Here is a 114,911-nt window from a genome sequence, read left to right on the forward strand (position 1 = left end):
TGGAGATCGCGCCCGAAATGAAGGGCTGGGCGGCGGCCATCATGTGGATGTGGCTTTCGACCGAAAGGAAGCGCGTGCCGGTGCGACCGCAGGGATTGGCGCAATCGAAGACCGGTAGGTGCTCGTCTTTCAGATGCGGCGCGCCTTCGAGCGTCATGGTGCCGCAGACGTGAAGGTTCGCGGCGTCGATCTCGGCCTTGGTGAAGCCGATGGCGGCGAGGAGGTCGAAGTCGAGATCGTCCATCGCGTCTGAATCGAGGCCGAGGACTTCGGTGCAGAAGTCTTCGCCGAGCGACCATTTATTGAAGGCGAAGCGGATGTCGAAGGCCGTGGCGACCGCCGTTTCGATGGCGGCGATCTTGTCTTCGGTGAAGCCCTTGGCGGCGAGCGTCGCATGGTTGACGCCGGGCGCACGCTCAAGCGTGCCGAGACCAACGGCGTAGTTCACGATCTCCTCGATCTGGGGTTCGGTATAGCCGAGCGTGCGAAGGGCCTGCGGCACGGCGCGGTTGATGATCTTGAAATAGCCGCCGCCCGCGAGCTTCTTGAACTTCACAAGCGCGAAGTCGGGCTCGATGCCGGTGGTGTCGCAATCCATGACGAGGCCGATCGTGCCCGTGGGCGCGATGACGGTTGCCTGCGCGTTGCGGTAGCCGAAGCGCTCGCCCATGGTGACGGCGAGGTCCCAGGCGGCGCGGGCATGGTCGATCAGGTCGCGCTGCGGGCAGTTCTCGTGGTCGAGCGGCACTGGCGCGATGCTGAGGCCCTCATAGCCGTCCACGGCGCCATGCGCGGCGCGGGCATGGTTGCGCATGACGCGCAGCATGTGCTCGCGGTTTTCCGGGTAGCCGAGGAAGGCGCCGAGTTCGCGGGCCATCTGGGCGGAGGTCGCATAGGCGACGCCGGTCATGATGGCGCTGATCGCGCCGGTAAGCGCGCGGGCCTCCTTCGAATCGTAGCCGAGGCCGAGCGACATCAGCAGGCCGCCGATATTGGCGAAGCCGAGGCCGAGCGTGCGGAACTTGAAGGAGCGTTCGGCGATCTCGCGGCTCGGGAACTGGGCCATCAGCACCGAGATTTCGAGCACGATGGTCCAGAGCTTGACCGCATGTTCGAAGGCTTCGACGTCGAAGCGGCCTTCCTGCTCGCGGAACGTCATGAGGTTCAGCGAGGCGAGGTTGCAGGCCGTGTCGTCGAGGAACATATATTCCGAGCACGGATTGCTGGCGCGGATCTCGCCATTGGCGGGGCAGGTGTGCCAGTCGTTGATCGTCGTGTGGAACTGGATGCCCGGATCGGCAGACGCCCAGGCGGCATGCGCGATCTGCTCCCAGAGCTCGCGCGCCTTCAGCGTCTTCGAGATGCGGCCATCGGTGCGGCGGACGAGGTTCCAGTCGCCGTCATTCTCGACGGCGCGGAGGAAACCATCCTCGACGCGGACGGTGTTGTTCGAGTTCTGGCCGGAAACAGTCAGATAGGCTTCGGAGTCCCAGTCCGTGTCATAGGTGCGGAAGTCGATATCCGTATAGCCCTGACGCGCGAACTGGATGACGCGCTGGATGTAATTTTCCGGCACCTGCATGCGGCGCGCGGCGACGATCTCGCGCTTCAGCGCAGGGTTCTTCTTCGGATCGTAGCAGTCGTCATTGTGGCCTTCGCAATTCACGCAGGCGCGCATGATCGCGTTGAGGTGCTTCTGGTTGATCTTGGAGCCGGTGACGAGGGCGGCGACCTTCTGCTCCTCGATGACCTTCCAGTTGATGAAGTTCTCGATGTCGGGATGGTCGACATCGACGATGACCATCTTGGCGGCGCGGCGCGTGGTGCCGCCGGATTTGATCGCGCCCGCCGCGCGGTCGCCAATCTTGAGGAAGCTCATCAGGCCGGACGACTTGCCGCCGCCCGAAAGCTTCTCGTCCTCGCCGCGCAGGCTCGAGAAGTTCGAGCCCGTGCCCGAACCGTATTTGAAGAGGCGCGCCTCGCGCACCCAGAGGTCCATGATGCCGTTCTCGTTGACGAGATCGTCATTCACGCTCTGGATGAAGCAGGCATGGGGCTGCGGCCGTTCATAGGCACTGGTCGCGCCGACCGTCTCGCCCGTGCGGTAATCGACGTAGTAGTGGCCCTGCGCGGGGCCGTCGATGCCATAGGCCCAGTGGAGGCCGGTGTTGAACCATTGCGGGGAGTTCGGCGCCGAAATCTGCGCGGCGAGCATGTAGGCAAGCTCGTCGCGGAAGGCGGCGGCGTCTTCTTCCGTGTCGAAATAGCCGCCCTTCCAGCCCCAATAGGTCCAAGTGCCGGCGAGGCGGTCGAAGACCTGCCGCGCGTCGCGCTCCGGGCCGAAGCGATCGTCCGGGCGCAGCACTTCCAGCGCCTCGGTGTCCGGCTCATGGCGCCAGAGGAATTCGGGCACGCCCTCCTCGGGAACCGGGCGAAGCACGGCTGCGACGCCTGCTTTACGGAAATATTTCTGCGCGAGGATATCGCAGGCGACCTGGCTCCAGTCGGCGGGGACGTCGATATCGTCGAGCTGGAAGACCAGCGAGCCGTCGGGATTTCGAATCTCGCTCGTGGCCGAGCGGAAGGAAAGTCCTGCATAGGGCGATTGGCCCTCGACGGTGAAGCAACGCTGGATACGCATCTGACCCCCGGATCTCATATGCGCGCCCCGTGGCCTGGGCGCGGCTTGGCTGTTTTCAGGTCGGGGGACCCAGCGGACCGGCATTCATCGGGCAAAGCTCCGCCGTCACGTTCAACAGCCTTTCGATCGGGCCCCCTAACTGCCTGATTTCAAAAGCTTTCGAACGTCCGGATTCTACGCTTGCTCGTGAACTTGCCTCGGCCTCGCTTGCCGCCCCTCAACCTTTTGAAATCCTAGCCCAGTCAAACCCGGCGTCAAGGCATAGTAGGGAAAGCCTTATATGACGCGACATATAGCCCATGGACCCCTGCGGCCGGAGCCGGGGCCATCACCGAATCGGCGCTATCGATTTTCCTAAATCTGTATCTTTCTGTGTGAGCCAGCGTTCTGGACATCCCGTGCCGCCGCGTGAACGATGGCTTTCAGGCTCGGGTTTGAGTGGAGGTCAATCGCGATAGCGGGAGGGGGAGCCATCGGCTATGCAGTTCATGAGAGCTTTTCTGCGGAAGATGCTGGCGTCACAGGATGAGCGGGGAAGCATTGCGGTCTACGTCGCACTGATACTGGTGGTCGTTCTCGGCGTGGTTTCCCTCGGTATGGAGGTGACTTCCGTCTACCTGAAGAAGGCGCGCATGCAGACTGCGGCAGACGCGGCTGCCGTCGCTGGCGCAACCGCGCTTGCGACCTCGGGCAGCTCCAGCGTGTTGCAGGAAGCGAATGCCGTCGCGATCGCGAACGGATTTACGAATGGCGAGGCCGGCGTCACGGTCACGGTCAACAATCCGCCGCTGACCGGCGCCTATGCGAATAACGACAGTGCCGTGGAGGTTGTCATCAGGCAGCCGGTGGTTCTGCCGCTGTCGTCGCTCATCTATGAGGGGACATGGAGGCCCGGGGCGCGCGCGGTCGCTCTTTCCGGCAGCAGCGCGAGCTATTGCGCGCTGCAGCTCGACACGAGTTCCACGACGGGCGTGCTGCTGAGCAATGGCGCCAACGTCAATATGAATGGATGCGGGCTGGGCGCGAACGCCACCGGCAGCTCCGCCGTGACGGTCAATGGCGGCGCGAAGCTCACGGCGACGACGCTGTCAGTGAGCGGCACCACAACGGTCAATAATGGCGGCCACGTCAGCATCAGCGGAACCACCAGCACGGGCCAGCCCGCAATGGCAGACCCATATGCCGATGTCGATGTGCCGACCTATTCCGGATGCAAATATCCGACGTTGTATCAGCCCGGCTGGACGCACAGCCTGACGCTCAATCCCGGCGTCTATTGCGGCGGAATGTACATCGCCAACGGCATTCCGAATGTGGTGATGACCCCGGGCGTGTACATCATCAAGGGGGGCACCTTCACACTTGGCGGCGGCATCAAGATCACGGGCAGCGGCGTCACGATCGTGCTGACCGGAAGCGGCAGCAACTACGCCACCGCGAATATCGGCAATGGCGTCACGGTGACGCTGAGCGCGCCGACCACGGGCGACATGGCGGGGCTCCTTTTCTATCAGGATCGCAACGCGCCCAATTCGGGCGTCAACCACCTTCAGGGCGGCGCCGCCATGACTTTGACCGGCGCGCTCTATTTTCCGTCACAAAAGCTCATTATGGACAACGGAGCGAAGACGTCCTCCACCTGCATGCAGCTCGTGGCGTGGCGTCTCGAATTCCAGGGCGGCGCGACGCTCAACAGCACCTGCGACGGGACGGGGGTCAAGCCGATCGGCGTGTCCTCGAGCAAGCTGGTGGAGTAGACGCGGCCCGTTATCCGGCTGGTAATGACCGGCGTTTAAAACATCGAGCTGAATCGGCGGGATCTGGCGGGCGTCATGACATCACATATCAGCACGGCCTTCGGCGTTCCGCTGCGAAGGCTCGATATCCTGATCGTCGACGATAGCGCCCAGATGCAGAGCCTGCTGCGGACGATTCTGCGCGGCTTCGGCGTTGCCGAGATGAGGCAGGCGCGGGACGGGACGGCGGCCCTGGCCGAGATCGCGCTGAGGGCGCCGACGCTCATCATTTCAGACTGGGAAATGGCGCCCATGAACGGCGGCGAGTTCCTGCGCCATCTGAGGCGGGTAGGGGGCGAACCCGCCTGCTTCGTTCCCGTGATCGTACTGACGGCCCATGCCTCGCGCGACATCATCGAGGAGGCTTTCAATCAGGGCGCGACGCAGCTTCTGGTGAAGCCGGTGACGCCCGCAAACCTTCTGCAGCGGATCAACTGGGTGCTGGAGGATGAGCGGCCCTTCGAGCCGGTGGGAGGCATCTGGCGGCAGGAAATGAGGCTGGGTGGGGTTGACCGGTCGAAACCCGCCCCGGCCCGGCTTGACCCGCCGGTCTGGACGCTTGACTGAGGCCCGCTGGCCATAACGCCTGCAAATTCCCCGCAAATCCGTGACAAGGCTGGACCATCGCGCGGGCGGGTGCCATATTCGGCCCGCTTTCCGCTTGGGCGGAATCGCCGGCCTCCGGCGGGCTGACAATTATGGTTGACCGCGGTCGCCGCGGTCCTGTGACGGTGATCTCATGGGTCTCTTCTCCGAAATCTTCATCTGGTGGCAAGGCCAGACGATGGGCACGCGCTTCTACACCTGGAAGAAGGGCCGCCTGGTCGGGACCGACAGTCAAGGCAACCGCTATTTCGAGGCCAAGGACGGCGCCCGTGTCGGCGGCTATCCGCGCCGCTGGGTGCTCTACAATGGGCTCGCCGAAGCCTCCCGCGTACCGGCGGAATGGCATGGCTGGCTGCACAACACGGTCGACGTGCCGCCCACCGCCGAAGAATATGCGCCCCGGCCCTGGCAGCAGCCGCACCGGCCGAACATGACGGGCACGCCTCTGGCCTATCGGCCGAAGGGCAGCATCGTAAGGGGCGGTCAACGTCCCAAGGCGACGGGCGATTACGAAGCCTGGCGCCCGGAGTGATCGGTTGCGTCGAGCTGGTTCCCCATTTTTCGTGAACTGACCCCCGGACGGGATTAGAGGACGGCATGCAAAGCAATCTCGTCGAGACGCTGATCGGCGCCATCGTGGTCGTCATCGCCGGCGTCTTTCTGTTCTACGGCTATACAAGCTCCGGCATGCGCAGCACGGCCGGCTACCACGTCAAGGCCGAGTTCGACCGCGTGGACGGTCTCGCCAATGGCAGCGACGTTCGCCTGTCGGGCATCAAGATCGGCACCGTCGTAGGCCAGAAGATCGACCCCTCGAACTATCAGGCCATCGTGACGCTGAGCCTTGTGCCGGACGTGAAGATTCCGGACGACTCGAGCGCGAAGATCACCAGCGAGGGCCTGCTCGGCTCGAACTACATTGCGGTCACGCCCGGCGGCAGCCCGGACTATCTCAAGGACGGCAGCGAGATTCAGTTCACGCAGGGCTCGGTCGATCTGATGGGCCTCATCAGCCAGGCGATCTTTTCGACATCGAGCGGCAAGAGCGGCGACAAGAAGTCGTCCGACTCCGCGCCATCGAAATAGGGATCGTCTTGCGCAGCTTCATTCGCCTCATCGTCGCGGCTTTGCTCGTCGCCGGTTCTGCCGGGGCCGCGCTTGCCGATCCTTATGCCGTCGCCGTGTTCAGCGGCCTCGATAAGACAACGGCGCGGGTGACGAAGTTCAGCGCGGCAGTCGGCAAGCCGACGCGCTTTGGCGCGCTCGAAATTACGGTTCGGGCTTGCGACAAGAAGCCCCCCGAGGAGAAGCCGAGCACGGCGGCTTATGTCGAGATCCGGCAGATCGACGAAGAGAAGAACGAGGTCGTTCCAGCGCCGATCTTCAAGGGCTGGATGTTCGCCGAAAGCCCGGGCCTCAATGCGCTTGAGCACCCTGTCTATGACGTGTGGCTCAACACCTGCAAGACGTCGTCCGCGCCCGCATCGAGCGGCAACCGGTAGAAGTCTGCCCCTTCCAGCGTCGCCAGATGAAGCCGGGCGCGGTAAGTATCTCGCGGAATTTCGATCGTCCCGAACTGCCTGAGATGTTCCGTCACGAACTGCGTGTCGAGAAGCATGTAGCCGCCTGCGATGAGGCGCGCGACGAGATAGACGAGGGCTATCTTGCTCGCATCCGTCCTTCTGCTGAACATGCTTTCGCCGAAAAAGGCCGCACCCAGCGAGACTCCATAGAGGCCGCCGACAAGCTGGCCGCTCTCCCAGCATTCGACGGAGTGCGCGTTCCCGCGCGCGAAGAGGTCGCAATAGAGATCGAGAATGCGATCGTTGATCCAGGTTCCCTCGCGGTCCGGCGTCTCCTCCGCGCAGGCCTGCATGACTTCGCGGAATGCCGTGTCGATGCGGACTTCGAAAGGTTCGGAGCGGACGGTGCGCTTCAGGCGCCGGGGCAGGTGAAAGCCATCGAGGGGGAGGATGCCGCGGCGGTCCGGGTCGATCCAGAACAGCTCCGGATCGTCGCGTGACTCGGCCATGGGGAATACCCCATAGGCATAGGCACGCAAAAGCACATCAGCATCGATATTGCTCATGCCGGCTTTCCGCTTGCGCGCGCCCGCATGGACGCGCGCAAGACGTCAGGACTTCGCTTTGAGGTAATTCTCAAGCCAGTGGATGTGATAGTCGCCGTTCATGAAGTCCGGCTCGTTCACGAGATCCTGGAAGAGCGGGATGGTCGTCTTGATCCCGTCGATCACGAATTCATGCAGCGAGCGGCGCAGACGCATCAGGCATTCATTGCGGTTGCGCCCATGCACGACGAGCTTGCCGATGAGGCTGTCGTAATAGGGCGGAATGCGATAGCCGGCATAGGCTGCCGAGTCGACGCGCACGCCGAGGCCGCCCGGCGTGTGGAAGCCGGTGATGCGTCCCGGAGAGGGCGTGAAGGTTTGCGGGTCTTCGGCATTGATGCGGCATTCGATGGCGTGGCCCGAGAAGGTCACGTCATCCTGCGTGAAGCTCATTTCGAGGCCGGCGGCGATGCGGATCTGCTCGCGCACGATGTCGATGCCGGTAATGGCTTCGGTGATCGGATGTTCGACCTGAAGGCGCGTGTTCATCTCGATGAAATAGAACTCGCCATTCTCGTAGAGGAACTCGATCGTGCCGACGCCGAGATAGCCAAGCTTCGAGATCGCATTGCGGACGATGTTGCCGATCTTCTCGCGCTGCTCCGCGTTGAGAGCGGGCGAAGGGCACTCCTCCAGCACCTTCTGGTGGCGGCGCTGAAGCGAGCAGTCGCGCTCGCCGAGATGGGCGACATTGCCATGCGCGTCGGCAATGATCTGCATCTCGATGTGGCGCGGCTGGCCGAGATATTTTTCCATGTAGAGGGCGTCGTCGCCGAACGCGGCTTTCGCTTCCGCGCGCGCGGTCGAGAGCGCCCCGGAAAGCTCGTCGCGCGAGCGGGCGACCTTCATGCCGCGACCGCCGCCGCCGGCCGCCGCCTTGACGAGCACGGGATAACCCGTCTCCTCCGCGACCTTGTAGGCCTCTTCATCGGTCGTGATGGCGCCGTCGGAACCGGGCACGCAGGGGATGCCGAGCGAACGCGCGGTGACCTTGGCCTGGATCTTGTCGCCCATCAGGCGGATATGGTCCGCGGTGGGGCCGATGAAGGTGATGCCGTGGGCGGAGAGAATGTCGGCGAAGCGCGCATTCTCGGAGAGGAAGCCATAGCCCGGATGCACCGCGTCGGCGCCCGTGATCTCGCAGGCCGAGATGATCGCCGGGATGTTCAGATAGCTCTCGCTCGCGGGCGCGGGGCCGATGCAGACGCTTTCATTGGCGAGGCGCACATGCATCGCGTCGGCATCCGCCGTCGAATGCACGGCGACCGTCTTGATACCCATTTCGCGACAGGCGCGGTGGATGCGGAGCGCGATCTCGCCACGGTTCGCGATGAGGACTTTTTCGAACATCGCCATTCCGGCCTATTCGATGATGACGAGAGCTTCGCCGAACTCGACCGGCTGGCCGTCGTCGACGAGGATCTTGGTCACCGTGCCGCCGCGTTGCGCCGGGATGTGGTTCATGGTCTTCATCGCCTCGATGATGAGAACCGTCTGACCGGCGGTGACTTTCGAGCCGACGGTCACGAAGGGCGCCGCACCGGGTTCCGGGGCGAGATAGGCCGTGCCGACCATGGGCGAGGTGAGAGCGCCCGGATGCGTGGCGTCGCTCGCCGGGGCGGCGGCAACGGGCGCCGCTGCCGGAGCGGGGGCCGCGTGATGCGCGACGGGGACCGTCACCTGGCCCACCTGCCGCGCGACGCGCAGCTTCAGCGAGCCGGTTTCGATTTCGATTTCGCTGAGGTCGGTCTCCTTCAGGAGGGCCGCCAGCTGCCGGATCAACTCCTGATCGACGCCTGCTTTGCTCATCTCGCTTGCATTACTCTCTGGTGCTTTGGCTGAAGACTGGGCTGCTTTGGGTGCCGGTTGGCGAGGTGCGGCCAATGTCGGAATCCTATTTTGAAATGTCGGCGAGGATCGCTTCCAGGGCAAGCTCATATCCCTTCACGCCAAGGCCGCAGATGAGGCCCGTGGCGACGGAGGAAATATGCGAATGGTGCCGGAAGCTCTCGCGCTTGTAGATGTTCGAGATGTGAACCTCGACCACGGGGATATCGAGCATCGCCAACGCATCGTGGATGGCGATCGAAGTGTGCGAATAGGCGCCCGCGTTGATGATGACGCCGCCCGCCATCGTCCGCGCTTCCTGTATCCAGGTGACGAGGTCGCCTTCATGATTGCTTTGCAGGCAAAGCACCGACGCGCCCAGCGCCTTGGCGCGGGCTGCAAGCGACTTTTCCACGTCGGCGAGCGTGGCGCGGCCATAAATCTCCGGTTCCCGCTGTCCGAGCAGGTTGAGATTGGGGCCGTTCAGCACGTAGACCGGTTTGGTCGCGATCGGCTTTGCGGCAGATTTTGTAGCCCGTTTGGCCATTTTCATCCCGGGTCCCGGCTGGGGAGATTATCTGGGGGAAAGGGGCGGGATTGTGTCCGTCTCAACCCCATGGCACCCCTATCCCCGATTCGAGGCGGTCCAGTTATACGCAAGTCCCGGAATGGGCGAAAGGCTTTAACCGGCTTTGCCGCGCGGCTTGAATTGCAAGGACCGCTCACCCATTATCCCGGCCAGCAAGAGGCCCGGATGCCCCTGCGGAACCCCTAAAACGTCTCCGGACAGGGACGTGGCGAGACCGGCATGCAGTTGACCGTCAATGGTGATATTCACGAGGCCAAGGCGCCGTTAACGGTGCTGGGGCTGATCGAGAGCTTCGGGCTCGATCCGCGCAAGGTCGCCATCGAGCGCAACCTCGAAATCGTGCCGCGTTCGGTCTATGGCGAGACGCAGCTCGCGGATGGCGACCGGCTGGAGATCGTTCATTTTGTCGGCGGCGGTTGATCCGCTCGCGAGGAGATATCAGGTGACCGGAACGGCGAAGATCGACACGGCGCAGGCGAATGCGGCCGGCGACGACAGCATCACCATCGCAGGCCGCAGCTACAGGTCGCGGCTTATCGTGGGTACGGGCAAATACAAGGACCTGGCGCAGAACGCTGCCGCCGTCGAAGCGGCGGGCGCGGAGATCGTCACCGTCGCTGTGCGGCGTGTGAACGTGTCGAATCCCAAGGAGCCGATGCTGGTGGATTATATCGATCCGAAGAAGGTGACCTACCTCCCGAATACGGCCGGTTGCTACACGGCGGAGGACGCCGTGCGTACGCTGCGCCTCGCGCGCGAGGCGGGCGGGTGGAATCTCGTGAAGCTCGAAGTGCTGGGCGACCAGAAGACGCTCTATCCCGACATGATCGAGACGCTGCGCGCGGCCGAAGCGCTCATCAAGGACGGCTTCGAGGTGATGGTCTATTGCACCGACGATCCGATCATGGCGAGGAAGCTGGAAGATCTTGGCTGCTGCGCGATCATGCCGCTCGCGGCCCCCATCGGTTCGGGCCTCGGCATCCAGAACCCTATCAATATCCGCCTCATCATCGAGCAGGCGAAAGTGCCGGTGCTCGTCGATGCCGGTGTCGGCACGGCCTCCGACGCAGCGATTGCGATGGAACTCGGCTGCGACGGCGTGTTGATGAATACGGCGATCGCGGAAGCGAAGGACCCCATCCGCATGGCGCGCGCGATGAAGCTCGCCGTGGAGGCGGGACGTCTCGCCTATCTCGCCGGGCGCATGCCCAAGAAGAAATACGCCGATCCGTCCTCGCCGCTTTCAGGCCTTATCTGAAGAAGGACGATCCGGGGTGCCGCCCCGGATCGTCGGGGAGCCTCAGCAGTTCGCGCCGCAGGTCTCGCGCGCATCCTTGATCGCGGCGACGAGTTCATCCTTGTCGAGCGCGCCGGGGATGAGCCTGCCGCCGATGATGAAGCCCGGCGTCCCCTTGATGGCGAGCGCATCGGCAAGGTCGTAATTCCGTTTGATCAGCGTCTTGATCTTCGGATCGTTCATGTCGCGCTTGAGGCGCGCCGTGTCGAGGCCGACATCGGTGGCGGCCTGCATGATGGCTTCATCCGTGAGCTGGCCCTTGTGGCGGAACAGGGCCTGATGGAATTCGAAATACTTGCCCTGTTTCTTTGAAGCGACGGCGGCGCGCGTGGCGGCGACGGATTCTTCGCCGAGGATCGGGAACTCCTTCAGAACCAGACGGATATTTCCGTCTTTCTGAACCGCGTCCATCAGCGGGCCGAAGCTGCGCTTGCAGTAGCCGCACTGGTAGTCGAAGAACTCGACGATGGTGATGTCGCCCTTCGGATTTCCCGCCACGTAGCTGTCGGCATCGTTGAAGATCGCCGCGCGATTTTCCGCAATGGCGCTGTTCTGTTTTTCGCGTTCGGACGCGGCCTGCTTCCTGTCGAGCTCCTGCATCGCCTCGACGAGCACCTCGGGGTGCTTGACGAGGTAATCATGCATGATCTTTTCAATCTCGCCCGTCTGTTCCGCGTTGAAGCCGCGGGCCTGCGTCGAGGGGTTTCCGGCCGTTGCGGTGCCAACAACGCCAAGGGCGGCAAGGCCGAGCGCGACTGTCGCGGCCAGGGTCGTGAAAACGGAGCGACGCATACTCAACCTTCTTCCTGCATGAGATCCTGCGCCCTGAGCCATTCGGGCGAACCTTGTTTCAGATGTTTCTGCGCGATTGCGGCATGGCCGCGCGCGTCGCGCATCTCGCCGATCGACTCGTAGTATTCGGCGGTGGAAAGTTCCGCCATGCCTATATTGTTCAGACGGCCATAGGCAATGGCGAGCTGGAAGAAGGTCGTCGGATTTTCAGGGTCGCGTTTGACGGAATCCTGCAGGTAGCCGAGTGCTTCCGCGTCATAGGCGCCTTTTTCTGCCGCGAGAAGCGCCTGACCAAGTTCGAGCTGGAGCTGGGGTTCGTCCGGCTTGAGCGACATCGCCTTGCGATAGGGCTCGATCGAGTCGGCCACCTTGCCGCCCTCGAACAGGACCTGACCCTTGAGTTCCCAGAGGTAGGGATTGCCCGGGTTCTTCTCGATCAGCGGCGCAAGTTCCGCCAGCGATTTCTCGTTGTCGCCGTTCTTGTGATAGGCGATCGAACGCGCGTAACGCGCATAGTCGCTCTGATCGGAATCGGGATAGCGGCGGAAGGTCACCGACGGATCGTCGACAAAGCCGTTGAGCTTGGCCTGAATCATCTTCAACTGGTGCACGCGTTCCGGCGAGTCCTTGCGGGAAAGGAAGGGGGAGGCTTTCACCCGCTCTTCAAGTGCGGAGAGACGGTCTTCCGAGATGGGGTGACTACGGACGAATGGATCCTGCTGCGTCGTGGACAGCGCTTCCTGATCGCGGAACTTCGCGAAGAGGTCGAGCATGCCCTCGCCGGAGATGCCAGCCCTCTGGAGATAGGTTGCGCCCGCCTGGTCGGCGCTGGCTTCCTGCTGGCGGCTGTAAGCGAGGACCGAGCGCTGCGATATCGTGGCGCCGCCTGCGATGACCGCCATGCCCGCGTCGCCTGCGCCGGCCGCCATCGCGCCCACGCCCAGGATCATGGAGGCAATCATGGGCATGCTGAGCTTGTCCATGGCCTCGGTACCGCGAACGAGATGCCCGCCGGCCATATGGCCTGTTTCGTGGGCGATGACGCCCGTCAATTCGAGAGGCGTGTCGACCTGAGTAATCAGGCCGGTATTGAGGAACAGTCGCTGCCCGGCCGCGACGAAGGCGTTGATGGTGTCGTCCTGCACCAGATAGACGCGAACCGAGGATGGCGTCAGGCCTGCGGCGCGCCAGATCGGCAGCGCATATTCGCGCACCATGCTTTCCGTCTCGGCGTCGCGCACGAGAGAAATTCCCTCGGCCAGGGCCGGCGAGATTCCCGAGAATGCGAGCAGAGTCGAAAGGCAGAAGGCACCTGCTGCTTTGGCCGCGTATCTTATCGACATTACTGGCTTTTCCATCGTCTGCGGCATGTTGTCGGCCGCTTCGAAAATTCGCCGAAACCGCGCTCGGAGCTTTGGCTCGGTTCTCCGGCAGGCTCCCCGATTTAAGGTTTCGGGCCGGAAATCGGCGTTGAAACCCTTACGCGGTACGACTAAACGGTAGGTGTGTGTGATAGACCCGTCAATCAAGCTCCAGACTATCTTCTTTAACGCTCCGAACATGCCGTTTCCTGCGCTTTGCGACAGCAAGAAAAGCCGGGATTGAGGCCAAATTGTGAACAGGCCGGAGACGGCCAAATGGGGAGGACAGCGTGCGCCATAACTGGTCAAACAAGGTTCGGTCGAGCCGGAGCCGAATGAAAGCCCGAGTGCTTCCGTTCCTTGGACATGCCGTCCTCGCAGTCTCGCTTGCGGGCTGTTCGTCGGGCCTGAGCGGCGATGCGCCGCTCGGGGCGACGGTGACCAATGGCAGCATCGAGACCAAGTATCAGCGCGACGACGTGGCCGGCAAGAAGCTCGCCATGGATACGTCCGATTCCACCTTTGCCGGCGCCGTGGTCGCCGATGAGCCGACGGCGGCGCTCATCGGGCGTAACGCGCTCGAAAAGGGCGGTAACGCCGCCGATGCGGCGACGGCGCTCTATTTCGCGCTTTCCGTGACCTATCCGGCGGCGGCCGGGCTGGGCGGCGGCGGCGTCTGCCTGGCGCGGGCGGCCGACAAGGAGACAGTCGAATCCATCTCCTTCCTGCCGCGTCAGCCTGCTGCGGGCGGACCGGTGGCCGTTCCGGGCAATGTGCGCGGCTTCGCGCTGCTGCAGGGCAAGTACGGCTCGAAGTCCTGGAGCGAACTCATTTCGCCCGCTGAACGCATCGCGGCGACGGGCTTCCCGGTATCGCGCGCCACGGGCAGGCAGCTGACCGATGGCGGACTGGCCTTTGCCAACTCCGCCGATCTGCGCAGCCTGTTCACGGCGGACGGGGAGCGGAGCTATCGCGAACTGGACAATTTCGCGCAGGTGAACCTGGCCACGACGCTGGCGCATGTTCGCAGCAAGGGCGCTCCCGGTTTCTATGCCGGCGAGACTGCACGCCAGCTCGTCGATCAGGCACGCTCCAAGGGGGGCATGATCACGCTGGCAGACCTGAGCGGCTATCGCGCCGATGTCGGGCCCGCGCAGCAGATCCAGTCGGGCGATGTGTTCGTCGCGCTGCCGTCGCAGTCGACCGGGGCCGGCGTCTTCTCGGGCGCCGCATGGAATGCCCTGATGGGACGTTCGAGCGCCGCCGAGCTCGAGGACGCCGCGAACAAGACGGCGCTTTCGCTCGGCTCGCCGGGCCTGTCGGTTGACCGCGATTTCGGTACGACCTCCTTCGCAGTCGTAGACTCCAAGGGCGGCGCGGTCGCTTGCTCCGTTACGCTGAACGGCGCGTTCGGTTCCGGCCGGGCGGCGCCCGCGGCGGGCGTCGTTCTTGCGTCCTCGCCCATGGTGCCGCGCGGCGTTGCCTCGAACCTGCTGACGCCGGTGATGATCGTCAATCCGCATAACAAGAACCTCTACTTCGCGGGTGCGGGCGGCGGCGCGCCGAAGGGCGCGGCGGCAATCCTTCATGTGGCGCAGGCCGCGCTGGCGGATGGAAACGCGGCATTGTCAGCCTTGCAGGCGAGCCCCGCGGATGCGCGTTCGCCCGCTTCGGCGATCATTTGTCCCACGGGCCTGCCGTCGGGCGTCTGCACGATGGGAGTGGGCCCCAAGAGCGATGGCGTCGGCTTCGGCGCCGTGCGCTCGGGGTCCTGACCTCAGCCGATGGCCGACGCGCCGGAAGTTTCCAGGCGGAGCGGCGTCGCGCCATTCATTGCGATGGACGTGATGCGCGATGCGACCGCGCTTGAAGGCGCGGGCGGACAGCGCATCATGCATCTCGAAGTGGGGCAGCCCTCGACGCAGGCGCCGCAGGCGGTACGCGACGCGGCGGCGCGAGCGCTCGAAGTGGACCGTCTGGGATATACGGACGCCCTGGGCCTTCTGTCGCTTCGTCAGCGTATCGCGCGGCACTATGGCGAGCGGCATGGGCTCGACATCGCGCCCGAACGTGTCGTCGTGACGGCGGGATCGTCCGGCGGGTTCATCCTCGCATTGCTTGCCTGTTTCGATGCCGGCGCGCGGGTGGCGATTTCGGAGCCCGGCTATCCGGCCTATCGAAATATCCTCCTGGCGTTGGGCCTTACGCCGGTTGGCATTCCGGTGGGGCCCGAAACCCGCTGGTCGCTGACGCCGGAACTGATCGACGAGGCGGAGAGACGCCACGGCCGCATAGATGGAGTATTGGTGGCGAGCCCCGCCAATCCGACGGGCACGATGATGACGCCTGCCGCGCTTGCGGAGCTTTCAAGCGCCTGTGCGGCCCAGCGGCGCTGGTTCATCTCGGACGAGATCTATCACGGCATCGTTTTCGGCGCGGAGACGGCGACGGCGCTTTCGTCTTCGGCGGACGCTATCGTCGTCAACAGCTTCTCGAAATATTACTGCATGACGGGATGGCGTCTCGGCTGGCTCGTCGTGCCGGAGCGTCTGATGCGACCGCTGGAGAGGCTCGCGCAGAATCTCTTTATCGCGCCGTCATCGGTCGCGCAGGCGGCTGGCGCGGCGGCTTTCGACGCGACGCAGGAACTCGACGCCAATGTCGCGCGCTATGCGGCAAACCGCGAACTTCTGCTGACCGAATTGCCCAAGGCCGGATTCGACAGTTTCGCACCTGCGGACGGCGCCTTTTATCTCTATGCGGATGTTCGCAAGCTCACCAATGACAGCGCCGAATTCTGCCATCGGATGCTGCATGAGGTGGGCGTGGCGGCGACGCCGGGTCTCGATTTCGATCCCGAGCGGGGCAGGCAGAGCATCCGTATGTCATTCGCGGGATCGACGGCCGATATGCAAGAGGCCGTAGAACGACTGAAGCGCTGGTTGGCCTGAGCCCACCAGCGCTTCGTCATTTTCAATCAATCGCAGCCGATCAATCGGCGGATGTCGTGCGGCGCTGCCACCAGCCGCGACGGGCAGGGGCCTGCGGCTTTTCAGGCTCGTGAGCCTTTGGCGTCTCAGCAGGTGCGGGCGCTTCGGCAACCGGCTGCGCTTCTTCGGCAGCGGGTGCCTCTTCGACGGCGGCGGCTTCCTCGGCAACCATCGGCGCTTCAACGACCGGAGCTTCCGCGTATTCGACCGGGATCGCAGCTTCCATGCTTTCGGTCACGGGCTGAGCTTCCTCGGCGCGGGCGATTTCCACCGGCACGGGCTCCGCTTCAGTTTCGGACTGAACGACTTCCTCGGTCGCCACATGCTCGGTTTCATCGCGAACGAGATCATCGCGCGAATAGGAGAGCAGGATCGGCGCTTCCTCGGCAGGCTCGCCGCCGGTGTCGCTCTCGCCCTCGCCATCGCCCTCGGCAGCGCCTTCGACGTCACCTTCCTCGCGGCCACGATTGCGGCGACCGCCACGGCGGCCACGACGCCGGCGCCTGCGCTGACGCTCCTGGCCTTCGGCAGTTTCATCGCCGGCTTCCGCGGAACGATCCTCGTCCTCGTCGCCTTCCTCGCCCTCGGGGGCTTCGCCTTCGGCTGAGGCCTCGCGCGGAGCCTGACCGGCCTGCGCTTCCGTGCCTTCGTCTTCACGGCGGCCGCCACCACGGCGCCTGCGACGGCGACGCTTGCGGCGCTGGCCTTCGTCCTCGGTTTCCTCGCCGCGGCGTTCGCGCGGCTGGGCGGAGGCTTCCTCTTCTTCCTCTTCGTCTTCCTCGACGACGGGTTCTTCGACGGGCTCCGGTTCTTCCGTGTAGGCCGTCTCGATATTGATCGCACCGATGGCAGGCCGCGTCCGCGTCAGGGCGCGGGCCTCGGCATGTTCGACACGATGCTCGGAACCCTTCAGCGACGTGTCCGCCTCGACATAGACGGAGGTGCCGTAACGCTCCTCGATGTCGAGCAGGTTGGCGCGCTTCTGGTTGAGGATGTAGACGGCGACTTCAACCGGCACCTTCAGCGTGAAGGCGGCGGCGCGGCCCTTGGCGGCCTCGGCTTCGACGCCGCGCAGCACGTGGAGCGCCATCGACTCGACCGAGCGGACGAGGCCGGTGCCATGGCAATGCTGGCACTGCACGGTCGAACCTTCGAGGACGCCCGAGCGCATGCGCTGGCGCGACATTTCGAGCAGGCCGAAATGGCTGATGCGGCCCACCTGGATGCGGGCGCGATCGGTCTTCAGGCAGTCCTTGAGCTTGCGTTCGACCGCACGGTTGTTGCGGTTCTCGTCCATGTCGATGAAGTCGATGACGATGAGGCCCGCAAGGTCGCGCAGACGCATCTGGCGCGCGATTTCTTCCGCCGCTTCGAGATTGGTCCTGAGCGCCGTCTGCTCGATGTTGCGCTCTTTCGTCGAGCGGCCCGAGTTGACGTCGATGGAGACGAGGGCTTCCGTCGGGTTGATGACGACATAGCCGCCGGACTTCAGCGTCACGACCGGGTTGAGCATCGAGTCGAGTTGCTGCTCGACCTGATACTTCTGAAGGAGCGGAATTTTCTCCTTGTACTGCTGAACATTCTTGGCATGGCTCGGCATGAGCATGCGCATGAAGTTCTTCGCTTCCTTGTAGCCTTCATCGCCTTCGACGAAGACGGCATCGATATCCTTGTCATAGAGATCGCGGATCGATCTCTTGATGAGGCTGCCTTCCTCGTAGACGAGGGCAGGGGCCGTGGAGCGGAGCGTCAGCTCGCGGACGCTTTCCCACATGCGCAGCAGATATTCATAGTCGCGCTTGATTTCCGCCTTGGTGCGCTTGGCGCCTGCCGTGCGGATGATGAGGCCCATGCCTTCCGGCACATCGAGCGACTCCGCGATTGTCTTGAGCTTCTTGCGGTCCGCAGCCTGAGTGATCTTGCGCGAAATGCCGCCGCCGCGAGCCGTGTTGGGCATCAGCACGCAATAGCGGCCGGCGAGCGACAGAAAGGTGGTCAGCGCCGCGCCCTTGTTGCCGCGCTCTTCCTTGACGACCTGCACCAGCATGATCTGGCGGCGCTTCACGACTTCCTGAATCTTGTAGTTGCGGAAGTTGTGGCGCTGCTTGCGGGGCTGCGCCTCCTCATGCGCCTCATCGAGAACGTCTCCCGCGCCGAGCGATTCGACGGTCTCGTCGGAATGAACGATTTCCATCTCGCCGCGCTCGACCGGCGCCTCGGAGGATTCCTCCTCGGCGTGGTGGGCATCGTCGTGAGGCTCGCCGACGGAGAGCGTTTCGACGTTGTGCGCCTCGGCGGCGATGGCCTCTCCGTGCTCGGCCGGAGCGGCCTCCTCATTTGAAGCGGCCTCTTCGGGGGCAGATGCGTACTCTGCCGAGCCGCTCGCCTCGCCGTCGCCGGCGCGGTCCTCTTCCTCGGCCTCGCGGCGGGCAGCGGCGGCCTGGCTCTTCAACAGAGCTTCGCGATCCGCGACGGGGATCTGGTAGTAGTCGGGATGGATTTCGCTGAAGGCGAGAAACCCGTGGCGATTGCCGCCATATTCGACGAAGGCCGCCTGAAGCGACGGCTCTACGCGCGTGATCTTCGCGAGATAGATATTGCCGCGAAGCTGCTTCCGGCTTTCAGACTCGAAATCGAATTCTTCAACACGTTGGCCGCCCACGACCACCACCCGAGTTTCCTCGGGGTGGGTCGCGTCGATAAGCATCTTGTTTGCCATTGAGCAAATCTCCGGGACGCCGGCCGCCACGCAGAGCAAGGCGCAACTTCATGCGGCCAAGCGGGCGCGGGCGGGCGTCGATTGTGTGAATCCGGCTGGCCACGACCGCATGAATCATGGGCGCGGCGAGAAGGCCGGTTTTGTACTGTGATGAGGTGGCGAGCACGGCCGTCGCAGTATGACGGGGCGCAGTAAATTCGCTTGAGAAGCGAACCTTTCCGGCCTGTATGTCTTCCATCTGCGTGATTGCGTCGTGCATCTCAACCTTCGGTACCCCCTTATGCGCCGGGGGCGGGCGGAAATCGTCTTGACCGTCTCGATTCCGATGGAATGCGAGAGGCGGGACGAGCGTTAAACTCGCTCGGGCGGTCTGGTACCATGGTCAGCGAAGAGGCTCGAAGCGTCACGAACCTGAAAATGCCGCACCGCCTTGTTGCGGGGGCAGAAGGTCCGCCGTATCTCGAGGCTCATCGGACCAGGTGGAGCCGGTATCGATAAAAACCGGACACCCAAGGGGAAAGCCAAACCGGCTAGCCTTTGTCTTGTACTTTGCGCGGTCCTGATTTGGCAAGCGTGGCTTCGGCGGAGCCAGACCGCACCGGCCCGCTACGCTTCATTAACCATGCCGATCGTTGAGAAATCGTGAAGTTTTCCAAGCTGGTAATGGTTTATAAAGTATTTTCGACAGAATAGATTAGGTCAGCGATTGATTCTGGATCGGCGCCGAGGGCGCGCCATGCTGATGGAATGGGCCGCTCATCGTGCGGTTGTATGTGTTATGTTAAATAAGGGGCATGTCGCCGCATTCTGGCGGCTCGGGTGGGAAAGGGCGCCAAAGGTGTCCGGTTCCGCGCTTGCCCTTTGCTCGCTGATCCTTGCCGCCGCCCTCGCCGCCGGCCCGGCGAATGCCGGAAAGGGCATAAGCGAAACGGCACTCCCCGCGCCGACCTCTTCTCTCCCCGATGACGACCGCGCGGCGCTTGATGCCGAAAGCGCGCCATCCTCCTCTGCTCCGGGCGATGCATCGCTCGCCAATATCCGCATCGGCGATCGGGGCGCGGAAACCCGCTTCGTGATCGAACTGGGCGGGCCGCAGCAGGTCGCCTACAGGGTCTTCACGCTTGCCGACCCCTATCGCGTCATCGTCGATTTTCCGAAGCTGCGCTCAACGCTTCCCGCCGACGCGGAAAAGAAGGGGCGCGGCCTCATCGCCGGTTATCGCCTGGGCAGGTTTCAGGGCGACCGGTTCCGGGTCGTCATCGACGCGGCCGGGCCGGTGACCGTCGCGCGCAATTTCGTTCTGGAGCCCCAGGGCGGCTTCGGGCGGCGGATCGTCATCGATCTCGGCGCCACCGACCGGGCCGGCTTTCTCAAGACCGCCGAGAAGCCCGACAGCGGCGGGGAGCCGGTTTCGGCCGCTGCCTCTGCCTCGGCAAGTCCGGCCTCGAGCCCCGTGTCTTCGGGAGCGTCTGGCAGCGCGGCGCTTGACGCATCGCGGGCCGGTTCCTCCGTTGTCGTGCCTGCCGCGCCGCCTGCGCGGCATGATCGCCGCCGCGTCATTGTGATCGACCCGGGCCATGGCGGCGTCGATCCGGGTACGCATGGCACGAAGAGCGGCATCGTCGAGAAGAATGTGGTGCTGGCCTTTGCCAAGGAGCTGGCGCGGCGCTTGCGCGCAACCGGGCGCTACGATGTCCATTTGACGCGCGACAGGGACATTTTCATTCCCTTGCGCGAGCGTGTGCAGATCGGACGTCGATACAAGGCCGACCTCTTCATATCGATTCATGCGGACTCGATCGCCAAGGCCGATGTGAAGGGCATGTCGGTCTATACGCTCTCTGAAACCGCTTCGGACAAGGAGGCGGCCGAACTTGCGCGGAAGGAAAACCTTTCCGATGCGATCGCGGGTATCGACTTCAAGGGCGAGTCACCCGAAGTGACCGGCATCCTGATCGATCTCGCCCAGCGCGAAACCAAGAACTATTCGGTGCGTTTCGCCAAATCGGTGGTGGATTATGCAGGGAAGGCGACCTACCTCCTGGAGCCTACCCACCGCTTTGCGGGCTTCGTCGTGCTGAAGGCGCCGGACGTGCCCTCGGTGCTGGTGGAGCTGGGTTTCCTGACCAATGCGACGGAAGAAAAACGCCTAACCTCGCCAAAATGGCGGACGACGGTGTCCAACGCTTTCGTCCGCGCCGTGGACCGTTATTTCGGTGAAAGGCTGGCCGAAGGGCCAAATTAGGCCGGTTCGCGTCGCGAGCCTGCCACAATTGCGCCCTAGACGTCGGGGCCGGTAAGCCGCCGGTTAACCATGCAGCATCCATTGGCAGGTAGTTTCCCGGAATGGGCCCGTGCTATGTGTGGCGCCGAATTTGCCCGGTTTTGATGCCCAGGCGGCACCAATAGAGAAAGATGGGGGCAGTTGAGCCCGATGCTGAGAGTTCTCAAAGTCCTATCCGCGCTCGTTCTGCTCGCCGTGACGGGCGTGGCTCTCGTCGCCGGTTACGTGCTCTGGCAGATGAACATCGAGCTGCCCGACTACTCCAAGCTCGCCAATTACGAGCCGCCGGTGATGACGCGCGTGCATGCGGGCGACGGTGAACTCATCGCGGAATATGCCCGCGAGCGGCGCATCTATGTGCCGATCAACGCGATCCCCAAGCGTGTGATCCAGGCCTTCCTCGCAGCCGAAGACAAGAATTTCTATACGCATAGCGGCGTCGATCCGATGGGCATCGCGCGCGCGATGGTCGATAACGTCTTCAATGTGCTGAACGACCGGCGTCTCGTCGGCGCATCGACCATCACTCAGCAGGTTGCGCGCAACTTCCTGCTGACGCGCGATCGCAACGCGCAGCGCAAGATCACGGAAATCCTGCTCTCGCTGCGGATGGAAAAGGCTTACTCGAAGGAGAAGATTCTCGAACTCTATCTCAACGAAATCTATCTCGGCACGGGCAGCTACGGCATCGCTGCGGCGGCGCTCAACTATTTCGGCAAGCCGCTCGATCAGCTCTCGATCTCGGAGGTCGCCTATCTCGCTTCGCTGCCCAAAGGCCCGGAAAACTACAATCCCTATACCCATCGCGACCGCGCGATCGCGCGCCGCAACTGGGTGGTTGGCCGGATGGAAGAGGATGGCTTCGTCACGCCGGAAGAAGCGAAGACCGCGCAGGCGGACCCTTTCAAGACGGTGCAGCGGCCGGTCGGCGTTCAACTCGTCGATGCCTCCTATTTCGTCGAGGAAGTGCGTCGCGAACTCTATTCGCAGTTCGGCGAGCAGAAGCTCTATGAGGGCGGCCTCTCCGTTCGTACCACCATCGACACGCATCTCCAGGCAATCGTCCGCCGCTCGCTGCGCAAGGGCCTCGTCGACTACGACCAGCGCCACGGTTTCCGCGGGCCTGTCGCCAGCTTGAAGGCGGGTGAGAACTGGCAGGAGGCGCTGCAGAAGCAGAAATTCGCCGACGACGTCGCGCCTTGGACGCTGGGCGTTGTGCTCGATCTCACGCCGGCGAGCGTGAAGATCGGTCTGCGTCCCTTGAAGCTGCCGAACGGCAAGTTCTCGACCGAGGTGAAGACCGGCACCATCGCCTTTGCCGATATGAGCTGGGCGCGGAAGTCGATCAAGGACATCTACCTCGGGCCCGTCCTGAAGCAACCTTCCGACGTGTTGTCTGTCGGAGACGTGATCTATGTCGAGCAACTAACCTCGAAGGGAGCGGCGAGCTATGCGCTGCGTCAGCTGCCGGCGGTCAACGGTTCCGTGATCGCGATGGACCCGCATACGGGCCGCGTACTGGCCATGCAGGGCGGCTTCAGCTTCGACCAGAGCGAATTCAATCGCGCGACCCAGGCTTTGCGTCAGCCGGGCTCGTCCTTCAAGCCTTTCGTCTATGCGGCGGCGCTGGACAGCGGCTTCACGCCGTCGAGCCTCGTTCTCGATGCTCCCTTCGTCATGGATCAGGGGCCGGGGCTCGGTCTCTGGAAGCCGGAGAACTACGAGAAGGACTTCTTCGGTCCGTCCACGTTGCGCTTCGGTCTCGAGCATTCGCGCAACGTCATGACGGTGCGCCTCGCGCAGGCGATCGGCATGGACAAGGTGGCCGAGTATGCGCGCCGCTTCGGTGTCATCGACAATATGCAGCCCATGCTCGCCATGTCGCTCGGCGCCGGCGAGACGACGCTGATCCGCCTCGCGGCGGCCTATTCCGCTTTCGACAATGGCGGCAAGAAGGTGAAGCCCACGCTGATCGACCGCGTGCAGGACCGCTGGGGCCGCACGATCTACAAGTCGGACAACCGGGCTTGCCAGGATTGCAACGCGGATTGGGCAAACCAGGCGCCGCCGGAGCTGCCCGACGATCGCGAGCAGATCGAGAGCGCGCAGACCGCCTATCAGATCACGTCGATGCTCGAAGGCGTCGTGCAGCGTGGCACGGGTTCGGCGGCCAAGGCCGTTGGCGTTCCGCTCGCGGGCAAGACGGGTACGTCGAGCGACGAACGCGATGCGTGGTTCGTCGGCTATTCGCCCAATCTCGTCGTTGGCGTCTTTGTCGGCTACGACAATCCGACGCCGCTCGGACGTGCGGAAACGGGCGGGCGCACCGCCGCGCCGGTCTTCCGCGACATCATGCAGGCCGAGATTGGCGGCGATCCCGCGATCCCGTTCCGTATCCCGCCGGGCATCAGCCTTGTGAAGGTCGATCACAAGACGGGCCAGCTCGCCACGTCGAGCGACCCCGACGTCATCCTCGAAGCCTTCAAGGAAGGGACCGAGCCGCAGGTGTCGTCCTCTTCGTCGGTCAACGTGGTCACTGGAACGCCGGTGACGGGCGCCGATGGCGGTACGCTTGGCGCGCCCGCAAGCTCGACCGGCGGGGCTGTCGATTCCGGCACGGGCGGTCTCTACTGAATTGTGGTGCGGTCGAATGGGCGGGTTTACACCCGGGCATGTTCGGCCTATTTTCCGCTCCCGATTTGACGGAGACCGATAGCGATGCGTACCGAGACCCAGGCGATAGCCGATGAAATCAAGCAGTCCCTGGGACTGCTGAGGAGGCATCTTTGACTGGGATTCAGCCCGCAAACGCCTCGATGAACTGAACGCCCGCTCCGAAGATCCCAATCTCTGGAACGACCCCACGAAGGCCCGCTCGCTCATGGCGGAGCGCACGCGGCTGGATGAGGCGATCACCGCCTATCTGCGCCTCGAGTCGGGCCTCAACGACAATATCGAACTGATTGAACTCGGCGAGGCCGAGGGCGACGACGGCATCGTCAAGGAAGCCGAAGCGTCGCTCAAGGCCGTGCGCGAAGATGCGCGCAAGGCGGAGATCGAAACGTTGCTGTCCGGCGAAGCCGACGGCAACGACGCCTTCCTCGAAGTCCATGCGGGCGCCGGCGGCACGGAGAGCCAGGACTGGGCCCAGATGCTGCTGCGCATGTATACGCGCTGGGCGGAGCGCAAGGGCTACAAGGTCGATCTCGTGGAGCGGCATGACGGCGAAGAAGCCGGCATCAAGTCGGCGACGATCCAGGTCAAGGGACACAATGCCTTCGGATGGCTGAAGACGGAGTCGGGTGTGCATCGTCTCGTCCGCATCTCGCCCTACGACTCCAATGCGCGACGCCATACGAGCTTCTCGAGTGTCTGGGTCTATCCGGTGGTGGATGACTCCATCAATATCGACGTCAATGAAAGCGACTGCCGCATCGACACCTATCGTTCGTCGGGCGCGGGCGGCCAGCACGTCAACACGACAGACAGCGCCGTGCGCATCACCCACGTTCCGACAGGTATCGTTGTCGCCTGCCAGAACGAACGCTCGCAGCACAAGAACCGCGCAACCGCATGGAACATGCTGCGCGCGCGCCTTTATGAGGCCGAGCTGGAAAAGCGCGAAGCAGCGGCGCAGGCCGAGGCCGCAGGCAAGACCGATATCGGCTGGGGCCACCAGATCCGTTCCTATGTCCTGCAGCCCTATCAGATGGTCAAGGACCTCCGAACCGGCGTGGAAAGCCCGACGCCCTCCGAGGTGCTGGACGGTGATCTCGACGAGTTCATGGCCGCCGCACTCGCCGCCCGCGTGAAGGGCGGCGCAGATGCGCCCGTCGAGGACATCGACTAGCCTCGGCTCCATGGTTGTTGAATAAAAAAGGCCGGCTGCGGACCCGCAGCCGGCCTTTTTGTTTTTCTGCCGCGCCGTCAGGGCAGGCTGACGGTCAGGCGCACGAACGGCCCATGATAGAGCAGGTCGTCACGACGGCTGCCGAAGCTGTTGTTCGATCCAGTGGCGATCGCTTCGTTCTTTGAGTCCCTGACGCCGGAGGCCCAGGAAAGCTGATACCCCGCAGCCACTTCGAGCGGTTGATCGGGCAGCTTGTAGGACAGGCCAGCCTGTGTATCGATCGTATAGGCGAAGTGGTTGTCGTTATAGGACGTGCGCGTGGAGTAGGGATCGCCCTCCTTCCACTCGGAATAGGTGTTCGTGCTCTGATTTCCGTAGAGAAGGCTTCCGACCAGAGAGCCGAACACGCCAAGCCCATTGTCGGACAGGGGAGCGCTATAATTCGCGCCGAACTGGGGGCCAAATCCGCGGTACCGCGATTCACGGTGCTGCGCGACTTCCAGTCGCGCCGGGATGCAATCGTTCTGCGGGATAAAGACAGAGGCCGAGCAGAAGAGGTTCATCGATGTCGTCTGCGTATACGCCGCATAGCGCAGGCCACCGATCAGCTTGAGCTTGCCGTCGCTGCCGCTGCCGAGGCCGACGTCGTATCCCACGTTGAGATCGACAATATCGGCGGTTAGATCGGTGGTGACCGTCGCGCTGTTGTAGCTCGTCGCCCCGGAGGGGGTCGAGTGGCTCTGCCAGCCGAGGATGTTCCAGACCGGCCAGTCCACGGGCGTGTTCGAGGCGTCGTAGGAGGCCGTGCCAGTGGATTCAGAGGATTTGAGGCGGCTATAGAAGAGGTTGACGTCCCAGCCGCCTTCGAACCGTCCGGTCAGTCCTACTTTGCCGGTCCATCCGTCGCCGGGTCCGGTATCGAAGGAGTAGTCCTTCGCCCCGTCGTAATACTGCGCGTACGGAAGGTCTCCAGAACCGAAGAGATATCCACCTTCAACGGTCAGGTCGAGCCCGAGAAATCCGTAGTTGTCGACGGTTGCCCAGTTGGTTTCCTTGCCACCCGAGGCGCTGGCAGAACCTGCCGCAGCCGAGAGCGCGGCCGCCGCAACGCCACACAGGAGCAATGCGCGAGAGCTTTTGGTCATTGTCAAAATACCACGATAAGCGTTGTGCAAATCAATCGATGGCGCTCAATATCAGTACAACACTAATTTCGACAATATATTTTGGCCACAATATTGTGCGCCTACAATGATGTAGACTGTCGGATGCGGCTGGCGTGCCGGCCGCGTTCTGGTAATGACGGGACGACGCAATAAAATGGGCGGCATAGTCTGGCTGGCGTCCTTTCCCAAGTCGGGGAACACATGGGTTCGCCATCTTCTGCACACGGTCATTGGCGGCGAGCGGCATGGCATCAACCGCATGGATACGCTGACGGTCGGCGACGCCGCGGCGAAGTGGTATGAGCCTTTGCTCGGAAAGCCGCTTGGCCGATGCAGCGACGAGGAGATCGCGCGTGTGAGGCCGGAGGCTCTTCGTTCGATCGCGCTGCAAACGCCGGGCCTGGTCTTCGTCAAGACGCATAACGCGCTCGTCGCCCATCTGGGCGCTCCGATGATCGAGGGATCGGTGACAGCAGGCGCGATCTACATTCTGCGCAATCCCCTCGACGTGGCCGTCTCTCTCGCAAGTTTTCAGGCGGTGTCCATCGATACCGCGATCGACGAGCTTACGCGAAGAGGAGCCCTTGGGCCGACCAGCGACCGCTTCGTCTATCAGTATTTCGGTTCGTGGGCGGAGCATGTCGAGAGCTGGACGCGGCGCCCCATGCGCCAGCTTCACGTCATGCGCTACGAGGATATGCTGGAACGGCCGATGGAGACCTTCGGCGCGCTGGCAAGGTTCCTGATGTTGTCGCCTTCGCGCGAGCGCCTGCAGGCCGCCATTGATGCCTCTTCATTCGACCGGCTCAGGCAGGAGGAGGAAGAGCACGGCTTCGTCGAACGCCCGGATACAGCGGAGCGCTTTTTCCGCGAGGGGCGGGCTGGGCAATGGAAGGATGTTCTGTCTCAGGCGCAGGTGCAGCGGGTCGTCGATGCGCTGGGGCCGCAAATGGAGCGCTTCGGCTATCTGCCAAAATAATCCGCCACGGCTGGGGTCAGCCGTGGCGTCGATGGGGAACTGAAATCTTTGGGACGGCCTGCGGCCGTGCCGCACTTACTGCGCGGCGGGGCGCTTCACGACGACGCCGGCGTCGCCCACGATTACCGGGCTTGCCGCCACCGGCTCGACGGGGCGTGCCGCCGGAGCCGGAGCCATCGCAGCGGCGGGGCGGGGCGCTGGACCGGCGCCCGGACGCGGCGCGGCGGGCGCGCGGGAGGCCGAAGCCTGGCCGATCGGATCGTCCGAATGGCGGCAGTTGCCTTCGAAGAAGGCACCCGTCTCGACGGCCAGCGCTTCATGCAGGATGTCGCCCTCGACATGGCAGGTCGAGGAGAGCTGGACGCGACGGCCGCGAATGGTGCCGATGACGCGGCCGCGGATCACGATGTCCTCGGCGACGATTTCGCCGGTGATCGAAGCTTTCTCGCCGATGGTCAGCGACTGGCTGCGGATGTCGCCTTCCACGGTGCCGTCGATCTGAATGTCACCCGTGGCGGTCAGGTTGCCATGGACCACGAGGTCGGTCGAAATGATGGACGGTGCCGTGCGGGCGGCGGTGCGCTTCACCAGCGGCGCGTTCGGGGCCGGCGCCACAACCGGGGCGGCTGGCTTCTCGATATCCTTAGCCTTGTTTCTCGAAAACATAGTGCCCTGCCTCGATGAATTTGGATGGATCACGGACTATTCCGTCGAACCAGACCTCATAGTGAAGATGCGGCCCGCTGCTGCGCCCTGAGGACCCCACGCGGCCAATACGATCCCTGAAAGCAATTTTCTGGCCAACCCTGACGTCGATGCGGCTGAGATGGCCGTAGCGGGTGCGGAAGCCGTTGCCGAGATCAAGCTCGACCAAGCGGCCATAGGCGCCTCGCCAGTCGGCGAAGGTGACCGTGCCTGCCGTCGTTGCGTAGACGGGTGCGCCATAATCCGTGGCCAGATCTTCGCCGGCGTGGAAGGCCATTCTGCCGTTGAAAGGATCGACACGCGGCCCGAAGCCGCTCGTCTCGTGGTAGCCGGCGACCGGCTCCGCGAGCGGAATTTTCGCAATGAAACTCTCGAGATCGGCCACCGTATTGAGGTTCTGGCTTACCCGGTGAAGCTGCTTTGCAAAGGCCTGGTCCTCGCCGGCGCCCGCCAGCGCCTCGCCTTCGGCCAGCCCCAGGAAGGGACCGCCCTCAGCCTCCGCCGCATGCATGGCGGAACCCTTGGAAAGGTCGCCTCCTGCCGCAACGTCAGTCATGGCGATGATCGACCGGAGTTCCTTGATCTTGCGGTCCGTAGTCTCCTCGATCGAATTGATGAAGCCCTGCTGACCGCGATCGAGCTGCGCGAGTCTTGCGTCAATTTGGGACGCTGTGCCGTTCTGGGGGGCGTTGCCAGCCAGTCCGGACATGTCGACCGAGCCGCTCGGGGCGCCATCCACGACATAGGTCTCGGCATCCGCGTTTTTCTGGGGCCGCGTTGTCGTCTGGCCAAGGGACGCGCCAGACGCCGCCAGTTCGGTGTCGTGGTCGACCGACATGAGAATGGTGTTCTCGCGGGCTTCCGAAGGTGACGGGCGGGTGGTCGCGGCGTAGCGGCGGCGCATGGCCTCTAGCTCGGAGCTGGCGGACTGGCTCTGGCTCATCAATGTGGTCAACTGGCGGTGCCGGTCTTCCAGTTCGCGCGTGGTGGCAAGAAAGCGCTCCTGCGAGATGACGAGTTGGCCATTGAGTTGGTCATAGGCAGCCTGAAGCTGCGCGACCCGCTCTTCATAAGCGCTTTGCATCCTCAGATAGCGCTGCTCCTTCGAAGCGATGATCTGCTGCTTGAAGATGACGTTGACGGAAGTGAACGCGATCCAGCTGAAGAATACGAAAGCGATCGCAAGGAAAACGGCTTGCGTGAAAGGCGACAGCGAGATGAATTGAACCTGCCCATGACTGCGCAGGTAGATCTGGCGCTCGACGTAGTGATGGCGCAGGAACCTGCGCAGCGCTTCGCCAAAACCAGAGTTTCTATGGTGCACGCCCCTCATGCGCCATACCCCCAACCAAATTCGAACCGCGCGCATATCAATGGATTTACGTGACGGTTACATCACAGTCGGCAGTCTTTACCGCCATGATTAACATTCCATTGATGTGGCAATCGTCGCCCCCGACGATGGCGAATACTGTCGCTGAATGGGACAGGAAAGAAAAGCCCTTAATCCGCCGGCGCTCAACGCGACGCGAGGGGCTCGTAGAACGACCGGTCAAGGCCGGCCGCATCGCGGGCGTCGGTGTTGAATGGCGGTTTCAGCAGGCCGCGGAAATGCTTGCGTACAAGCGCTTGAAACGTGGCTTGAGGGGCGAGTCCGCCTTTTTCGCACAGATAGTTGAACCAGCGTGCGCCTGCCACAACATGTTGCTGTTCTTCGCGGTAGATCATCCGCAGGACGTCGGCGCTGTCCCGGTCGCCCGCATCCATTAACCTTTCGATCATTGGGGGCGTGACGTCGAGGCCGCGCGCCTCGAGGACGAGAGGCACGACGGCGAGCCGCGCCAGGGCGTCGTGCCTTGTTTCCTCCGCCGCCTGCCAGAGGCCATCATGGGCGGGGAGGTCGCCATAGCCGCCGCCCATTGCCCGGAGCCGTGCCTGTATGGCCGCGAAGTGGCGGGCCTCGTCGTCGCCCACTTCAACCCAGTCGTCGAAGAAGGCGCGGGGAAGCATCGCCCCTCCGATGGCGTGACCGGCGAAGCGGCCCGCCATGTCGAAGGCGAGGTCGATTGCGTTGAGTTCGATATGGGCGAGCGCGTGAAGAAGCGCGAAGCGGCCGCGCGGCCCCTTGAAGGTCCGGCGCGGCATCTGATTGGGCGCGAGAAGCTCCGGCCGGGCCGGTCGGTGCGGCCTTGCCGGCATGTCTCCCGGCAGCAGCGTGAGAGCGCCGGCGCGCCAGAGCTTTGCCGCTTCATGCGCGCGGCGCGCCTTTTCATCCGCATCCGGACATTCGAGAACTGCACGGGCGGCGTCGGCGAGCGAAACACCTTCGGCGATGAAGGGCGCAGTCGGTGCTTCACTCATTTGGTGCAGATCCGTCTTTCAGAGGGATTTTGCCGCCGCAAGAACTTCGTCGGCATGGCCGTCGACCTTCACCTTCGGCCAGACCTTCGCAACGGTGCCCTTCTCGTCGATCAGGAAGGTCGTGCGGGCGATGCCCATATAGGTGCGGCCATACTGCTTTTTTTCGACCCAGACACCATAGGTCTCGAGCATTTCACCTGTTTCGTCCGAGAGAAGCCGGACAGTCAGGTTGTGCTTGTCCCTGAACTTGCAGTGCGCCTTGATCGAATCTTTCGATACGCCGAGGACGACGGTGTTGGCTGCATCGAACGCCGCCTTCTGTGCCGTGAAGGCGATGGCCTCAACCGTGCAGCCCGGCGTGTCGTCCTTGGGGTAGAAATAGAGGACAACCTTCTTCCCGGCGAGGCTTGCCAGCGAAATGGTGCTGCCGTCATCGGCGGGCAGCGAGAATGCGGGCGCCTTCTGGTCGACGGCAGGCAGTGCGGAAGCGGTCATGGCTTGTGCCTTTGGGGCGGCTTTGGGCTTCGTCGCCGCTCGGGCGGTGGCGGCCGGGGTTCGGGCGGCTGTTTTAGCGGTGGGAGCGGCTTTCTTCACAGTCGTTTTCTTTGCGACGGGCTTTTTCGCGGCCGGCTTTTTTGCCGCAGGCTTTGCAGCGGGCTTTTTCGCCGCAGCCTTCTTCGTGCCGGCGGCAGGCTTCTTGACCTTGGCTACGGCCTCTTTGGCCTTTGCGGCCGGCTTCTTCCTGGCCGCAGGGGCCTTTGCCTTCGCAGCCGCCTTCCTGGTGGTCGTCTTTACGCCGGACTTTTTAGCAGAAATCGCTTTCGCCATTAACTCGCCTCCAGTCGGATGTTTCTGTCGTTTGCACGGCGCTTGCCGTCCTTCGCCGCCGTCATTTGGGGCTAAAAAGGCAGCCTCGTAAACCGGTCGGCCGAACTTGTCGCAAAGCTGTCGCCAATTTGGGAGACTTCGCGCGAGGCTGCGGGTAAAAGAACGGGAGAGACCTCGTCGCGGCACTCGGCCCGTGCCCGGATCTCATCGGAAGCCTGCCAATCGGGAATGATTCGGGCGATGCAAGACGAGCGAACGGGACCAGTCCTTTCTTGATACGCCGGACGAGCAAGATCGCATTGGAGATCGTGGGCGTTGCCGTGGCGGCGACGGCGGTGCTGCTTGGCGTGCTCGCCTGGCGTCTGTCCTCAGGGCCGATCTCGCTCCCGATACTGACCCAGATCATTCAGGACAGCGCCCGAAGCGAGCTTGGCGGCGGGCAGCTGACCATCGGCGACACCGTTTTGCGCTGGATACCGGAGAGACGGCAACTCGGTCTCCGCCTTCTCAATGTCCGACTGACGGGCGCGGACAAGAACGAGGTCGCGGCTGCGCCGGAAATGTCGTTCCGGCTCAGCATGCCGGCCCTGCTGCTGGGGCAGATTTCACCCACCTATATCGACTTCTACGGCACCAGCCTGGCGATTGTGCGCCGGCCGGAGGGCATTTCGCTGGGCCTTGCCGCCGCGGGCGCCGCGCCCGAAGCACCGGCCGGGACGAAGGGCGCCGCAGGTTTTGTGGGGCCGCTCTTTGCGGCGCTGGCGACGGACGACAAGAGCATCCCCATGCTCGCGCATCTTCGGCATGTGGGCATTGAAAATGCCACCCTGCGTTTCGTGGACGAGGTGAACGGCGCGACCTTGGAGGCGCCGAACGCCAATCTGCTCCTCTACCGGGGCAGCGGGGGCCTTGCTGGCCGCCTCTCCGCGGATGTGCGGCTCGCAGATACGACAGGGCATCTCGAAATCAAGGGAGCGGTGCCTGTCGACGGCAAGTCGGTGCAGGTCGATATGCAGGCAACTAACATCGTGCCCTCGGCGCTCGCCCGGGCCATGCCCGATCTAGCCGATTACATGCTCTTCGACGCGCCGTTCAATGCGAACGGCACGCTCGACATGAAGCCGAACGGCGACGTCATTTCAGCAAAGCTCTCCATCGAAGCCGGGAAGGGCAACTTCGTTCTCCCTGGACTCCAGCAGGCGCCGGTCGCGCTGGAGCGTGCGAAGGCCGAGCTGTCGCTCGATGCTCTGGCGCGGCGGATCGAAGTGCATCAACTCGAACTTCAGGCGGGCCCTCATAGTGCCGCGCTTACCGGGCACGCAGAATATACGCTGGGCAGCGGTCTCCACTTGTCGTCCGCCAGGGTCGATCTGACGGCGGGCAAGACGACCACCGACGTTCCCGGTTTCTTCGAGGGCCATTTCGAACTCGACAATGCGCATGTCGCGGCGATGCTCGACTTCGACAAGCAATCGATTTCGGTCGAGGACATCACGCTCGGCATCGCGGGCGGCAAGATTGCCGCTGCGGGCACGATCGAAAACGGCCCGCGCTCGCCTGCCGTGCGGATGAAGGGTGAGATCGCCTCCATTCCCGTCGACACCGTGCGGACGATCTGGCCCTTGCCCCTCTCGCCGAATGCGCGCGAATGGGTGGAGAAGAACCTGCGCGGCGGGATGGTCGAGAAGGGCGACTTCTCCGTCGATGTGCCCGCCGACATGTTCGCTGATGCCGACGCGGGCATGGCGATCCCGAATGAACGCATCAAATTCAATTTCAATGTCAGCGGCACGGACGTGGCCTATCTCGACGCCATGCCGCACATGACCGGCGTGTCTGCGCGCGGCACCTTGCAGGGCGACCGCTTCGACGCCTGGGTCTCGGCAGCAACCGTCACGGTCGCGCCCAACCGCACCATTGCCGTCTCCAATGGCCATTTCGCGGATGGCAGGTTGAGCGACAAGCACAGTATCGGCGACATCGAATTCACGGTGGATGCCGCGACCGCCGACCTGCTGGCCTTGCTGGACCATGAGCCGTTGAAGCTCATTCGAGGCTTCGGGCTCGATCCTTCGACAATCGCCGGGACGGGCAAGATCAATGCAAAGCTCCGCTTGCCGCTGTCCAAGAACGTCAAGATGGATGACGTCCAGTTTTCCGGTATGGCGCATGCCGACAAGGTCGGTATTCCCAATATCCAGAAAGACCTCTCGATCACCGACGGTACGCTCGATATCGACGTGCAGCGTTCGGGGCTCAAGGCGAAGGGCAATGTCAGCCTCAACGGAACTTCGCCGCTGCAGATCGTGTGGTCGGAAAGCTTCGTTCGCAGCAAGGGGCCCGGCTCCATCTTCGACCTGTCGGGCAAACTCAATGACGAGGAGCGGCAGGCGATTGGGCTCGGCCTTACCGACTGGATTTCCGGCTCGCCAGACATTCATGCAAAACTCACGGGCTCCGGCGCGGATATTCAGAACGCGGTGGTTCATGCCGAACTGACCAACGCGGTCGCCAAGGTCGATCAGCTCGGCTGGCAGAAGCCGAAGGGCGAGCCCGCGACCGTGGACATGAAGATCGGCTTCTCGCCGGAGGCCTTCAACTTCACGGATTTTGTTCTTGCCGGTCAGGGCATGAATGTGCGCGGCGCCTTCGCCATCGACAAGAAGAACCGCATTCTCTCCGCGAACGTGCCGACGGTTAAGCTTGGCCCGACCAATGACCTTGCGCTCAAGGCGCGGCGCGACGAACGCGGCCAGCTCATCGTCGATATCGACGGGCCGAAGGGCGATGCGCGAGGCGTGCTTCACTCTTTCATCTCCGGCACCGGCGACAAGGCGGAGGCCGAAAGGGCGGCGACGCGGCTCCTCACGCCGGAGATGGAGCAGGACCCGACATTGCGCACCGCCATCCGCGCCCGCATCGGCGAGGTGATGGCGCAGAACGACGAGAAGATCACGGACCTCGATGCGCGGCTTGCGCTGATCGAGGGCGATGTCTACCTGATGGACCTGCTCGCTCTGGACAAGGGGCGCAATCAGATCTCGGTTTCGATCAAGCAGGCGCCAAGCCGTACACGGACCTTTTCGCTTCATTCAAGCGACGCCGGTCTCATCTTTCGCGCGCTCGATCTCTATACCAGCGTTCAGGGAGGCGAGCTGAGCGCCGACGCCTCCTTCGACGATACGAAGCCGGGCTCGCCGCTCGCGGGCGAGATTTCGGCGTCGAAATTCCGCATCGTCAATGCGCCTGTTCTCGCCAAGATACTGACGCTCGGTTCACTGACGGGCATTGGCGACACGCTGACAGGCGAGGGCATCTACTTCGATATGCTCAAGCTTCCTTTCCGCGTTACCGGGCATCGCATCCATGTCGAGGATGCGCGCATGTCGGGTCCGGCCATCGGCCTGACCATGAACGGCCAGGTGGACCGCTCCGCCAATGTCGCGCAGATGGAAGGTACGCTCGTGCCGGCCTACACGTTGAATTCGGTTCTCGGCAAAGTGCCTCTGCTTGGGCCGTTGATCGTGGGCCGCGAAGGCGAGGGAATTTTCGGTTTCACCTATGCGGTGAAGGGCGACATCGACGATCCCAGCGTGGTCGTGAATCCGCTCTCCGCAATTGCGCCGGGATTCCTGCGGAGAATTTTCGAGTTTTCGAGTTCGCTTCCGCCGGAACAGCCGTCTACTGACAAACCTGTCGATGGTGGCGGGGCAAAACCCGCGGACGGCGCGGCGAAGCCATAATATTCGACGCCGTCGTCGGATTTGGATTGCGGCGTTCTACTCCGCATATACACTTGTCCGGCAATTGCCCGCCCGAACGGCGGCGCCGAGAAGAATAATTAACAGCGGGAAAACCGCGGCCTACCTTGCGCGCCTTGAGCCCCCACGAGGCGCGAATAAGCCCTCTCCCCTGACCGGGGGAGGGCTTTTTCTTGTGCTGATTGTCAGGCGGTCGGCTTCAGCAGAACGTGCTTCTTCTGGCCGACGGAAACCTTCACGACTTTCTGCTCGGTGAGATCGGCGATGGTGACCATCGCCCGCTCGTCGCTCACAGGCTTGTCGTTGATCTTCACGCCGCCGCCCTTGATGAGACGACGCACTTCGCCGTTTGACGCCGCAAGCCCTGCTGCGACGACGGCGCTCAGAACACCGATGCCATCGCCGAATTCGACTTCGACGGTCGGCATGTCGGCGCTGATGCCGCCCTGCTCGAAAGCCGTGCGCGCGGCGTTCGCCGCCTTTTCCGCTTCCTCGCGGCCATGCAGCATGGCGGTCGCTTCGGTGGCGAGAATCTTCTTCGCCTCGTTGAGTTCCGCGCCCTCGAGCTTGCCGAGGCGGGCGATCTCATCGAGCGGCAATTCGGTGAAGAGCTTCAGGAAGCGCTCGACATCGGCGTCTTCGGTGTTGCGCCAGAACTGCCAGTAGTCGAAGGGCGAGCGCATGTCGGCATTGAGCCAGACGGCGCCGGCGGCGGTCTTGCCCATCTTCGCGCCCGAGGCTGTGGTGATGAGCGGGCAGGTGACGGCGAAGAGATCGAGGTTCGCCGCGCGGCGTCCCAGCTCCAGCCCGTTGACGATATTGCCCCACTGGTCCGAACCGCCCATCTGCAGCCTGCATCCGTAGCGCTTGCCCAGCTCCACGAAGTCATAGGCTTGCAGGATCATGTAGTTGAATTCGAGGAAGGAGAGCGGCTGCTCGCGGTCGAGGCGCAGCTTCACGCTGTCGAAGGAGAGCATGCGATTGACCGAGAAATGGCGGCCATAGTCGCGCAGGAAGGAGATGTATTCGAGCTTCTCCAGCCACTCGGCATTATTGACCATCACCGCATCCGTCGGCCCGTCGCCGAAGGTGAGGAAGCTCGTGAAGGCGGTCTTGATCGAGGCCATGTTGGCGGCGATCTGCGCGTCGGTGAGCAGCTGGCGCTGCTCGTCCTTGCCGGAGGGGTCGCCGACCTTGGTCGTGCCGCCGCCCATGAGGACGATGGGCTTGTGGCCCGCCTGCTGGAGGCGGCGCAGCATCATGATGCCCATGAGGTGGCCGACATGGAGGCTTGGCCCCGTGCAGTCGAAGCCGATATAGGCGGTCACGGTTTCCTTCGCGGCATAGGCGTCCAGGGCCTCCGGGTCGGAGATCTGGTGGATGAAGCCACGGGCTTCGATTTCGCGCAGGAAGTCGGACTTGAAATTGCTCATGATCGGCTCGATTGGGGGCTTGCCATAGGCATTGGGGAGCCGGTGGTGTATCACGCTTTGGGAGCAGGAAAAACGGACCAATTCGCATGATCCGAGCCATCGGCCTCATGAGCGGCACTTCGCTCGACGGTATAGACGCCGCCATTCTGGAAACGGATGGCGAGCATATCGTGCGTCCGGGGCCGAGCCTTGGGGTGCCCTATACGCTGGAGGAGCGGGCGGTGCTCCGCGCCGCGCTGGAGGCGGCGAAGGACTGGCCGGCGGGCGAGCCCATGCCCGAGGCGGTGGCCGAGGCCGAACGCCTGCTGACGCTGGCCCATGCCCAGGCCGTCCGGGTTCTGCTCGAAAAGTCGGGCTTCAAGCCCGCCGATATCGACCTCATCGGCTTTCACGGCCAGACCGTGCTGCACCAGCCGGAGGCGCGGCGCACGGTCCAGATCGGTATGGGCGACGTGCTGGCGTCGCTCACCGGGATCGACGTCATCAATGATTTCCGCTCGGCGGACGTTGCCGCGGGTGGCCATGGCGCGCCGCTGGTGCCGCTCTACCATCAGGCGCTGGCCCGCAGCGCCGGGATCAACGAGCCCGTTGCCATCGTCAATATCGGCGGCGTCGGCAATGTCACCTATGTGGGCCTCGACGGGCGGCTCATCGCCTTCGACACGGGGCCCGGAAACGCGCTGATCGACGACTGGGCGATGCGCCACACAGGCGAGCCGGTCGACAAGGATGGCGCGCTGGCTGAGGCGGGCGAGGTCGATGTCGATGTTCTGGCGCGGCTGATGGAACATCCGTTTTTCGAACTGCCGCCGCCGAAATCGCTGGATCGCTTTTCCTTTGCCCGCGCCGCCGAGGCGGTCGAGCATCTCTCGCCCGAAGACGGCGCGGCGACGCTTACCGCCTTCACCGTCGAGGCCATAGCGCGCGGCCTCGCCCATATTCCCGGCATGCCGACGCGCTTCGTCGTCTGCGGCGGCGGGAGGCGCAATCCTGTGCTGATGTCGATGCTGTCGAAGCGCCTGCAGGGCGGCGTCCTGCCCGCCGAGGATCTCGGCTGGCGTGGCGACGATGTGGAGGCTGAGGCCTTCGCCTATCTTGCCGCGCGTTCGTTGCGCGGCTTGCCGCTCAGTCTTCCAACGACGACCGGTGTGCCCGAGCCCATGAAGGGCGGCCGTTTGCACAGGGCTGCGCGGTAGTCAGAGCCTGACGCCGAATTTCGCCGCGATCCAGACGGTCGCGAGATAAAGGGCGAAGGTGAGCAGGCAGGAGAGGCCGAGCGAAAGCCAGAAGCCCGTGCCGCCGCGCAAAAGCGCAGGCATCACCAGAAACATCGGCAGCGTCGGCAGCACATACCAGAAGGTCGCTTCCGCATGGGCGGCGATGCGCTCGCTGTCGCCGGTGTCGTTCCACAGCCAGATGATCGCAAGGATGGAGACGAGGGGGAGCGAGACGACCAGCGCGCCGAGCGAAGGGTTGCGCTTCGCAATCTCCGACACTGCCATGATGATGATGCCGGAGAGGAGCGCCTTAACGATAGCGTAAAGCATTGGCGTCCTCCCCGGCGGTTCGTCAGTCGCGCCGCTTGAAGGCCGCGAGGCGCTTGTCGAGATAGGCACCGGAAACCGCGGCCAGCGGTTCGAGATGCTGATCGAAGAAGTGGTTCGCGCCGTCGATCGTCGAATGCTCGATGACGATGCCCTTCTGCGTCTTCAGGCGGTCGACGAGCTTCTGCACATCGGCGGCAGGGGCGACCTGGTCGGCGCTGCCGTTGACGATGAGGCCCGACGACGGGCAGGGCGCGAGGAAGGTGAAGTCATACATGTTGGCGGGCGGGGCGACCGAGATGAAGCCCTCGATCTCGGGACGGCGCATCAGGACCTGCATGGCGATCCAGGCGCCGAAGGAGAAACCCGCGATCCAGCACTGGGAGGCGTCGGCATTCTGGGCCTGAAGCCAGTCGAGCGCGGACGCCGCGTCGGAAAGTTCGCCGATTCCGGCGTCGAACGAGCCCTGGCTGCGGCCCACGCCGCGGAAATTGAAGCGGAGGACGGAGAAGCCGCGGTTCACGAAGCCCTGAAACAGGGTGTAGGTGACCGGGTTGTTCATGGTGCCGCCGAACTGCGGATGGGGGTGCAGCACCAGCGCAATTGGCGAATTCGCCTTGCGGCTGTGGTGGTAACGCCCCTCGATGCGGCCGGCGGGACCATTGAAAATGACTTCTGGCATTGCCCTCTCGTCTCTTTTTTACAAGGCGCCGGTGCTCCGGGCCATTAACCTACCGCCCATCTCGGAAAAGTTTTCCAGCAATAGGGGCGGTTTCCTCTGGAAATCAGACCCAGAGATGGCTAATTAGTTGACTGTGGCACTCGGAGAAGCCGAAGCCCAGTCGCGCGCCTTTTACCGTCTGGCGTCGCGGATGCCGCCAGCTACGGCGCATCGGCTTCCCGTTCAGGCTGAAAGGCGCTCGTTCTTTAACACAGGCAAGTGCCGGTTGCGCAAGGGTTTTAGGCCTCGGGCTCTGGTTCCCGGGCGGTTTCGAAAGGAGAAGGGCCGTGAAGCTCACCACAAAGGGTCGTTATGCCGTGATGGCGATGGCTGATCTGGCCCGGTTCGGCACCGGCAGGCCGGTGGCTCTGGCCGATATCGCGGAACGCCAGGAAATCTCCCTTTCCTATCTGGAGCAGCTTTTCGCCAAGCTCCGCCGTGGGGATCTCGTGAAGAGCGTACGCGGCCCCGGCGGCGGCTATCTGCTGTCGCGGGACGCCGACGATATCCGCATCTCCGACGTCATTCTGGCGGTCGACGAGCCGATCAACGCTACCCGTTGCGAGGTGGGTTCTCCCAAGGGCTGCATGGGCAATTCGTCCAGCCGCTGCATTACCCACGACCTCTGGGCGGAACTAAGCCACCAGATTCATCTGTTTCTGGGCTCCGTATCGCTCGGCGACGTGATAAATGGCCGGGTGGCAACGACGCATCCGGGCGCCCGCGCGAGCGAGCAGCAGGCGATTTCCAACGCCGCCGACTGAACCGATTTTTGCGCCGACGCCCGAGGGTTCGAGCGAATGACGAAGAAACGCGCCTATTTGGACCATAATGCGACTGCCCCGGTGCGAGCCGAGGCGGCCGATGCGGTCCTGCGCGCGCTTTCGATCACCGGCAATCCTTCCTCGGTTCATGCCGAAGGCCGAGCGGCGCGAAAGCTGCTCGAAGAGGCGCGGGCCTCGGTCGCAGCGCTCGTCCATGCGAAGCCTGCCGAGGTGGTCTTCACCAGCGGCGGCACCGAGGCGGCAAACCTCGCGCTTCATGTGGCCTCGACGGCGCTGGGCGTCGAGCGCGTGATCGTTTCGGCCATCGAGCATGATTGCGTGCGGGTGGCGGCGAACGGTCTCGGCATTCCGGTCGAGGTGCTTTCCGTCGATGCGAATGGCGTCGCCGATCTCGGCAAACTGGCGCGGCGTCTGGCGGAACCGGGCAAGGCCCTTGTGGCCTTGATGTATGCGAATAACGAGACGGGCGTCATTCAGCCTGTCGCGGAAGCCGTCGCGCTGGCGAAAGACGCAGGCGCTTTGGTGCTCACCGACACCATTCAGGCCTGGGGCCGGCTGCCGGTCGATTTTCATGCGCTGGGCGCGGACCTGATGACGGTCTCCGCACACAAGCTGGGCGGGCCGCAGGGCGCGGGCGCACTGGTCATTCGCGAAGGTTTGCCCTTCGATGCGCTGATCCGCGGCGGCGGGCAGGAGTTGCGCCGCCGTTCGGGCACGGAGAATGTGCCGGGCATCGCCGGGTTCGGTGCCGCAGCGCGGCTGGCCGCGCAGGAGATCGCCGAAATGCCGCGCGTGGCCGCGCTGCGCGACCGGCTTGAAGACCTTTTGCGCGCGGCCGTGCCGGAGCTTCGTGTTTTCGGCGAGGGCGCGGAGAGGCTTGCCAATACGAGCCTCTTTTCCGCGCTGGGTCTCGACGCGGAAACGCTTCTGATGGCGCTCGACCTCGATGGCTTTGCCGTCAGCGCGGGCTCCGCCTGCTCATCGGGCAAGGTTGCGCGCTCGCATGTGCTCGCCGCCATGGGTGTTGAAGATACGCTGGCAAAGGGTGCAATCCGCGTGAGCCTTGGGCTCGGCAATACGGCGGAAGAGATCGAGCGCTTTGCTCTGTGCTGGTCCCGCGCGGCGAAGCGCGCGCGCGACAAGACAAGAAGTTCGAATTCGAGCGCGGCTGTTTCCGCGCTCGAAGAAGTGGAGAGTTGATATGGCAGCGGTTCGCGAGACGGTTGAATCCGTCGATCAGGTCGCAGGCGAGAAATACAAGTACGGCTTCACGACGGACATCGAGTCCGAGCGCGCGCCTATCGGCCTGAGCGAAGATACGATCCGCTTCATCTCCGCGAAGAAAGAAGAGCCGGACTGGATGCTCCAGTGGCGCCTCGAAGCCTATCGCCGCTGGCTCACCATGGAAGAGCCGAAATGGGCGAAGGTCTCCTATCCGCCGATCGACTTCCAGGACGCCTATTACTACGCAGCGCCCAAGCAGAAGGCGAAGCTGGAAAGCCTCGATGAGGTCGATCCGAAGCTTCTTGAAACCTACAAGAAGCTCGGCATTCCGCTTGTCGAGCAGCAGATTCTTGCCGGTGTCGCGGTCGATGCCGTGTTCGACAGCGTGTCGGTCGCCACGACCTTCAAGACGAAGCTCGCCGAAGTGGGCGTGATCTTCTGCCCCTTCTCGGAGGCGGTGCGCGAGCATCCGGAACTGGTGAAGAAGTATCTGGGGTCGGTCGTTCCGTCGTCGGATAATTTCTACGCGACGCTCAATTCGGCGGTCTTTTCCGACGGTTCCTTCGTCTATATCCCGCCGGGCGTTCGTTGCCCGATGGAGCTTTCGACCTATTTCCGCATCAACGAAAAGCAGACGGGCCAGTTCGAGCGCACGCTTATCATCGCCGACAAGGGCGCCTATGTGTCCTATCTCGAGGGCTGCACCGCGCCGCAGCGCGACGAGAACCAGCTTCACGCGGCCGTGGTCGAGCTCATAGCGCTCGACGATGCCGAGATCAAATATTCGACGGTGCAGAACTGGTTCCCCGGCGACGAGAACGGCAAGGGCGGCATCTACAACTTCGTGACGAAGCGCGGCGATTGCCGTGGCGCGCGCTCGAAGATTTCCTGGACGCAGGTCGAGACGGGCTCCGCCGTCACCTGGAAATATCCGAGCTGCATCCTGCGCGGCGACGATTCACGCGGCGAGTTCTACTCGATCGCGATTTCGAACAATTACCAGCAGGTCGATAGCGGCACGAAGATGATCCATCTCGGCCGCAATACGTCGAGCCGCATCATCTCCAAGGGCATCGCGGCGGGCTTCTCGTCCAATGCCTATCGCGGTCTCGTCAGCGTGCACAAGAAGGCGGAAAACGTCCGCAACTTCACGCAATGCGACAGCTTGCTGATCGGCTCGAAATGCTCGGCGCATACGGTTCCCTATATCGAGTCGAAAAATCCGACCGCGATTCTGGAGCATGAAGCGACGACATCGAAGATCAGCGAGGAGCAGATGTTTTATTGCCGTCAGCGCGGCGTACCTGAAGAAGAGGCGGTGGCGCTCATCGTCAACGGGTTCTGCCGCGACGTGTTGCAGCAATTGCCCATGGAATTCGCCGTTGAGGCGCAGAAGCTCGTCGGCATCAGTCTGGAAGGAAGCGTCGGTTAGGCGTTTCCACCCCGAAATTGCGGCGTCGCCTGCGGTCCTGCCGCGGTGACGAATTGAAGAATCGAGAAGGCGTTTGAGAATGCTTGAGATCAAGAACCTGCATGCCAACGTGAATGGCAAGGAAATCCTCAAAGGCATCGACCTCACGGTCGAAGCGGGGACCGTTCATGCCATCATGGGGCCGAACGGCTCGGGCAAGTCGACGCTGTCCTATGTGCTGGCGGGTCGCGAAGGCTATGAGGTGACGCAAGGCTCCGTGACTTACAAGGGCCGCGATCTGCTTGCCATGAACGTCGATGAGCGCGCGGCGGCGGGCGTCTTCCTCGCCTTCCAGTATCCGATCGAGATTCCGGGCGTCACGACGATGACCTTCCTCAAGACGGCGCTCAACGCGCAGCGCAAGGCGCGCGGCGAGGATGAACTTGACGCGCCGCGCTTCCTGAAGCTCGTGCGCGAGAAGTCAAAGCCGCTCAACGTGTCCGACGACATGCTGAAGCGCGCGCTCAATGTCGGCTTTTCCGGCGGCGAGAAGAAGCGCGCCGAAATCCTTCAGATGGCGCTGCTCGAACCCTCGCTCGCGATCCTTGACGAGACGGACTCCGGCCTCGACATCGACGCGCTGAAGGTTGTGGCGGAGGGCGTCAACAGCCTGCGTTCGCCGGAGCGCGCCATGATCGTCATCACGCATTACCAGCGTCTTCTCGACCATATCGTGCCTGACGTCGTGCATGTCCTGTCGAAGGGCAGGATCGTGCGGACGGGCGGCAAGGAACTCGCCGGTGAGCTTGAGCGCACCGGCTATGCCGAATTCGCGGCGTAAGGAAGCGAGATGACAGACGCAGCTCGCAACTTCATTGAGACCTATGAGCGGGAGCGCGCGGCGCTTCCGGGCGCGGGTCTCGCATGGCTTGCCGCATGCCGGGCCGACGCGTTGAAGGCCTTCGCGGAAGCGGGCCTTCCCCATCGCCGCCTCGAAGACTGGCGCTATACGGACCTCGCGCGCGCGCTTGAAAAGGCGACCCTCTCTCCCGCGCCTCAGCCGCAAGGCGCCGTGGCGCTGCCCGATGCCGCGGCGCGTCCCAGCATCGCCGCCTTTCACGGCATCGACCGGCATGTCGCCGTCTTCGTCAATGGCAGGCTGCAAAGCGATCTCGCTTTGGAGCTGCCCCACGGCGTGACGCTCGTTCCACTTGCCGAGGCTTTAGGTGAGCCTTGGGTGCGGCAGCTGGTGGAGACGAAGGTCGCCACGCAGGCGGGCAATGTCATTGCGCTCAACACGGCGCTGATGCGCGACGGGCTCGGCCTTCATGTTGCGCGAGGCGTCAAGCTCGACAAGCCGCTGCATCTGATCTTTCTCGCCACGGATGACGGCGCGTCGCATGTGCGCGTGCTCGTGCGGCTGGAAGAGGGCGCTGAGGCGACGATCTTCGAGACGCATGTGGACGCGGGCGCAAGGAGCTATTTCGTCGACCAGGTGACCGATGTTTCGCTGGCCGAGGGCGCGACGCTTGCCCATGTGAAAATCCAGGACGAAGGCGCCGAGGCCATTCACCTTGCAAGCCTGACGGCGGTGCTCGGCGCGGCGGCGAAGCTTTCGAGCTTCTCGCTCACGCTCGGCGCGAAGCTCTCGCGTAGCCAGAGCTTTGTCACCTTCAAGGGCGAGGGCGGTGAGGCGCATGTGAACGGCGCGACGGCCCTTGCGGGATCGCAGCATGGCGACCATTTCTGCATGATGGATCATGCAGTGCCCCAATGCGCGAGTTCGACGCTCTTCAAGACGGTGCTCGACGGCGCGTCGACCGGTGTCTTCCAGGGCAATGTCATGGTGCGTCCCGACGCGCAGAAGGCCGATGGGCGGCAGATGTCCAACGCGCTGCTTCTGTCGCGCGATGCGTCGATGAATGCCAAGCCCGAACTCGAAATCTATGCCGACGATGTGCAATGCGCCCATGGCTCGACCATCGGCGAACTGAACCGCGATGCGATTTTCTTCCTTCGCGCGCGCGGCATCGACGAGCACACGGCGCGGCAATTGCTCATCTCGGCCTTCCTCGATGAATCATTCGAGACGGTGCCGCATGAGGCTGCGCGAGAAGATTTGCGCGCGCTGGCCGCTGGCTGGTTCGAGCGCCATCAGGAAAAGACGTCATGACTGAAATGAAGCTCAACATTGCCGAGGCGCCTTACGATGTCGCGCGGGTGCGAGCGGATTTCCCGATCCTGTCGCGCGAGGTCTATGGCAAGCCGCTTGTCTATCTCGACAATGGCGCTTCCGCGCAGAAGCCACGCGCCGTCATCGACGCCATGCGGCACGTGATGGAGCATGAATATGCGAATGTCCATCGCGGGCTTCACTACCTCTCCAACGCGGCGACGCAGGCCTTCGAGGATGCGCGCGAAAAGGCGCGCGCCTTTCTCAATGCCGCATCGACGGACGAGATCGTCTTCACCAGTGGTTCGACGGACGCGCTGAACCTCGCGGCTGCGAGCTATGCGGCGCCGCTGATCCAGCCGGGCGACGAGATCGTTCTGTCGGTGATGGAGCATCACTCGAATATCGTGCCCTGGCATTTCCTGCGCGAGCGGCAGGGCGCCGTGCTGAAATGGGTGCCGGTGACAGACGAGGGTGACCTCGACATGGACGCCTACAAGAAGTTGCTGGGGCCCAAGGTCAAGATCGTCGCGCTGACGCATATGTCGAACGTGCTCGGCACTGTGACGCCGATGAAGGAAATCATCCGTCTCGCGCATGAGAAGGGCATTCCGGTCGTCGTGGATGGATCGCAGAGCGCCGTTCATCTCGAAATCGACGTTCGCGATCTCGATGCCGATTTTTACGCGGTGACGGGCCACAAGATTTACGGGCCCACGGGAATTGGCCTTCTCTATGGCAAGAAGGAACTGCTGGCGAAGATGCGGCCCTATCGCGGCGGCGGAGAAATGATCCGCGAGGTCTCGATGGTTACCGTGACCTATGCCGCGCCGCCTCACCGTTTCGAGGCGGGAACGCCTGCAATCGTCGAAGCGATCGGCCTCGGCGCGGCGCTCGACTATGTGCATGGCGTTGGCCGCGCGCGCATAGCCGCGCATGAGGCAAGCGTGCTGGCTTACGCGACGGAGAAGTTGTCGGCGATCGACGGGCTCCGCATCATCGGCACGTCGAAGAGCAAGGGCGGTATCGTGTCCTTCACCATGGCGGACGCCCATGCTCACGACATCGCGACCATCATTGACCGCGCAGGCGTCGCGGTGCGCGCAGGCCATCATTGCGCACAGCCGCTGATGGAGCGGTTCGGCGTGACGGCGACGGCGCGCGCCTCTTTCGCCATGTATACGACGCATGAAGAGATTGACCGCCTAGCGGCTGCGCTCGTCGATGCGAAGAAGTTCTTCAGTTGAGGATCTCAGTATGTCGGACGATGCGAACATGACCGAGGCCGAGATGCCAGACGAGAGAGGCGGCGAGACGCCCGCGCCGTCGGCGCTCCCGCAGGAAGAGCTGGACCGTCTCACCGACGACATCATCTCCGCGTTGAAGAGCGTCTACGATCCGGAAATACCGGTCGATATTTACGAACTCGGCCTCATCTACAAGGTAGACGTGTCGGACGACCGCGATGTGCTGATCGACATGACGCTGACCGCACCGGGTTGTCCGGTCGCGGGCACCATGCCGGAAATGGTTGCGGATGCGGTGCGCTCGGTGGACGGCGTGGGCGACGTGAAGGTGAACATGACCTTCGATCCGCCCTGGGATCCGAGCCGCATGTCGGACGAAGCGCGCGTCGCGCTCAACATGTATTGAACTTGGAAGGACCGGGCTCCATCTAAAGTCCGAGGTAGGAACATGGCGAGAGAACGTCCCAAGGCAATCCGGCTGACCGACAGGGCGGCCGAGCATCTTCAGGCCATCATGGCCCGGTCGGAAGGCAAATATATCGGCCTTCGCGTCGGCGTGAAGAATGGCGGCTGCGCGGGCATGGAATACACCATGGAATACGCCGAAGCCGCGAACCCTCTCGACGAGGTGATCGAGGACAAGGGCGTAAAAATCCTGATCGATCCGAAGGCCATCCTCTTTCTCATCGGCACGGAAATGGACTACGAGACCGAGAAGTTCTCGGCGGGTTTCAAGTTCAACAATCCGAACGTGACCGACGCCTGCGGCTGCGGCGAGAGCGTCACCATCGAGCCTGCGCATCTCTGAGGCGGCATGGCTGTCAGCACCGAATACAAGGAGTTTCTCGCCGAGCAGCTTGAGCGGCTGGGGCCGGTGCGCTTTCGCGGCATGTTCGGCGGCGCCGGCGTCTATCTCGACGACCTCATGTTCGGTCTGATCTTCGACGAGACGCTTTACTTCAAGGTCGATGATCGCAATCGCGCCGATTACGAAGCCGAGGAGAAGGGCCCCTTCACCTATGAGATGACGGATGGCAGCACCGGCGCGCTTCATTATTACGAAGTGCCCGAGCGGCTTTACGACGATCCGGACGAGCTCGTGCAATGGGCGCGCAAGGCGATGGAGGTGATGCGGGCGGCAAGGGCTGAAAAGCTCGCGCGCGCAGCGCGTGCCGCAGAGCGCAAAAAGGCGGCGGCAAAAAAGCGGAAGGCGACGCCCGCAAAGGCGTCGCCCTCCAAAAAAGCCTCAAAGAAGCCCAAGGCCTGAAGCGGGCCCTTACTCGCCCTTGAACTGCGCGGGGCGCTTTTCGAGGAACGCGCGGACGCCTTCCTTGAAGTCGCCGGAATTGCCGGCGGTACGCTGGAGCTGACGCTCGAGATTGAGCTGCTCTTCGTAAGTGTTGTCCGTGCTTTCCCAATAGAGGCGACGGATGAGGCTCAGCGACACCGTCGGGCCATTGGCGAGGTCGAGCGCGAGCTTCTTCGTCTCGGCGGCAAGCTCCGCATCGTCGAACACGCGGTTGACGAGACCCCAGGCAAGCGCCGTTTCAGCGGGAAGCTTTTCGCCGAGCAGCGAGAGTTCCATGGCGCGGGCCTTGCCGACGAGGCGCGGCAGGAGCCAGGTCGAGCCGCCATCCGGCACCAGGCCGATGCGGCGGAAAGCCTGAAGGAAGTAGGAGGACTTCGCGCAGAGGATGAGATCGCCCATCATCGCGAAGCTCATGCCGACGCCTGCCGCCGGGCCATTCACCGAGGTGACGAAGGGCATGGGCAGGTTGCGCAGGCGGCGCAGGAAGGGGTGGTACATCGTCTCAAGCGCCGAGCCCGCATCGGGACGGCCGCCATTGTTGTCGCCACGACCCTGAAGGTTGGCGCCGGTGCAGAAGCCCCGACCTTCACCCGTCATGACGAGGCAGCGAACGCCGTTCTTCGGGTTCTCGACTTCGTCCATCGCCTTCATCAGTCCACCGAGCATTTCCGGCGAGACGGCGTTCATGACTTCCGGGTGGTTCAGCGTGAGCGTTGCCACCGGCCCGTCTATGTCGAGTCTGACGCGTTCGAATTCCATCTGTTCCTCCTGTTTTTGCGGCTGTTTTCTTATGGCTTGAATTTGGCTTCGCGCTTCTGCAGGAAGGCTGTGACGCCCTCTACGAAGTTCGGATGATCGCCCATCTGACCTTGCGTGATGCGCTCATAGTCGAGCTGCGCGGCGAATGTGTTGTGGCCGGAAACGTCGATGGCCTTGCGGATCTCGGCAAATGCGCCGGTCGGCCCTTTGGCGAGCTTTCCGGCGAGCGCCATCACCTCTTCCATGAGCTTTTCGTCTTCGACGCATTTCCAGATCATGCCCCATTCGGCGGCAGTCTCGGCGGAGAGCTTGTCGCCTGTGAGCGTCAGCGCCAGCGCGCGGGCGCGGCCGACGAGGCGCGGCAGCGTCCATGTCGTGCCGAGATCGGGAATGAGACCGAGCTTCGGCCCGAAGACCTGAATGAAGCTCGCGGACTTCGCGGCGATGACGATGTCGGCCACGAGAGCGAGGCCGACGCCGCCGCCGGCCGTGGTGCCGTTGACCGCGCAAATGATCGGCTTCTTCAGTTCATGAAGCTCGCGCATCATCGGGTTGAAGCCGATCTCCATGCCATGGGCGACGCCCTGACCGACGCTCATGCCTTCGGGCCGCGCGGCCTGAGCCGCGAGGTCGGCGCCGGCGCAGAAGCCGCGGCCGGCGCCCGTGATGACGAGGACGCGCGCTTCATCATTGGCGGCGATTTCCGCCACAGCCTCGCGCACATCGGCGATCAGCGCCGTGTTGATGCTGTTCAGCACCTCCGGACGGTTCAGCGTGAGGAGGGCGATGCCGTCCTTTGTTTCGAGTTTGATTGTTGTCCGTTCGGTCATGGGAAAAGCCTCGCCCCTTGCGTGATTTGCGGGCGAGCATAGACGCGACCATGGCGAGACGGAAGGGAGTGAAGACGGCGACTGCCTGTTCGACAGTGAACGGAAAGGCTGCGCGGGAGTTCCGCTACGTCAAGCCTGGGGCGGTGTGGGAGGCTCAGCTTGCCTTGGCATGCGGCGCGAGGTCCGGCATTTCGGAAACGACGCGGTTACGGCCGCCGCGCTTGGCTGCATAGAGGCAGGCATCTGCCCGCTCGATGAGGGAGGAGGAGCCTTCGCCGGGACGCAGGGTCGAGATGCCGAGCGACATGGTTACGCGGCCGAGCGTCTCGCCGGTCGAGCGCTTTACCAGTTCGCGCGATTGCACGGTTTCGCGGATACCGTTGGCGAGTATCTCGGCGTTCTCGGTCGTGATGCCGGGCAGGATCAGCGCGAATTCCTCGCCGCCATAGCGGGCGACGGTGTCGCTCTCGCGCGCGCCCGCCTTGAGGCAGCTTGCGACGAGGCGCAGGACCTGGTCGCCGGTGCGATGGCCCCAGGTGTCGTTGAACTTCTTGAAGTGGTCGATGTCGCCGATGACGAGGCAGAGCGGCGAGCGGTCGATCGATGCCTGAGAGATCGCCTGTGCCAAGGCCTCGTCGAATGCCTTGCGGTTCGCGACGCCGGTGAGGCCGTCGGTGCGGGCTTCGTTGCGCGCCTTTGTGAGGCTCGATTGCAGCGTGTTGAGTTCGCTCTTGGTCTCGTTCAGGCGAAGCTCAAGTTCCTTGCTGCGCGTCTCCATGTGACGCGTCGCGGCGACGATCACATCGACCACGCGGCGCACGTCATTGGCCGTCGACTTGTTCGAAAGTTCCGCACTGGCCTTCCGGACCGAGGTGGCGAGTGTGCTCGAGTCGCCCGCCGCTTCTGCGACAAGTTTCAGGATATTGTTGACTTCGAGGTTCAGCTTGTCGCCGGCGTCGATCGTCGCATCAGCCAGGGCCGCGTGTGTGACGAAACGCTGATGCAGGTCGGCGGAAAGCTTGTCGTCGATCTTCAAGCCCTGCCTCAGGGCGCTGTCGATCGCCTCGTTGAGATCGGAATTGTGGCCGGACGCGTAGCGGAACCAGAGATCGTAATTCTGCGGAAGAGGCGCAATGCCATGCCGGGCCATGAGCCCCAGGGCCTTCATGCTCAATTCGGTCGCTACGCCGATGTCGTCCGTATAAGTCACCGCAAAGCCCTCGTCCGGCCGCCTTCGTCGAAGCGCGGCCCAAATCCATAGCGTGGGGCAGGGTAGGCCATCTTCGTTACACGGGAGTAAACCAGCCCTTGAAGAGGATGGCTCGTCATCAACTTGACGTTGCGGCAGCCGGGGGCAAAGGGGGCTACGAGCTTTGCCGGATGTCATGTATATTTTACCCAAACCAGCCTGTCGCCGGCCCGTCAGGGGCGGTCGGAAGGCGCAGGAGGCACGCAACAGGAGGAATTCATGAGCTTGGCCGAATCTCAGGCCCAGGAGGCCGATGTCGGGGCCATTTCGGCCTCGATCCGCAACATTCTGGACCGTCAGAAAGCTGCGCATATCAAGGACGGTCCGCTCAGCGCGGAACGTCGCATCGAATGGCTCGACCGCTCGATTGCACTCGTCGTCGACAACCAGAAGGAAATCTGCGAGGCGCTGGCCTCCGATTTCGGGCATCGCAGCCATGAGCAGACGCTGCTCACGGACGTCATGGGCACGCTTGGGCCGCTGAAGCACGCCAAGAAGCATCTGCGCGACTGGATGAAGCCGGAGAAGCGCAAGGTGCAGTTCCCGCTCGGCCTTCTCGGCGCCAAGGCGCGGGTCGAGTATCAGCCGCTTGGCACGGTCGGTGTCATCAGCCCGTGGAACTTCCCGATCAATCTCACCTTCGCGCCGCTCGCGGGCATCTTCGCCGCGGGCAACCGCGCGATGATCAAGCCGTCGGAGTTCACGCCGGCGACGTCGGAACTGATGGCGCGCATGTTCCGCTCCGCCTTCGACGAGACGGAAGTGGCCGTCATCACCGGCGGCCCGGCTGTCGGCCAGGCGTTCAGCGGCCAGCCCTTCGATCACCTGATCTTCACGGGCGCGACCTCGATCGCCTATCACGTCATGCGTGCGGCGGCTGAACATCTCGTTCCGCTGACGCTGGAACTCGGCGGCAAGTCGCCGGTCATCGTGTCCAACAGCGCGAAGATCGACGAGGCGGCAGCCAAGATTCTGACCGGCAAGACGCTCAATGCGGGCCAGATCTGCCTTGCGCCGGACTATGTCTTCGTGCCGGAGGGCAAGGTGAATGAATTCGTCTCGGAAGCGACGAAGTCAGTCACCAAGATGTTCCCGACCATCAAGGACAATCCGGACTACACCTCGATCATCAACCAGCGTCATTACGACCGCATCAATGGCTACCTCGCCGACGCGAAGGCCAAGGGCGCGACGATCGTCGAGATCAATCCGGCCAATGAGGATTTCAGCCAGCAGCAGGCGCACAAGATTCCGCCGACGATCGTGCTGAACGCGACCGACGACATGAAGGTCATGCAGGACGAGATCTTCGGCCCCGTGCTGCCGGTGAAGTCCTATCGCGATGTGTCGGAAGTGATCGGCTATATCAACGGCCACGACCGGCCGCTCGGCCTCTACTACTTCGGCGAGGACGCGAATGAAGAGCGCCGTGTGCTCGACCACACGACCTCGGGCGGCGTGACTGTGAACGACGTCATCATGCATGTTTCGATGGAAGACCTGCCTTTCGGCGGCGTCGGCCCGAGCGGCATGGGCTCCTATCACGGTGTCGACGGCTTCCGTACCTTCAGCCACAGGAAGGCGATCTATACGCAGTCCAAGGCCAAGATGGTCGTGGAAATGTTCCGCGCGCCCTACGGCCCCAAGGTGCGCAAGATGCTCGCCTCCCAGATCAAGAAGTAAGATCGGGCGCGAACCGGAAACATGAATGTCAAAGGGCGGCCGCTGTGCCGCCCTTTTTCACCTCCGACCTTAGAGAGGCTAACCCCGTGAAACATGTCGTCATCCGGCTGGCTACCGTCATCGCTCTGATGGGTCTTGCATCGTGCGGCGGCGATGAATCGACCTTGCCCGCTTCTGCCGGCTACGGCCCGAAGCCGACCTTGCCGCAGCCGCAATCGGGCACAGTGCCGACCGTGAATATTGCGACCGCGATCGGCTGGCCCGATGGCGGCGCGCCTAAGCCCGCCGCGGGGCTCAGCGTGAACGCGTTTGCGAGCGGCCTCGATCATCCCCGCTGGCTTTTCGTGCTGCCCAATGGCGATGTGCTGGTTGCCGAGACGAATGCGCCGAAGAGGCCGGACGACAGCACGGGGGTCACCGGTTGGGTCGCCCGCGTCGTCATGAAGATGGCGGGCGCCGATACGCCGAGCGCCAACCGCATCACGCTGCTGCGCGACACCAACGGCGACGGCGTGGCCGATGTCCGCAGCGTTTTCCTGAAGGACCTCAATTCACCGTTCGGCATGGCGCTGGTGGGGCATGACCTCTATGTCGCCGACACCGACGCATTGCTGCGCTTTCCCTACAAGGACGGCGCGACCGAAATCGCAGAGGCAGGCACGAAGGTCATCGACCTTCCGGCGGGATCGATCAACCACCACTGGACGAAGAATGTCGTCGCGAGTCCGGACGGCAAGCGCCTCTATGTCACCGTGGGCTCGAACAGCAATGTTGGCGAAAACGGGCTCGACAAGGAAGATGGGCGCGCGGCCATTTACGAGGTCGATATCGCGACAGGAAAGTTGCGCATCTTCGCATCGGGTCTGCGCAATCCGAATGGCATGGATTGGGAACCCGTCTCCGGCGCGCTCTGGACGGCGGTCAACGAGCGCGACGAAATCGGCAATGATCTCGTTCCCGACTACATGACCTCGGTGAAGGACGGGGCCTTTTACGGCTGGCCCTATGTCTATTACGGCGAGCATATCGATGCCCGCGTGACGCCTCAGAACACGGAACTGGTGGCGAAGGCCATCGCGCCCGACTATGCGCTCGGGAGCCATACGGCTTCGCTAGGGCTCCACTTCTATCGCGGGAACATGCTTCCCCCGCATTACCGGGGCGGCGTGTTCATCGGCCAGCATGGCTCGTGGAACCGCAAGCCCCGCAGCGGCTACAAGGTGATCTTCGTGCCCTTCGCGGCCGGCAAGCCCTCCGGCATGCCGGAAGATGTGCTGACGGGCTTCCTGAACGAGGATGGCGATGCCATGGGCCGTCCGGTCGGCGTTGTCGAGGACAGGGCGGGCGCGCTGCTCGTTGCCGACGATGTCGGCAATGTCATCTGGCGCGTGACGCCTGCAGCGAAGTAGAAAAAGAAAAAGGCGGCCTCTCTTGCAGGCCGCCTTTTGATCTACGCTCCGGGGAAGACTCAGGCCTCCTGAGCCTCGGCTTCGATGATCTCGTCGATTTCCTCGACATTGTCGAGTTCCTCGGGCAACTCGTCCTCGATCTCCTTCGCGCCCTTTTTAGGCAGCTTCACGACATTGAGCATGAAGGCGGGAATATGGTCGCCGAAGCTCAGAACCTTCGGGCCGTCATCGTCGTCGCGACGGCCGCGTCCGCGGCCGCGTTCATTGCGCTGCTCGGCGCGGGGCTGCTCATGGCGGCGCGCGGGCTCAGGGCGTTCGGCATGCTCCGACGCCTGGGTCACAAGCTCCGCAACGGGATCCGCGGGCGGCAGGACTTCCGAATCGAGAATGGGCTCAGCTTTGCGGGGCTTGGCGCGCGAGCGGCGCGACTTGCGCTCCGGCGCAGTTGAAGGTTCGGCGGCGGTTTCGGCCTCGACGGCGACTTCGCCGGCGGGGGCAGGGTGGGCGGTCGTCAACTCATGCACCGGGATCGCATTGCCGAGCATCTTCTCGATCTGGGCGAGATATTTGCCGTCCTCGCGCGTCACCAGCGTATAGGCGATGCCGGACTTGCCCGCGCGGCCCGTGCGGCCGATGCGGTGAACATAGTCTTCGGAATGGGTCGGAATGTCGAAATTGAAGACGTGGCTCACATCCGGGATGTCGAGGCCACGGGCGGCAACGTCGCTCGCCACGAGAAGGCGGATGGTGCCGGCGCGGAAGCCGTCCAGCGTCTTCGTGCGCGTCGACTGGTCGAGGTCGCCATGCAGCGCGCCGACCGAGAAGCCATGGCGCTCCAGCGACTTCGCGACGATCGAGACGTCACGCTTGCGGTTGCAGAAGATGATGGCGTTCTTGCAGTTCTCGTCGCGGATCAGGCCGCGCAGCATCTCGCGCTTGCCTTCACGGGTCGTCTTGACGATGGCCTGCGTGATGGTCGCATTGGCCGAGGAGTGGCGGGCGACTTCGATGCGTTCGGGATTCTGGAGGAAGGTGTCGGTGAGCCGCTGGATTTCGGGCGGCATGGTGGCAGAGAAGAAGAGGGTCTGCCGCGTAAATGGGATCTTCTTGCAGATCTCCTCGATGTCCGGGATGAAACCCATGTCCAGCATGCGGTCGGCTTCATCGATAACGAGGATCTGGACGCCGGTGAGCAGGACCTTACCGCGGCCACAGTGATCGAGCAGGCGGCCCGGCGTCGCGATCAGAACATCGACGCCACGGTCGAGCTTCTTTTCCTGATCGCCGAAGGAGACGCCGCCGATGAGCAGCGCCATCGAGAGCTTGTGGTACTTGCCGTATTTCTCGAAGTTCTCGGCGACCTGGGCAGCGAGTTCGCGCGTCGGCTCGAGAATGAGAGAGCGCGGCATACGCGCCCTGGCGCGTCCGCGGGCCAGCTTATCGATCATCGGCAGCGTGAAGGATGCCGTCTTGCCCGTGCCCGTCTGGGCGATGCCGAGCACGTCCCGGCCTGCAAGCACGGAGGGAATGGCCTGCGCCTGAATGGGGGTCGGTTCGGTATAACCGGTTTCGGCTACCGCTTTAAGCACTTCGGCCCCGAGGCCGAGTTCGTCAAATGTCATATATTGAGGCCTGTTCTACCATTTACATGCTGCCCGATGGTGGCCCACTTCGAGGGCCCGTGGACGCTTTGTCGTGAGGGGGGGCAGCGTCTTGCGCGTCGTTCCGCGGCCGCGCGGTCCGCAATTCCACGCAATACATAGGGATTAACAGGCTTTTGTCAATCGCGAGGCCGGCCCGCAGCCTCTCAGGGGGCTAAATGCCGGGTCCAAAAGGCGAGATATTGGTGTTCTGTGGCGGAAACATCGCAGCCAGAAGCGACTGCATGGCCGACTGGTAAGCGCGATCCCCGGGCCCTGTCACGGCATCGGCCGAGAGCGCGCCGCGCGCCAGCATACGGTCGGCCGAGCAATAGATGGCGACGACTCTGAGCGAACCGCCCGCAACGCCCTGGCCGCCGCCGAGCGCGCCGGGCTCTTCGCATGCCGTCTCGCTTGGGACGCTCGCCCCATTGAACACGAGCACGAGCCGCGTTCCCTGACCCGGCTTCGCACCCTCCGGCAGAAGGCGCAGCGGAGCGCCACCCGCCCATGCGGGACCATGCAGCCCGGCAATCGCCGCTTCGCCGCTCATGCCCGGCGCGGGCGATCCGTAAAGCTCGACGTTGAAGCCCGCCGCATGAACGGTCGAGGGCTTGTAGAGCGATGTCTGCTGGACGTAGGTGACGACGGGCAGCGCGAGAGTCGTAGTCGCATAAAGCGAAGCGGCAGCAAGGGCCAAAACGACTTTCTTCATGTCCTTAACTCCTCCGTCATGCCCCGCGTGAAGCTGAGCATGAAGGGTAAGCTCGTTTGCTCCCGGGCTCAAATATCCAGATCGGTCGCGAAGGCGGCGCGTTCCTGGATGAACTGGAATCTCAGCTCCGGCTTGTTGCCCATCAGGCGGTCGATGGCGCCTCTGGTTTCCTTCGCTTCGTCTTCCGGCACCATGACGCGCAGCAGCGTGCGCCTGGAGCGGACCATCGTCGTTTCCTTGAGCTGTGCGGGAAGCATTTCGCCCAAGCCCTTGAAACGGCTGATTTCTACCTTGCCATTGCTCTTGAACTCCTTCTTGAGGAGTTCGTCCTTGTGCGCGTCGTCGCGCGCATAGGCGGTCTTGCCGCCCTGCGTCAGTTTGTAGAGCGGCGGCACGGCCAGATAGAGATGCCCGCGGCGGATCAGCTCCGGCGTTTCCTGATAGAAGAAGGTGATGAGCAGCGAGGCGATGTGGGCGCCGTCCACGTCGGCGTCGGTCATGATGATGACCTTGTCGTAGCGCAGGTCCTCGTCGCGGTAATGCGAGCCGGTGCGGACGCCAAGCGCCTGAACGAGGTCGCTGATCTGCTGGTTCTGCTGCAGCTTCGCGCCGCTGGCCGAGGCGACGTTCAGGATCTTGCCGCGCAAGGGCAGGATCGCCTGCGTGGCGCGGTCGCGGGCCTGCTTCGCGGAGCCGCCGGCGCTGTCGCCTTCGACGATGAAGAGTTCCGAGCCCGCCGCGCCCGCCTGCGCGCAGTCCGCGAGCTTGCCGGGCAGGCGGAGCTTCCGCGTCGCGGTCTTGCGCGCCACGTCCTTTTCCTGCCGCCGACGCAGCCGGTCTTCCGAGCGGTCGATCACCCAGTCGAGAAGCTTGTTCGCCTGTTGCGGCGAGTTGGTCAGCCAATGGTCGAAATGGTCGCCGATGGCCTTCTCGACGAGGCGCTGGGCCTCGCTGCTGGCGAGCTTCTCCTTGGTCTGGCCCTGAAACTCCGGCTCGCGTATGAAGACGGAGAGCAGCACCGTCGCCGTGCCCAGCACGTCTTCGGCCTGAATCTGCGCGGCCTTCTTGTTGCCGACCATGTCGGCATAGTTCTTCAGGCCCCTGGTGAGCGCAGTGCGGAGACCCGCTTCGTGCGTGCCGCCTTCGGGCGTCGGCACTGTGTTGCAATAGGAATGGACGAAGCCTTCCTCGCCACCATGCCAGGCGATGGCCCATTCGGCCGCGCCGTGCGCGCCCGCGCGCGAGACCTTGCCCGAGAAGGGTTCGGCCGTCACCCAATCCTTCTCGCCGATTTCGGCGCGGAGGAAGTCGACCAGACCGGCCGGGAAATGCAGCACGTCCTCGGCGGGCGTCTCGTCCTTGATGAGTTCCGGCGCGCAATGCCAGCGGATTTCGACGCCGCCGAAGAGATAGGCCTTGGACCGCGCCATGCGGTAGAGGCGACCCGGCTTGAAGGCCGCGCCCTTGCCGAAGATGTCGGCGTCGGGGTGGAAGGTGATGCGCGTGCCGCGGCGGTTCTGAACCCGGCCTTCCTCGATGAGCTTCGTCTGCGGGGCGCCGCGCGCATAAATCTGGCGATAGAGCTTCTGCTCGCGCGCGACCTCGACTTCGAGCCGGTCGGAAAGCGCGTTCACCACCGAGACGCCGACGCCGTGCAGGCCGCCCGAGGTCTCATAGGCCTTGCCGCCGAACTTGCCACCCGAATGGAGCGTCGTGAGGATGACTTCCAGCGCCGACTTGTTCTTGAATTTCGGATGCGGGTCGACGGGGATGCCACGGCCATTGTCGGCCACCGTCAGGCTGCCGTCGGCATGGAACGATACGTCGATCCAGTTCGCGTGGCCTGCGACCGCCTCGTCCATCGAATTGTCGAGGACTTCGGCGAAGAGGTGATGCAGCGCCTTCTCGTCGGTGCCGCCGATATACATGCCCGGACGGCGCCGCACAGGCTCCAGACCTTCCAGAACCTCGATGTCCTTGGCCGAATAGCTGTCGTCGTCCTTCGCCGCGGCTTTGGGCGCGGATTTGACGGGCTTCTGCGCCTTGGGCGCGGCGGCAAAGAGATCGCTGGTGTCGTCGGAATTGGACGTCTTGCGGGCGGCCATGAAAACTCAAACTTCAATCTGGGGGAACGAATCGAGGCCGATTGTAGGGCCGGGGAGGCGACAGGGGCAAATGACGGGGAATCCCCCCTCAGCCGTCATGCCCCGGCTCGTCCGGGGCATCCACGTCTTCGTCCTGCGACGATGAAGACGTGGATGGCCCGAATAAATCGGGCCATGACGATGGAATGGGCGGAGAATTACACCGGACTTGCCTCGATCACGCTCGCAAGCCCGATGGTCGGTACGATGCGCTCCAGCCGGAAGCCGGCCTTGGCCATCAGCGCGGCATATTCCGGCTCCGTGCGTTCGCGGCCCGTCGTCGCCACCAGCATTTCGAGATCGAGGAACTTCGAGAAATGCGCCACGCCCGGCGCGGGGATCACGTGCTCGATCAACAGCAGCTTGCCGGTTGCCGGAATCTTCGCGCGGATGTTTTTCATGATGAGGATCGACTCTTCGTCGGACCAGTCATGGATGATGTGCTTCATCACATAGGCGTCGGCGCCGCCCGGTACGGAATCGAAGAAGCTGCCGCCATGCGTCTCGACGCGTGGCCCAAGTCCCGCCTCGTCGAAATAGCGCCGCGCGCCCTCGGCTGTGTGCGGCAGATCGAAGAGGATGCCCTTCATGCCCGGATTGAGCATCAGGATGGAGCCGAGAACGGCGCCATATCCACCGCCTATGTCGGCAACCGTCCTGAAAGGCGAGAAGTCATAGGCAGCCAGAACCGGATCGAGCTCCATCTCCGAGACATTGACCATGCCCTTGTCGAAAATATCGGCGCGCGCCGGATCGCCCGAAATATATTCAAAGGACTTCATGCCGTGCAGATGCTCGATGGCGTTGCGGCCCGTCGCCACGCAATGGCTGAGCGCGCCCCAATTGTCCCAGTTGAGGCTCCCCTGATAAATCGAGAAATAGCGCATCGACTGCGGATGGTCCGTCCTCAGCGTTGCGCCCATTGGCGTCAGGCGGAAATGGCCGATGCTGTCCTCGGCAAAAATCCCGACAGTCGAGAGCGCGCGCATGACGCGATAAAGCGCATCCGCGTTGGAGCCGCTTTTCTCCGCCAACGTCCGGCAAGAGATCGCTTCCTTTTCGCTCATCAGATCGGCGAGGCCGAGCTTCGCGATCAGGGATATGCATTGCGACGCCCAGAAGCCCGTCAGCATTTCCAGAACCGCGACAGGCGGCGGCACCATCTTGCGGGTCAGCGCGACGAGCCCGCTCCTGATCTGGCCGAGAAAGTTCACGATCGCCGCTGGCGGCAGCTTCGGCTTCGCCGTGCGTATTTTTACGCCCTGCATGGTGAGTTCCCCCCTCCGCAACCGGACGGGGGTCAGCTTACGTGGGGTCCGCCTTGCGTCGCAATGGCCATATGGACCGCGCTTGATCGCTCCGACTGATCTGTCACATTCAGTCACCACGCAATTCAGGGGGAGTTTGATGTCGGAGAAGATCAATATTACCACGCCGTTCACGCTGCCATGCGGCGCGGTGCTGAAGAACCGCCTGTCCAAGGCCGCCATGACCGAGGGGCTCGGCGACGGGCAGAACCGCGCGACCGAGGGCCATGTGAAGCTTTATCGCCGCTGGGCGGAGGGCGGGGCGGGCATGCTGCTCACCGGCAATGTGCATGTCGACCGGCGCTATCTGGAGCGTCCGGGCAATGTCGCCATCGACGGGCCGCAATCGGCCGAGGCTCTCGCGGCGCTGCGCGCCTATGCGGCGGCGGGCACGGTCAACAACACGCATCTCTGGATGCAGATCAACCATGCGGGACGTCAGACGCCTGCCTCCGTCAGCAAGGAACCTGTCGGCCCCTCGGACAAGGCGCTCGACATGCCGGGCGCGCAGTTCGGCAAGCCGCGCGCGCTGACCGGCACGGAGATCGAGGATGTCATCCGCCGCTTCGCCCATGCCGCGACCATTGCGCGCGAGACGGGCTTCACTGGTGTGCAGATTCACGGCGCCCATGGCTATCTGATTTCGGAATTCCTTTCGCCCGACGTGAACAATCGCACGGATGAATGGGGCGGCAGCCTCGAGAACCGTGCGCGCCTCCTGCTTGAAGTCGTCCGTGCGACGCGCAGGGCGGTGGGCGCGGATTTCCCGGTATCGGTGAAGCTCAACTCCGCCGATTTCCAGCGCGGCGGATTCAGCCATGAGGACTCGCTGAAAGTCGCGTCATGGCTCAATGACGAGCGCATCGATCTGCTGGAGATTTCCGGCGGGACTTATGAGCAGCCCGCGCTCACGGGCCGCGAGGACATGACGCTTCATCCCGAGCGCACCGAGAAGCGCCGGCAGAGCACCGTCGCCCGTGAAGCCTACTTCCTCGAATATGCAGCCGACATTCGCAAGGTCGTCTCGCTGCCGCTGATGGTGACAGGCGGCTTCCGTACGCTTGAAGGCATGAATGCGGCGCTTGAGTCCGGCGCTACCGACATTATCGGCCTGGGCCGTCCGCTCTGTGTCGATCCTTCCGCTGCGGCGCATCTTCTTTGCGGGGAGACGCGCGACATTCCCGCTTACGAAAAGACACTGCGTATCGGGCCTGGTCTGCTCGGTCCTTCGAGCTCCATCGCGCTTGTGCGCGGATTGAACGGCTGGGGACAGCAGGCCTGGTTCTGCCTGCAGATACTGCGCATGGGCGCGGGCCTCGATCCCGATGCGAAACTCGGTGTCTTCAAGGCCTTCCGCGACTACACGAAGAACGAAGCGAAGGCTGCGGCAGCGCTGGTTCGCTGAAGCACAGATGTGTGGAGGGGCGCTGGTTCACCAGCGTCCCGACGCGCCGCCACCGCCGGAGCTTCCGCCTCCACCGCCGAAGCCGCCACCGCCCCCACCGCCGCCTCCGCCAAATCCGCCGCCGCCCCACCAGATGCCGGGCCCACGCCCGCCACGGCGGCGCGCATTGCCGACGACGAAAATCCAGATCAGGAAGAAGATGATGAAGGGTATGGCGTTCTGCCAGTCGTTCTGATCCTGACGCGGTGCCGGCAGCGTGCCGCCGCCGAGCACTTTCAGGATCGCGGCGGTGCCGTCCTCGATGCCGCCCGGCAGATCGCCCGCCTTGAAGCGCGGCGTGACGATATCGCGAATGATCTGCGAGGACAGGGCATCGGTCAGGGTTCCTTCGAGGCCGTAGCCGACCTCGATCCGCAATTCGCGTTCATTCGGCGCGACGAGAAAGAGGACGCCGTTGTTCTTGTCCTTCTGGCCGAGCTTCCAGATGCGGAAGGTTTCATTGGCATAGGTCTCGATGTCGTTGCCGTCGAGCGACGGCACTGTGGCGACGACGACTTGCTCCGTCGTCTTCGCCTCATGCGCGGCGAGCGCCGCATCGATCTCGCGCACCTTCTCCATCGGCAGAACATGCGCCGCATCGACGACGCGTCCGGTGAGCGGCGGCGGATTGATGGCCGCCGTCGCCGCACCGGCGACGCTGAAGGCGAAGAGAAGCGAAAGAAGGGCGACGATGCGCGTCATCAGAACTGGACCTGCGGGGCCTTCTCCGCGCCGGGCTCGGCGGCAAAGTTCGCCTTCGGCTTGGCGTCGCCATAGAAGATGGCGGCGACGAGACGTCCGGGGAAGGTGCGGAGCGTCGTATTATAGGTCTGCACGGCGGCGATGTAGTCGCGGCGTGCGACGGAGATGCGATTTTCCGTTCCTTCGAGTTGCGATTGTAGCGTCAGGAAATTTTCATTCGCCTTCAGCTGCGGGTACTGCTCCGACACGACGAGAAGCCGCGAGAGCGCGCCGCCGAGTTCGCGTTGCGCGGCCTGATAGTTCGCGACGGCCTTTTCGTCCGTCGGGTCGGGCGCGGTGAGCTGGCCGACGCGGGCGCGCGCATTCGTCACCTCTGTAAGGACCTTCTCCTCATGCGCGGCGTAGCCCTTTACGGTCGCCACAAGGTTCGGCACGAGGTCTGCGCGCCGCTGATACTGGTTCAGAACCTGGCTCCAGGCCGCATTCGCGGCCTCGTCCTGGCGCGGGATGATGTTGATATTGGAAAATATCCAGCCCCCCACCAGCAGGATGACGGCGAGAATTCCCCAAAGTGCGACGCGGCCGTTCGACATCTCATTCCTCGTTGTTCCAGTCTTCGATGACCGACATTAGCCGTGTTGCACGTCGACAGCGAGACGGCAATTTGCGGCGGTGAGATTGAAATAGGGAGGGGGCGACGAGAAGTGAATGGGAGCGGCGTTGTTTTCAACGCACGCAACCCCGCTCAGCGGAAGCCCCGGTCATCCTGTCGGGCGTTCCTCGCGGGGTTGCTTATGGATGTGCTGTTCGCACTCGCCCCGGCTTTATAGCAGGGCCTGTTCCATTGCTCTCGCCTGCGCACTCAATGTGAGTAGCCCGGGCGTCAGGTTTACGATGCGCTCTCTGGCATAAATGGTTGGCTGACCGACCACCCATGAAGAACGCGTCAGGGTTGCGATGAAATGCAAGATCCAGATGTGTCAGGATCTTGCCTGCGTCGGTGGGGTCATCTTCAAAACCTCCTCCCGTTGGAGTCATCTGATGGAGAAATGCTAGGCCCGATGTCACGGAAGCGTCAACAAGAATTGGATCGCGTGCCCGCGACAAAATTGGGGCAGTCAGGTTGACTTAAATATACCGTATACAGAGTAAGGCGGATGGCGGCGTTGCCTTGACGCGCGCGTCTTCCGCCGTCACGCTGCGCCAAAACATGACGCATAGGGGGATGCATGTGGCTTCGTCAGGTGGCGCTCGTCGCGCATGATCTAAAGCCGGTTGTCGATCAGCTCGGCCACGTGCTCGGACTCAAGGTCGCATTCAACGATCCTGCGGTTGCGACGTTCGGGCTCGTCAATGCCGTCATGACTGTTGGGAGCGAGTTTCTTGAAGTTGTGCAGCCGGTAAGGGAAGACGCTTCGGCGTTGCGATATCTCCATCGCCGTGGCGGCGACGCGGGCTACATGCTGATCTTCCAGGTGGCCGATGCGCGCGCCGAGCGGGAGCGCATCTTGAAGCTCGGTGCCCGCAAGATTGCCGAGCATGAAGGCGAGGCAATTTTCACGCATTTTCATCCGGCTGATTTCGGCGGCGTTCTGACGTCCGTCGACTCGCTGCCTGGGGTTGCCAACTGGTTCGATCGCGATAGCGACTGGTTCTATGCGGGCCGCAACTGGCGTGCGGCGCGCAATGAACAATCGACGGCAATTCTTGGCGCAACAGTTCAGGGCAAATCTCCCGCGGCGATGGCGCGCCGCTGGTCCGAGTTGCTTGTCCAGCCGTTGAAGGAAGGGCCGCGCGGACCGCGCCTCACGCTGGCGCGTGGCTATGTCGATTTTGTCGAGCCGGTGGATGCGGATGGAACGGGCCTTGTCGGCGTGGAGGTCGCGGTCGCCGATCCGGCCGCCTGTCTCGACCGGGCGCGCGGGGCGGGGCTGCCTGTCGAGGGCAACGCGGTGCGCATCTGCGGCACTTCCTTTGAACTCACGCGCGCATAAAGAAAAGGGCCGGAGCTTGCGCCCCGGCCCTCTGCCCAAGTCCACCGTGAAGAGACTTAGACGCTGTAGTACATGTCGAACTCGACCGGGTGCGGCGTCATTTCGTAACGCAGGCACTCTTCCCACTTCAGGTCCGTATAGGCCTCGATCTGCTCCTTCGTGAACACGCCACCCTTGAGCAGGAAGTCGTGGTCGGCTTCGAGCGAGAGCAGGGCTTCGCGGAGCGAGCCGCAAACCGTCGGGATCTGCTTTAGCTCTTCCGGCGGCAGGTGGTAGAGGTCCTTGTCCATCGGCTGGCCCGGATCGATCTTGTTCTCGATGCCGTCGAGACCGGCCATGAGCATGGCCGCGAAGGCGAGGTAGGGGTTCGCCGTCGGATCGGGGAAGCGGATTTCGATGCGCTTCGACTTCGGCGAGGTGCCGTGCGGAATACGGCAGGAGGCCGAGCGGTTGCGCGCCGAGTAGGCGAGCAGAACGGGGGCTTCATAGCCCGGGACGAGGCGCTTGTAGCTGTTCGTCGACGGGTTCGTGAAGGCGTTGAGCGCCTTGGCATGCTTCAGGATGCCGCCGATGTACCAGAGGCATTCCTGGCTGAGGTCGGCATACTTGTTGCCGGCGAAGAGCGGCTTGCCGTCCTTCCAGATCGACTGGTGGCAGTGCATGCCAGAGCCGTTGTCGCCGAAGACCGGCTTCGGCATGAAGGTCGCGGTCTTGCCGTAGGCCTGAGCGACGTTGTGGATCACATACTTGTAGATCTGCATGTGGTCGGCGGCGGTGGTCAGCGTCTGGAACTTGGTGCCGAGTTCGTGCTGCGCCGAGGCGACTTCGTGATGGTGCTTTTCGATGACGACGCCCATCTCTTCCATGACGGTGAGCATCTCACCGCGGAGATCCTGCGCGCTGTCGATCGGGTTCACCGGGAAGTAGCCGCCCTTCGTGCGGACGCGGTGGCCGAGGTTGCCCGACTCGTAATGCGTGTCGGAGTTGGTCGGCAGTTCGACCGAGTCGAGCTCGAAGCCCGTCTTGTACGGCGTGGCCGAGAACTTCACGTCGTCGAAGATGAAGAATTCAGCTTCCGGGCCGAAAACGACCGTGTCGCCGAAACCGCCGGAGCGCACATAGGCTTCGGCGCGCTTCGCCGTCGAACGCGGGTCGCGGCCGTAGAGTTCGCCGGTCGAAGGCTCGACGATGTCGCACATGATGGCGAGCGTGTTCTGGGCGTAGAACGGGTCCATCACGGCCGTGCTGATATCCGGCAGCAGAACCATGTCCGACTCGTTGATCGCCTTCCAGCCCGCAATCGACGAGCCGTCGAACATCGTGCCCTGGGCGAAGAAGTCTTCGTCGCAGAAGCCGATGTCGAACGTCACATGCTGCATCTTGCCACGAGGATCCGTGAAGCGCAGGTCAATGTATTTGACGTCCTTATCCTTGATGAGCTGCTGAATGGAGCTGTAATCAGCCATTTCGTCTGTCCCGTAGGTTGGTGATTTGTCGTGGGAGGGAATTGGTTTCGAAGTAGTGCGTCTCTGCGCCTTAGATAGCTTCAGTGCCGGTCTCGCCCGTGCGGATGCGGATTGCTTCCTCAACAGTCGAGATGAAGATCTTGCCGTCGCCGATGCGGCCTGTCCGCGCGGCCTGCTGGATCGCCTCGACGGCTTTTGCCACCAGCGCGTCATCGAGCACAACCTCGATTTTCACCTTGGGGAGAAAATCGACGACGTATTCGGCGCCGCGGTAAAGTTCGGTGTGGCCTTTCTGGCGACCGAAACCCTTGGCCTCGGTGACAGTGATGCCCTGAAGGCCGACTTCCTGGAGGGCCTCCTTCACTTCGTCGAGCTTGAACGGTTTGATGATCGCCTCGATCTTCTTCATACCTGAATCCCTTTAAACTTTGGTCGCAGCGTCCGCCGGCTTCTGCATGGCTAATAGCATGGGTCGTGCCACTCCGCCGAGAAGCGAATATCACGTTAAATCAACGTGTTGCCTATTCGCGGATAACATATGCCCAAAATGCGAGCAGCACGAATGGCGCGATAATGTGCAATGTGCACACAAAAGGTGCTGCCGTCGATCGGCTTTGAGAATATTTGCGCCCTCAAGCCACCTTTGACATGCTCCGCCACGGTCGCGCTGCGGCAACATGCCTCCGGCGCGACGGGGCGATCGGACAGGCTCAGCCCCCGGATTTGCCGGTGGGCCGAGGAAGCGGAGTGAGTGGCGGAATGCGGCCGGCTAATAGCGTTTTCGGTAATCTCGGGACCACGATCTTCACGGTCATGTCGGCCCTCGCGAGTGAGCATGGTGCGATCAACCTCGGACAGGGGTTCCCTGATGACGAGGGGCCGGACGACGTCAGGGCCGCCGCCGCGAAGGCCCTCATCGACGGCCCGAACCAATACCCGCCGATGCCGGGTGTGCCCGCGCTTCGTCAGGCCGTCGCGGCTGCCAACAAGCGCTTCTACGGGCTCGACGTCGACTGGCAGAAGGAAGTGCTGGTCACCTCGGGCGCGACCGAGGCATTGGGCGACTGTCTCATGGGGCTCCTTAATCCCGGCGACGAGGCAATCATCCTTGAGCCGGCCTATGACAGTTACAAGCCGATCATCGAGGCGATGGGGGCGAAGGTCGTCTCCGTCGCGCTGGAGCCGCCTTTCTGGTCGCTTCCGCCCGACAAACTGGCCGCCGCCTTTTCAGACAAGACGAAGCTCATCCTGCTCAACAGCCCGATGAACCCGACCGGCAAGGTCTTCACCCGCGATGAGTTGCAGGCGATTGCCGATCTGGTGGTGAAGCATGACGCCTATGCGGTTTGCGACGAGGTGTACGAGCATCTCGTCTTCTCCGGCCACCGGCACATTCCGCTGATGACGCTGCCGGGCATGCGCGAGCGCTGCGTGCGTATCGGTTCGGCGGGTAAGACCTTCTCGCTCACGGGCTGGAAGATCGGCTACATCACGGGCCCCGAGCAACTGATGACGCCGATCATGAAGGCGCACCAGTTCGTCACCTTTACGACGCCGCCCGCGCTGCAGACCGGCATCGCTTTCGGGCTCGGCAAGGATGACGGCTATTTCGACGGGCTCGCGGCGTCGCTCGAAGCCAAGCGCGATCTGATGGCCAAGGGGCTGCGCGAGGCGGGTTTCGATATCCTGCCAACGGACGGCACCTACTTCATCACCGTGGATTTTCGTCCGCTCGGCTTCAACGGCACGGACGAGGAGTTCTGCCGCGATATCACGGTGAAGGCGAAGGTTGCCGCCATTCCGCTATCGGCATTCTATCCGCCGCATGCACCTCACGCGCCGCGCCACCTCGTGCGCTTCTGCTTCTGCAAACAGGATTCCATGCTGATCGAGGCGAGCGCCCGGCTGAAGGCATATGCCGCGAAGGACTGAGCGGGATTTGTCCCGTAACGGATCATTGTGACGAGCGGGCGAAGCTATATACTTCCCGCACACTCCGGTTCATGGCACGGTCTTCGAAGACATGCTCTCGATCGTAACGACCTGCAAAAATCGCCTGCATCACTTGCAACATACCTTGCCGTGGATGCTCCAGCAGACCTGCGCCGAGGTCATCGTCGTCGATTATGGGTGCGAGCAGGGCACGGCAGCCTGGGTGGCGCAAAATCATCCTGCGGCGAAGGTGGTGAAGGTCGATGACGATCCCATCTTCTGCCTCGCCCGGGCACGGAACATCGGCGCGGCGCAGGCATCGCATCCGTACATTTGCTTCGCCGACGCAGACACGATCTTCAAGGGCGATGTCGGCGGGTGGTTCGAGCGCACGGCGCGGGAGAACACGATCTATCGTTGCGGAGACAAGATAGACGAGCTTGTCGGCTTCTCGATTTGCAGCAAGGCGAATTTTCAGAGGGTCGGCGGCTACGACGAAGCCATTCGGGGCTGGGGGCACGAAGACACGGACTTCTACGAACGTCTCGGCATGATCGGGGTCGGCCGCAGCGACCTTCCCGCGAACGCGCTCGATGTCATCCGGCACGGAAACGAGGAGCGGCAGTTCGGCAAGAACGATCCGGGCGGATACCGGTCGCGGACCGAGGCGGTCGTGCTTGGCGAGGCCTACCGCCTCATCAAGATCGACGCCATGAGACTTCTGGGCGCGGAACTGTCGCTTGAGGTCCGCAAGAAACTCTTTGCGCAGATTCTGGCAACTCACGGCGAGGCGAGAGACAGCGGCAAGAATGTCTTCTACATCAACGTCGATCTGCCAATTCAGGCCGGGCGCAATGTCTACTCCAAGGCCTCTCGGCGCTTGAGCTACGTCGTCCCGGTGCCGGCGCCGGTCACGGCCTGACGCGCAAACCCCAACCTGTATGTGATTTCATTTCCCGCAAGGCGCCGCCGCGCGCGAGGAGGCGTGGGCCGTATCGAAGCGATGCGCTTGTAATTTCGAGGCGCCGCACCATCTATACGAAAGCGCCCGTTCCGCGCGTCGACTTCGATGTCTGACCTGATCGGGAACGTGGGCACTGCAGGCTGAAAACAGCCGCGCTGCCGCTGCGCTTAATCCCTTCACGGAAATAACAACGAAGGTCTTATGCCTCGTTGAACTGGATGCCGCGCGAAGCGGCGCATTGCATGACAATCAGAACCAACATGAACAATCCGTCATATCGGTCGCCCGGTCCGGCGATGGCCGCGAAGTCCGCACAGCCGGTCAACGTCGCGGCGTGGCGCCGGAGCTTCGAACGCTACTGCACATTGGCCGAGGCCGAGGGGCAGGATCGGGTCGCGCGCGAAAACTATTACCAGCACGCCGAACATTACCTGCGGCTCATGAGCGAAGCCGGCGCGGCCGCCTGACTTCAATTTCCGGAATTTCGGACGGCCGACGGGCTTTCCGGGGCTGGCCGTATGACCTCCGCCCGGGTAACGTCCGCCGTGGCGGAGCCGGCCTTGTGCCGTGATGGCCGGACCTGACTGCGCCGGGCTGGAGATGACGTGTCGCTAATATTGTCGAATGAGGAGGGACATGCTTTGGCCGCGGCCGGGACCATTCGTCTGGACCCGACCGATCCGCTCGCGCCGCCGCCGCCTTCGCCACGCAACCGGTGGAATATGTCGGCCACCGTGGCGCTTGGACTCCTCATCAATGTCCTCGTTCTCGTTGGGCTGTTCCTGCGCCTGCCCGACAGGCCGAAGCCACGGCCCGCCGAGCCGGAGGCCATTTCCGTCGATCTCGTCAGGCAGCAGCCGCCGCAGCCAAAACCCCAGCCTCAACCCGAGCAGAAGAAGGCGGAGGAGCAAAAGCCGCAGGAGCAGAAAAAGCAGGAGAAGCAGAACTATCTCGAATCGGGCGGCAGTCCCGAGTTGAAGATGGGCCGCGCCCCGAAGCAGGAGCGGGCGCCCGACAAGGCGCCGAAGCCCGAAGCTCGGGAGAAGTCGAAGGAGCCGCCCAAGATCGCGCTCCCGGACTGGGCCTTGCCGCCGGACGGCGACGTGCCGAAGCCCGACAAGGGCAAGACCAGCTCGCAGGACAGCGGAGCGCCATCGAAACTCATCAACAGCGTTCTTCTGGGTGAGGGCGGGGGAGACCCCTATCTGAATGCGCTGCGGGCGCGCATCGGTCGAAATGTCGTCTATCCGAGCACCGGCGGCGGACGGCGCGGGACGGCGGTCTGGCAGATAGCGATCAGCCATGCCGGGAACGTGAAGGGCATGAAGCTCATGCGTTCGTCCGGCCATGCCGATCTCGACTACGCGGCGCTCAAGGCCATCGAGCGCTCGGTGCCGTTCGACCCGCTTCCGAACAATTATGCGAACCTGGTCTATATCGTTGCGCCGATATCGGTGCCCTTCGAGCCGTGAGGCTTTGACTGGCGCAATGGGCTCGGCTATGTTCCGGGCCATCATGAACATGCCGCTGATGCAGAAAAAACAGAAAGCCACCACGACCGTCCTCGGGCGGGCGAGGGCGCGCATCTGAACGAAGCATCAGAGCGATCCTTGAAGCCCCGCCGGTCAGGACGGGGCTTTGTTGTTTCAGGGCCCCGTTCTCCGGCATCACGGAGATAAAAATGGGTTCCAATCCTTCTTCCCCTCTCGTCGCCATCGTCGGCGCGACCGGCGCTGTCGGCGTCGAGATGATCCGCTGCCTCGAAGAGCGCAACTTCCCGCTTTCGGGCCTGCGCCTTCTCGCCTCGCCCCGTTCCGCCGGCCGCAAGCTCAAGTTCCGCGATCAGGAGATCGAGGTTGAGCCGCTGACCGAGCGGAGCTTCAAGGGCGTGGGCATCGCGCTCTTTTCGGCGAGCGGAACCGTCTCGCGCCAGTTTGCGCCGATTGCGGTGAGCGAAGGCGCCATCGTGGTCGACAATTCCTCCGCCTTCCGCATGGATGCCAACACGCCGCTCGTCGTGCCGGAGATCAATGCGGGCGAGATCGCGCGGCACAGGGGCATCATCGCCAATCCGAATTGCGCGGCGATCATCTCCATCACGCCGCTCTGGCCGGTGCACCAGCGCAATCCGATCAAGCGCCTCATCGTCGCGACCTATCAGGCGGCGTCGGGCGCGGGTGCTGCGGCGATGGAGGAGCTGCGCGCTTCCACAGAGGCCTATCTGCAGGGCCGCGAATACAAGAACACCGTGCTGCCGCATCCCTACGCATTCAATCTCTTCAGCCACAACACGAAGATCGACCCCGTGACCGGCTATAATGACGAAGAGATGAAGGTGATCGAAGAGACGAAGAAGATTTTCGGCGATCCGGATATTCGCGTTTCGGCGACCTGCGTGCGTGTGCCGGTTCTGCGCGCGCATTCCGTGGCAGTCACGTTCGAATGCGAGCGGCCGATTGCGGCGTCGGAAGTGCGCGAGCTGATGAAGACTGCGCCGGGCGTGAAGCTCGTCGACGACTGGGCGAACAACTATTTTCCCATGCCGAAGGACGCCTCCGGGCAGGACGACATCCTCGTCGGCCGTATCCGCCAGGATCTGAGCGATCCGAGCGGAAGGTCGGTGACGCTGTTCTCGGCGGGCGATCAGCTTCTCAAGGGCGCGGCGCTCAATGCCGTGCAGATCGCGGAGAGGCTCGTGAAGGTCTCAGTGCCGGCATAATTGCCGAACAATGGCCCCGGTGTGTTCGGGATATGCCGGGGCCGTTGTGCTGCGCATTTCATGAGTTGAGGTCCGGTAGTCTTTGCAAAGACCATCCGAAGGGAGGAAGCTGAGCGGGCTTGTTCACGTCGTTATCGACACATCCACAAAATGGAAGGGATGGAAACATGCTCAAACATTACACAATTGTTATGTTGGCGGGTCTGGGGATCGCCGGGCTCGCTGCGTTAGGTCAGACTCCCGCGTCCGCCGCAGCGGCTGACGTCAGTCAGGAGATCGCGACGGCGGCCAAACATGCCCAGTTGGCCGGCAATTCCGAGAATGTCGACGCTGTGCATGTTCACCTGCAGCACACACTCAACTGTATCGAAGGGCCCAAGGGTGCCAACTTCGATCCGAAGCAGATGAATCCATGCAAGGGCATGGGCGATGGCGCCATACCCGATTCCACGGACATGAAAGTCAAGACGGAGCTGGAGGCTGCGGCGAAGGAAGCTCTGGCGGGCGTTGCCGAAGCCGATCTCGCCAAGGCGCAGAAGCATGCGCGCGATACCGAGGTCATGCTGAACCGTATTGGAAAATAGAAAGATCGTGTCCGAGTTGAAATGCGAAGGGCTGACCTCATCTTCGAGGCCAGCCCTTTTCGTTTGAGTTGCAGCGGAGGCATCCCTCTGGACGCCGCATCGCCCGGGCGCCTTACTGCGATACAACCGTCGGCGTGTAGGTCCAGGTCCATGCCTCGGTCGTTATCGAGAAGGACTTTCCGTCGGGAGCAATGACGACCTTGTCCTGAGTGCCCATCGGAATTGCGAGAACCATGGGGTTGAGCACAGGGGCATAGACCGTGATCGCCTCCTTGTTCGCCTGCACCGTCTTCTTCTGCCAGCTTCCGCGGCAATAGGCTGTGACCTCTATCGTCGGATAGGTGGTCGTTCCTTTCAGATCCAGGCGGCCCCTGGCCGTCTGCTCGCCGCCGGTGGCGTCGATATATTCGAACTCGCCTGCGGGCTTGGGCGGCGGGCAGGAAGTTTCGACGTTGCGCAGATCTTTGAGAGTGGACTTCGCATTGCCGATCTTCACGGCGCCGACGAGATGTTCCTTGTTGATGTCCCAGTCGAAGTCGATGGTGACGTGATCGGTGACCGTGGCCTGTCCGCTGCTGTCGTGATAGGCGATGACGGTCTGCGCCTGATAGACGCCTTCGCCATGATAATGCACGACCTTGGCCTGGCTCCAGCGGGTCAGTGCGTCCATGTCGACGCTCTCCGCCCGAGCTGGCGCAGCCGCCAGCGTCAGCAACGCAAGTGAAACGCCCGTGAACCGGTAGCTCATCCTTCCGCCCTCCAATCGTTATGGCAAAAGCCTAGCGGATGGAATGTGGTGAAGTAAATCAGAGTTGACGTCGCGTCAGTCGCGGCGTGCCGCCTCCCGCTGGACAACGGGAGGCGAGGCCTTATTCTCCCGCGCAAACTGATGGCCGGCCGAAGAGCAGGCTCGTTCTGCAGGGAGTGAATGATGGCGAACGTCCAACCGGAAGACCGCACACCGATCCTCGTTGGCTGCGGCCAGCTCGTCCAGAAGGAGAAGGACGTCGAGAAGGCGAAGTCGCCGATGCATCTGATGGCGGATGCGGCGCGTCTGGCGGCGGCCGATACCGGCCTCGGCGACAAGCTCTGGCCCATCGTCGACAACATCACCGTCGTTCGCTTCATCACCGACAGCCCGGATTCGGGCAAGCTGCCCTTCGGCCGATATCCGAATGCGCCCAAGACGCTCGGCAATCTCGTCGGCGCCAATGCCTCGAAGAACTGCTACGGCCCGACCGGCGGCAACACGCCGCAATATCTCGTCAACCATACGGCAGAACTGATCGCCGAGGGCCAGACGGACATCGCGCTGGTCGCGGGCTCCGAATGTTTCGGCACGATGATGCGCGCTCTGGGGCAGGGCAAGATGCTCCCCTGGCATGACGAGCCGGGCGGCGAGCGCATCGACATCGGCGTCGAGAAGCTTGGCGTCACCGAGGTCGAGAAGCGACACAAGCTGCAATTCCCCGTCAACATCTATCCGATGTTCGAAAACGCGATCCGCGGGCAGAAGGGCCGTTCAGTGCGTGAGCACCAGCTCGCCGTCGGCAAGCTCATGGCGCCCTTCACGCAGGTCGCCGCGAAGCACCCGCAGGCCTGGTTCCCGGTCGAGCGTACGGCGGAAGAAATCGCCACGCCCACCGACGACAACCGCTATGTCGGCTTTCCGTACACGAAGTACATGAACGCCATCATGCAGGTCGATCAGGCGGCTGCCGTTGTCATGATGTCGGTGAAGAAGGCGCGCGAACTCGGCATTCCCGAAGCGAAGTGGGTTTATCTGCATGGTTGCGGCGACGCGAACGACCTCTGGTATCCGACTGAGCGCGTGAATTTTCACTCCTCGCCCGCCATCCGCCTCATCGGCCGCAAGGCGCTCGATATGGCAGGCTGGAAGATCGGCGATATCGACTTCATCGACCTTTATTCCTGCTTCCCCTCGGCGGTACAGATCGGCCGTAACGAACTGGGCATCGCGGAAGACGATCCGCGTCCGCTCACCGTCACGGGCGGCCTTCCTTACTTCGGCGGCGCGGGCAACAACTACGTCATGCATTCGATCGCCACGATCATGGACAAGCTGCGCGCGAAGCCGGGCAGCAAGGGTCTTTGCACCTCGAATGGCTGGTATGTGACGAAGCATGGCATCGGTCTTTATTCGACCGATCCGGTGGCGGGCTCGTGGAATCGCGAGAAGCCTTCCTCCTATCAGGGCGAGATCGACAACGAGGCCCATCCGCGCGTCGAGGAAAAGCCGAACGGCGCGGCGAAGATAGAGACCTATACGGTGGTCAACGGCCGCAACGGTCCGGACTTTGCCATCGTTTTCGGCCGTCTCGACGCCGATGGCGCGCGCTTCGTCGCCCATACGCCGAATGATCCGGTGACGCTCAACGACATGATGGAACGCGAGCAGCTTGGCCGTTCGGGCAAGGTGCAATCGGCGGCCGATGGCAGTGTCAATATCTTCACGCCGGAATGAGCCGCAGCTTCTTTCTGCTGGCATAAAGCGAAAGGCCCGGATCGAATCCGGGCCTTTTTGTTGGACGGGCATGTTTTCTCTGGGTTCACCAGAACCAGGTATCGACGTTCTGGATCGGGCGCCCTTCGCCGGCGGCGATGAAACCCTTGATCGAGCGCACGAGAAACCAGATCGCGGTGGCGAGCAGAATGAACAAGCCGATGACGAAGAACAGCGAGAGCGCGCCCAGAACCGAGTAGAGCAGGCCGATCCAGAATGTGCGGATCTGCCATGTGTAATGGGATGCGGCGACGGCGCTCGCGGTGCCGCGCTTGAGATAGGCGTATATCAGGCCGCCAATGGCGGTGATGGCGAGAACGAAGCTCACAAAATAAAGAATATAGACAAGCTTTACGCCATCGAGGTCGCCGGCAGCAGGCTGAGGCGCGGGCTGGATCGAAGTATCGGTCATGCTGAAAATCCCATCGCGTGAATCATAATGGAAAACGCTAGCGGTTCAGGCGCGGTCTGACTATCCGTCTTGCAAATAACGTCCACCTCGCCGACAAGAACTCATCCGGAAAATCGAATGTGAGAGAAATGTCATGCCCCTGATCTACATGATCCGCCACGGCGAGGCGGCCTCTGGCTGGGATGCCGATATGGACCCCGGCCTGAGTGAAAAGGGTCGCGCCCAGTCCGAAGCCGTGGCGCGGGAAATCGAGGCGCGGGTCGGCAAGAAGTTGCCCCTGATCTCCTCGCCGCTGCGCCGCTGCCGCGAAACGGGCGAACCCCTTGCCAGGACCTGGGCGCAGGCGCCGCGGATAGATGAGCGCGTGGGCGAAATCCCGTCGCCGGTTCACGACCTCAAGACACGGGGCGAATGGCTGCGCGGCTTCATGGCGGGTTCGTGGTCCGACGCCGCTCCGCAGGGGGGCATCGACTTTCGGGCGTGGCGGCGGGGAGTGGCCGAGGCGCTGGCGGGTCTCACGGAGGATACAGTCATCTTCAGCCATTTCGTGGCCATCAATGCGGCGGCGGGCGCGGCGCTATCGGACGATCGGGTCATTCTGTTCAGGCCGGACAATTGTTCGGTCACCGTCTTCGAAGCGCGGGACGGCGGACTTTCTCTGGTCGAAATGGGCCGCGAGGGCGACACGAAGGTGAACTGATTGGCATTCCGCCAGGCGGAATTCTGACACTCTCCCTGTTGCGCTCGCTCCAGCCTGCTTTAATGTAAATCATTAGAGCAGGGCGCCTCAGGGAGAGAGACATGACTTACAAGCATCCGTCGGGTGAAGAATTTCACGGCGTGATCGGCCGTACCGTCTATGAGTCGACGCCCTGGTGGCCGGAACAGAAACTGAAGCCCGGCTCGCCCAATGTGGTCATGGTCGTCCTCGACGACACCGGCTTTTCGCATTTCGGCTGTTATGGCTCCTCGATCGCCACACCGAATATCGACGCGCTGGCGGAGAAGGGCGCCCGCTTCACGGGGTTCCACACCACCGCGCTCTGCTCGCCGACACGGGCCTGCCTGCTCACGGGCCGCAATCACCATGCGGTGGGAATGCGCGGCATTTCCAACTTCGACACCGGCTTTCCGAACATGCGCGGTTCGATCCCGAAAAGCGCCGCGACGCTTGCCGAGATCCTGCGCGATCAGGGCTACGCGACCTTCGCCGCCGGAAAGTGGCACCTCGCGCCCATGTCGGAATGCTCCGCAGCCGGACCGTTCACAAACTGGCCGCTGCAGAAAGGCTTCGACCGCTATTACGGCTTTCTTCAGGGCGAGACCGACCAGTTCCACCCCGAACTCACGCATGACAACCACTTTGTCGATGTGCCGAAAGGCGTGGAGGAGGGCTACCACTTCTCGGAAGATGTGGTGGACCGCGCATCGGGCATGGTGCGCGACCTGACCTCGCTGGTTCCTGAAAAGCCCTTCTTCCTTTATCTCGCCTTCGGCGCCATGCATGCGCCACATCAGGCGCCGCAATCCTATCTCGACAAGTATCGCGGAAAGTTCGACGCAGGCTGGGACGCGGTTCGCGCCGAATGGTTCGAGTGGCAGAAGGCACTCGGCGTCATCCCGCCCCAGACGAAGCTCGCGCCGCGCAATCCGGGCGTGAAGCCCTGGGAGGAACTGACGGCGAATGAAAAGGCTTTTGCCTGCCGCCTTCAGGAAGCCTTTGCGGCCATGCTCGAACACACCGACGCGCAGATCGGGCGGCTCATCGATTTTCTCAAGGGCATAGGCCAGTGGGAGAACACGGTCTTCATGGTGCTCTCCGACAATGGCGCGAGCCAGGAAGGCGGACAGACCGGCGTTCTCGACGAAATGAAATGGTTCAATCTCATGCAGGAGGATGTCAATGCCGCCGTCGAGCGCCTTGACGACATCGGCGGGCCGAACAGCCATTGCAACATTCCTTGGGGCTGGGCGCAGGTCGGCAACACGCCGCTCAAATGGTACAAGCAGAATACGCATGGCGGCGGCGTGCGCGATCCGCTGGTCATGCATTTCCCGAAGGGGCTGGAAGCGCCGGGCGCGATCCGCGCGCAGTTCTGCCACGCCATCGACATTGCGCCGACTGTGCTCGACATCATCGGCATTCCGGTGCCCGACGTGGTTGCTGGCGTGCCGCAGATGCCTGTGCATGGCGTCAGCCTCAAGCCCGCGCTTGCCGATCCGAAAGCGGAAATCCCGCGCGGTGCCCAGATGTTCGAGATGCTCGGCCATCGCGGCATCTGGAAGGATGGCTGGAAGGCCGTCACGCATCACGAGAACGGCAAGCCGTTCGACGAGGACAAGTGGGAGCTTTACAAGCTCAGCGAGGATTTCTCGGAATATGACGACCTTGCGGAGCGGGAGCCCGAACGCCTGAAGGAGATGATCGATCTTTGGTGGGCGGAGGCGGAGCGCCACGGCGCGTTGCCGCTCGACGATCGCGGCGCCTTCGCGCTCTTCGCCGCGTCGCGCCGACCGGGCATGCCGACCTCGCGAGGGCATTTCGTCTACTACCCGCCCGTTTCGCACATCGTAAGCGATGCCTGCCCGCCGGTGGCGCGCGGCTGGAAGATGGCGGCCAATATCGACCATCCGGCGAGCGGCGGCGACGGCGCGCTCGTTTCGCGCGGCAGCATCAACAGCGGCTTCGTTCTCTACATCAAGAACGGTCGGCCGCATTTCGACTACAACGCTTTCCATGAGCATACGCTGCTCGTCGGCAGGGAGGCGCTTCGCCCAGGCCCACGCAAGATCGAGTTGCATGTCGCGCGGCGGCAGGATGGCGGAGGCGACGTGTCGCTGCTTGTCGATGGCGCGGAAGTGGCGCATGGCAGCATCCCGAGGCTCCTCTTCCTCATCTCGAGCCTCGGCATGGATATCGGCCGCAGCGTCGCGCCCGTGAACGACGACTATGCCGAGCCCTTCGAATATGGCGGAAGGATTCACACCGTCACCTTCGACATCCCGCCGCTTGAACTCCGCGGCGAGGCCAAGGCGATCGTGAGAGCGGCGGAGGCGCAGCAATGAGGCGGCGTGGCCCTCTGCTTGATTTGCCTCATTGGCGACTCGCGCGTGGCGGCTATAGTGGCCCGCATGTTCGACACTCGTTTTGCACTTCTCTCCGTCGAGGAAATGACGCGCTCCGATCGGTTGACGATCGAGCGCGGCAAGCCCGGCATTGAACTTATGGAAAATACCGGGCGGCTGGTTGCCGACGCCGTGGCGGCGCGGTTTCCGTGCGGGCCGGTGTCGGTGCTCTGCGGGCCCGGGAACAATGGCGGCGACGCTTTCATCGCCGCTCGGCTGCTGCGTGATGCGGGCTGGACCGTCACGCTCTTTCTGCTGGGCGAGCGCGAGCGATTGACGGGCGATGCCGCCGAAGCGGCGCATCGTTGGGCGGGGCCGGTCCATCCACTGACCGCAGATGCGGCGGAGGGCGCGAGCCTCATTCTGGACGGGATTTTCGGCGCCGGGCTTTCGCGCGAAGTCACCGGCGTCGTCGCCGACCTGATCGGCCGCGTCAACGAAGCGAAGCTGCCGGTCGCGGCCATCGACGTGCCGACGGGTCTCGACGGCGAGACGGGCGAGGTGCGCGGAGCCGCTTTCGAAGCAAAGCTCACGGTCACCTTCTTCCGCAAGAAGCCCGGCCATGTGGTCTTTCCGGGACGCCGGCTTTGCGGCGAGCTTGTCGTGGGCGATATCGGAACGGCGGAAGGCGTGCTCGACGAGATCAAGCCGACGACATTCGAGAACGCGCCGGAGATATGGCGCGAGGCATTCCCGCGGCCCCAGGTCGAAGGGCACAAATATTCGCGCGGCCATGTGGTCGTCGTCTCCGGCGGGCCATCCACGACCGGCGCTGCGCGGCTCGCCGCTCGCGGTGCGCTACGGGCGGGGGCGGGCCTCGTCACCGTCGCTTCGCCGCCCAATGCGGTCGCCATCAATGCGGCGCAGCTGACATCCATCATGCTGAAGCCCGTCGCCGGGGCGGACTCTCTCGCCCGGCTTCTCGAGGACAAGCGCCTGAACGCCTGCCTCATCGGCCCGGGCTGCGGGATCGGCCCCTCGACCCGCGAAAATGTGCTGGCCGCGCTGCTCTCGGGCGCGTCGATGGTGCTCGACGCCGACGCGCTGACCTCCTTCATGGAAATCCCCCGCGACCTCTTCGTCGCCATCAAGGGCTATTTCGCCGGGCCGACCGTGCTGACCCCGCATGAGGGCGAGTTCCGGCGGCTGTTTCCGAACAATCTCGCCGGGGGCAAGCTCGCCCGGTCGCGGGCCGCGGCGGCGGAATCGGGCGCCGTGGTGGTCTTCAAAGGGCCCGATACCGTGATTGCGGCGCCGGATGGCCGGGCCGTGGTCAATACCAATGCCGGGCCCGAGCTGGCCACGGCGGGGAGCGGAGACGTTCTCGGCGGGATCATTCTCGGCCTCATGGCGCAGGGGGTGCCTGCTTTCGAGGCGGCTTCCATGGGCGTCTGGCTCCATGGAGAGGCCGGGCAGTACTATGGCATCGGCCTCATTTCCGAGGACTTGCCCGAGATGCTGCCGGCGGTTTACCGCGACCTCCTGCCGAAGCTTGGCTGAGGGCCCCGTCGGGCCTTGACTTCTCCTGAAAGAAGCCGCTCTTTCGCTGGTATTCCGGGGGGACGCTTGCTATAGAAGGCCCCGATTTGGACGTGGGCCTGCCTTCCGCGGCGTGCCTGCGCGGCCTTGCGGGCGTGGCGGAATTGGTAGACGCACCAGATTTAGGTTCTGTTGAATCTTAAGTCGGATCAACCGCTTAGGTCTGGTGCGGGTCTGTCCGGTGGGGCAGGCGGCACAGCTTGAAATCCTAAAACATGAAATACCTCAGGGGGTTAGAGCAATTCTGACCCCCTTCTTATTGTTGGGTCTCTCGCAATCGAAAAGCCCCTTACGGGTGTCGATCGGCCCAAGGGCGGAACTTTCCAACTTATCTAGGATCACGTTAAGACCGTCTCTGAGACAGCAGGGCTGTGTCGAGCAATTCTGAATTGATGTAGCCGATATCGCTTCTACATCTCGTTGACGCCGGTTCCTGAAACAGACACGCGCATTGCCTCTCAGGGCTCTAATTCAGGAAGTGGGCCCCGATGAGGATATCTGCCAAGGCGGGAGCCAGTGATCCTCCATTTCGCGAATTGCGATACGAAGCGACCAACTGCTTACGTTGAGCGATGGCCGAGGCGTCCCCCAATTGGCCTCGATCACTGGTCACAGAGATTGGCGAATGCTCATCCACTACGCTCGTCACAAGGCTGAGGACGTGGCACAAAAGCTCTCGAAACGTTCGACCCTAGGCAGCCAATGAGGCGTTGGACTCGACAACCACAAATGCTTCATTGCGTAGCCAACGTTCGAGCAGCCGCCTCATCCGCTCTGACGGAACATAAATCGTAATCGGCAGTCCATCCCGAATCCTAGACCGCCATATCCACTGAAGCATTTCGGAGAGTGCATAGAGGTCCTCGTTCGGCTGAACACCTCTTTCCTGAAAGTACCGCTTAAGCATCGGATGCATGAAGATGTTGACCGCATAAGCCAGAGCGGACTTGTGACGATATTTATTCATCGCTCTGGCGTTGCACGGAACAAATCCTTTCGTATACCCATCCCCCTTTAGATGCCTTTTCTGATCCTTAAAGCTCGTCCACATACGCTCAGAGACAGGTACTTTCGTCCCGTACTTGAAATACCGGTAGAGTGACCGCTTGAGTTGTTCCAGCTTGCTTTGACCGGTGCGCCGGAGCGAGGAGGCCTCTCTATCCAGCCAAGTAGCAGACAAGGGATTCGCTCGTCCACACGCGGCTCCGATGGAGTTCAGACCAGGGTCTTGAACAATCGTGATCAATTCCCGCAGCTTTGCCTTTTGCTGTCCAGTATCAACGTCGTCAGGTTCTACTAGCGCCCCGCCACGACCGATTGACATGAGCTTATAGTCCACGCCGTGAGCCTTAAGGTAACTCGCCATAGGGGAGCCCTCGAAGAGGTAGGTGCAAATGTAGACCTCCTTGAAGAGCGACAGTAACTCAGCAGGCAGCTCCCAGAAAAAGACGCCCTCATCGAGTTGGACGATGTTCCCTGAATCGCAGAGGTTTCGGATCGTCTCGAAACGACCTTTGTAATCTGGCCAATCCTTGTGGTTCCACCTGACCCGCTTCCTTCCATCGATGTAGACATGTCCCCCCTCAAACAGGGTCTTCCAATCTGCTGGGCTCACATCCTCGAAAGGCATGACGCATTCAAGGCACTCGTCCACTACCAGCGTGTAGTTACCCTCTTTCAGGGCATCGAAGGTCTCGTCATTGATCAATTTAAAGAGAGCATGGGTGGAAGCTATGTTTCGACGATCTCTAATGAGGTCATTCAGGTGTCGGAGCTTTTTTCCTCCTATAGGCTGCGGCTCAGCAAACTCCAGATGAGGACAAGCCTCCTTGATGCGCTGAGCCTCGTCCAAATAGACGCCGATATAGATAAAGGGCTCGGGGCTGAACGAAGGGTCGTCAAATGTGGCTGAAGCTTGCGTGAGATAACTCGCGTTCATGTAACTCGTGATGAAGGTGGTCTTACCACTGCCCATTAGGGCGTCTAGGACGATCACATTCGTCTTCATACGTATCTATTTATCCTTATGGTTGGGTTGGAGCAGACACGAACATGCGGGATCACGGGCCGAAGAAGACCCTTGTGAAGACCGGTTTCGGTGTCTGTTTGAGATTAGGCCTAAAGGGGCCCAAGGCAGCCTAGGCTTGGCTTTGCCCGACTAGACCACCTCTTATTTTCGTCGTTGATATCCGGCGGCAGAGGTCGCCCTTAGCCGAGCCGCTGAGCCACAGCCGATAAGATCAGAATTTAGCTATCCTCTCTTAAGGAACGGCGGCTCAACTCATTGATGATAATGATATTTTTTGACCGACTTACGATTTTCATAAAGTCGGTTTCGCGGCCTTCAGCCAACGCAAAGAACTTCTGTTGAACGGCTAGCTTTCAGCGTGTCTGTTGCGGGCAATCGGGTCAGCTAGGTTCAATTATTTCCACAACTTGATATTGTGGATAGTGAAACATGGTACGAATTGCGAACTGTAGCCGTTCTAACTTTGCCATAGCTCAACGGCCATTCTCCTCGGCTCTGATTAACAATCCGAGATTTACGTTCTTGTGTAGGTCTACCAGATGGCCCCAAAAATAAACCTAAGCCACTGCTTTACATAGATCATTCGCTCTCCGACACGGCTCTCAAGGCCATCCAGGCCCGGAAATCAGTTTAGACCACATTCAAAGGCGCTGATTTTGGCCACTCAAAGACACGCAGGTCACTCCGCGACGCCCACCCAAAGTCGGTATTGACCCGCGTCATCGGTTGTAACATTATAGTCAACGCTCATTGATTGGAATGTTACATAATGGCAAACGGCTCCTTCGTCGCTTACTACCGGGTCTCCACCACAAAGCAGGGCCAATCCGGCCTTGGCCTTGAGGCTCAAAAAGAAGCCGTAGCCAGGTATCTCAATGGCGGGCGATGGAAGCTCATAGCTGAGTTTGTGGAAGTGGAGAGCGGACGACGCAGAGACAGGCCAGAGCTTCAGCGAGCCTTAGCCGCTGCTCGTCTCCACAGGGTGCCCTTGGTTGTCGCCAAGGTGGACCGCCTGACCCGCTCCTCAGCCTTCTTGTCATTGCTCCTAGAGAGTGGCGTAGAGGTCCGCTTCTGTGATCTTCCTCAGATTGAGGGGGCCTATGGCAAGTTCATCCTTTCACAGATGGCCGCTGTAGCTGAGTTGGAAGCTGACCTTATCTCCGCTCGCACCAAGGCTGCTCTGGCCGCTGCCAAGGCGCGGGGAAAGAGGCTAGGCGGTAATCGGGGAGTAGAGCTTACAGACGCCATTAGGCAGGCTGGTAGGCAGGCTCAGGCCGACAAGGCCAAGTCTCGCGCTCAGGACCTCGCGCCGCTGATTGCTGAGCTACGAGACGCAGGCGTCACCTCACTTCGTGGCATTGCCCGAGAGTTGACCGAGCGGGGCATCTCGACGGCTAGAGGCAATGGCTGCAACTGGACGCCTGTGCAGGTGTCACGTGTACTGACGAGTCTTGGGGGGCTAACTCAATGGCCCGTCGGGTCCCCTTCAGTAGATGAGCCTCCTACGCTCCGGAAAGGGCGGTAGGCGGGGTATCCCTGCTAAGGGCGCTTCAAAAAAGAAATCCTAAAGTTGATTTTGGCGTTGTTGTTTATGTTCGACCTTGATGGGAAGATTGACTTGGTTGAAATCAGATTCCCTTGGGCTTCCTTTCTGAAGCGAATGATGGTCTATCAGTTGCCCAGAATCTCATGGCTTGCGTTGCGAATGCCATCGTTTACTTCGCGGGCAGAATTGTCGGGTTGATCACTATTGGCATCCTTTGAGATGCCAGCTACCGCAAAAACGTAAGCTCCGCCGCTCGGTCGCCGCATAACGGTGTAATTAATTGGAGTGGGAGTTCCACCAGCATTGCAAACCGTAAAAAGCTGTATCGCGGTTCCCTTGGAATTGTCTGAGGGAGTGACACCCGAAGCAAACTTTCCTTGGCAAGATCTGGCATCGCTCGCCAGTATGGATGCTTGCAGGTCTTGCACAGAGAACTTGGGGTCGCTGTAGACCTTAATGGTTCCAAGTAATCCTGGCGCAACCCATACCGCGTCCACGCCCTTCAACTCGGGTGGAACATTCGTTTCGCTTACCAATTGAAAGCCAGCAACGCCAGCTTGAGATAGTACGTTTGCTGCCAATGTAGCTGCCTCTGCGCGATAAGCATCGGAGGAAGCGGTGGCTGCGTTCGTGTCAGGAACAGCCGGCGCAAACGGATTTGTGTTAGGAGCCGGGATTGATGCTTGGGTCACATGTCGTTGGGTGCATTGTAGGATTTCTGCTAATGCTGCTCTGGTCCCTTTAAGCTGGAAATATAGGGTCTGACCGCTGGTCAATAGCGTTAGCAATCGCCCGCTCTGAAACTGGCGAAACAAGGCGCTGGTTGGCTGAAGTTCAATAGTCACTTGGTTAGGGTTTATTGCGATAGCCTTCGCTGTTCCCGATGGACCTCTATCGACCTGATAGCCGATATCATACTGAGCTCCGGCATTTAGTAGCCACGTTGAAGAGTTGAGGCCCATACGCCAGCCAAATTGCCGGTCGACCGCAAACAATAAGGTCACGCCGTTCTCGTAATTGGCAGACATCGCACAGTGACTGAATTGTCCGGTCTTATCGTCGGTATACGCACCCATATACCAACCCGCGTCCTGCCAACTCTCAATTGAGTTTGCGCGGGCTTCTGATGTCGTGAACAAAACTAGCGCCGCGATAATCAGGTATTTGGTGATCGACATAGTCCCCCCAAAAATATGAGGCACTTTCCTGCCTTGCTTTAGACGAAGGGCGTTCTTGGGGCGATGGAGGCTCAGCTTTGATGCTTCAGAAGCACATAAACCCCAGGGTCGAACTTCGAAGAATAAGCGCACAGTAAGCGACTACGATTGTGTATTTGCTGGTAATCGCACCAATGGTGGCGTTGCCACAGAAGTCGCGTCCATTAGATATTCGATGATCGTCTCGCAACAATTCAAGCAAATTAAGTCACTGAGCAGACATTTTGGCAAGGTGTGCAACTTTCCAACTGAGCCACACAAAGTGTGGAGAGTTTTTTGAACGTGCGGGGGCATTCGGAAATGGCGAGCCGTTTGGACTTTCGGAGGTTCAGGGTGATCAGCCTTTGGTGTTTTTGTTGCCCCATTGCCTATCCTGAAGGGCGGATCGTGCAATCCCGTTTCTAGTCGACCAAGAGAGTTCGGTGAAAGCGCTCTTGCACCGTGGTCGAGCTAATCCGCTTGGCAGGGGGCTAACACCACTTCTTTACAACACCATAGGGAACTGGTGACAAATAAGTAATATTGACAAAGTGGGAATAATGTCTATCTTGGTTCTACTGCCTGGATTAAACAAGGAGACCTATCATGGCTGAGTACCCTAATGACGACGATATGAAGTCCATACGAACCGCCTTCAAGCTGCTCACGGCGTTCAGGGAAATCTCCCCGACAATGCCGATCAGCCTCGCTACCACTTTCCTTACGGTGGCGATGAACGAGCATTCCAGTCTGACGGACCTTAACAGGCATTTGGACCTAAAGACCTCGACCCTTTCCCGTCATCTCCTCGACCTCGGAGTTCGTAACCGAAAGATGACCGAGGGGTTGGGCCTCATCGACTGCCGACAGGACCCGATGGAGCTTCGCAAGAACCAGTACACGCTTACCCCAAAGGGCCGGACCCTCCTCAGGAAGGTCCTAAAGCTGATCGAGAAGGACTGACCCAATGGCTATCTACCCGGACAAGAAGGACGGCAAGCTAACCGGAAGGTGGCGTGTCGAAGTCCAGAAGGACGGGCAGAGGGCTCGCGGACGCTTCAACACCCTAGCCGAAGCCAAGCAGGCCGAAGCCACTTGGGCCGCCCAATTCCCTGCCGAAAAGGCGAAGGTAAGGGATGACCAGAAGTCGGCCCCTAGGACCCTCTCAGCACTCGTTGAGAAGGCCAAGGGACGCCTTTGGGTGGGCAAGGCGTCAGAAGTCCAGTGCATTGCCCGTTGTGAGAAAGTGGTCTCGATCATAGGAAAGTCTACCTCGGTGGATGCCGTCTCGACCGAAACCATTGACGACCTTATTGATGCCCTTCGCATGGAGGGATTGGCTGACGGGACCATCAACCGTTACCTCAGCCACTTCCATAAGCTCCTTGCGTGGGGCAGAGAGCGCAACTACCGGACCACCTCCCTGCCTACCTTCCAGTGGCGGGACGAGGACGAAGGACGCATCCGGTGGATAACCCCTGATGAGGAAGCCACCCTGTACAGGCTCCTCCCGGCTGACATCTCTACGCTCGTAGGGGTGGCTATCCGAACGGGGTGCAGGCGAGGGGAGCTTCTTAATGTCGCCCTTGAGCAAGTCGAGGACGACTGGCTTCGCCTGTGGAGGACCAAGACCAAGAGCCCTAGGTCGGTCCCCTTGCAACCTGAGACGGCGGAAGCCCTCAGGTGGCTACTTAAGGTCGGCCTGCCGACACCCCATGAAATCCGTTACGCATGGGACAAGGCCAAGGAGACGATGGGCCTAAAGGAAGACAAGGAGTTCGTCTTCCATGCCTGCCGTCATACCTGTGCTACCCCCATGGTCCAAGCCAACGTCAACCTGAGGATCATCCAAAGGTGGATGGGGCATAAGCGGATCGAGACGACCCTACGCTATGCCCACGTCAACGATACGATGCTTTCGGACGCACTTAGAACCGTTCAAAAAGTGTCCCACCAGGATGTAGTACAAGTGAGACATCTTGCACCGTCCCCCACCGTGGGGTATGTGGGCTCCGATCAGGCGAAAAACCCTAGGAGCGGCCTTGCGGGCGTGGCGGAATTGGTAGACGCACCAGATTTAGGTTCTGGCGGGCAACCGTGGGGGTTCGAGTCCCTCCGCCCGCACCAGGCCGAAAAGCCAGCAATTACAATGGCCGGGACGACTAAACGGCCAAGCTGAAAGAACGGATTGCAAGATGCAGGTTACGGTAACGAGCGCGGACGGTCTGAAGCGCGAACTCTCGGTTCAGGTTCCGGCGAGCGATCTCGAGGCGCGTGTGAACGCGAAGCTCGATGAGATGAAAAATTCGGTCCGCCTCAAGGGCTTCCGCCCCGGCAAGGTTCCGGTCGCCCATCTTCGCAAGACCTTCGGCAAGCAGGTCATGAGCGAAGTGATTCAGGAGGCCGTCGGCGAAACCAGCCAGAAGGCGCTCGAAGAGCAGTCGCTGCGTCCGGCCCAGCAGCCTGAGATCAACCTCGAGGGCGAGATCGCTCCGGTGGTCGAAGGCAAGGCCGATCTCGCCTACAAGATGACCTTCGAGATCATCCCGCCCTTCGAGATGACCGACTTCGCGAAGCTCGAAGTCGAGCGTCCGGTCGCCGAAGTGAGCGATGCGGATGTCGATGAGGCTCTGCAGCGCCTAGCCGAGAACCAGAAGAACTTTGCGCCGAAGGCCGAAGGCGCCGCCGCGGACGAGGGCGATCTCCTGACCATCGACTTCCTTGGCCGCATCGACGGCGTCGCCTTCGAGGGCGGCACGGCGGCGGACGCCAAGCTTGAAATCGGTTCGGGCCGTTTCATCCCCGGCTTCGAAGACCAGCTCAAGGGCGCCAAGGCGGGCGACAAGGTTGAGGTGAAGGTCGCCTTCCCGGCCGATTACGGCGCGGAGAACCTCGCCGGCAAGGACGCCGTGTTCGACGTCACGGTGAAGGGCATCGAGGCCCCGGCGGAAGCCAAGGTCGATGACGAGTTCGCCAAGCGTTTCGGCTTCGACGCGCTGGACAAGCTGCGTGAAGCCATGCAGCAGCAGATCAAGGCCGACTTCGCGAACATGTCGCGCATGCATCTGAAGCGGTCGCTTCTCGACGCGCTGGACGCAGCCCACAGCTTCGAGCTGCCGCCCTCCATGGTCGAGCAGGAGTTCAACCAGATCTGGTCGCAGTTCGAGCACGAGCTGCAGCACCAGGGCAAGACGGCCGCCGATCTGGAAGAGCCGGAAGAAAAGGTCCGCGACGAGTATCGCAAGATCGCCGAGCGCCGCGTCCGCCTCGGCCTCGTGCTCGCGGAAGTCGGCGAGCGGAACAAGATCACCGTCACCGAGCAGGAGCTGGGCCAGTCGCTCGCCGAGCGCGCCCGCCAGTTCCCCGGCCAGGAGCGTCAGGTCTACGAGTTCTACCAGCGCAACCCGCAGGCGATCGCCGAGCTGCGCGCGCCGATCTTCGAAGAGAAGGTGATCGATTTCATCACCGAACTGGCGAAGGTGACCGACAAGGTCGTGTCGCGTGACGATCTGTTCGCCGACCCGGATGCCGACGAGCACGAGCATCACCATCATGATCACGATCATGATCACGATCACGACCATGGTCATCATCACCACGACCATGATCACGATCACGACCATGATCACGGCGAGGCGAAGCCGGCCAAGAAGAAGGCCGCAGCCAAGGCCGAGGGCGAAGAGAAGAAGCCCGCCGCCAAGAAGGCAGCGCCCAAGAAGAAAAAGGAAGACTGAGCCGAGGCTCGGTTTTCGGATGAAAGGCCCGGATCACCTCCGGGCCTTTTTCTTTGGCCGGAGGATGCCGCTCCGCGCATGCCGGACGGCTCCGGCGCACCTGGAGATCGATCCTTTCCGGATTGTGACGAAAGGGTGGCGGAGGCCCTGACGCCACAGCGCGAAAAAACTTTAGGCAGCCTGCAAAAAACTATTGCACGGACTCGGCGATGTCCCTATGTGTGCGCCCACATGACGCACACGCACGTGCCGCTGGCCCATAGTTGGTTTATGCAACGACGGAAGCGTCCTTTTTGATCACTCCGGCACTGCCGGGTCTTAAAGGGTGTTGACGATGTTCGCTTCCGAGCCGGGCCGCCGTGCCCGTTCGCGCCTCTCCACGAAATCCGAAATTGCGACCAAGCCGATCGGCGAGGCCTCGCATGCCACGACGAAGCCCGCGCCTCGCCGCAAGGCGAAGCTTGCGCTCGTTCCCCGCGATGCCGAAATGCCGGCAGAGCGCGGCGGCATGCCGCCCAAGATCGCGCGCTTCCTCGAGACTGCCGAGCTTCCCTCGCCCTGCCTCGTGGTCGACGTCGACATCGTCGCGCATAACTGGCTGGAGCTTTCGCGCTCGCTGCCCAAGGCGCGCATCTTCTATGCTGTGAAGGCCAACCCGGCGAACGAGATCGTCTCGCGCCTGGCGCGCCTCGGCTCCTGCTTCGACACGGCCAGCATGGGCGAGATCGATCTCTGCCTGCGCCACCGCGTTTCGCCGGACCGCATCTCATTCGGCAACACCATCAAGAAGGAGCGCGACATCGCGGCCGCCTTCGCGAAGGGCGTGCGCCTCTATGCCTTCGACTCGGAATCGGAACTCGAGAAGATCGCCCGTTCGGCGCCCGGCTCGAAGGTCTATTGCCGTGTACTGATGGAATGCGAAGGCGCCGAATGGCCGCTGTCGCGCAAGTTCGGTTGCGAGCCCGAGATGGCCGCCGACCTGCTGGTGCGCGCCCGCGAACTCGGCCTCGACGCCTATGGCGTGTCGTTCCATGTGGGTTCGCAGCAGACGGACCTGACCCAGTACGACAAGGCGCTGGTGCAGGCCTCCGCGCTTTTCGACGCGCTGGCCGAGCGCGGCATCGAGCTCAAGCTTGTCAACATGGGCGGCGGCTTCCCGTCGCGCTATCGCACCGATGTGCCCTCGATCGAGGCCTATGGCGCCGCGATCCGCGAGGCGCTGACGCGCCGCTTCGGTGATCGCCAGCCGGACGTCATCGTCGAGCCGGGCCGTGGCATCGTGGGCGACGCGGGCGTCATCCAGTCGGAAGTCGTGCTCGTCTCCGAGAAGGGCGGCAGCGACCAGCGACGATGGGTGTATCTCGACGTGGGCAAGTTCCACGGTCTCGCCGAGACGATGGACGAGGCGATCAAGTATCGGCTCCTCACGCCGCATGATGGCGGCGAGACGGCGCCGGTGGTTCTCGCCGGACCGACCTGCGACAGCGCCGACATTCTCTACGAGAAGGCGGACTATCGCCTTCCGACGGCACTGAAGGCGGGTGACAAGGTCTGCATCCTCGCCACGGGCGCTTACACGACGACCTATTCGGCCGTCGCGTTCAACGGCTTCCCGCCGCTCGCCAGCATCTGCATCTGAGCGACGGGCTTCATCACAGCAATCGGACTTGAGGGGCAGGGCGCGCGGAAAGCCGCGCCGCCCGCCCGGATGGAGTCGTCCATGAATATCGTCGTCGAAACTCCCGCCCATGAGGCGGCAGTGGAAAAGATGGTCGCCGATGCCTTTGGCCCGGACCGTTTTGCGAAGACGGTTTACCGGCTGCGCGATGGTGTGGCGCCGATCCCCTCGCTCTCGCTTGTCATGCTGGATGGCGAGGAAGTGGTCGGTACGCTGCGCTTCTGGCCGGTCGCAATCGGCGGTGCGACGCCCGCGCTTCTGCTCGGGCCGCTCGTCGCCGCCGCCGACCGGCAGGGGCAGGGCATCGGCAGCAAGTTGATGGAGGCGGGTCTTGCCCGCGCCGAGGCCGAGGGCCACCGCATCGTCGTTCTGGTCGGCGACGAGCCTTACTACGCCCGCTTCGGCTTCACCCGGGCGCTTGCCCGGCGGCTCAAGCTGCCCGGCTGGGTGGACAGGAAGCGCTTCCTCGCGCGGGAACTGGTCGCAGGAGCCATGCGAGGTGTCGGCGGCATGATCGGTCGCCCTGGCGAAGCGGCGGACCTGATGGCCGCCTGACGTTGCAGCATCCGCCCCGGAGGCCCAAAGGCCCCGGCGTGGCGGATCTGCCGAGCGTGCGCGGGGAATGGGCTGAAATCCTTCCCCGCGCACCTCTTGAACTCCGCAAAAGCAGGAATCGGGCGCGCCGAGGCGGGGGGTTCCGCTTGCCGGCCAGGCCGTTATGGCGGCCCCTAGGCGGCTTGTGGGGGATGAAATGCGGAGAGGCTCGCCTTATATGGGCTCTACGCTATTATGAATGCACCAGCCATTTACCGAATCCCGTTATGCCCTTATGAGCAATATGGCGGTTACTGACCCCGCCGGCGAAGGCAAAGACGTGGCTTCGACCGGTCCGCTGACCTTCAGGAGAGAGAATGAGAGATCCCCTCGATACCTACATGAATCTCGTGCCGATGGTGGTCGAGCAGACCAACAGGGGTGAGCGCGCTTACGACATCTTCTCGCGCCTGCTGAAAGAGCGCATCGTCTTCATCGCCGGCCCGTTCGAGGACGGCATGGCGACGCTCGTGACGGCGCAGCTTCTCTTCCTCGAAGCCGAGAATCCGAAGAAGGAAATCTGGATGTACATCAACTCGCCGGGGGGCATCGTGACCTCCGGCCTGGCGATCTACGATACCATCCAGCATATCCGCCCGCCCGTGGCGACGGTCTGCCTTGGCCAAGCGGCATCGATGGGTTCGCTGATCCTCGCCGCTGGCGCGAAGGACATGCGCTATGCGCTGCCGCATTCGCGCATCATGGTTCACCAGCCTTCCGGCGGTTTCCAGGGGCAGGCGACGGACATCGAAATCCACGCCCGCGAGACCCTCGCGATCCGTGAAAAGCTGAACAACATCTATGTGAAGCACACGGGCCGGAGCCTGAAGGAAGTTCAGGACGCGCTGGAACGCGACAATTTCATGAGCCCGGAGCGGGCGCAGGAATTCGGCATCGTCGATCATGTCGGCGTGCCGCGCAGCGACGAAGCCCCGAAATAACACCGAAGCGAAGCGGGCCGGGCAATGCGGGCTCTTTTGCCGCAACGCCCGGTCGGCCGGTGTCTCCCGCAGGTAGCTGCAAATCGCCGCTAACTGCCTGTTTTGCGGGCAGTTTGGTGCTTTCGCGTCCTGTAAATTGTAATGAAATCTTGATCCCTCGACGAATAACATGTTCGTATGTCGACGAGGTGACGGGTCCTGGATCCGGTTGAGTCTCTCAAACGTAATGAGAGACAAGGGTTTAAGATCCGGCGCCGCCGGCAGGCATGAACGATGCAGGGATCGCGGCGATCCGGTCGACTGCCGGCAGAAGCCTAAGGAGTTCCAATGAGCAAGGTGAGCGGCGGCGACTCCAAGAATACGCTTTACTGTTCCTTCTGCGGCAAGAGCCAGCATGAGGTCCGGAAGCTTATTGCGGGGCCGACCGTTTTTATCTGCGACGAGTGCGTCGAACTGTGCATGGACATCATTCGCGAGGAGAACAAATCCTCGCTGGTGAAGTCGCGCGATGGCGTTCCGACGCCGCAGGAGATCTGCAAGGTTCTCGACGACTATGTGATCGGGCAGTCCCACGCCAAGCGCGTGCTGGCGGTGGCGGTGCACAACCACTACAAGCGCCTGAACCACGCGGCGAAGAACAACGACGTCGAACTGGCGAAGTCCAACATCCTTCTCATCGGCCCGACGGGCTGCGGCAAGACCCTGCTCGCGCAGACGCTCGCCCGCATCCTCGACGTGCCGTTCACCATGGCCGACGCGACCACGCTCACGGAAGCAGGCTATGTCGGTGAGGACGTCGAAAACATCATTCTGAAGCTGCTCCAGTCGGCCGACTACAATGTCGAACGGGCGCAGCGCGGCATCGTCTATATCGACGAGGTCGACAAGATCAGCCGCAAGTCCGACAACCCGTCGATCACGCGCGACGTGTCGGGCGAAGGCGTGCAGCAGGCCCTTCTGAAGATCATGGAAGGCACGGTTGCCTCCGTGCCGCCGCAGGGTGGGCGCAAGCATCCGCAGCAGGAATTCCTGCAGGTCGATACGACGAACATCCTCTTCATCTGCGGCGGCGCTTTCGCCGGGCTGGAGAAGATCATCGCCGGTCGTGGCAAGGGCCAGGGCATCGGGTTCGGCGCCACTGTCCGCACCGTCGAGGATCGCCGCACCGGCGATGTGCTCAAGGAACTCGAACCCGAGGATCTGCTGAAGTTCGGCCTGATCCCGGAATTCGTGGGCCGCATGCCGGTGCTCGCCACGCTCGAGGACCTCGACGAAGCGGCGCTCATGCAGATCCTGATCGAGCCGAAGAACGCGCTCGTGAAGCAGTATGAGCGGCTCTTCGAGATGGAGAACGTGAAGCTCACCTTCTCCGAGGAAGCGCTTCGCTCCATCTCCCGCAAGGCCATCGAGCGCAAGACTGGCGCCCGCGGCCTTCGATCCATCATGGAGGCGATCCTGCTCGACACGATGTTCGAACTGCCGACGCTGGAAGGCGTGGGCGAGGTCGTCATCAGTGCCGAAGTGGTCGAGGGCAAGGCCCGTCCGCTCTACATCTACGCGGAACGCAAGGGTGACGTTGGGACAAGCGCCTGACGCTTCGCTCCGTTGCGTGCGCCACAATTGAACAGTCCCTTTGGAGCCGTTCAAAAAGCGAATTGGGGTGGCCTTGAAAGCGGAAGCTTTCAGGGCCATTTTCCTTTCAACAAGGCCAATTCCGGCCGCGCCATGTGGTGCCGGGGCCAGGCCTTCCAGTGAAACCGGTCAAGGCCTCGCCGCAGTGATAGCAGGCGCTTCAAACCCGAATCTGGTTATGTTGGATATGGTCCCGTCGCTCAGCATTCGTTCAGTTTCGAATGCTAGGGTCGAGCGTCGCCACGGGCGTTTTGTGAAAGCAGGTACCGCGAATGACCGATAAGACCGAGCAGAAAAACAAGACCGAGGAGCAGGGCGGACCGCTCGTGCTGCCGGTGTTGCCGCTGCGCGATATCGTCGTTTTCCCGCACATGATCGTTCCGCTCTTTGTTGGACGCGAGAAGTCGGTGCGTGCGCTCGAGAACGTCATGCAGGACGACAAGCAGATTCTGCTCGTCGCCCAGAAGAACGCCGCCGACGACAATCCGGAAATCGCCGACATCTACGAAGTGGGCACCATCGGCTCCGTGCTGCAGCTTCTGAAGCTGCCGGATGGAACGGTGAAGGTTCTCGTGGAAGGCGTGCGGCGCGCCCGCGTGTCGAACTACACGGACAATGACCAGTTCTTCGAAGCCAATGTCGAGCCGATCGAGGAAGCCGAGACCGACAGCGAGCAGCTCGAGGCGCTGTCGCGTTCCGTCGTCTCGCAGTTCGAAGGCTATGTGAAGCTCAACAAGAAGGTGCCGCCCGAGGTGCTCGGTTCGGTCAGCCAGATCGATGAGCCGGCAAAGCTCGCCGATACGATTGCGAGCCACATCAACATCAAGATCGCCGAGAAGCAGGAGCTTCTCGAACTGCCGTCGGTCGCCGACCGGCTGGAGCGCGTCTACTCGCTGATGGAAGGCGAGATCAGCGTGCTGCAGGTGGAGAAGCGCATCCGCTCGCGCGTGAAGCGCCAGATGGAGAAGACGCAGCGCGAGTACTATCTGAACGAGCAGCTGAAGGCCATTCAGAAGGAACTCGGCGACGGCGAGGACGGCAAGGACGATCTGCGCGAACTCGACGAACGCATCCAGAAGACGAAGCTGTCGAAGGATGCGCGCGAGAAGGCGCTGGCCGAGCTGAAGAAGCTGAAGCAGATGAGCCCGATGTCGGCGGAAGCCACCGTCGTGCGCAACTATCTCGACTGGCTGCTTTCGGTTCCGTGGAACAAGAAGAGCCGCGTCAAGAAGGACCTCGTCAACGCGCAGGAGATCCTCGACGCTGATCACTTCGGCCTCGACAAGGTCAAGGAGCGCATCGTCGAGTACCTCGCCGTGCAGAGCCGCGCGAACAAGCTGAAGGGGCCGATCCTCTGCCTCGTCGGCCCGCCCGGCGTCGGCAAGACCTCGCTCGGCAAGTCGATCGCCAAGGCGACCGGCCGCGACTTCGTGCGCATGTCGCTGGGCGGCGTGCGTGACGAGGCCGAGATCCGCGGTCACCGCCGCACCTATATCGGCTCGATGCCCGGCAAGGTCATCCAGTCAATGAAGAAGGTGAAGCACACGAACCCGCTCTTCCTGCTCGACGAGATCGACAAGATGGGCGCGGACTTCCGTGGCGATCCTTCGGCGGCCTTGCTCGAGGTGCTCGATCCAGAGCAGAACAACGCTTTTGCGGACCACTACCTGGAGGTCGATTACGACCTTTCGGATGTGATGTTCGTGACGACCGCGAATACGCTGAACATCCCCGGTCCGCTGATGGACCGTATGGAGATCATCCGTATCGCCGGTTACACCGAGGATGAGAAGGTCGAGATTTCGCGTCGTCACCTGATCTCGAAGGCGCTCGAAGCCCATGGGCTGCGCAGCGGCGAGTGGTCGATCGACGATGCGGCGCTGCGTCAGTTGATCCGCGTCTATACGCGGGAAGCGGGCGTCCGCAGCCTTGAGCGCGAGATCAGCAATCTCGCCCGCAAGGCGGTGAAGGAGATCCTGACTTCGGACAAGAAGTCGATCACCGTCACGCTCGACAACATCGAGCAGTATGCCGGCGTTCCGAAGTATCGCTATGGCGAGGCGGAAGGCGAAGATCAGGTCGGCGTGGTCACGGGTCTTGCCTGGACCGAGGTCGGCGGCGAATTGCTGACGATCGAAGGCGTCATGATGCCCGGCAAGGGCCGCATGACGGTTACGGGCAACCTGCGCGACGTGATGAAGGAATCGATCTCTGCCGCGAACTCCTATGTTCGCTCGCGGGCGACGCATTTCGGCATCGAGCCGCCCATGTTCGAGCGCAAGGACATCCATGTGCACGTGCCGGAAGGCGCGACGCCCAAGGACGGTCCGTCGGCCGGCGTCGCCATGACGACGGCTATCGTCTCGGTCATGACCGGCATCCCGGTCCGTAAGGATGTGGCGATGACGGGCGAGATCACGCTGCGCGGTCGGGTCCTCCCGATCGGCGGGTTGAAGGAGAAGCTCCTGGCGGCGCTTCGCGGCGGCATCAAGAAGGTGCTGATCCCGCAGGACAATGCCAAGGATCTGGCCGACATCCCGGACAACGTGAAGAACGCGCTCGAGATCGTGCCGGTCTCGACCGCCGGCGAGGTGCTGCGGAACGCGCTGACGCGCATGCCGGAGCCCATCGAATGGGACGAGGCAGCCTATGCCGCCCAGCAGGCGGCGGAGCGGCGCGGCGAGACCAGCGAGCCCGTCGTGGCGCACTGACCTGCTCCGCAAGGGAGCAACGCTATGGAACGGGGGCCTTCGGGCCCCCGTTTTCGTATCGAGCATGTCTAAAATATCGCAGATTTCCGCAGTTTTTGCTTTGACCCCGTCTTTGGGCGGCGGGTAAAGTCGCGAATATCGCGCTGGAGCATTTCCGCGCGATCGCATCCAAAGGGGCCTGACGTGAATAAGAACGATCTCATTGCAGAAGTGGCGGACCGGACCGGTCTCTCCAGGGCCGATGCGACCAAGGCCGTCGATTACGTTTTCGACACGATTACGGACGCGCTGAAAAAGGGCGACGAAGTGCGCCTGGTCGGATTCGGCACCTTCACCGTGTCGGCTCGCGCCGCCACCGAAGGCCGCAACCCGCGCACCGGCGAAACGATCAAGATCCCGGCCTCCAAGCAGCCCAAGTTCAAGGCGGGCAAGGGGCTCAAGGACGCCGTGAACGCCTGATCGGCAACCTGCCGGGAAGCTTGTAGCGAGTTTCGAGGCCAGTCGCCCGTAAGGGTGGCTGGCCTCTTTCATTTCGCGAGGCTCACTCGCCCTGGCGAGGATCGAGCTTGGCGGGTTCGGTCGTCGTCGAAGGGAAGGGCATGGCGACGAAATCGCCGCGCCGGGCGCCGCCATGCGATGCGGTCGCCATGCGAATCGCCGTGAAGGCCGCAAAGACGACATGGACGGCGGCTGCGAACATGAAGATGAAGGACATGCCCAGGCGCTCAGTGCCCATGGAGGCCGCGAACGGGCCGACAACGGCGCCGACCGCATAAGCCAGCAGCAGGGCGCTGGAGACGCCGACGAAGCTTTCCTGACCCGCATGGTCGTTCGTATGGGCGACGCAGACCGAATAGAGCGTCAGCGCGAAGCAGCCAAAGACGAAGCCCGCAGCCAGCAGCAGCCATTCTGCGCCGATACCGCGGGCGGCGATGAGCCCGCCCTCGGCGAGGGCGGAGCCAAGGCTCAGGCCAAGGATGATTCGCCGCCGGTCCATTCTGTCGGAATAGCGGCCGATGGGAATCTGCGCGGCCGCCCCACCCAGAATTGCCGCGGTCATGAAGAGCGAGACGCCGGCGACGTCGAGGCCGCTGTCATGGGCAAACACAGGGCCGAGGGTCCAGAAGGGTGAATTGGTGAGCCCGACGACGAGACAGCCGAGAAAGCCGACCGGCGAAAGCCGGAAGACGGCAGGGATGTCGACGCGCGTCGAGGCGATGGGCGCGGGCTGGTCCGAGGTCGTCATGGAAATCGGAACGAGCGCCAGCGAGGTGAGGATCGAGCAGAGGACGAAAAGCGTGAATTCCGCGGGATCGGCCGTGTTGAGCATCAGCTGGCCGAGCGTCAGCGAGGTGAAGTTGACGACCAGATAGACCGCGAACAGGCGGCCGCGGGTCGCATTGGTCGCCCGCTCGTTGATCCAGCTTTCGATGACCATGTATAGGCCGGCGAAGCAGAAGCCCGTCAGGCCGCGCATGAGCGCCCAGGCGACGGGATTGACCGTCAGCGCGTGAACCAGCGGCGCAATGGCCGCAAGCGCGCCCAGGGCCGCGAAGCTGCGGATATGTCCGGCGCGGCGCACGATGAATGGCCCGAGCACACAGCCCGCCATGAAGCCCGCGAAATAGACGCTGCCGATGAAGCCGACCGTTGTGGTCGCGAAATGCTCGATATTGGCGCGGATGGGTATGAGCGTCCCCAGGAGCCCATTTCCGATAAGAAGGATCGAGGTGGCGAGAAGCAGGGAGAATACGGGGGCGAGGGTCCGGCTCAATTTTGCACCAGGGGGGCGGCGTTTGGCGCCCTGAAGGTCGGGCGGGTATCTCAACAATCGGGCCTCGCCATGCGGAAAGCAACGCACGGGGCCCGGCTTTCGTGTGGCAGGGATTGAAATAAGCTTACCCATCCGATAGGACTTCGCGCGAGCCGGACAGGGCGGTTAGCTCAGTTGGTAGAGCGCCTCGTTTACACCGAGGATGTCGGGAGTTCGAGTCTCTCACCGCCCACCGGGTTTCCCCACTAATTGCAATTCGAAGATCCCTTTGCCGTCCGCTGTCTTTCAGCTGGGGCAGAATGGTCCACGGTGATTGGCCGCTCGTCCTTCTGGACACGGGGCGTGCTTGATTTCTTGGCCATCGGCGCCGCGAATGCCGGAGGAATATCCGATGCACTTGGCGGCGCCCTTGTTCCTTCAGCCGTCGATATCCAGTCCGAGCGCAAGACGGCCCGCATAGCGCAGTTGCGGCTTTTCCTGAAGCGGATGGAAGCGCGCGCCCTGAATGTCACGAAATGCGCGTTCGAGTCCGACATCGCGGTAGAACGAAGCGCCGCCCGCGACCTCCATCGCGCGTTCCACGGTTCTGATCGCGCCCTGGCCCGCAAGCGTGCGCCCGATCATGGCGCGGCTCGTCGTCTCCGCGCCGGGCATTTCGGTTTCGGCGATATGGATCATTTGATCCAGCGCCATCGTGGCACTCGCAAATGCGTTTTCCATTTCGCCCACGAGATAGGGCAGGTGCCCATCCTCCGGCTTCTTTCGCGCGATTTCCAAAGCCCTGGCGCGCGCACCTTCGGCGACGCCGACATAGGCCGAATAGATCAGCGGAAATGCGATCATGCTGATGATGTGAAACAGCGGATGCCATTTGCCCTGCGGGCGACGGCCAGAGACCGCCGCGTCGGGCACGAACACCTGCTTCAGTTCGATGTCATGCGAACCTGTTCCGCGCATGCCCATGACGTGCCAGGTGTCGAGGATCCTGACACCCTCGGCTTTGAGCGAAACCGCGAAATGCAGCACGGTCGGGCCCGCGTCGGGGTCGTCATAGACCGCGCTCGTCATCAGCAGGTCGCCCGCCGGGCAACCGCTGGAGAAGATCTTGCGCGCGGTGATCAGAAAGCCGCCCTCGGTCTTTACCGCATCGCCCGCACTCTTCAGCCAGTCGGAGCCGCCGCTTGAGACCAGGACGAGATTTTCAGCGGCGACGCGCTTCAGGAGTCCGTCGGTCGGCGCGTTCTGGTTGCGCCAGCGCCAGGCGGCGGCCGCCACAAGATGCGTGTGCATCGAGAAGGCAAGCGCCGTCGAACCGCAGCTTGCGCCGAGGCGGCGAATGGCGTGGCAGATCTCTGTCAGCTCTGCGCCGCCTCCGCCAAGTTCGGCGGGCACCAGCGCCTTGAAGAAATCCTCGTCCTTGAGCAGCCGATAGGCGTCGGCCACGAAGCTTTCATCGGCATCGTGCCGGCCCGCCTGCCGGGCGATTTCGACGGCGACATGATCGGCACGGGCGAGCCAGTCGGTCTCGCGTGTATCCGTTTTAGTCCTGGAATCTGCAAGCACTGTCATTTTTCAATCCTCCGTATCGGGTTGTGGTGAGGAACCCTCTCAAGACGGAGGCGGCGTCGATAGTTCAGAAACTGAATCCACCAGATACAAAAACTGAACTAGGCTAACGCTCGCCCTTGTGACTAAATCTTCAGGGACGCTTTCCTTGGAGGCTTTCATGACGCAGGGCAGTTACAAGCAATTCTGTCCGGTGGCGATGGCCGCGGAGGTCTTGTGCACGCGGTGGACGGTCGTGCTTCTGCGCGAACTCATCGCCGGTTCGATACGGTTCAACGATCTGCGGCGCGGAGTCCCGCGCATGTCGCCTGCGCTTCTCTCGCAGCGGCTGAAGGAGCTCGAACTCGCGGGCGTCATCGAGCGCACGCCGTCGCCGACCGAAGCCGGCGTATTCGAGTATCATCTTACCGCCGCGGGGCAGGAGCTTGAACCCCTGGTCGAGGCTTTCGGAGTTTGGGGCCAGCGTTGGGTCGAGACCGAACTTTCGCTGAAGCATCTCGACGTGTCGCTGCTCATGTGGGACATGCGCCGCAACCTTGATCCGGTTCCGATGCCGAAGCGGCGCAGCGTGATCGAGTTCCAGTATCCCGAGCTGCCGTCTGTGCAGCGCTCGTGGTGGCTACTGGTCGAGCCGAATGAAAGCGTCGATCTTTGTTCAGTCGACCCCGGATTCGAGGTCGACCTCTATGTCTCCACCGATCTGCGCACGATGACCGCGATCTGGATGGGTCTGGACAGTGTCCGAAATGCTCTGAACGGGGAGCGCATGATGCTGACCGGAAATCGCCAGCTCGCAGCCGACATGCAGTTGTGGCTCGGCCTCAGCCCATTCGCCAGGGAGCGCAAGCTCGCGGGCTGAGAAAAGGTCGGGATTCGGATGGCGGGCGGTTTTTCGCGGGAATGCGCCTCGTGCGGATCGGTTTGGCGTGCGAGGGATGCGGGATCTTTCCAGAATGAAACAGGCTTCTGGTCGGTGCATCTTGTTCCGATGCTCAGATACCTGATTATGCTTCATGCAAATTTTGATCTGATATTACAGAAATTATCGATTTTCGAGGCGCGCTTTGAGCACCAGTCAAATTACCTACATCACGACGTGCAAGGGACGGTTGCATCATCTCAAGCAATCGCTGCCTGTCGTTGCCAGGCAGCCAGACCTTAAAGTGATCGTGGTCGATTACGACTGCCCGGACGGCACGGGAGAGTGGGTAAAGGCAAATTTTCCGTCGGTCGAAGTCGTCAAGGTCGCGAACGCTCCGTTCTTTCAGCTATCGCATGCGCGCAATGTCGGCGCGGCGGCGGCGAGCACGCCCTGGTTGGCATTTTTCGATGCCGATGTGGTTGTCGGCGACGGTTTCTTCAATCGAATTTCCGGCATTCTGAAGCCCGGTATTTTTTTTCTTCCCAAGAGCGATTCACCCAATTTGTGGGGCTCCGTTATCCTGGAGCGCGAGGCGTTCATCAAGGTTGGAGGATATGACGAGGCCATCGCGCATTGGGGTGGGGAGGATATCGCCCTGTACAACGATCTGGGTTTCCTCGGGTATCGCGTTGTGTCCTATGACGCTCCGGATATGCGGGGTATCGAGCACGGCGATGACGAACGGGTGAAATTCGGATCCGAGAAGAACCTCGACCGCACAAAGCAATTGTCGCATATATACGAAATCGTCCGGCGGGACCTGACGCGGCTCATGGGGCGTGTGCTCGACAAGCAGGAGCGGAAAGAGGTTCGCGCCCGCGTTACCTCGGCATTGGATCGGCTGGTGGCGGATGGTCGCGTCGCCGAAAGCATTACCATCGATTTGCCCAGCATCGATTTTCAAAGACCGACCCTCGGCAAAAGGACGCCGATCGTCCAGAGGACCTTATCCTGCAAGGTCACGTTTCCGAAATAACGATGTGTGCGAATTAATCTGTTTGCCGTAGATCCGGCGCCTTTGGCCCTTATGCATATTCCAGAATTTTGCTCACGCTCATTTCCAGAGCGTTTCTTGAGAGTTTGATCAGCTTCTCGCGCTGCGCGACTGAGGGACGGATGCTTTCTCCGCGTGTGGCAAGGGCGCTGCGCAAGGCGTCCAGCAATTGCCCTCCCATGTCGTTGGATACCTGGATCGTATCGATGCCGACCTTGGAATTGAGGCGGGTGACCTTGGCGCCGCCCGCGATCTGATCGATGGAAATCACCGGCAGGCGATGAAAGACCGAAAGCAGCGTCGCATGCATTCTGGTCGTCACCAGAATCTGGCGGCTCTGAAGTTCCATCTCGGCGCAATAGATGTTCGGGCGCGCGGGGTAGATCAGCGTATTGAGTTCTGTCGTCTGCAGCCGAAACTCCGACTTCAGGCGCTCGATCATCACGGCGATGGTGTTGCTCTTGTCGTCGGCGAGGTATTCGGCCTGCCGCCCCACCAGGCATATGCCGAGGCCGGGCGCCTGATGGCGCTGATCGATATAGAGGTGCGGCCAGCCGACATCGGCGACCGCGAGATCGAATGTCGAAAGGGCGGTGCTGTCGCGGGGAACCACGGCGTCGAAGAGTTTCTCCGTTCCCAACTGATCGATCAGGCTGACGCCAACGGCCACCTTTCTGGCCTTTTCGAACCGGTTGCAGATCACCCTGACGAATTCAGCCAACGGGCCGCAGACGAAGACCAGGCAATCGACCGAGTCGGGTGGAACCGCCCTGATGTCCACGCGCAGCGGGTCCAGCTCGAAGAGATTTCCGCCCCAGGCGATGCGTGGCTGGAGGCCGTGCTGAACAAGCCTCGTCGCGACGTTGTAGAGCGCCATGACGTCGCCGACGGTCGTGTGTTTGCACTGAAAATCGAGAGAGCCCGCAAAGGTCAGAAGTATTCTCGGATCGGCCATGAAGAGCGTTCGTCTGAAGATCTGGAATGAAAAAAGGTGATCTGAAGATGTGTGGGTAACAGGCGGGGGAAAATGCAGGGTGCTATGCGGATAGGGTAAGCCCCGATTCCGGCTCCGCCCAACGTGTTTTCGGTTCAAAAACCTGTTCGTTTTTGACTGTGATGGGGCGGCGGGCCAAGGCTGTCCGGGAAGGCGCCAAAATAGTGTGATGGACTGGCCGGGCGGGCGGGAGCGCTGCTGCGGCCTGCCATTGGGCCCGCGACAGTGGATAAAGCGGAAAACTTCCCAAACCATTCTTGACAGGGGCGGGGCCTTGACGTACCAACCGCGCACTCTCCGAACGGTTCAGCCGTTCGCGTCGGGGGTGTAGCTCAGTTGGTTAGAGCGCCGGCCTGTCACGCCGGAGGTCGCGGGTTCGAGCCCCGTCACTCCCGCCACTTTTACAGAGAAAACGGATCGCCTGGCGCATGGCGTTTCCGCATTGCACCTTCATCGCTGCAATGCGTCAAATATCCCGCAACTTCAAATGGCATAACGGTTTTTCACGTTGAACATGTTCAACGTGGGGTTTGATTCTGCGGTTGCGAGGGATATACTGCGCGCGGATTTCGACTGCTGTTCGGCATCAAACGAGTCGGCTGTGCTTCAGCTCGTTTGCGGCCTTTTGTGCCGGGCAGGGCGATTTGTGAGGACGACCCATGGAAGACCTGCTTCGCGAGTACCTGCCCATCCTGATCTTTATGGGCTTGTCTCTCGTGCTCGGTCTCGCTCTGCTCATCGCGCCGTTTTTCATCGCGCCGAGCAAGCCCGACTCGGAAAAGCTTTCCGCTTATGAATGCGGCTTCGACGCCTTCGACGACGCGCGCATGAAATTCGACGTGAAATATTATCTCGTCGCCATCCTGTTCATCATCTTCGATCTCGAAGTCGCCTTCCTTTTCCCGTGGGCGGTGGCTCTCGGAGATGTCGGCATGTTCGGCTTCTGGTCGATGATCGTCTTTCTCGGCGTTCTCACCATCGGCTTCACCTATGAGTGGAAGAGGGGAGCTCTCGAATGGGAGTAGGAACCGAGGCACAGGCGGCGACCGCAATCGCCGGCGCCGTTCCCGCGATCAACGATCCGGTCTTCACCCAGATGTCGGACCAGTTGGCCGACAAGGGTTTCGTGCTCACGACCGTGGACGACCTCATCAACTGGTCGCGGACCGGTTCGCTGATGTGGATGACCTTCGGTCTTGCCTGCTGCGCCGTCGAGATGATGCATACCTCGATGCCGCGCTATGACAGCGAGCGATTCGGCTTCGCGCCCCGCGCGAGCCCGCGCCAGTCCGACGTGATGATTGTCGCCGGCACGCTGACCAACAAGATGGCGCCCGCGCTCCGCAAGGTCTACGACCAGATGCCGGAGCCGCGTTACGTGATCTCGATGGGATCATGCGCGAATGGCGGCGGCTATTATCACTACTCCTACTCCGTGGTGCGCGGCTGCGACCGGATCGTTCCGGTCGACATCTACGTTCCCGGATGCCCTCCCACCGCCGAGGCGCTGCTGTATGGCATCCTCGCGCTTCAGAAGAAAATCCGCCGGACTGGAACGATAGACCGGTGATTTTCGTGAACCTGGCGGCCTTCCTGCTTCAGCAATGAAGCGGGAGCCGTGCACGAGTTTCGAGACTGCTTCGATGGATGGAAGTCTGACAGACCTCGGCGATCACATCCGCGCGAAACTCGCGGGTGCGGTCCTTGATGCCAGCACCGCATATGGTGAGCTCACGGTGGCCGCGCAAGCCGCGCGGATCGTCGATGTGCTCACTTTTTTGCGCGACGATCCGGCATGCGCCTTCACGACGCTGATCGACATTACGGCGGTCGACTACCCGCAGCGCGAACGGCGCTTCGATGTGGTCTACCACCTGCTGTCGATGCAGAAGAACGCGCGCATCCGCGTCAAGGTCGAGACCGATGAAGAGACGGCCGTGCCGACCACGGTTGGCGTCTTCCCGGCGTCGAACTGGTTCGAACGCGAAGCCTTCGACATGTATGGCGTGCTCTTCTCGGATCATCCGGATTTGCGTCGCATTCTCACCGACTACGGCTTTGCCGGTTATCCGCTGCGCAAGGATTTCCCGCTTACGGGCTATGTCGAGGTGCGCTATGACGACGACCAGAAACGAGTCGTCTATGAGCCGGTGAAACTCGTTCAGGAATTCCGCAGCTTCGACTTCCTGAGCCCGTGGGAAGGCACCGATTACGTGCTGCCGGGCGACGAGAAGGCGGAGACGAAGTCATGACCGAACAGCAGCTTCGCAATTTCAATCTGAACTTCGGCCCGCAGCATCCTGCGGCCCATGGCGTGCTTCGCCTCGTCCTCGAGCTCGAGGGCGAAATCGTCGAGCGCGTCGATCCCCATATCGGTCTTCTGCATCGCGGCACCGAGAAGCTGATCGAGGCCAAGACCTATCTGCAGGCGCTGCCCTATTTCGACCGGCTCGATTACGTTGCGCCGATGAACCAGGAACATGCGTACTCGCTCGCCGTGGAAAAGCTCCTCGGCATCGAGGTTCCGCGTCGCGGCCAGTTCATCCGCGTCATCTACTCCGAGATCGGCCGTCTTCTTTCCCATCTCCTCAACGTCACCACGCAGGCCATGGACGTCGGCGCGCTGACGCCGCCGCTCTGGGGCTTCGAGGAGCGCGAGAAGATGATGATCTTCTACGAGCGTGCTTCCGGCGCGCGCATGCATGCGGCCTATTTCCGGCCGGGCGGCGTGCATCAGGACCTGCCGCCGAAGCTCGTGCAGGACATCTACGACTTCTGCGATCCTTGCGAGAAGGTGCTCGACGATCTCGAGACGCTGCTCACCGGCAACCGCATCTTCATGCAGCGCAATGCCGATATCGGCATCGTGTCGAAGGAAGACGCGCTGGCCTGGGGCTTCTCCGGCGTGATGGTGCGCGGCTCGGGCATGGCCTGGGACCTTCGCCGCTCGCAGCCCTATGAAGTCTATTCGGAACTCGATTTCGACATTCCCGTTGGCAAGAACGGCGACTGCTACGACCGCTACCTTGTCCGTATGGACGAGATGCGCCAGTCGCTCCGCATCATCAAGCAGGCGATCGAGAAGATGCCTGAGGGGCCGGTGCATACGACCGACGGCAAGATGTTTCCGCCCTCGCGCGCCGAGATGAAGCGCACGATGGAAGCGCTCATCCATCACTTCAAGCTCTATACCGAGGGCTATCACGTTCCCGCTGGCGAGGTTTACGCCGCCGTCGAAGCCCCCAAGGGCGAATTCGGCGTCTACCTCGTTTCGGACGGCACCAACCGGCCTTACAAGTGCAAGATCCGCGCGCCGGGTTTCGCGCATCTGCAGGCCATGGATTATCTCTGTCGCGGCCACATGCTTGCGGACGTTTCCGCCGTGCTGGGCTCGCTCGACATCGTGTTCGGCGAGGTTGATCGATGAGCGTGCGTCGTCTGGCTGCAAGCCAGCCTGAAAGCTTTGCCTTCACGCCCGAGAATCTCGAATGGGCGAATGCGCAGATCGCGAAATATCCGTCTGGCCGTCAGGCCTCGGCGATCATCCCGCTTTTCTGGCGTGCCCAGAAGCAGGCGGGCGGCTGGCTCCCCGAACCGGCAATCCGGCACGTCGCCGATCTGCTGGGCATGGACTATATCCGCGCCCTCGAAGTCGCGACCTTCTACACCATGTTCAACCTCGCGCCGGTCGGCGAGCATTTCGTGCAGCTCTGCGGCACGACGCCCTGCTGGCTGCGCGGCGCGGACGAACTGAAAGACGCCTGCCGCAAGCATATCGGCCCCGAGGGGCAGGTGAGCGCGGATGGCAAGCTCTCCTGGCTTGAGGTCGAGTGCCTGGGCGCCTGCGCCAATGCGCCGATGGTTCAGATCAATGACGACTTCTTCGAGGATCTCGACGCGGAGAAGCTCGGCGAAATTCTGGAGTCGCTGCGCGCGGGCCGTGCGGTGAAGCCGGGCCCGCAGAACGGCCGGCACTCGTCGGAGCCGCTTGGCGGCCCGACGACCCTGACGTCATTCACGGAGACCAAGTGATGCTTCAGGACAAGGATCGCATCTTCACCAATCTCTACGGTCTTGGTGAACCGGGCCTCAAAGGCGCGCAGAAGCGTGGCGACTGGGACGGCACGGCCGACATCATCGCCAAGGGCCGCGACTGGATCATCGACGAGATGAAGAAGTCGGGTCTGCGCGGCCGCGGCGGCGCCGGCTTCCCGACCGGTCTCAAATGGTCCTTCATGCCGAAGGACTCGGGCGGACGTCCTCACTACCTCGTCGTCAATGCCGACGAGTCCGAGCCCGGCACGTGCAAAGACCGCGAAATCATGCGCCACGATCCGCAGAAGCTGATCGAGGGCTGCCTTATCGCCAGCTTCGCGATGGGCGCGCATGTTTGCTACATCTATGTACGCGGCGAGTTCATCCGCGAGCGCGAGGCGCTGCAGGCGGCCGTCGACGAAGCCTATGCGGCCGGTCTGATCGGCAAGAACGCGGCGGGCTCGGGCTGGGATTTCGATCTCTATGTCCATCACGGCGCCGGCGCCTATATCTGCGGCGAAGAAACGGCGCTGCTCGAAAGCCTCGAAGGCAAGAAGGGCATGCCGCGGCTGAAGCCGCCGTTCCCGGCCAATATGGGCCTCTATGGCGCGCCGACCACCGTGAACAACGTGGAATCCATCGCCGTTGCGCCGACGATCCTGCGTCGCGGGTCGGGCTGGTTCGCTGGCCTCGGCCGTCCCAACAATACCGGCACGAAAATCTTCTCGATCTCGGGGCATGTGAACAGGCCCTGCAACGTCGAGGAAGAGATGGGCATTCCGCTTCGCGAGCTTATCGAGAAGCATGCCGGCGGCGTGCGCGGCGGATGGGACAATCTGCTGGCGATCATTCCCGGCGGTTCATCGGTCCCGATGATCCCGAAGGCCGTTTGCGACGACATCCTGATGGATTTCGACTCGCTCAAGGCGGCGCAGACCGGTCTCGGCACGGCGGCTGTCATCGTCATGGACAAGTCGACGGATCTCATCAAGGCGATCGCGCGCATCTCGGCCTTCTACAAGCATGAGAGCTGCGGCCAGTGCACGCCGTGCCGCGAAGGTACGGGCTGGATGTGGCGCATGATGGAGCGCATGGCTTCGGGCGAGGCGCAGGTGTCGGAAATCGACATGCTTCTCGATGTGACGAAGCGTGTCGAAGGACACACGATCTGCGCGCTTGGCGACGCGGCGGCCTGGCCGATCCAGGGGCTGATGCGCCATTTCCGGCATGTGGTTGAAGAGCGGCTCACGTCCGGTAAGGGCGGCGCTCAAGTGGCGGCGGAGTAGAGGCATGCCCAAGGTTACAGTCGACGGCATCGAGGTCGAGGTCGAAGCGGGCGCAACGCTGTTGCAGGCCTGCGAGGCGGCGGGCGTCGAAATTCCGCGCTTCTGCTATCACGAGCGTCTGTCCATCGCCGGCAATTGCCGCATGTGCCTGGTCGAGGTCGAGAAATCGCCGAAGCCCGTGGCGAGCTGCGCCATGCCGGCCGCCGATGGCGCGGTCGTCCACACCACGACGGAAGTCGTGAAGCGCGCCCGCGAAGGCGTGATGGAATTCCTGCTCATCAATCATCCGCTCGATTGCCCGATCTGCGATCAGGGCGGCGAGTGCGACTTGCAGGATCAGGCCGTTGCCTATGGCACCGATGGTTCGCGCTATCACGAGAACAAGCGCGCCGTCGAAGAGAAGTATATGGGCCCGCTGGTCAAGACCGTGATGACGCGCTGCATCCAGTGCACGCGCTGCGTCCGCTTCGCCACCGAAGTTGCTGGCACGCCGGAGATCGGCGCCATCGGCCGCGGCGAGGACATGGAGATCACGACCTATCTCGAGCACACGCTGACGTCGGAGCTTTCGGCCAATGTGGTCGATCTCTGCCCGGTCGGCGCGCTGACCTTCCGGCCCTTCGCCTTCACTGCGCGGCCCTGGGAACTGCGCAAGACCGAGTCCGTCGACGTGATGGATGCCGTCGGCTCGAACATCCGCGTCGACACGCGCGGCCGCGAAGTGATGCGCATTCTTCCGCGTCTCAACGAGGACGTGAACGAGGAGTGGATTTCGGACAAGACCCGCTTCATCTGGGACGGTCTCAAGACGCAGCGTCTCGACCGGCCTTACATTCGCGAGAACGGCAAGCTCCGCGAGGCGAGCTGGGATGAGGCTTTCGCCGCCATCGCCGCGAAGCTCAAGGGCGCGAAGGGCGAACGCATCGGCGCCATTATCGGCGACCTTGCCGCCGCCGAAGAGATGAAGGCGCTGAAGGATCTCTGGGCGAAGCTCGGCTCGACCAATATCGATTGCCGTCAGGACGGTGCGAAGCTCGGCGGCGCCCGTTCGAGCTACATCTTCAATTCGACGATTGCCGGCATCGAGCAGGCGGACGTCATTCTCATCATCGGTTCCGATCCGCGCCGCGAAGCGCCGGTGCTCAATGCGCGTATCCGCAAGCGCTTCCGCGCGGGCGGGCTCAAGGTTGGCGTCATCGGTCCGCGCCACGACCTGACTTACCCCTACGACCATCTCGGCGCCGGCACGCAGACGCTCGCCGAGCTTGCTGCGGGCAAGGGCTTTGCCGAGGCGCTGAAGAGCGCGCAGAACGCCCTGATCATTGTCGGGCAGGGCGCGCTGACGCGGAAGGACGGTGCTGCCGTTCTCGCCGCCTCCATCGCGCTGGCGAAGACGACGGGTGCCGCATTCAACGTGCTGCACACCGCGGCGGCACGCGTCGGCGGCCTCGACCTCGGCCTCGTGCCGGGCGCGGGCGGCCGCGACGTGGCGGGCATTCTCGATGGCGCCTCGAAGGGCGAGCTGGATGTCGTCTATCTCCTCGGCGCCGACGAAATCGACATGTCGAAGCTCGGGAATGCCTTCGTGATCTATCAGGGCACGCATGGCGACGCGGGCGCGCATCGGGCAGACGTGATCCTGCCGGGCGCGGCCTATACGGAAAAGCCCGGTCTCTACGTGAACACCGAAGGCCGCGTGCAGCGCGGCCAGCGCGCCGCCTTCCCGCCGGGCGAGGCCCGTGAGGACTGGACGATCCTGCGCGCGCTGTCGGACGCTCTCGGCGCGACGCTGCCTTATGACAATATCGATCAGCTCCGCGCGGCGATCGTCGCCGACGCGCCGCACTTTGCGGAGATCGACAATGTGGTTCCCGCCGGTGAGTTGCCGGAGCTTCCCGTGGGCGAACTTGACGCCGCGCCTTTCGAGACGCCGGTGAAGGACTTCTATCTGACGAACCCGATCGCAAGGGCGAGCAAGGTCATGGCCGAATGCTCGGCACGTGTCGCCGCGACGAAACGTGTTCAGGCGGCGGAGTAAGGGCACATGGCTGATATTCTGACCACTTACGGCATTCCCCTCGCGATCATCGCGGCGCAGAGCCTCGGCCTGCTGGTCGCGTTGCTGCTCTTCACCGCCTATATCCTGCTTGCCGACCGCAAGATCTGGGCGGCGGTGCAGCTGCGCCGCGGCCCGAACGTCGTCGGCGCCTTCGGCCTGTTCCAGTCCTTCGCGGACCTGCTGAAATTCGTCTTCAAGGAAGTCGTGATCCCGGCGGGCGCGAACAAGGGCGTATTCCTTCTCGCGCCGCTCGTTACCGTGACGCTGGCGCTTTCGGCGTGGGCGGTGGTGCCGCTCGCCGATGGCTGGGTCGTTTCGAACATCAATATCGGCATCCTTTACATCCTCGCGATCTCGTCGCTCGGCGTTTACGGCGTCATCATGGCGGGCTGGGCGTCGAACTCGAAATATCCGTTCCTGTCGGCGCTTCGTTCGGCCGCGCAGATGGTATCCTACGAAGTCTCGATCGGTTTCGTGCTCATCACGGTGCTGATGACGGCCGGGTCGCTCAACCTGTCGGACATCGTGCGCGCGCAGGAGGGCCATTACGGCCTTCTCAACTGGTTCTGGCTGCCGCATCTGCCGATGTTCGTGATCTTCTTCATCTCGGCGCTGGCTGAAACCAACCGTCCGCCTTTCGACCTCGTCGAAGCGGAATCGGAACTCGTTGCCGGCTTCATGGTCGAGTATTCCTCGACCCCCTACATGATGTTCATGCTCGGCGAATATGTGTCGATCATCCTCATGTGCGCCATGACGACGATCCTTTTCCTCGGCGGCTGGCTGCCGCCGGTGAACGCGCTGCCCTTCACGCTGGTGCCGGGCGTCATCTGGTTCCTCGTCAAGCTTTGCCTTGTCTTCTTCATGTTCGCCATGGTGAAGGCATTCGTGCCGCGCTACCGCTACGACCAGCTGATGCGTCTGGGCTGGAAGGTCTTCCTTCCGATCTCGCTCTTCTGGGTCGTGCTCACGGCAGGCGTGCTCGTCGGCTTCGGCCTCGTGCCGCATCACGGTTGATCGGAAAGGACTGACAAATGGCTTCGGTCAATCAAGTAGCCCGGTCGCTCTTTCTGACGGAGTTCGTGACGAGCTTCTTCCTCGCCATGCGCTACTTCTTCAAGCCCAAGGCGACGGTGAACTATCCCTTCGAGAAGGGACCGCTCTCTCCGCGCTTCCGTGGCGAACATGCGCTGCGCCGCTATCCGAACGGCGAAGAGCGTTGCATCGCCTGCAAGCTCTGCGAAGCGATCTGCCCGGCTCAGGCGATCACCATCGAGGCGGGGCCGCGCCGCAATGACGGTACGCGCCGGACGACGCGCTACGACATCGACATGACGAAGTGCATCTATTGCGGCTTCTGCCAGGAAGCCTGCCCGGTGGATGCCATCGTCGAAGGCCCGAATTTCGAGTTCTCCGTGGAGACCCGCGAAGAGCTCATGTACGACAAGGAACGGTTGCTCGCGAATGGCGATCGCTGGGAGCGTGAGATCGCGAAGAACATCGCGCTCGACGCGCCTTATCGCTGACCGAAGGACTGACAGCATTCCGGACCTGAGGTCCGGCAAGGAATGAAGGACGAGGGGTCCAGATGATTGTTTCCGCCATCGCATTTTACGTCTTCGCGGCCATGGCCGTGGCGGCGGGGTTCATGGTGATCGCGGCGCGGAACCCCGTGCATTCTGTGCTGTTCCTGATCCTGACCTTCTTCAATGCAGCGGCGCTTTTCGTGCTGATGGGAGCGGAGTTCATCGCGCTCATCCTCGTCATTGTCTATGTCGGCGCTGTGGCCGTGCTCTTCCTCTTCGTCGTCATGATGCTCGACATCGACTTCGCGCAGCTTCGCCAGGGCTTCCTGCAATATCTGCCCGTCGGCGGGCTTGTCGGCTTCATCCTGCTCGTCGAGCTGCTGCTCGTCGCAGGCGCCTGGGTCATCACGCCGGAGGCGGCACAGGTTGCGGCTTCGCCCGCGCCGGCGCTCGAGCAGGTCGCCAACACCCGCGCGCTCGGCCAGATCCTCTATACGCAATATGCCTATCTCTTCCAGGCCTCGGGGCTCGTTCTCCTCGTCGCCATGATCGGCGCCATCGTTCTGACGCTGCGCCACCGCCCGGACATCAAGCGGCAGGTGATCGCGCATCAGGTGGGCCGCAAGCGGCACGAAGGCGTCGAGCTCAAGGACGTCAAGCCGGGCCAGGGAATTTAAGGGAAGCGGAACGTAACAATGGAAATCGGGCTCGGACATTATCTCACCGTCGCGGCGATCCTCTTCACGATCGGCGTGTTCGGCATCTTCCTCAACCGGAAGAACGTGATCATCATTCTCATGTCGATTGAGTTGATGTTGCTCGCGGTGAACGTCAATCTGGTCGCCTTCTCCGTCTTCCTGCACGACCTGACCGGTCAGGTCTTCGCGATCTTCGTGCTGACGGTTGCCGCGGCCGAAGCGGCCATCGGCCTTGCCATTCTTGTGACCTACTTCCGCAACCGCGGCTCCATCGCGGTTGAGGATGTCAATCTGATGAAGGGGTAGGGGACATGTACTCCGCCGTTGTCTTCCTGCCGCTCGTCGGCTTTCTGACCGCCGGCATTTTCGGCCGCTGGATCGGCGTTCGCGCTTCGCAGCTCGTGACGTCCGGCCTGCTCGTCGTCTCGGCCGCCTTGTCGGTCGCTGCCTTCGTCAATGTCGCGCTCGGCGGCGTCACCGAACACGTTCAGGTCCTGACCTGGATCGACAGCGGTTCGTTCGAATCCGACTGGCGCCTCAGGATCGACACGCTGACCTCGGTGATGCTCGTCGTCGTGACCTCGGTCTCGGCGCTCGTTCACATCTATTCGATCGGATATATGAGCCACGATCCGCAGCAGCCGCGGTTCTTTGCCTATCTGTCGCTCTTCACCTTCGCGATGCTCGCGCTGGTGACGGCTGACAATTTCATCCAGCTCTTCTTCGGCTGGGAAGGCGTGGGCCTCGCCTCCTATCTGCTCATCGGCTTCTGGTACCAGAAGCCGAGCGCCAATGCGGCGGCGATCAAGGCCTTCGTCGTCAACCGCGTGGGCGATTTCGGCCTCATCATCGGTATCGCCACGATCTTCATGATGGTCGGCTCGGTCGAGTTCGACACGGTGTTCAAGGCGATTCCGGGGCTCGCGAACAAGAGCTTCCTCTTCCTCGGCCATGAAGTGCCGGTCGTGACGACGATCTGCCTGCTGCTCTTCATGGGCGCCATGGGCAAGTCGGCGCAGTTCCTGCTCCACACCTGGCTGCCGGATGCCATGGAAGGCCCGACGCCGGTTTCCGCGCTCATCCACGCCGCAACCATGGTGACCGCGGGCGTGTTCCTCGTTGCGCGCTGCTCGCCGATCTTCGAGTTCTCGGAGACCGCGCTCACTGTCGTCACCTTTGTCGGTGCGACGACCGCTTTCTTCGCGGCGACGGTTGGTCTCGTCCAGAACGACATCAAGCGCGTTATCGCCTACTCGACCTGTTCGCAGCTCGGATACATGTTCGCGGCGCTTGGCGTCGGCGCATATGAAGTGGCCGTGTTCCATCTCTTCACGCATGCCTTCTTCAAGGCGCTGCTGTTCCTCGGCTCGGGCTCCGTCATTCACGCGATGGACGGCGAGCAGGACATGCGCAAGATGGGCGGGCTCTACAAGCTCATTCCGGCGACCTACGCGATGATGCTCATCGGCACGCTGGCGCTGACGGGCTTCCCGCTGACGGCGGGCTACTTCTCGAAGGACGCGATCATCGAGGCGACGTTTGCCGGGCACAACCCGGTGCATATGTATGCCTTCGGCATGACCGTCTTCGCGGCCTTCCTCACGTCCTTCTATTCGTGGCGTCTCGTCTTCATGACCTTCCACGGAACGTCGCGCGCCGATCATCATACGCTGGAACATGCGCATGAATCGCCGCTCGTCATGCTGGTGCCGCTTATCGTGCTCGCCATTGGCGCTCTCGGCGCAGGCGCCGTGTTCAAGCATTACTTCATCGGCGAAGGGCACGAAGCCTTCTGGCTCGAAGCGATCTATCGCGGCACGGCCAACCACATCATGCATGCCATGCACGAGGTTCCGGAATGGGCCGCGCGCATGCCGACCGTGATGATGGCGCTCGGCTTCGCCCTGTCCTGGTACTTCTACATCGCGCGTCCGGATCTCCCGGTCGAACTCGCGCGTACACAGGCGCCGCTCTACAAGTTCCTGCTGAACAAGTGGTACATCGACGAGTTGTACGACTGGATCTTCGTGAAGCCGGCTTTCTGGATCGGGGGCACCTTCTGGAAGGTGGGCGACGGCCGCATCATCGACGGCATCGGGCCTGACGGCGTTGCAGCCCGCGTTGTCGATGTGACGCGCGGCGTCATGCGGCTCCAGACCGGCTACGTCTATCACTACGCCTTCGCAATGCTGCTCGGCGTCGCGGCGTTGGCGACCTACTTCATGCTCGGGGGCGTCCACTGATGTCGATTATCAACGATGGAAACATCCTGTCGCTCGTAACGTTCCTGCCGGTGGTGGGCGCGCTGCTCATCCTCACTTTCCGGGGCGACGAGGCGACTGTCGCGCGCAATGCGCGTTATGCGGCGCTGTGGACGACGCTCATCACCTTCGTGCTGTCGCTCTACATCTGGTGGCACTTCGATGCGTCGACCGCGTCCTTCCAGTTCGTGCAGAAGTTCGACTGGCTCGGTGGCGCGATCAGCTACCACATGGGCGTCGACGGCATCTCGATGCTGTTCGTCATCCTGACGACCTTCCTGATGCCCGCCTGCATCCTGGCGAGCTGGAACTCGATCGAGACGCGCGTGCGCGAATACATGATCGCGTTCCTCATTCTTGAAACACTGATGATCGGCGTCTTCTGCGCGCTCGATCTCGTGCTCTTCTATCTCTTCTTCGAGGGCGGCCTCATCCCGATGTTCCTCATCATCGGCGTCTGGGGCGGCAAGCGCCGCATCTATGCGAGCTTCAAGTTCTTCCTCTACACGCTGCTCGGCTCCGTGCTGATGCTGCTTGCCATCATGGCGATGTATTGGGACGCAGGCACGACCGACATTCCGACGCTCATGGCGCATGACTTCTCGTCGCGCATGCAGACATGGCTGTGGCTTGCCTTCTTCGCATCCTTCGCGGTGAAGATGCCGATGTGGCCGGTTCACACCTGGCTTCCCGACGCGCATGTCGAAGCGCCGACGGCGGGCTCGGTTATCCTCGCCGGCATCATGCTGAAGATGGGCGGTTACGGCTTCCTGCGCTTCTCGCTGCCGATGTTCCCTGTGGCTTCTGCCGATTTCGCGCCGCTGATCTTCGCGATGAGCGTCATCGCGGTGGTCTACACCTCGCTCGTGGCGCTGGTGCAGGAAGACATCAAGAAGCTCATTGCCTATTCGTCGATCGCACACATGGGCTTCGTCACCATGGGCATCTTCGCGGCGACGCAGCAGGGCGTGCAGGGCGGCATCTTCCAGATGCTGTCGCATGGCTGGGTTTCGGGCGCGCTCTTCCTCTGCGTCGGTGTGATCTACGATCGCCTGCACACGCGCGAGATCGCGGCCTATGGTGGCCTCGTGAACCGCATGCCGCTTTATGCCGTGGCCTTCATGATCTTCACCATGGCGAATGTGGGGCTGCCGGGAACCAGCGGTTTTGTCGGCGAGTTCCTCACGCTCATCGGCACGTTCAAGGTCAACACCTGGGTGGCGTTCATCGCCGCGACGGGCGTGATCCTTTCGGCGGCCTATGCGCTCTTTCTCTATCGCCGCGTGGTCTTCGGTGCGCTCGAGAAGGACTCGCTCAAGAACATTCTCGACCTCAACATGCGCGAGATCGTGACGCTGTTGCCGCTCATCGCAGCGACGATCTTCTTCGGCGTATATCCGTCGCCCGTCTTCGATGTGACGGCGGTCTCCGTCGAGCACCTCATTGCCAACTACACCGCCGCCGTCGAGGCGCATCGGGTGGCTGAAGCGGGCCGAACGGCACTCGACGCCCTGCACCTTATCGCTGCTCGCTAGAACGGGATCACTTCGATGGAAACCGCCGCTTCGTCAATTCCGGCTTTCGCTCCCGCTCTGCCAGAGATCGTTCTCGCAGTCGGCGCCCTGTTCCTGCTTCTCGTTGGTGCCTTCCGGAAGGTGAGCCCGACGCGCGGCATTTCCTGGGCGGTCGTGGCTCTCTTCGTGCTGGTCGCGGTGCTGGTGGCGGGGCAGGGCGACATTCATGCTGCCACCTTCGGCGGCATGTTCATGATCGACCCGTTCACGCGCTTCATCAAGCTGCTGGTCCTGCTGGCGGCAGCGCTCTCGGTCATCATGTCGGTGACCTTTATTCGTCGCGAGAACATGGATCGTTTCGAGTTTCCGGTGCTGATTGCGCTGGCGGCTCTCGGCATGATCATGATGGTCTCGTCGAACAGCCTGATCGCGCTTTACCTCGGCCTCGAACTTCAGAGTCTGAGCATCTACGTGATCGCGGCGTTCAACCGCGACAGCGCGCGTTCGAGCGAGGCAGGCCTCAAATATTTCGTGCTCGGAGCTCTTTCGTCCGGCCTTCTCCTTTATGGCAGCTCGCTGGTCTATGGCTTCACGGGCAGTGTGGACTACCAGACGATTGCCGCGGCTCTCAACACGGGCCATGCGTCTATCGGCCTGATCTTCGGCCTCGTATTCATTCTGGCAGCGCTCGCCTTCAAGATTTCGGCGGTGCCTTTCCACATGTGGACGCCGGACGTTTATGAAGGCGCGCCGACGCCCGTGACGGCACTCATGGCCAGTGCGCCGAAGGTCGCCGCCATGGCGCTCATCATTCGCGTGCTCTTCACGGCCTTCCCGGGTATCGCGCCGGAGTGGAAGCAGATCATCGTCTTCGTCTCGATCGCCTCGATGGTGCTCGGCGCCTTCGCCGCCATCGGCCAGCGCAACATCAAGCGGCTGATGGCCTATAGCTCCATCGGCCATATGGGTTACGTGCTTGTGGGTGTCGCCGCGGGAACGGTGGAAGGTCTTCGCGGCGTGCTGATCTATCTCACGATCTATGTCGTGATGAATGCGGGCGTGTTCTGCGTCATTCTGGGCATGCGCCGCAGCGGCGAGCAGGTCGAGAATATCGAGGATCTTGCGGGCCTGTCGCGCAGCCGCCCCATGGTTGCCTTCCTGCTCGCCATGCTGATGTTCTCGCTGGCGGGTATTCCGCCGCTCGCCGGCTTCTTCGCAAAGTTCTACGTCTTCATGGCGGCGATCAAGGCGAACCTCTACCTGTTGTCCGTCATCGGCGTTCTGTCGAGCGTGGTGGGTGCGTATTACTATCTGCGCATCGTCAAGGTGATGTATTTCGACGAACCGGCGCAGGCTCTCGATGCGCCCATGTCGCGCGAGCTGAGCATCGTGCTCGGCCTGTCCGGCCTCTTCACGCTTTTCTTCTTCGTCTACCCCGCGCCGCTGATCGCAAGCGCGGAAGCCGCCGCCGCCGCGCTGCTGCCCTGATCCATGGCCCCCTTGCTTCCAACGGGCATTTCGCTCCGCGCCTTCGCGGAAATCGACAGCACCA

The 114,911-nt window shown here is 62.4% G+C and carries 100 protein-coding genes and 3 tRNA genes (2 of these 103 running past the window's edge); 69 read left to right on the forward strand and 34 right to left on the reverse strand.

The annotated features are described in order from the left end of the window. Positions 1-2,641: the 5' portion of a vitamin B12-dependent ribonucleotide reductase gene (locus ABFC66_RS00260; RefSeq protein ID WP_346738954.1), read on the reverse strand. It extends 1,013 nt beyond the left edge of the window; 2,641 of the gene's 3,654 nt are visible here — the first part of the coding sequence; its start codon is at positions 2,639-2,641; its stop codon lies off the left edge, out of view. A 479-nt stretch (positions 2,642-3,120) separates the two neighbouring features. Between ABFC66_RS00260 and ABFC66_RS00265 the strand changes: the two genes are divergently transcribed. The 5 genes from ABFC66_RS00265 (at position 3,121) to ABFC66_RS00285 (ending at position 6,545) form a co-directional block, all read left to right on the forward strand. After that, positions 3,121-4,398 carry a pilus assembly protein TadG-related protein gene (locus ABFC66_RS00265; RefSeq protein WP_346738955.1) on the forward strand — a complete coding sequence of 426 codons (1,278 nt, stop codon included), beginning with the start codon at positions 3,121-3,123 and terminating at the stop codon, positions 4,396-4,398. Between the two features lie 75 nt (positions 4,399-4,473). Beyond that, positions 4,474-5,004 carry a response regulator gene (locus ABFC66_RS00270; RefSeq protein ID WP_346738956.1) on the forward strand — a complete coding sequence of 177 codons (531 nt, stop codon included), beginning with the start codon at positions 4,474-4,476 and terminating at the stop codon, positions 5,002-5,004. Between the two features lie 172 nt (positions 5,005-5,176). Further along, positions 5,177-5,575, forward strand: coding sequence for an NADH:ubiquinone oxidoreductase subunit NDUFA12 (locus ABFC66_RS00275; protein WP_346738957.1), 399 nt, complete (start codon positions 5,177-5,179; stop codon positions 5,573-5,575). Between the two features lie 65 nt (positions 5,576-5,640). Then, positions 5,641-6,129 (forward strand): outer membrane lipid asymmetry maintenance protein MlaD, encoded by a 489-nt coding sequence (gene mlaD, locus ABFC66_RS00280; protein ID WP_346738958.1) that lies wholly within the window; start codon positions 5,641-5,643, stop codon positions 6,127-6,129. An 8-nt stretch (positions 6,130-6,137) separates the two neighbouring features. After that, complete coding sequence (locus tag ABFC66_RS00285) at positions 6,138-6,545, forward strand: DUF2155 domain-containing protein (RefSeq protein WP_346738959.1); 408 nt, start codon at positions 6,138-6,140, stop codon at positions 6,543-6,545. Here the strand turns inward: ABFC66_RS00285 and aat are convergent. From aat to aroQ, 4 genes are all read right to left on the reverse strand, one after another. Then, a complete protein-coding gene (aat, locus tag ABFC66_RS00290; protein WP_346738960.1) occupies positions 6,482-7,132 on the reverse strand; it encodes a leucyl/phenylalanyl-tRNA--protein transferase in 651 nt (216 codons plus the stop codon). The two genes, ABFC66_RS00285 and aat, sit on opposite strands and share 64 nt — an antisense overlap. 45 nt (positions 7,133-7,177) lie before the next feature. Then, positions 7,178-8,521 (reverse strand): acetyl-CoA carboxylase biotin carboxylase subunit, encoded by a 1,344-nt coding sequence (accC, locus tag ABFC66_RS00295; protein ID WP_346738961.1) that lies wholly within the window; start codon positions 8,519-8,521, stop codon positions 7,178-7,180. A 12-nt stretch (positions 8,522-8,533) separates the two neighbouring features. After that, complete coding sequence (gene accB, locus ABFC66_RS00300; RefSeq protein ID WP_346738962.1) at positions 8,534-8,980, reverse strand: acetyl-CoA carboxylase biotin carboxyl carrier protein; 447 nt, start codon at positions 8,978-8,980, stop codon at positions 8,534-8,536. 85 nt (positions 8,981-9,065) lie between these two features. Then, complete coding sequence (gene aroQ / locus ABFC66_RS00305) at positions 9,066-9,545, reverse strand: type II 3-dehydroquinate dehydratase (RefSeq protein WP_346738963.1); 480 nt, start codon at positions 9,543-9,545, stop codon at positions 9,066-9,068. Between the two features lie 261 nt (positions 9,546-9,806). Here aroQ and thiS point away from each other — a divergent pair, with 261 nt between their 5' ends. Both thiS and ABFC66_RS00315 read left to right on the forward strand, forming a co-directional pair. Next, positions 9,807-10,007 (forward strand): sulfur carrier protein ThiS, encoded by a 201-nt coding sequence (gene thiS / locus ABFC66_RS00310; protein WP_346738964.1) that lies wholly within the window; start codon positions 9,807-9,809, stop codon positions 10,005-10,007. Between the two features lie 79 nt (positions 10,008-10,086). Continuing rightward, positions 10,087-10,845 carry a thiazole synthase gene (locus ABFC66_RS00315; RefSeq protein ID WP_346739044.1) on the forward strand — a complete coding sequence of 253 codons (759 nt, stop codon included), beginning with the start codon at positions 10,087-10,089 and terminating at the stop codon, positions 10,843-10,845. A gap of 42 nt (positions 10,846-10,887) precedes the next feature. Here ABFC66_RS00315 and ABFC66_RS00320 read toward each other — a convergent pair whose 3' ends face one another. Continuing rightward, entirely contained in the window at positions 10,888-11,676 is a 789-nt protein-coding gene (locus tag ABFC66_RS00320) for a DsbA family protein (protein ID WP_346738965.1), read from the reverse strand. 2 nt (positions 11,677-11,678) lie between these two features. Then, positions 11,679-13,019 carry a M48 family metalloprotease gene (locus ABFC66_RS00325; RefSeq protein ID WP_346738966.1) on the reverse strand — a complete coding sequence of 447 codons (1,341 nt, stop codon included), beginning with the start codon at positions 13,017-13,019 and terminating at the stop codon, positions 11,679-11,681. Positions 13,020-13,384: 365 nt separating this feature from the next. On the opposite strand from ABFC66_RS00325, the gene ABFC66_RS00330 reads away from it, so the two are divergent. Both ABFC66_RS00330 and ABFC66_RS00335 read left to right on the forward strand, forming a co-directional pair. Continuing rightward, the gene (locus ABFC66_RS00330) at positions 13,385-14,812 is read left to right on the forward strand and encodes a gamma-glutamyltransferase (RefSeq protein ID WP_346738967.1); all 1,428 of its coding nucleotides are present in this window, start codon (positions 13,385-13,387) and stop codon (positions 14,810-14,812) included. 9 nt (positions 14,813-14,821) lie between these two features. Next, complete coding sequence (locus ABFC66_RS00335) at positions 14,822-15,988, forward strand: aminotransferase class I/II-fold pyridoxal phosphate-dependent enzyme (RefSeq protein ID WP_346738968.1); 1,167 nt, start codon at positions 14,822-14,824, stop codon at positions 15,986-15,988. Positions 15,989-16,028: 40 nt separating this feature from the next. On the opposite strand, the gene ABFC66_RS00340 is transcribed toward ABFC66_RS00335, so the two are convergent. Continuing rightward, positions 16,029-18,746, reverse strand: a complete 2,718-nt coding sequence (locus ABFC66_RS00340) for an Rne/Rng family ribonuclease (protein WP_346738969.1) — start codon at positions 18,744-18,746, stop codon at positions 16,029-16,031. Between ABFC66_RS00340 and ABFC66_RS00345 the strand changes: the two genes are divergently transcribed. The 4 genes from ABFC66_RS00345 (at position 18,736) to prfB (ending at position 24,880) form a co-directional block, all read left to right on the forward strand. Beyond that, positions 18,736-18,897, forward strand: coding sequence for a hypothetical protein (locus ABFC66_RS00345; protein ID WP_346738970.1), 162 nt, complete (start codon positions 18,736-18,738; stop codon positions 18,895-18,897). The genes ABFC66_RS00340 and ABFC66_RS00345 overlap by 11 nt on opposite strands. A gap of 687 nt (positions 18,898-19,584) precedes the next feature. Then, the gene (locus ABFC66_RS00350; RefSeq protein WP_346738971.1) at positions 19,585-20,991 is read left to right on the forward strand and encodes an N-acetylmuramoyl-L-alanine amidase; all 1,407 of its coding nucleotides are present in this window, start codon (positions 19,585-19,587) and stop codon (positions 20,989-20,991) included. Between the two features lie 189 nt (positions 20,992-21,180). Continuing rightward, positions 21,181-23,664: a penicillin-binding protein 1A gene (locus tag ABFC66_RS00355; protein WP_346738972.1), complete on the forward strand. Its 2,484-nt coding sequence runs from the start codon at positions 21,181-21,183 to the stop codon at positions 23,662-23,664. Positions 23,665-23,748: 84 nt separating this feature from the next. Then, a protein-coding gene (gene prfB, locus ABFC66_RS00360) for a peptide chain release factor 2 (protein ID WP_346738973.1) occupies positions 23,749-24,880 on the forward strand; the annotation gives its coding sequence in 2 pieces (ribosomal slippage) (positions 23,749-23,817 and positions 23,819-24,880; 1,131 coding nt in all). A gap of 77 nt (positions 24,881-24,957) precedes the next feature. Here the strand turns inward: prfB and ABFC66_RS00365 are convergent. Further along, entirely contained in the window at positions 24,958-26,025 is a 1,068-nt protein-coding gene (locus ABFC66_RS00365; RefSeq protein WP_346738974.1) for an Lpg1974 family pore-forming outer membrane protein, read from the reverse strand. Between the two features lie 175 nt (positions 26,026-26,200). On the opposite strand from ABFC66_RS00365, the gene ABFC66_RS00370 reads away from it, so the two are divergent. Continuing rightward, positions 26,201-27,025 (forward strand): sulfotransferase domain-containing protein, encoded by an 825-nt coding sequence (locus tag ABFC66_RS00370; RefSeq protein ID WP_346738975.1) that lies wholly within the window; start codon positions 26,201-26,203, stop codon positions 27,023-27,025. A gap of 75 nt (positions 27,026-27,100) precedes the next feature. Here ABFC66_RS00370 and ABFC66_RS00375 read toward each other — a convergent pair whose 3' ends face one another. The 4 genes from ABFC66_RS00375 to bcp all read right to left on the reverse strand — a co-directional run bounded on the left by ABFC66_RS00375 (position 27,101) and on the right by bcp (position 30,586). Next, positions 27,101-27,691, reverse strand: coding sequence for a polymer-forming cytoskeletal protein (locus ABFC66_RS00375; RefSeq protein WP_346738976.1), 591 nt, complete (start codon positions 27,689-27,691; stop codon positions 27,101-27,103). Then, positions 27,669-29,099 (reverse strand): peptidoglycan DD-metalloendopeptidase family protein, encoded by a 1,431-nt coding sequence (locus ABFC66_RS00380; protein ID WP_346738977.1) that lies wholly within the window; start codon positions 29,097-29,099, stop codon positions 27,669-27,671. Before ABFC66_RS00380 ends, ABFC66_RS00375 begins: the two co-directional genes overlap by 23 nt. Before the next feature lie 149 nt (positions 29,100-29,248). After that, positions 29,249-30,091 (reverse strand): ferritin-like domain-containing protein, encoded by an 843-nt coding sequence (locus ABFC66_RS00385; protein ID WP_346738978.1) that lies wholly within the window; start codon positions 30,089-30,091, stop codon positions 29,249-29,251. 18 nt (positions 30,092-30,109) lie between these two features. After that, positions 30,110-30,586, reverse strand: coding sequence for a thioredoxin-dependent thiol peroxidase (bcp, locus tag ABFC66_RS00390; RefSeq protein ID WP_346738979.1), 477 nt, complete (start codon positions 30,584-30,586; stop codon positions 30,110-30,112). Between bcp and ABFC66_RS00395 the strand changes: the two genes are divergently transcribed. Beyond that, positions 30,585-31,010, forward strand: coding sequence for a hypothetical protein (locus ABFC66_RS00395; protein WP_346738980.1), 426 nt, complete (start codon positions 30,585-30,587; stop codon positions 31,008-31,010). The two genes, bcp and ABFC66_RS00395, sit on opposite strands and share 2 nt — an antisense overlap. A gap of 181 nt (positions 31,011-31,191) precedes the next feature. Beyond that, entirely contained in the window at positions 31,192-34,662 is a 3,471-nt protein-coding gene (locus ABFC66_RS00400; protein ID WP_346738981.1) for an AsmA-like C-terminal domain-containing protein, read from the forward strand. Between the two features lie 203 nt (positions 34,663-34,865). On the opposite strand, the gene tyrS is transcribed toward ABFC66_RS00400, so the two are convergent. Then, positions 34,866-36,113 (reverse strand): tyrosine--tRNA ligase, encoded by a 1,248-nt coding sequence (tyrS, locus tag ABFC66_RS00405; RefSeq protein ID WP_346738982.1) that lies wholly within the window; start codon positions 36,111-36,113, stop codon positions 34,866-34,868. Positions 36,114-36,199: 86 nt separating this feature from the next. On the opposite strand from tyrS, the gene ABFC66_RS00410 reads away from it, so the two are divergent. Beyond that, positions 36,200-37,309, forward strand: coding sequence for an anhydro-N-acetylmuramic acid kinase (locus tag ABFC66_RS00410; RefSeq protein ID WP_346738983.1), 1,110 nt, complete (start codon positions 36,200-36,202; stop codon positions 37,307-37,309). Here ABFC66_RS00410 and ABFC66_RS00415 read toward each other — a convergent pair whose 3' ends face one another. Continuing rightward, positions 37,310-37,660: a DUF3147 family protein gene (locus tag ABFC66_RS00415; protein WP_346738984.1), complete on the reverse strand. Its 351-nt coding sequence runs from the start codon at positions 37,658-37,660 to the stop codon at positions 37,310-37,312. 22 nt (positions 37,661-37,682) lie between these two features. After that, positions 37,683-38,339 carry an alpha/beta hydrolase gene (locus ABFC66_RS00420; protein ID WP_346738985.1) on the reverse strand — a complete coding sequence of 219 codons (657 nt, stop codon included), beginning with the start codon at positions 38,337-38,339 and terminating at the stop codon, positions 37,683-37,685. Between the two features lie 326 nt (positions 38,340-38,665). Here ABFC66_RS00420 and ABFC66_RS00425 point away from each other — a divergent pair, with 326 nt between their 5' ends. The 9 genes from ABFC66_RS00425 (at position 38,666) to ABFC66_RS00465 (ending at position 46,485) form a co-directional block, all read left to right on the forward strand. Beyond that, on the forward strand, positions 38,666-39,142 hold the full coding sequence (locus tag ABFC66_RS00425) for an Rrf2 family transcriptional regulator (RefSeq protein ID WP_346738986.1): 477 nt from the start codon (positions 38,666-38,668) through the stop codon (positions 39,140-39,142). A 36-nt stretch (positions 39,143-39,178) separates the two neighbouring features. Then, entirely contained in the window at positions 39,179-40,363 is a 1,185-nt protein-coding gene (locus tag ABFC66_RS00430) for a cysteine desulfurase family protein (RefSeq protein ID WP_346738987.1), read from the forward strand. Between the two features lies 1 nt (position 40,364). Then, positions 40,365-41,819: a Fe-S cluster assembly protein SufB gene (sufB, locus tag ABFC66_RS00435; protein WP_346738988.1), complete on the forward strand. Its 1,455-nt coding sequence runs from the start codon at positions 40,365-40,367 to the stop codon at positions 41,817-41,819. A 79-nt stretch (positions 41,820-41,898) separates the two neighbouring features. Beyond that, positions 41,899-42,639 carry a Fe-S cluster assembly ATPase SufC gene (gene sufC / locus ABFC66_RS00440; protein WP_346738989.1) on the forward strand — a complete coding sequence of 247 codons (741 nt, stop codon included), beginning with the start codon at positions 41,899-41,901 and terminating at the stop codon, positions 42,637-42,639. A 9-nt stretch (positions 42,640-42,648) separates the two neighbouring features. Next, positions 42,649-43,971 (forward strand): Fe-S cluster assembly protein SufD, encoded by a 1,323-nt coding sequence (sufD, locus tag ABFC66_RS00445; protein WP_346738990.1) that lies wholly within the window; start codon positions 42,649-42,651, stop codon positions 43,969-43,971. 5 nt (positions 43,972-43,976) lie between these two features. Then, positions 43,977-45,218 carry a cysteine desulfurase gene (locus ABFC66_RS00450; protein ID WP_346739045.1) on the forward strand — a complete coding sequence of 414 codons (1,242 nt, stop codon included), beginning with the start codon at positions 43,977-43,979 and terminating at the stop codon, positions 45,216-45,218. 28 nt (positions 45,219-45,246) lie between these two features. After that, entirely contained in the window at positions 45,247-45,624 is a 378-nt protein-coding gene (locus ABFC66_RS00455; RefSeq protein WP_346739046.1) for an SUF system Fe-S cluster assembly protein, read from the forward strand. A gap of 42 nt (positions 45,625-45,666) precedes the next feature. Beyond that, complete coding sequence (locus tag ABFC66_RS00460) at positions 45,667-46,026, forward strand: iron-sulfur cluster assembly accessory protein (protein ID WP_346738991.1); 360 nt, start codon at positions 45,667-45,669, stop codon at positions 46,024-46,026. 6 nt (positions 46,027-46,032) lie between these two features. After that, on the forward strand, positions 46,033-46,485 hold the full coding sequence (locus tag ABFC66_RS00465; RefSeq protein WP_346738992.1) for a TfoX/Sxy family protein: 453 nt from the start codon (positions 46,033-46,035) through the stop codon (positions 46,483-46,485). 9 nt (positions 46,486-46,494) lie between these two features. Here the strand turns inward: ABFC66_RS00465 and ABFC66_RS00470 are convergent, their stop codons facing one another. From ABFC66_RS00470 to ABFC66_RS00480, 3 genes are all read right to left on the reverse strand, one after another. Beyond that, on the reverse strand, positions 46,495-47,286 hold the full coding sequence (locus tag ABFC66_RS00470; protein ID WP_346738993.1) for an enoyl-CoA hydratase/isomerase: 792 nt from the start codon (positions 47,284-47,286) through the stop codon (positions 46,495-46,497). Positions 47,287-47,315: 29 nt separating this feature from the next. Beyond that, the gene (locus tag ABFC66_RS00475; RefSeq protein ID WP_346738994.1) at positions 47,316-48,116 is read right to left on the reverse strand and encodes an enoyl-CoA hydratase-related protein; all 801 of its coding nucleotides are present in this window, start codon (positions 48,114-48,116) and stop codon (positions 47,316-47,318) included. 154 nt (positions 48,117-48,270) lie between these two features. Continuing rightward, a complete protein-coding gene (locus ABFC66_RS00480) occupies positions 48,271-49,326 on the reverse strand; it encodes a GGDEF domain-containing protein (protein WP_346738995.1) in 1,056 nt (351 codons plus the stop codon). Positions 49,327-49,584: 258 nt separating this feature from the next. Here ABFC66_RS00480 and ABFC66_RS00485 point away from each other — a divergent pair, with 258 nt between their 5' ends. Then, positions 49,585-51,048 carry a coniferyl aldehyde dehydrogenase gene (locus ABFC66_RS00485; protein WP_346738996.1) on the forward strand — a complete coding sequence of 488 codons (1,464 nt, stop codon included), beginning with the start codon at positions 49,585-49,587 and terminating at the stop codon, positions 51,046-51,048. A gap of 128 nt (positions 51,049-51,176) precedes the next feature. Then, positions 51,177-52,457, forward strand: coding sequence for a sorbosone dehydrogenase family protein (locus ABFC66_RS00490; protein WP_346739047.1), 1,281 nt, complete (start codon positions 51,177-51,179; stop codon positions 52,455-52,457). Positions 52,458-52,516: 59 nt separating this feature from the next. Here ABFC66_RS00490 and ABFC66_RS00495 read toward each other — a convergent pair whose 3' ends face one another. From ABFC66_RS00495 to ABFC66_RS00510, 4 genes are all read right to left on the reverse strand, one after another. Continuing rightward, positions 52,517-54,079: a DEAD/DEAH box helicase gene (locus tag ABFC66_RS00495; protein WP_346738997.1), complete on the reverse strand. Its 1,563-nt coding sequence runs from the start codon at positions 54,077-54,079 to the stop codon at positions 52,517-52,519. 193 nt (positions 54,080-54,272) lie between these two features. Then, positions 54,273-54,812 (reverse strand): hypothetical protein, encoded by a 540-nt coding sequence (locus ABFC66_RS00500; RefSeq protein WP_346738998.1) that lies wholly within the window; start codon positions 54,810-54,812, stop codon positions 54,273-54,275. A gap of 68 nt (positions 54,813-54,880) precedes the next feature. Then, the gene (gene parE / locus ABFC66_RS00505; protein WP_346738999.1) at positions 54,881-56,917 is read right to left on the reverse strand and encodes a DNA topoisomerase IV subunit B; all 2,037 of its coding nucleotides are present in this window, start codon (positions 56,915-56,917) and stop codon (positions 54,881-54,883) included. A 197-nt stretch (positions 56,918-57,114) separates the two neighbouring features. Further along, positions 57,115-58,224 carry a methyltransferase gene (locus tag ABFC66_RS00510; protein ID WP_346739000.1) on the reverse strand — a complete coding sequence of 370 codons (1,110 nt, stop codon included), beginning with the start codon at positions 58,222-58,224 and terminating at the stop codon, positions 57,115-57,117. Between the two features lie 139 nt (positions 58,225-58,363). Between ABFC66_RS00510 and ABFC66_RS00515 the strand changes: the two genes are divergently transcribed. Next, positions 58,364-59,668 (forward strand): NADH:flavin oxidoreductase/NADH oxidase family protein, encoded by a 1,305-nt coding sequence (locus ABFC66_RS00515; RefSeq protein ID WP_346739001.1) that lies wholly within the window; start codon positions 58,364-58,366, stop codon positions 59,666-59,668. A gap of 27 nt (positions 59,669-59,695) precedes the next feature. Here ABFC66_RS00515 and ABFC66_RS00520 read toward each other — a convergent pair whose 3' ends face one another. Together ABFC66_RS00520 and ABFC66_RS00525 are read right to left on the reverse strand one after the other, a co-directional pair. Next, positions 59,696-60,409, reverse strand: a complete 714-nt coding sequence (locus tag ABFC66_RS00520; RefSeq protein WP_346739002.1) for a TPM domain-containing protein — start codon at positions 60,407-60,409, stop codon at positions 59,696-59,698. Then, the gene (locus ABFC66_RS00525; protein ID WP_346739003.1) at positions 60,409-61,002 is read right to left on the reverse strand and encodes a LemA family protein; all 594 of its coding nucleotides are present in this window, start codon (positions 61,000-61,002) and stop codon (positions 60,409-60,411) included. The genes ABFC66_RS00520 and ABFC66_RS00525 overlap by 1 nt, the downstream gene beginning before the upstream one ends. Positions 61,003-61,638: 636 nt before the next feature. On the opposite strand from ABFC66_RS00525, the gene ABFC66_RS00530 reads away from it, so the two are divergent. Then, complete coding sequence (locus tag ABFC66_RS00530) at positions 61,639-62,403, forward strand: VOC family protein (protein ID WP_346739004.1); 765 nt, start codon at positions 61,639-61,641, stop codon at positions 62,401-62,403. Positions 62,404-62,459: 56 nt separating this feature from the next. Here the strand turns inward: ABFC66_RS00530 and glnA are convergent, their stop codons facing one another. Together glnA and ABFC66_RS00540 are read right to left on the reverse strand one after the other, a co-directional pair. After that, on the reverse strand, positions 62,460-63,869 hold the full coding sequence (gene glnA, locus ABFC66_RS00535) for a type I glutamate--ammonia ligase (RefSeq protein WP_346739005.1): 1,410 nt from the start codon (positions 63,867-63,869) through the stop codon (positions 62,460-62,462). Positions 63,870-63,939: 70 nt separating this feature from the next. Next, positions 63,940-64,278, reverse strand: coding sequence for a P-II family nitrogen regulator (locus ABFC66_RS00540; RefSeq protein WP_152215926.1), 339 nt, complete (start codon positions 64,276-64,278; stop codon positions 63,940-63,942). Positions 64,279-64,628: 350 nt separating this feature from the next. Between ABFC66_RS00540 and ABFC66_RS00545 the strand changes: the two genes are divergently transcribed. The 6 genes from ABFC66_RS00545 (at position 64,629) to ABFC66_RS00570 (ending at position 70,068) form a co-directional block, all read left to right on the forward strand. Continuing rightward, complete coding sequence (locus ABFC66_RS00545; protein ID WP_346739006.1) at positions 64,629-65,801, forward strand: aminotransferase; 1,173 nt, start codon at positions 64,629-64,631, stop codon at positions 65,799-65,801. Positions 65,802-65,892: 91 nt separating this feature from the next. Then, complete coding sequence (locus tag ABFC66_RS00550; protein ID WP_346739007.1) at positions 65,893-66,723, forward strand: glycosyltransferase family A protein; 831 nt, start codon at positions 65,893-65,895, stop codon at positions 66,721-66,723. A gap of 284 nt (positions 66,724-67,007) precedes the next feature. Then, positions 67,008-67,232, forward strand: a complete 225-nt coding sequence (locus ABFC66_RS00555; RefSeq protein ID WP_346739008.1) for a DUF4167 domain-containing protein — start codon at positions 67,008-67,010, stop codon at positions 67,230-67,232. Positions 67,233-67,406: 174 nt separating this feature from the next. Then, positions 67,407-68,237: a TonB family protein gene (locus tag ABFC66_RS00560; protein WP_346739009.1), complete on the forward strand. Its 831-nt coding sequence runs from the start codon at positions 67,407-67,409 to the stop codon at positions 68,235-68,237. Positions 68,238-68,446: 209 nt separating this feature from the next. Next, positions 68,447-69,484 carry an aspartate-semialdehyde dehydrogenase gene (locus ABFC66_RS00565; protein WP_346739010.1) on the forward strand — a complete coding sequence of 346 codons (1,038 nt, stop codon included), beginning with the start codon at positions 68,447-68,449 and terminating at the stop codon, positions 69,482-69,484. A 167-nt stretch (positions 69,485-69,651) separates the two neighbouring features. Further along, on the forward strand, positions 69,652-70,068 hold the full coding sequence (locus tag ABFC66_RS00570) for a hypothetical protein (RefSeq protein WP_346739011.1): 417 nt from the start codon (positions 69,652-69,654) through the stop codon (positions 70,066-70,068). Between the two features lie 112 nt (positions 70,069-70,180). Here the strand turns inward: ABFC66_RS00570 and ABFC66_RS00575 are convergent, their stop codons facing one another. Then, positions 70,181-70,816, reverse strand: a complete 636-nt coding sequence (locus tag ABFC66_RS00575) for a hypothetical protein (RefSeq protein ID WP_346739012.1) — start codon at positions 70,814-70,816, stop codon at positions 70,181-70,183. A gap of 180 nt (positions 70,817-70,996) precedes the next feature. On the opposite strand from ABFC66_RS00575, the gene ABFC66_RS00580 reads away from it, so the two are divergent. Then, entirely contained in the window at positions 70,997-72,553 is a 1,557-nt protein-coding gene (locus ABFC66_RS00580) for an acetyl-CoA acetyltransferase (protein ID WP_346739013.1), read from the forward strand. Between the two features lie 85 nt (positions 72,554-72,638). Here the strand turns inward: ABFC66_RS00580 and ABFC66_RS00585 are convergent, their stop codons facing one another. Next, complete coding sequence (locus tag ABFC66_RS00585; protein ID WP_346739014.1) at positions 72,639-73,004, reverse strand: hypothetical protein; 366 nt, start codon at positions 73,002-73,004, stop codon at positions 72,639-72,641. A gap of 133 nt (positions 73,005-73,137) precedes the next feature. On the opposite strand from ABFC66_RS00585, the gene ABFC66_RS00590 reads away from it, so the two are divergent. The 3 genes from ABFC66_RS00590 (at position 73,138) to ABFC66_RS00600 (ending at position 77,630) form a co-directional block, all read left to right on the forward strand. Next, positions 73,138-73,704 carry a histidine phosphatase family protein gene (locus ABFC66_RS00590; protein WP_346739015.1) on the forward strand — a complete coding sequence of 189 codons (567 nt, stop codon included), beginning with the start codon at positions 73,138-73,140 and terminating at the stop codon, positions 73,702-73,704. A gap of 101 nt (positions 73,705-73,805) precedes the next feature. Beyond that, positions 73,806-76,070, forward strand: a complete 2,265-nt coding sequence (locus tag ABFC66_RS00595) for an arylsulfatase (protein WP_346739016.1) — start codon at positions 73,806-73,808, stop codon at positions 76,068-76,070. A gap of 66 nt (positions 76,071-76,136) precedes the next feature. Beyond that, entirely contained in the window at positions 76,137-77,630 is a 1,494-nt protein-coding gene (locus ABFC66_RS00600; protein ID WP_346739017.1) for an NAD(P)H-hydrate dehydratase, read from the forward strand. A gap of 730 nt (positions 77,631-78,360) precedes the next feature. Here ABFC66_RS00600 and ABFC66_RS00605 read toward each other — a convergent pair. Next, positions 78,361-79,677 carry a hypothetical protein gene (locus ABFC66_RS00605; protein WP_346739018.1) on the reverse strand — a complete coding sequence of 439 codons (1,317 nt, stop codon included), beginning with the start codon at positions 79,675-79,677 and terminating at the stop codon, positions 78,361-78,363. 790 nt (positions 79,678-80,467) lie between these two features. Between ABFC66_RS00605 and ABFC66_RS00610 the strand changes: the two genes are divergently transcribed. After that, on the forward strand, positions 80,468-81,223 hold the full coding sequence (locus ABFC66_RS00610) for a recombinase family protein (protein ID WP_346739019.1): 756 nt from the start codon (positions 80,468-80,470) through the stop codon (positions 81,221-81,223). 146 nt (positions 81,224-81,369) lie between these two features. On the opposite strand, the gene ABFC66_RS00615 is transcribed toward ABFC66_RS00610, so the two are convergent. Continuing rightward, positions 81,370-82,422: a hypothetical protein gene (locus tag ABFC66_RS00615; RefSeq protein ID WP_346739020.1), complete on the reverse strand. Its 1,053-nt coding sequence runs from the start codon at positions 82,420-82,422 to the stop codon at positions 81,370-81,372. Positions 82,423-83,046: 624 nt separating this feature from the next. Between ABFC66_RS00615 and ABFC66_RS00620 the strand changes: the two genes are divergently transcribed. The 9 genes from ABFC66_RS00620 to ABFC66_RS00660 all read left to right on the forward strand — a co-directional run bounded on the left by ABFC66_RS00620 (position 83,047) and on the right by ABFC66_RS00660 (position 94,189). Further along, positions 83,047-83,403 carry a MarR family winged helix-turn-helix transcriptional regulator gene (locus ABFC66_RS00620; protein ID WP_346739021.1) on the forward strand — a complete coding sequence of 119 codons (357 nt, stop codon included), beginning with the start codon at positions 83,047-83,049 and terminating at the stop codon, positions 83,401-83,403. A 1,081-nt stretch (positions 83,404-84,484) separates the two neighbouring features. Further along, positions 84,485-84,567, forward strand: a tRNA-Leu gene (locus tag ABFC66_RS00625). A gap of 68 nt (positions 84,568-84,635) precedes the next feature. After that, positions 84,636-86,174 (forward strand): trigger factor, encoded by a 1,539-nt coding sequence (gene tig / locus ABFC66_RS00630; RefSeq protein WP_346739022.1) that lies wholly within the window; start codon positions 84,636-84,638, stop codon positions 86,172-86,174. A gap of 508 nt (positions 86,175-86,682) precedes the next feature. Beyond that, on the forward strand, positions 86,683-87,813 hold the full coding sequence (locus ABFC66_RS00635) for a type III PLP-dependent enzyme (RefSeq protein ID WP_346739048.1): 1,131 nt from the start codon (positions 86,683-86,685) through the stop codon (positions 87,811-87,813). Positions 87,814-87,894: 81 nt separating this feature from the next. After that, on the forward strand, positions 87,895-88,407 hold the full coding sequence (locus tag ABFC66_RS00640; RefSeq protein WP_346739023.1) for an N-acetyltransferase: 513 nt from the start codon (positions 87,895-87,897) through the stop codon (positions 88,405-88,407). 356 nt (positions 88,408-88,763) lie between these two features. Next, a complete protein-coding gene (locus tag ABFC66_RS00645; protein ID WP_152216725.1) occupies positions 88,764-89,387 on the forward strand; it encodes an ATP-dependent Clp protease proteolytic subunit in 624 nt (207 codons plus the stop codon). A gap of 327 nt (positions 89,388-89,714) precedes the next feature. Continuing rightward, the gene (clpX, locus tag ABFC66_RS00650) at positions 89,715-90,980 is read left to right on the forward strand and encodes an ATP-dependent Clp protease ATP-binding subunit ClpX (RefSeq protein ID WP_346739024.1); all 1,266 of its coding nucleotides are present in this window, start codon (positions 89,715-89,717) and stop codon (positions 90,978-90,980) included. Positions 90,981-91,291: 311 nt separating this feature from the next. Further along, positions 91,292-93,730, forward strand: coding sequence for an endopeptidase La (gene lon, locus ABFC66_RS00655; RefSeq protein ID WP_346739025.1), 2,439 nt, complete (start codon positions 91,292-91,294; stop codon positions 93,728-93,730). Between the two features lie 150 nt (positions 93,731-93,880). Continuing rightward, positions 93,881-94,189, forward strand: a complete 309-nt coding sequence (locus tag ABFC66_RS00660) for an HU family DNA-binding protein (protein ID WP_346739049.1) — start codon at positions 93,881-93,883, stop codon at positions 94,187-94,189. Positions 94,190-94,271: 82 nt separating this feature from the next. On the opposite strand, the gene ABFC66_RS00665 is transcribed toward ABFC66_RS00660, so the two are convergent. Beyond that, positions 94,272-95,504 (reverse strand): MFS transporter, encoded by a 1,233-nt coding sequence (locus ABFC66_RS00665; RefSeq protein WP_346739026.1) that lies wholly within the window; start codon positions 95,502-95,504, stop codon positions 94,272-94,274. 159 nt (positions 95,505-95,663) lie between these two features. On the opposite strand from ABFC66_RS00665, the gene ABFC66_RS00670 reads away from it, so the two are divergent. After that, positions 95,664-95,736: transfer RNA gene (locus ABFC66_RS00670), tRNA-Val, on the forward strand. A 185-nt stretch (positions 95,737-95,921) separates the two neighbouring features. Here ABFC66_RS00670 and ABFC66_RS00675 read toward each other — a convergent pair. Next, a complete protein-coding gene (locus ABFC66_RS00675; RefSeq protein ID WP_346739027.1) occupies positions 95,922-97,073 on the reverse strand; it encodes an acyl-CoA dehydrogenase family protein in 1,152 nt (383 codons plus the stop codon). 157 nt (positions 97,074-97,230) lie between these two features. Here ABFC66_RS00675 and ABFC66_RS00680 point away from each other — a divergent pair, with 157 nt between their 5' ends. Further along, on the forward strand, positions 97,231-97,929 hold the full coding sequence (locus ABFC66_RS00680) for a helix-turn-helix domain-containing protein (RefSeq protein WP_346739028.1): 699 nt from the start codon (positions 97,231-97,233) through the stop codon (positions 97,927-97,929). A gap of 205 nt (positions 97,930-98,134) precedes the next feature. Beyond that, entirely contained in the window at positions 98,135-98,968 is an 834-nt protein-coding gene (locus ABFC66_RS00685; RefSeq protein ID WP_346739029.1) for a glycosyltransferase family 2 protein, read from the forward strand. Positions 98,969-99,017: 49 nt separating this feature from the next. Here the strand turns inward: ABFC66_RS00685 and ABFC66_RS00690 are convergent, their stop codons facing one another. Beyond that, positions 99,018-99,941 carry a hypothetical protein gene (locus ABFC66_RS00690; RefSeq protein WP_346739030.1) on the reverse strand — a complete coding sequence of 308 codons (924 nt, stop codon included), beginning with the start codon at positions 99,939-99,941 and terminating at the stop codon, positions 99,018-99,020. 360 nt (positions 99,942-100,301) lie between these two features. Between ABFC66_RS00690 and ABFC66_RS00695 the strand changes: the two genes are divergently transcribed. The 16 genes from ABFC66_RS00695 to ABFC66_RS00770 form a co-directional block, all read left to right on the forward strand. Further along, a tRNA-Asp gene (locus ABFC66_RS00695) sits at positions 100,302-100,378 on the forward strand. A gap of 261 nt (positions 100,379-100,639) precedes the next feature. Next, positions 100,640-101,005 (forward strand): NADH-quinone oxidoreductase subunit A, encoded by a 366-nt coding sequence (locus ABFC66_RS00700; RefSeq protein WP_346739031.1) that lies wholly within the window; start codon positions 100,640-100,642, stop codon positions 101,003-101,005. Beyond that, positions 100,996-101,550 (forward strand): NADH-quinone oxidoreductase subunit B family protein, encoded by a 555-nt coding sequence (locus ABFC66_RS00705; RefSeq protein ID WP_346739032.1) that lies wholly within the window; start codon positions 100,996-100,998, stop codon positions 101,548-101,550. The genes ABFC66_RS00700 and ABFC66_RS00705 overlap by 10 nt, the downstream gene beginning before the upstream one ends. A gap of 73 nt (positions 101,551-101,623) precedes the next feature. After that, a complete protein-coding gene (locus ABFC66_RS00710) occupies positions 101,624-102,232 on the forward strand; it encodes an NADH-quinone oxidoreductase subunit C (RefSeq protein WP_346739033.1) in 609 nt (202 codons plus the stop codon). Continuing rightward, entirely contained in the window at positions 102,229-103,407 is a 1,179-nt protein-coding gene (locus tag ABFC66_RS00715) for an NADH-quinone oxidoreductase subunit D (protein ID WP_152216735.1), read from the forward strand. The genes ABFC66_RS00710 and ABFC66_RS00715 overlap by 4 nt, the downstream gene beginning before the upstream one ends. Beyond that, positions 103,404-104,012, forward strand: a complete 609-nt coding sequence (nuoE, locus tag ABFC66_RS00720) for an NADH-quinone oxidoreductase subunit NuoE (protein WP_346739034.1) — start codon at positions 103,404-103,406, stop codon at positions 104,010-104,012. The genes ABFC66_RS00715 and nuoE overlap by 4 nt, the downstream gene beginning before the upstream one ends. After that, positions 104,012-105,301, forward strand: a complete 1,290-nt coding sequence (gene nuoF / locus ABFC66_RS00725) for an NADH-quinone oxidoreductase subunit NuoF (RefSeq protein WP_346739035.1) — start codon at positions 104,012-104,014, stop codon at positions 105,299-105,301. Before nuoE ends, nuoF begins: the two co-directional genes overlap by 1 nt. 4 nt (positions 105,302-105,305) lie before the next feature. Beyond that, on the forward strand, positions 105,306-107,339 hold the full coding sequence (gene nuoG, locus ABFC66_RS00730; protein ID WP_346739036.1) for an NADH-quinone oxidoreductase subunit NuoG: 2,034 nt from the start codon (positions 105,306-105,308) through the stop codon (positions 107,337-107,339). A gap of 6 nt (positions 107,340-107,345) precedes the next feature. Then, on the forward strand, positions 107,346-108,377 hold the full coding sequence (nuoH, locus tag ABFC66_RS00735) for an NADH-quinone oxidoreductase subunit NuoH (RefSeq protein WP_346739037.1): 1,032 nt from the start codon (positions 107,346-107,348) through the stop codon (positions 108,375-108,377). A gap of 17 nt (positions 108,378-108,394) precedes the next feature. Then, positions 108,395-108,886, forward strand: coding sequence for an NADH-quinone oxidoreductase subunit NuoI (gene nuoI, locus ABFC66_RS00740; protein ID WP_152216740.1), 492 nt, complete (start codon positions 108,395-108,397; stop codon positions 108,884-108,886). Between the two features lie 62 nt (positions 108,887-108,948). After that, the gene (locus ABFC66_RS00745; RefSeq protein ID WP_346739038.1) at positions 108,949-109,563 is read left to right on the forward strand and encodes an NADH-quinone oxidoreductase subunit J; all 615 of its coding nucleotides are present in this window, start codon (positions 108,949-108,951) and stop codon (positions 109,561-109,563) included. 18 nt (positions 109,564-109,581) lie between these two features. Further along, positions 109,582-109,890 carry an NADH-quinone oxidoreductase subunit NuoK gene (nuoK, locus tag ABFC66_RS00750; protein WP_346739039.1) on the forward strand — a complete coding sequence of 103 codons (309 nt, stop codon included), beginning with the start codon at positions 109,582-109,584 and terminating at the stop codon, positions 109,888-109,890. 5 nt (positions 109,891-109,895) lie between these two features. Next, on the forward strand, positions 109,896-111,827 hold the full coding sequence (gene nuoL, locus ABFC66_RS00755) for an NADH-quinone oxidoreductase subunit L (protein WP_346739040.1): 1,932 nt from the start codon (positions 109,896-109,898) through the stop codon (positions 111,825-111,827). Then, positions 111,827-113,380 carry an NADH-quinone oxidoreductase subunit M gene (locus tag ABFC66_RS00760; protein WP_346739041.1) on the forward strand — a complete coding sequence of 518 codons (1,554 nt, stop codon included), beginning with the start codon at positions 111,827-111,829 and terminating at the stop codon, positions 113,378-113,380. Before nuoL ends, ABFC66_RS00760 begins: the two co-directional genes overlap by 1 nt. 15 nt (positions 113,381-113,395) lie before the next feature. Continuing rightward, positions 113,396-114,847 (forward strand): NADH-quinone oxidoreductase subunit NuoN, encoded by a 1,452-nt coding sequence (nuoN, locus tag ABFC66_RS00765; RefSeq protein WP_346739042.1) that lies wholly within the window; start codon positions 113,396-113,398, stop codon positions 114,845-114,847. Between the two features lie 3 nt (positions 114,848-114,850). Next, positions 114,851-114,911: part of a biotin--[acetyl-CoA-carboxylase] ligase coding region (locus ABFC66_RS00770; protein WP_346739043.1), annotated on the forward strand (this coding region is incomplete at its 3' end). Its footprint extends 269 nt past the window's final position; the window shows 61 of its 330 annotated nt.

It is taken from the genome of Parvibaculum sp. (assembly GCF_039680535.1).
Classification (GTDB): Bacteria; Pseudomonadota; Alphaproteobacteria; order Parvibaculales; family Parvibaculaceae; genus Parvibaculum.

Coding starts and splice junctions, on each gene's coding strand:
- ABFC66_RS00690 (WP_346739030.1), bottom strand. CDS start 99,941: ATGGCCGATCCGAGAATACTTCTGACCTTTGCGGGCTCTCTCGATTTT.
- ABFC66_RS00710 (WP_346739033.1), top strand. CDS start 101,624: ATGGATGGAAGTCTGACAGACCTCGGCGATCACATCCGCGCGAAACTC.
- lon (WP_346739025.1), top strand. CDS start 91,292: ATGACCGATAAGACCGAGCAGAAAAACAAGACCGAGGAGCAGGGCGGA.
- ABFC66_RS00515 (WP_346739001.1), top strand. CDS start 58,364: ATGTCGGAGAAGATCAATATTACCACGCCGTTCACGCTGCCATGCGGC.
- ABFC66_RS00700 (WP_346739031.1), top strand. CDS start 100,640: ATGGAAGACCTGCTTCGCGAGTACCTGCCCATCCTGATCTTTATGGGC.
- ABFC66_RS00715 (WP_152216735.1), top strand. CDS start 102,229: ATGACCGAACAGCAGCTTCGCAATTTCAATCTGAACTTCGGCCCGCAG.
- ABFC66_RS00565 (WP_346739010.1), top strand. CDS start 68,447: ATGGGTTCCAATCCTTCTTCCCCTCTCGTCGCCATCGTCGGCGCGACC.
- ABFC66_RS00370 (WP_346738975.1), top strand. CDS start 26,201: ATGGGCGGCATAGTCTGGCTGGCGTCCTTTCCCAAGTCGGGGAACACA.
- thiS (WP_346738964.1), top strand. CDS start 9,807: ATGCAGTTGACCGTCAATGGTGATATTCACGAGGCCAAGGCGCCGTTA.
- ABFC66_RS00605 (WP_346739018.1), bottom strand. CDS start 79,677: ATGAAGACGAATGTGATCGTCCTAGACGCCCTAATGGGCAGTGGTAAG.
- ABFC66_RS00365 (WP_346738974.1), bottom strand. CDS start 26,025: ATGACCAAAAGCTCTCGCGCATTGCTCCTGTGTGGCGTTGCGGCGGCC.
- ABFC66_RS00675 (WP_346739027.1), bottom strand. CDS start 97,073: ATGACAGTGCTTGCAGATTCCAGGACTAAAACGGATACACGCGAGACC.
- ABFC66_RS00355 (WP_346738972.1), top strand. CDS start 21,181: ATGCTGAGAGTTCTCAAAGTCCTATCCGCGCTCGTTCTGCTCGCCGTG.
- ABFC66_RS00320 (WP_346738965.1), bottom strand. CDS start 11,676: ATGCGTCGCTCCGTTTTCACGACCCTGGCCGCGACAGTCGCGCTCGGC.
- ABFC66_RS00640 (WP_346739023.1), top strand. CDS start 87,895: ATGAATATCGTCGTCGAAACTCCCGCCCATGAGGCGGCAGTGGAAAAG.
- ABFC66_RS00570 (WP_346739011.1), top strand. CDS start 69,652: ATGCTCAAACATTACACAATTGTTATGTTGGCGGGTCTGGGGATCGCC.
- ABFC66_RS00680 (WP_346739028.1), top strand. CDS start 97,231: ATGACGCAGGGCAGTTACAAGCAATTCTGTCCGGTGGCGATGGCCGCG.
- ABFC66_RS00325 (WP_346738966.1), bottom strand. CDS start 13,019: ATGTCGATAAGATACGCGGCCAAAGCAGCAGGTGCCTTCTGCCTTTCG.
- accB (WP_346738962.1), bottom strand. CDS start 8,980: ATGAGCAAAGCAGGCGTCGATCAGGAGTTGATCCGGCAGCTGGCGGCC.
- ABFC66_RS00410 (WP_346738983.1), top strand. CDS start 36,200: ATGATCCGAGCCATCGGCCTCATGAGCGGCACTTCGCTCGACGGTATA.
- ABFC66_RS00385 (WP_346738978.1), bottom strand. CDS start 30,091: ATGAGTGAAGCACCGACTGCGCCCTTCATCGCCGAAGGTGTTTCGCTC.
- bcp (WP_346738979.1), bottom strand. CDS start 30,586: ATGACCGCTTCCGCACTGCCTGCCGTCGACCAGAAGGCGCCCGCATTC.
- ABFC66_RS00590 (WP_346739015.1), top strand. CDS start 73,138: ATGCCCCTGATCTACATGATCCGCCACGGCGAGGCGGCCTCTGGCTGG.
- accC (WP_346738961.1), bottom strand. CDS start 8,521: ATGTTCGAAAAAGTCCTCATCGCGAACCGTGGCGAGATCGCGCTCCGC.
- nuoE (WP_346739034.1), top strand. CDS start 103,404: ATGAGCGTGCGTCGTCTGGCTGCAAGCCAGCCTGAAAGCTTTGCCTTC.
- ABFC66_RS00395 (WP_346738980.1), top strand. CDS start 30,585: ATGGCTTGTGCCTTTGGGGCGGCTTTGGGCTTCGTCGCCGCTCGGGCG.
- ABFC66_RS00430 (WP_346738987.1), top strand. CDS start 39,179: ATGACGAAGAAACGCGCCTATTTGGACCATAATGCGACTGCCCCGGTG.
- ABFC66_RS00575 (WP_346739012.1), bottom strand. CDS start 70,816: ATGAGCTACCGGTTCACGGGCGTTTCACTTGCGTTGCTGACGCTGGCG.
- ABFC66_RS00550 (WP_346739007.1), top strand. CDS start 65,893: ATGCTCTCGATCGTAACGACCTGCAAAAATCGCCTGCATCACTTGCAA.
- ABFC66_RS00450 (WP_346739045.1), top strand. CDS start 43,977: ATGAAGCTCAACATTGCCGAGGCGCCTTACGATGTCGCGCGGGTGCGA.
- ABFC66_RS00335 (WP_346738968.1), top strand. CDS start 14,822: ATGGCCGACGCGCCGGAAGTTTCCAGGCGGAGCGGCGTCGCGCCATTC.
- ABFC66_RS00595 (WP_346739016.1), top strand. CDS start 73,806: ATGACTTACAAGCATCCGTCGGGTGAAGAATTTCACGGCGTGATCGGC.
- glnA (WP_346739005.1), bottom strand. CDS start 63,869: ATGGCTGATTACAGCTCCATTCAGCAGCTCATCAAGGATAAGGACGTC.
- ABFC66_RS00475 (WP_346738994.1), bottom strand. CDS start 48,116: ATGACCGAACGGACAACAATCAAACTCGAAACAAAGGACGGCATCGCC.
- nuoH (WP_346739037.1), top strand. CDS start 107,346: ATGGCTGATATTCTGACCACTTACGGCATTCCCCTCGCGATCATCGCG.
- ABFC66_RS00485 (WP_346738996.1), top strand. CDS start 49,585: ATGAGCTTGGCCGAATCTCAGGCCCAGGAGGCCGATGTCGGGGCCATT.
- sufC (WP_346738989.1), top strand. CDS start 41,899: ATGCTTGAGATCAAGAACCTGCATGCCAACGTGAATGGCAAGGAAATC.
- ABFC66_RS00470 (WP_346738993.1), bottom strand. CDS start 47,286: ATGGAATTCGAACGCGTCAGACTCGACATAGACGGGCCGGTGGCAACG.
- ABFC66_RS00275 (WP_346738957.1), top strand. CDS start 5,177: ATGGGTCTCTTCTCCGAAATCTTCATCTGGTGGCAAGGCCAGACGATG.
- nuoI (WP_152216740.1), top strand. CDS start 108,395: ATGGCTTCGGTCAATCAAGTAGCCCGGTCGCTCTTTCTGACGGAGTTC.
- tig (WP_346739022.1), top strand. CDS start 84,636: ATGCAGGTTACGGTAACGAGCGCGGACGGTCTGAAGCGCGAACTCTCG.
- sufD (WP_346738990.1), top strand. CDS start 42,649: ATGACAGACGCAGCTCGCAACTTCATTGAGACCTATGAGCGGGAGCGC.
- ABFC66_RS00580 (WP_346739013.1), top strand. CDS start 70,997: ATGATGGCGAACGTCCAACCGGAAGACCGCACACCGATCCTCGTTGGC.
- ABFC66_RS00530 (WP_346739004.1), top strand. CDS start 61,639: ATGTGGCTTCGTCAGGTGGCGCTCGTCGCGCATGATCTAAAGCCGGTT.
- ABFC66_RS00380 (WP_346738977.1), bottom strand. CDS start 29,099: ATGCGCGCGGTTCGAATTTGGTTGGGGGTATGGCGCATGAGGGGCGTG.
- aroQ (WP_346738963.1), bottom strand. CDS start 9,545: ATGGCCAAACGGGCTACAAAATCTGCCGCAAAGCCGATCGCGACCAAA.
- parE (WP_346738999.1), bottom strand. CDS start 56,917: ATGGCCGCCCGCAAGACGTCCAATTCCGACGACACCAGCGATCTCTTT.
- ABFC66_RS00265 (WP_346738955.1), top strand. CDS start 3,121: ATGCAGTTCATGAGAGCTTTTCTGCGGAAGATGCTGGCGTCACAGGAT.
- ABFC66_RS00635 (WP_346739048.1), top strand. CDS start 86,683: ATGCCGCCCAAGATCGCGCGCTTCCTCGAGACTGCCGAGCTTCCCTCG.
- ABFC66_RS00545 (WP_346739006.1), top strand. CDS start 64,629: ATGCGGCCGGCTAATAGCGTTTTCGGTAATCTCGGGACCACGATCTTC.
- nuoG (WP_346739036.1), top strand. CDS start 105,306: ATGCCCAAGGTTACAGTCGACGGCATCGAGGTCGAGGTCGAAGCGGGC.
- ABFC66_RS00420 (WP_346738985.1), bottom strand. CDS start 38,339: ATGCCAGAAGTCATTTTCAATGGTCCCGCCGGCCGCATCGAGGGGCGT.
- tyrS (WP_346738982.1), bottom strand. CDS start 36,113: ATGAGCAATTTCAAGTCCGACTTCCTGCGCGAAATCGAAGCCCGTGGC.
- nuoL (WP_346739040.1), top strand. CDS start 109,896: ATGTACTCCGCCGTTGTCTTCCTGCCGCTCGTCGGCTTTCTGACCGCC.
- nuoN (WP_346739042.1), top strand. CDS start 113,396: ATGGAAACCGCCGCTTCGTCAATTCCGGCTTTCGCTCCCGCTCTGCCA.
- ABFC66_RS00610 (WP_346739019.1), top strand. CDS start 80,468: ATGGCAAACGGCTCCTTCGTCGCTTACTACCGGGTCTCCACCACAAAG.
- ABFC66_RS00525 (WP_346739003.1), bottom strand. CDS start 61,002: ATGTCGAACGGCCGCGTCGCACTTTGGGGAATTCTCGCCGTCATCCTG.
- ABFC66_RS00540 (WP_152215926.1), bottom strand. CDS start 64,278: ATGAAGAAGATCGAGGCGATCATCAAACCGTTCAAGCTCGACGAAGTG.
- nuoF (WP_346739035.1), top strand. CDS start 104,012: ATGCTTCAGGACAAGGATCGCATCTTCACCAATCTCTACGGTCTTGGT.
- sufB (WP_346738988.1), top strand. CDS start 40,365: ATGGCAGCGGTTCGCGAGACGGTTGAATCCGTCGATCAGGTCGCAGGC.
- ABFC66_RS00455 (WP_346739046.1), top strand. CDS start 45,247: ATGACCGAGGCCGAGATGCCAGACGAGAGAGGCGGCGAGACGCCCGCG.
- ABFC66_RS00615 (WP_346739020.1), bottom strand. CDS start 82,422: ATGTCGATCACCAAATACCTGATTATCGCGGCGCTAGTTTTGTTCACG.
- ABFC66_RS00490 (WP_346739047.1), top strand. CDS start 51,177: ATGGGTCTTGCATCGTGCGGCGGCGATGAATCGACCTTGCCCGCTTCT.
- ABFC66_RS00585 (WP_346739014.1), bottom strand. CDS start 73,004: ATGACCGATACTTCGATCCAGCCCGCGCCTCAGCCTGCTGCCGGCGAC.
- ABFC66_RS00495 (WP_346738997.1), bottom strand. CDS start 54,079: ATGACATTTGACGAACTCGGCCTCGGGGCCGAAGTGCTTAAAGCGGTA.
- ABFC66_RS00760 (WP_346739041.1), top strand. CDS start 111,827: ATGTCGATTATCAACGATGGAAACATCCTGTCGCTCGTAACGTTCCTG.
- ABFC66_RS00555 (WP_346739008.1), top strand. CDS start 67,008: ATGACAATCAGAACCAACATGAACAATCCGTCATATCGGTCGCCCGGT.
- ABFC66_RS00415 (WP_346738984.1), bottom strand. CDS start 37,660: ATGCTTTACGCTATCGTTAAGGCGCTCCTCTCCGGCATCATCATCATG.
- ABFC66_RS00705 (WP_346739032.1), top strand. CDS start 100,996: ATGGGAGTAGGAACCGAGGCACAGGCGGCGACCGCAATCGCCGGCGCC.
- ABFC66_RS00645 (WP_152216725.1), top strand. CDS start 88,764: ATGAGAGATCCCCTCGATACCTACATGAATCTCGTGCCGATGGTGGTC.
- ABFC66_RS00465 (WP_346738992.1), top strand. CDS start 46,033: ATGGCTGTCAGCACCGAATACAAGGAGTTTCTCGCCGAGCAGCTTGAG.
- ABFC66_RS00340 (WP_346738969.1), bottom strand. CDS start 18,746: ATGGCAAACAAGATGCTTATCGACGCGACCCACCCCGAGGAAACTCGG.
- ABFC66_RS00745 (WP_346739038.1), top strand. CDS start 108,949: ATGATTGTTTCCGCCATCGCATTTTACGTCTTCGCGGCCATGGCCGTG.
- clpX (WP_346739024.1), top strand. CDS start 89,715: ATGAGCAAGGTGAGCGGCGGCGACTCCAAGAATACGCTTTACTGTTCC.
- ABFC66_RS00520 (WP_346739002.1), bottom strand. CDS start 60,409: ATGACGCGCATCGTCGCCCTTCTTTCGCTTCTCTTCGCCTTCAGCGTC.
- ABFC66_RS00600 (WP_346739017.1), top strand. CDS start 76,137: ATGTTCGACACTCGTTTTGCACTTCTCTCCGTCGAGGAAATGACGCGC.
- ABFC66_RS00500 (WP_346738998.1), bottom strand. CDS start 54,812: ATGAAGAAAGTCGTTTTGGCCCTTGCTGCCGCTTCGCTTTATGCGACT.
- aat (WP_346738960.1), bottom strand. CDS start 7,132: ATGAGCAATATCGATGCTGATGTGCTTTTGCGTGCCTATGCCTATGGG.
- ABFC66_RS00375 (WP_346738976.1), bottom strand. CDS start 27,691: ATGTTTTCGAGAAACAAGGCTAAGGATATCGAGAAGCCAGCCGCCCCG.
- ABFC66_RS00510 (WP_346739000.1), bottom strand. CDS start 58,224: ATGCAGGGCGTAAAAATACGCACGGCGAAGCCGAAGCTGCCGCCAGCG.
- mlaD (WP_346738958.1), top strand. CDS start 5,641: ATGCAAAGCAATCTCGTCGAGACGCTGATCGGCGCCATCGTGGTCGTC.
- ABFC66_RS00460 (WP_346738991.1), top strand. CDS start 45,667: ATGGCGAGAGAACGTCCCAAGGCAATCCGGCTGACCGACAGGGCGGCC.
- nuoK (WP_346739039.1), top strand. CDS start 109,582: ATGGAAATCGGGCTCGGACATTATCTCACCGTCGCGGCGATCCTCTTC.
- ABFC66_RS00270 (WP_346738956.1), top strand. CDS start 4,474: ATGACATCACATATCAGCACGGCCTTCGGCGTTCCGCTGCGAAGGCTC.
- ABFC66_RS00620 (WP_346739021.1), top strand. CDS start 83,047: ATGGCTGAGTACCCTAATGACGACGATATGAAGTCCATACGAACCGCC.